A 115,343-nucleotide genomic window follows, 5' to 3' on the forward strand; every position below is an offset into this window, starting at 1 on the left:
CCAATTTCAAGTGGTACTCAAGCCTTCTCCTTTAGATATACAAGATAAATATCTGGATTCATTGCGTGCCCTGGGAGTTGATCCTTTGGCAGATGACATTCGGTTTGTTGAAGACAACTGGGAATCACCTACTTTAGGTGCCTGGGGTCTGGGTTGGGAAGTTTGGCAAAATGGTATGGAAGTATCCCAATTTACCTATTTTCAACAAGCAGGTGGTTTGGCGTGTAAACCTGTAACTGGCGAGTTGACTTATGGTTTGGAGCGTTTGGCTATGTATATATTAGGGGTGGACAACTTATTTGATCTACCTTGGAGTAATACACCGAATGGCACTATAACTTATGGTAATGTGTTCCATCAAAATGAAGTGGAGATGTCTGCTTATAATTTTGAACATGCTAATGTAGAAGAGTTATTTAAACAGTTTGATTATTATGAAAGTGAAGCGCAAAAGTTAATTGAGTTACAATTACCGCTTCCTGCTTATGAAATGGTAATTAAAGCATCGCATTCATTTAACTTACTCGATGCACGTAAAGCAATATCTGTTACTGAAAGGCAGCGTTATATCTTACGCGTAAGACATTTATCAAGGGCAGTAGCGCAAGCTTATTATCAGGCACGCGAAGCTTTGGGCTTTCCTATGCTTAACCAAAAGGTGTGTGATGGTCAATGATTTTATTTTTGAATTAGGTTGTGAAGAGTTACCTTCTGGTTCGGTTTGGCCTCTGGCTGATGAATTTGCTAATCAGTTATTGGCTTCATTGGATAAGGCACAATTGAGTTATGGAGAAGTAAAGCGTTTTGCAACACCAAGACGTATCGCGATTGCTATCTTTGATTTGCAAGAAGAACAAAAAAGCCAAAACGTGACACGTCGAGGTCCTGCTGTAGCGGCTGCTTATGACAAGGAAGGAAAACCTACACAGGCCTTATTAGGTTTTGCCAAATCATGTGGAGTAGAAGTAGAGCAACTGTCTCAAGTTCAAACAGAAAAAGGGGATTGGATTGTTTTTGAAACACAAAGTCAGGGTAATAAAAGCAAAGATTTGCTACCTGTCTTGATTAATCAGTCTCTGGCTGCTTTGCCAATTGCTAAACCCATGCGTTGGGGAGCAGGGGATGAAGAATTTGCACGACCTGTTCACTGGGCAGTGATGCTTTATGGGGATAAAGTTATAGAGCATACTATTTTAGGAATTAAAAGTGGCCGCGACAGTAGGGGACATCGTTTTCATCATCCACAACACATTGCAATTAACTCTGCACAAAGTTATGAATCGCAAATGAATGAAGCATTTGTTGTTGCTGATTTTTCTGCTAGAAAGCACATGATTAAAAAGCAAGTAGAGGAGTTAGCCGCATCCATTAAGGCTACAGCGATTATGCCTGAAGATTTGCTTGATGAAGTAACCTCAATTGTTGAGTGGCCTCAGGCTCTGATGGCGAATTTTGAAAAAGATTTTCTAGAGGTTCCTGCTGAATCATTAATTGCTTCAATGCAATCACATCAAAAATGTTTTGCTCTAAAGGATAAGCAAGGGAAGTTACTGCCTCATTTTATTACGGTTTCAAACATTGCTAGCACCAATCCTCAACAAGTTATTTTAGGAAATGAAAAAGTAATGCGAGCGCGTTTAAGTGATGCTGCATTCTTTTTTAGACAAGATAAAAAATTGCCTTTAAGTCAGCGTATACCGGGCACAGAACAGGTTGTTTTCCAAGCAAAATTAGGTAGTTTAAAGGATAAAGCATTACGAATTGAAGCCATGATGGCGTATTTAAGTTCTGCGTTACATTTAAGTTTACATCAGGCACAACGTGCAGCACAGTTGAGCAAATGCGATTTGCTAACCGGAATGGTGGGGGAGTTTCCTGAGCTGCAGGGATTAATGGGATATTATTACGCACTAAACGATGGCGAAGATCAAAGTGTTGCTCAAGCTTTAAATGAACAATATATGCCTCGTTTCGCTGCAGACAGTTTACCTGAATCTGATTTGGGTTTGACTCTTTCACTAGCAGATAGAATCGATACTTTAGTTGGTATTTTTGCCATAGGCCAAAAACCTTCAGGAGTAAAAGATCCATTTAAATTGCGCCGTCATGCCCTAGCTGTTGTCCGATTACTCATTGCAACATCAGCACAACTCAACTTAAGTACCCTGATTGAGCAAGCAATAATTCATTATGAAGCTCAAATAACTGTTGAACCTAATTTATCGGATGAGTTGAAATCTTTTATTTTGGATCGGTTACAATCCTTTTATCAAGGCCAAGGATTAAGTGTTGATTTAGTGAACGCCGTGCGAGCTCGTCAGGATGATTGGTTGTATGATCTAGATAAGCGTTTAAGTGCTTTGCAATTATTTGTAAAATTACCGGAAGCTGCTTCTCTTTCTGCTGCCTGCAAGCGCGTGAACAATTTACTTTCACAGGCAGGAAGACAAACTTTATCGCCAGTGAATGAGCAACTTTTCACTGAGGAGCCGGAGAAGTTTTTATATATACACATTAATCAGATTGAACGAGCAGTAGAGACTTTATACCGTTCTGCCGACTATGGCCCATTATTGAAGTTACTTGCCAGTCTTAAAGAACCGGTTGATCTGTTTTTTGATAAAGTCATGGTAATGGTTGAGGATCAGGCAATAAAAGCCAACCGTTTAGCGCTTTTAGCACGTTTGCAGGATTTATTGCAGGGTGTTGCTGATATTTCATTGTTGCAGATTGGGTAAAACATTATCTTGGATGTGAGCTCTGGACCACTGCCATTATAAGAAAAAATTGTCATTCCTACCTTCGCGGGAATGACAAAAATTCTTAACTTAATGGCAGAGAGGCAATCCCCAGATGCAATTGAAATAATTCTTACGGTTATTAAATATGATCAATATTTCTGTAGTAGGTTATGAACATGAAAACCTGCACGACAAGGCAAAGGCACTCGCAGAGGAATTAAGTTTTGGATTAGACAAAAACGCTAGTCTTTGTCTTTTTGTTACTGAAGATAAACTGACATTAAAGATCCCTGGATTTTCCCCAATTTTTGCTGAATTCAGCGCCGCATTTTGGAGTAAAAGAAAGTCTGAGGGAAAGAAACAAGGATTAGTCCGTGCCTGTAAACCATCTTCTGGACTTAAAATTATTGATGCAACGGCAGGTTGGGGGCGTGACTCTGCCATTTTAGCCAGCTTTGGCGCGGAAGTATTGATGCTCGAACGTCATCCTGTAATGGCTTCCTTATTATCAGATGCTTTATTACGCCGAACTGAGTCGGACCGACAAGAACTGAATTTGATGTTTCATGCTGGCGATGGTTACTCCTATTTAAGTTCATTAACGACCGACGATTATCCTGACATTATTTATATTGACCCAATGCATCCTGAACGGAGTAAATCCGCATTGGTAAAAAAAGAAATGCAAGCGTTACAACAAATAATCGGCGCAGATGAGGATGCACTGGAATTAATTCAATTGGCGATAACTCGTACGAAACAAAAGGTCGTTGTAAAATGGCCACAAAAAGCAAAACCATTATTACCAGCAAATGCCGCAGTAGAGGGAAAAACAGTTCGGTTTGATATCTATTTTTCTAATTTAAGATAAATTAGTAATGGTAGCCTGGGTGAATTGAAACAAAACACGAAGAATTAGATAAGCATCCCGGGTTTAGCCTTCATTTCACGTTAGGCTACACTACGAATCTAACCGAACTCTGCAAGTTCATCGCGGAGGCGCTTTTCTTCAAACAAATCCTCTATTCGTCTTCTTCGTTCCAATTTGGTCGAAGGACTTGTTTCTGGAGTTATGATCGTTTCGATACTAACTTCTTCTATGTCGTTTACTTCTTCCTCAAATTCACTAGTATTCATAGCCATCTCCTTAGCTTAACCCATAGTGAACTTAATAAAATAACAGAAAAGGTATTGAAGGAACAGTGGAATTTTTTGAGCATCATCTTGCGAACACGGCAAAGACGTGTACCTGGTCTGATCAGTACAGAAAATCTGAAAGACCAGGTCAGTTCTTAATTAAGGGTTATTAAGAATTGTTTTAATTTCTACTTCTTGTTGTTGTTCTAACTCTTTATCAATTGCGTTTTTGCCTTTATCTGTCCTTATTTTATTTCTGCCCTCATCTAATTCAGAGCGAAATTTTTTGGAAGTTTCTTCGGGCACAGTTTCCTTAGGGGCATTTTGGAGTAACTTTGCAAGTTTATCACGTCGTTCTTTCGCATGCTCATGAAGTACTTTCAATTCACTGGGGGTAAAGAGTGTTGTGGGATCAATCTCTTTCCCTTCTCTATCTTTAAGTACAATACCTTTTACAGCTTTGTCGCCTTTTGACTCTTCTCCAGGTAGTGGCCCTGGCGCAAAACCACTTTCAAGCGCGGCTTCATAGGCTTGTCTGGCTCTTTGTTTTTGAGTTTTCGGATCATCAAAGTTAATGGTTAAGGTGATTGCGTCAAATCCTGAGGCTCGTACAGCCTGAGCCATAGTTAACATATCTACCTTAGGATTCTCTTGGCGGCTTAAATAGTAAAAAGGAGAAAGTATACGGGCTGGCATCTCCACACTCCAAATACCAGGCTCATTTTCTTTTCCCTTAGTGTGTTTTATCTTCGCTCCTGATAAGGAAATGATAAACTCTAAGTCTTCTGGATTTATGGTAGATATTGTTTTTTCTTTAACATCGATTGTACCAGTTGTTAACTCCTCTGGCCGAGTTAAATTACGTCGTTCACGATTTTTTTCCCTTGCTTGCTCCATTTCCAGCAGCATTTTGTCTTTATCTTTTTGGCTAAGTTGATTGGCCCAACTTTCTAGTTGGCCAGAAAAGAGGATCTGCTTTTTTTCAAGAGCGGATGCTTTGTCGAGTGTTGTAAGGTTTTCTTGAGTCACCTTATTAAAGGCGCCGAGTTGTTCTGAATGTTTTTTTTCTAATTCGGCTATTAACTCCTTTTTTACTTTTTCTGCTTCATCAGGGTCTTTACCTAAAGCGTTTTTGAAATCAGTCATGAATGCAGAGTTCTCAAAAGTTTCTTTAAGTCGCTTCACTTCCATTTTCTGTTGGGCTATTATTGCATTTTTTGCATCCTGGTTAATTTTTTCAAGTTCTCCTCGAAGCAATTCGATTGAATATCCAGGAACTTGACTGACTCGCTTTTTAAAGGCTTCAATTGATTCTTGATACTTCTCTTGAGCAGGTGCATAAAATTTTTCGGGAGTAAATACCTCATTGAGCTTATTTCTAACTGTATCTTTCGCAGTAGAGTCGCTGCCCTTAAGTGCTTTCTCAAGAGTGTCGCCTTCTTCTGGGCCTATTTGTATTTTAAAGCCTTTATGATCTTTGATTCGCTTATTGGTATACTCTTCAAAGGCCTGTAAACCAAAAGTAAGATCTTGAGTTAATGTAATATCATCACGATACTGTTGATAAATTTCTTCTAGTTTTCCAGGTGCGAATTGACGTTTCCTATATTGAGAGTTAAGCAAATTAAAAAACGCTTGTCTGTGTGAAGGCATAGATTGTACCTCAAGAGCTTTAGTTCTTATAAAGTATAACACTTTTTCATTAAGATAGAATTAAGATCTGAGTAGCGTTTTGATTGGAAAATCAAGAAAAAATCTAAAAGTCCTAATTTGGTGTCGCGCAGTGAAATCCGGGGTTCTGTCCAGTTATTTTATTCAGACCACGGGTTTCATTGCGCGCACCCAGGTTACTCTACCAAGCTGGAATAGCTGAGTCTCCAAATAAAGTTTTAGCTTTTTCTTTGACTTCCTCGGAGTTTAACGCTTTAACAAAGAGTTCCAATTGTTCTTTTTTGGGAGAGCCACTGCGAATAACAATAATATTGGCATAGGGTGAATCTTTGTCCTCACTAAATAGAGCATCGTGAGAAGGATTCAATCCTGCAGGTAAGGCAAAAGTAGTATTGATAACTGCTGCATCCACATCGGGTAAGACTCTGGGTAATTGTGCTGCATCCATTTCTTTGAACTGCAGATTGTGTGGATTTGTTGCAATATCTTTTAAGCCAGCATTTTGAGTCGTTTTCAATGTAATTAATTTTGCTTTTTCCAATAGTTGCAGGGCACGCATTTCATTGCTGGGATCATTGGGTAGGGCAATCATCGCTTTTTCTGGTAACTGGTTTAATGCATTGTACTTTTTCGAATATATTCCCATGGGATAAACAAACGTTCTGCCTATCGCTTCCAGGGTATAGCCATGAGCTTTAACCGCTGCATTAAGATAGGGCAAATGTTGGTAGACATTCGCATCCAGGCTTCCATCCTGTAATGCTTCATTAGGTAAATTGTAATCATTGAATGTTACAATTTTTATGTTTAAGCCATACTTATTTTTTGCTACTTCTTGTGCTGTTTCAACCAGTTCTGTTTCGGGTCCCGCAATGGTTCCTATTACCAGAGTATTCGGTGAAGGCTTGTTGCATGCAACAAGGCTGAATAATAAAACGCAATAAGCTAAAATCCGCATTTAAAACTCCAAAAAAGTGATTCAGATCAATTATGTAAAAAACGTTTTGCCAGATAATCTCCGACCATTTGGGTTAGTTGTACCATCACAATTAAAATGATTACTGTAGCGATCATGACTCCAGCATCAAAGCGTTGATAACCGTAGTTAATGGCCAATGTACCCAAACCACCGGCACCAACGGTTCCTGCCATTGCTGAATAATTAACTAAAGTAATGGCTGTCACCGTAATGGCATGAATTAATGCTGGTTTGGCCTCTGGCAACAAGATATGCAAAATAATCTGTCTGGTGTTTGCGCCCATTGCATAACCGGTTTCAATAAGCCCTGAAGGTAAACTACGATAAACATTATCTACCAGTCTGGCAAAGAAGGGGATTGCACCAAGAGTAAGAGGCACTATTGCAGCATTGATTCCGATCGAAGTACCGACTATGAGCCGAGTGAATGGAATGATCGCTACCAATAAAATAATAAAAGGTATGGAACGTGCCATGTTAATCAGACCTGATAATGCTTTATGCACCTTCGGCATGGGCTTAATGTGGCCGGAGGAGTAGAGCCAGGTTCCTAGGGGTAAGCCGAGTAGTACAGCAAATAAGGTACTGACTGATACCATATATAATGTTTCAGTTGTTGCAATGAATAAATCATATGCCATTGGGAAGGACATAACCTAAAACCTCCACAGTTAATTTGGCTTGTTCACAGCGTTCAATGAATGCTTCGAGTAAAAATTGATGTGCAGTTAATTCAACAACTAAAACACCACAGGTTACTGTATCGTAACGGTCTATATTGGCGAGTAAGATGTTAATATCCAGATTTAACTCACGACTTGTTCGACTAATAAATGGTACTGTTGCTTCTTCCCCCTGAAAAAACAGACGCAGTAACGGTTTGTCGGTCACATAGTCAGCAAGTCTTTTGGTGAGGCAATCAGGCAATTGTGGACTCAACTGAGCATAGAGCATGCTTCGCGCCAGGCTGTCTTTTTTATTAAATACATTCGCCAGCGCAGTAGTTTCAGCCAGTTCGCCATCGACCATCACTGCGAGTCGGTTGCAAATACGTTTTACTACATCCATTTCATGGGTAATAAGCACTATAGTGATGCCATAAAGTGCATTAATTTTTTTAAGTAAAGCTAAAATTGAGTCTGTTGTTTCTGGATCCAATGCTGAGGTTGCTTCATCGCAAAGCAGAATTTTAGGTGAGCAACTTAAGGCACGGGCTATAGCAACTCGTTGCTTTTGACCTCCACTCAGCTGGGCTGGATAGGCCAGTTTTTTATCGGTTAACTCGACAATGGGGAGTAAGTCTTCAATTTTATTACGAATGGATTCTTCATCTATCCCCTGAATGCGCATAGGAAGCGCAATATTGTCGTAGACATTTTTTGAGTTGAGTAAATTGAATTGCTGAAAAATCATTGCCATTTTGTGGCGAGCTAGAGCTAAACTCTTTCTTGAAAGACTTGTCAAATCTTGGCCATCAAGGATGACATGGCCTTCATCGGGCCGTTCTAGAAGATTAATACATCTTAATAAGGTTGATTTTCCTGCACCACTTTTTCCAATGATTCCGAAAATTTCACCTTCTTGGATAAATAGATTAATGTCACGTAGGACAGGTTTACCCGAAAAGGATTTGGTTAATCCACTTAATTCAATCATTATTATAACCTGAGATTATGCTGCGGGCGGGAGACTTAGAGGAATGCAATCATATCCGCTTTAGCCGTATTTTCAAAAAAGAACCCTTTTTTGAGCGTCCGCAAGCTGAATTTCAAATCGACGCCATTTCAATATTATACACAAATTGTGAGCATAAACAACGTAGAGTTCCTGATTTTAATGGTACTTTGAGGTAAATCGGAATAAACGATTGACTTGGTGATTAAAGTAGCTTGGGGGCCGCGCAGCAAATCTCGGGATCCATAGTCAACCATCCCCGGGGTTTGCTGCGCGACCCAAACTACAAAGCATCCACTCTATTTTTTATTTTTGTAGTTCTTCACGATCTTTAAAATAATCTAGCGCTTGGGGATTTGCCAGAGATTGTAAATTATTCACAGGTAAGCCATGAACAACTTGTCGGACAGCTAGTTCGACTATCTTGCCACTGATTGTGCGAGGGATATCTGCTACTTGCACTATTTTTGCTGGCACGTGTCTTGGTGAGGCATTATGACGAATCGTTAAACGTATTTTATTCATTAATTCTTCTGTAAGTTCCAAGTTGTCACGTAATTTAACAAATAAAACAACACGCACATCATCTTGCCAATCTTGGCCAATCACTATGCTATCAACCACTTCATCTATTTTTTCTACTTGGCGGTAAATTTCAGCAGTACCAATACGTACTCCTCCTGGATTTAAAACAGCATCGGATCGTCCATAAATAATCAATCCATTATGGGCTGTAATTTCAGCAAAATCACCATGGGCCCAAACTCCAGGAAAACGCTCATAATAAGCACGCTGATAAGCCGTTCTATCAGGATCATTCCAAAAACCTACAGGCATGGATGGAAAGGGGGCGGTACAGACTAATTCCCCTCGTTCTTCACGAACGGACTGCCCCTGCTCATTAAAAACTTCAACCGCCATACCTAGACCCAAACATTGTAATTCGCCTCTGTAGATTGGGAGGATTGGATTACCTAAGGCAAAACAGGAAATGATATCTGTGCCACCTGAAATAGAACAAAGCTGGACATCATTTTTAATTTGCTCATAAACGTAATCATAGTTTTTGGGTAGAAGCGGTGAACCTGTTGAGAGAATGCAGCGCAAATGACTTAAATCAAATTCATCTTTAGGTTTAACTCCTGATTTTTCTACTGAAGAAATGAATTTGGCACTGGTACCAAAAACAGTCACTTGCTCTTCAGCAATAAGTTTAAATAAACGATTATTTTCGGGGTAGGTAGGCGAGCCTTCATATAAGGTAAGCGTTGTCCCTAATGCCAGTGCAGAAACGGTCCAGTTCCACATCATCCATCCGCACGTAGTATAAAAGCATAAGTTGTCAGTAGGGCGCAAATCTGTATGCAATCCTAATTCTTTTATATGCTGCAATAAGGTTCCGCCTGCTCCGTGGATAATGCATTTAGGTTTTCCAGTAGTCCCTGATGAGAACATAATGTAGACAGGATGCTCAAAGGGTAAAGCAACAAATTCACAATGACTTGCAGGACGAAGAAAGTCATTCCAATATTGTGCTTTGGGAAATGCAGAACTATCTATGGGTTCTTTTATATTAGGGCAAATGACGATTTGCTTGAGCGAGGGAATGGCATCGTTAAGTTGTTTGATTTTTTCCATCCCACTATGTTTCTTGCCTTGATATTGATGTCCATCACAGATAAACAATATCTTGGGATCAATTTGGCCCAGTCGATCAATTGCAGCTTGTGCGCCAAAATCGGGTGAGCAAGAGGACCAGATTGCTCCTAATGAGGTAGTAGCGAGCATGGCAATAATTGTTTGCGAAGTATTTGGCATTAAAGCAGCTACTCTATCACCAGCTGTAACTCCAACAGCTTTTAAACCTGCTGCGCATTGTGCAACAAGTGCATATAATTGCTCATAGCTAATTACTTGTTTGTCGTTATCTTCATTAATACTAATTAAGGCTGGATGTTTGTCTTTGCGCGATAACAGTTGTTCAGCAAAATTAAATTGCGCGCCCGCGAACCAATGTGAATTTATCATTTGATCATTCTTAGAGTGATTCAAGATTTGATAGGGTTCTGTATCAAACTGTACATGAAAAAAATCACAAAGTGTTGGCCAAAAAGAGTCTGGATGTTTGGTGGACCAGGTATGCATATCTTGATAATTTTCAAAAATCTGGGCGTTTTTTTTGGCAGCGAACTCCATAAATTGCCACATCCTACTGTCTTTAGGGTGTTTGGGCTTCCATACGGTTTCATTCATGTTTCATTCTCTCTTATTTATTGAAACGATTGTACGTTAATTCTCATACTTCATATCAGCTATGGTCAATGTAATTTAGATAGTCTAAGAGAAGTGGTTGTAATTTGGATAATGTGCTAAGTACAGGGATTTGCCAACATTGCATTTGCGACTTTTGATTGATTTTTACGTCCTAATATCTTGCAGATCATGTCGCCAGCCGCCACAATCTTAAATATATCTACCCCAGTATTTATCCCTAGACCGTGCATTAAGTATAAAACGTCTTCAGTGGCAACATTTCCGCTGGCTCCACGCGCATAAGGACAACCACCAAGTCCTGCAACTGAACTATCAAAGCGGTGGACCCCATGCTGTAAGGAAGTATAAATATTAGCTATGGCCTGGCCATAAGTGTCATGAAAATGCATCGCTAATTGATGCAGCGGCAACAGTTTTAGCACGTGTTCGAGCAAGAGATGGGTTTGATGTGGCGTTCCAACACCAATCGTATCGCCTAATGAGATTTCATCGACACCTAAGTCTAATAACCTTTTTGTTACCTCAACTACTTTTTCGGGAGCCACACTTCCTTCATAAGGACAACCAAGGACACAGGAAATATAGCCTCGTACTCTGATATGGCTCTCTTTGGCTAAAGCGAGGACAGGTTTAAAACGAGAAATGCTTTCCTCAATTGAACAATTAATATTTCGGTGGTTAAATTGTTCGCTTGCTGCGGTAAATACAGCAATTTCTGTAACACCTGCTTCTAATGCTTTGAGCATACCCTGTTCATTAGGAACCAGCGCAGAATAATGAATGGATGGTGCTTTGTCTATAGCCCGAAATACTTCATTATGGTCTGCCAACTGTGGAATTGCTTTTGCAGATACAAAACTGGTTACTTCGATATATTGCAGGCCAGATTCACTTAACAAATTGATTAATTCAATTTTGTGTTTGCTCGACACAAAAGAAGACTCATTTTGCAAGCCATCGCGAGGGCCTACTTCTATAATGGTTACATTTTGTGGATAGTCCATAATTATCTCTTTTAATATTCCCAAGGCAGTAGTACGTGCTGGCGGAGAGCTGTAATTACATGCGAACATTGGTGATTTTGGCTTCAGCCCGTTTGATACTAGTAACCACCTAACTTAAGAATCTGCTTCACTTAATGACAGTAATTCCTCTCCTTCATTTACCTGCGCTCCTACAGCATAGAATATATCCAATAAAATGCCATCAGTCGGGGCATGAATGGTATGTTCCATTTTCATTGCTTCTAATACAATTAAACGCTCACCTGCTTTCACTTTTTCACCAATATTTTTTAAAACTGCGACCACAGTAGCTGGCATTGGTGCTGTAAGTTGCCCTTTATGAACAGTGGTTTGTGTGTCAAGTGTCTCCCAATTAAACCGTTCAATAGTAATTTGCCCTTGGCTCGTATACAAGGTTAGAGATTGCTTTTTATTTTCAATTGTAGCGTGATAATTTTGTATCTTGGTTTCAATACGAAGTTTATTGCCAACTAAATGAGCATGGATCAAATGTTCTTGTGTTTTAAATTGCACCTTAAAATGATTTTTATTGATTGGAGTGATAAATGCTTTAATCACCTCATCCTTATCTTTATAGCGCCATATCCAATGACTTGATATTTGAGATTGCCAGGAAAATGTTTCTAGTAATAATGGATCTTGAAAAGAATTCACATTGTGCAAATAATCAAAACTTACAGCCATGAGTAGGGCGATTTCACTATCTGGACTTGGGAGTTTAATTTCTTCTTTGCTTAAAAAATCAGTACTGAGTTCCGCGCGTCTGAATTTTGAGTGTTGGCAAATAGCTTGTAAAAACGGAATATTCGTTTTTACTCCACCAATAAAATACTGGGATAAGGCATGTTCCAATCTGGATAGTGCCTGATCACGATTTGCTCCCCACACAATAAGCTTGGCAATCATTGGGTCATAGTACATGGTAATTTGTGATGAACGTTCTACCCCCGTATCAATGCGTATGCCATCCCCTGAGGATTCTTGCAGAAAGTGGATTTGTCCTATTGATGGAATAAAATCGTGATGAGGATCCTCGGCATATATGCGACATTCTATTGCATGACCCTGTGCTTGAATTTTATCTTGTGGCAAAGGTAACGCTTCATTAGCCGCAATTTTCAATTGCCAGGCAACTAAGTCAAGCCCGGTAATCATTTCAGTTACTGGGTGTTCCACCTGTAATCGAGTATTCATTTCCATAAAATAGAATTGTTCTGAGCCATCTACTAAAAATTCAACAGTTCCTGCGCCGCTGTATTTGATAGACCGTGCTACTTCGCAAGCCGCTTCGGCGAGTTTTTGTCTCAATGAAGCAGATAAATTAGGCGCCGGAGCTTCTTCAATAATTTTTTGGTGCCGACGTTGAATGGAACAATCACGCTCAAATAAATGAACTACATTGCCATGATTGTCGGCCATGATTTGTAATTCAACATGTCGAGGATGGAGTACCAATTTTTCTATAATCATGGTGTCATCAGCAAAACTCGCCATGGATTCACGTTTTGCTCCAGCTAAGGCAGCACTAAATTCTGATTCATGGTGAACTGCGCGCATTCCTTTACCGCCACCACCATTGGCTGCTTTAATTAAGACAGGAAACCCTATTTTTTTTGCTTCAGCCAGTAATTTGTCTTCTGCCTGTTCACTGCCATGATAGCCCGGGGTTAAAGGGACTTTAGTTCGTTCCAGCAATTGTTTGGCTAATTGTTTTGATGCCATTGCCTCCATTGCTTTTACAGAAGGGCCTATAAAAATAATACCCGCTTCGTTACATGCTTTAGCAAACTCGGGGTTTTCAGATAAGAATCCATATCCAGGATGAATGGCTTGTGCCCCACATTCCTTGGCGACATGAATAATATTAGCAATATTTAGATAGCTGTCTTTAGCAGGTGCATCACCCACAAAATATGCACTGTCAGCACTGCGTACATGAAGACTGTCTTTATCAACCGAGGAGTAAATAGCCACTGTGTGTATGCCCATAGAACGAGCAGTTTTGATAATTCTGCACGCAATTTCACCGCGGTTGGCAATAAGAATTTTATTAAACATTAGTGCCTCATTAATTTAACTTTTATAAGCTCGCATTCATTATCTAACGTAGTCTGAATTCTTTGCATCCAGGCTATACCAATAAACGACCAGAGACCCAAGATATCTAGCTCCAATTTGGTTTTTCTTTCTTTAAAAATGCATTAAGTCCTTGTTGTCCTTCAGTAGATACTCTTTTTTGAGCAATCAAAGAGGCAGTGTAATAGACGAGTTCCTCATTTATTGTTTTATTTGCTACATAGCTTGCCAGTTGTTTTGATGCTTTGACCGCTTCGGGCGCATTGTTGCTGATTTGTTTTGCATAATTGAGCGTGAATTCCAACAAATGTTCCTCAGCAACACAATGTTGTACTAAATGTAACGACAACGCTTTGGCTGCATCAAAAATTTCAGCACTCATGAATAAGGATTTAGCGCTACGCTCTCCAATGGCTTGAACTACATAGGGACTAATTACTGCAGGTATCAAACCCAATTTAACTTCTGAAAAACAAAAGCGCGCTGATTGAGATGCGATAGTAATATCACATGCTGCAGCAAGTCCTGCGCCACCACCAAAAGCAGAACCATGGACCATGGCTAAAGTGGGTTTGGGGCTTTTATTTAAAGTGTACATTAGATTACCAAGCACCATGGCATCTTTTAGATTTTCTTCTTCAGTATATCGTGCCATGTTTTGCATCCAGCCTAAATCAGCGCCTGCAGAAAAATGTTTTCCATTGGCTTTAAGGATAATGACTCGGACATTAGAATCGGCAATAGCCGCATTAAGCTGACGTTGCATTTCTCCTAAAAGCTGATTATCAAAAGCATTATGCTTGCTCACACGATTTAGAGTGAGTAGACACAAGTGTTCATGAATTTCGTACAACAAGTCGCTCACCTGTATGCTCCTTACATGCGAAATACGCCAAAGCGTGTTGGCTCGATTGGGATATTTAATGTTGCTGATAAACCCAGACCTAATACTTTGCGTGTATCCTGGGGGGCAATGACCCCGTCGTCCCATAATCGGGCACTGGCATAATAAGGATTTCCCTGCATCTCATATTGAGAACGTAATTGCTCCTTAAAACGTTCTTCTTCAGCTAAGGGCCAATCGCTTCCTTGTTTTGCCAATTTGTCTCGATTCACTTGTGCTAATACATTAGCGGCTTGTTCTCCACCCATAACTGAAATACGAGAGTTAGGCCAAGACCAAAGAAAATTAGGGTTATAGGCGCGTCCACACATGGCATAATTACCCGCGCCAAAACTACCGCCAACAATTACAGTAAATTTTGGAACATTGGCATTGGCAACAGCGGTTACCATTTTGGCGCCATGTTTTGCAATACCTGAGGCTTCATATTTAGAACCAACCATAAAACCGGTGATATTTTGCAGAAAAAGTAAAGGAATTTTACGTTGGCAACAAAGTTCTATAAAGTGAGTTCCTTTCAATGCGCTTTCACTAAATAAAATGCCATTATTTGCAATAATGCCTATAGGATAACCATATAAATGGGCGAAGCCACAAACCAGCGTTGTACCAAAAAGCGCTTTAAATTCATCAAACTCGGAACCATCAACAATACGTGCAATAATTTCGCGAATATCAAAAGGTTTTCGAGGATCAGTAGGTATTATACCGTTAAGTTCCTTACTGTCATAAAGTGGTTCAACCGTATCTATGCGCATTAATTGATGTGGTTTTTTGCGGTTCAAATGACTAATAGAAACTCGTGCCAGATGAAGCGCATGGCCATCATTTTCTGCATAGTGATCTGCTACGCCCGAATGCCGACAATGGACTTCTGCACCACCTAATTCTTCGGCACTGATGACTTCACCTGTTGCTGCTTTGACAAGAGGTGGGCCGCCAAGAAAAATCGTGGCCTGATTTTTCACCATGATTGATTCATCAGCCATAGCTGGTACATATGCACCACCAGCTGTACAAGATCCCATAACTACTGCGATTTGTGGAATATTTTGCGCAGACATTTGAGCCTGATTGTAAAATATTCGCCCGAAATGATCGCGATCAGGAAATACTTCATCTTGATGGGGCAAATAAGCTCCTCCTGAATCGACCAGATAAATGCAGGGCAAATGATTTGCTAGAGCGATTTCTTGGGCTCTTAAGTGTTTTTTTACTGTTAATGGATAATAAGTGCCGCCTTTTACAGTGGCATCATTGACTACAATCACACATTCAATACCTGAAACCCAGCCAATTCCTGTGATAATCCCTGCAGCGGGGACTGCATCATCATAAACTTGATACGCTGCAAGCTGGGAAAGTTCAAGAAAAGGGCTTCCTGGGTCGAGTAGTTGTTGTAATCGTTCTCTTGGTAATAATTTACCATGTTTTAAATGACGAGCTCGAGCTTTTTCGTCGCCGCCTAGAGCAATATGTTGAATTCGACTTTTTAACTCATCTACCAAGGCTTGCATGGCTGCCTGGTTTGTCTTGAATTCTTGACTGCTTGTATTAATTTGACTGATTAATTTTGCCATGCCTATCCTCATCGCACCAAAATATCGCTTAAAACGATGATTGTCCAAATAATCCAGGTTACGGCAATAAAGTGTGGCATATCCCCACCTTTTATAAGCCTATAAGCAAGTGCAGGAATGGCGGTAATTATTAGAGGCAACAGGACAAGAACGAGAATTTTTCGGATAACAAGCCCCCAGCCCGTTTGGCTGAATATAGGAGTTAATTTCAAATTAACATAGGTAAAAAATACATCAACATAGACAATAATAAGATGAGCATATTTCGCAAATAGAACTACTAAAATACTCATTAGCAGGTAGATAAGACTGTGTCGTAGCATGAACATCCTTTTTTATTAAAGATCCCCTCTCCCATAGAATGGGGTAGGGGACGTTTTGTTTTAAATTAATTCAATTGCCATTGCAGTTGCTTCACCACCACCAATACATAATGAAGCGACCCCACGTTTTTTACCCTGATGCTTTAATGCATGTATTAGAGTAACCAAAATACGCGCACCAGATGCACCGATAGGATGACCCAAGGCACAAGCTCCACCATGAATATTAACTTGTTCTGGGTTTAACTCAAGTTGTGTCATAGCAGCCATTGTTACTACCGCAAATGCTTCGTTTATTTCATAAAGATCCACATCATTTTGTTTCCATGATGCTTTATTCATCACTTTGCGAATCGCATCCACAGGAGCTGTGGTAAACCACTCAGGCGCTTGCGAATGGCTGGCATGTGCAACGATGCGAGCAATTGGTGTGATGCCGCGTTTTTCTGCTTGTCCAGCACTCATTAAAATCAGACTTGCTGCACCATCAGAAATAGAGCTTGAATTAGCTGCAGTAACGGTTCCGTCTGCTTTAAAAGCAGGTTTTAATTGGGGTATCTTGGACATTTTTGCTGCATCAGGACCTTCATCTACATTTACTGTAATATCACCTTTACGTGTATTAATAGTTACTGGAACAATCTCATCCTTAAAGGCACCACTTTCTATTGCTTGTAATGCTCTACTCATGGAGCGAGTAGCAAACTCATCTTGTTGCTCTCTGCTAAAATGAAAGTGACTGGCTGTAGCTTCTGCAAAGACGCCCATTAATTTCCCTCTGTCATAGGCATCTTCTAATCCATCGAGGAACATATGATCTTTTAACTCTCCGTGTCCTAACCGGTATCCTGAGCGTGCTTTACTCAAAAGATAAGGTGCATTACTCATGCTTTCCATACCGCTTGCAAGAACAATATTGGCAGTCCCTGCTCGAATTAAGTCATGAGCGAGCATTACGGCTTTCATTCCTGAGCCACACATTTTGTTGATTGTGGTTGCTCCTGAAGAATTAGGTAATCCAGCTTTAATTGCTGCTTGTCGTGCGGGAGCCTGACCAATCCCGGCTGATAAAACACAACCACTGATTACTTCATCTATTTCTGCTGGGCTAATTCCGGCTTGAGACAGGGCAGCCATATGTGCAATTGCGCCTAACTCTGGAGCTGAAAGAGCGGATAAATTGCCTAACATGGCTCCCATGGGTGTTCTTTTTGCCGCAACGATTACTATGTCATTCTGTTCCATTTTCATTCTTCCTTATGCTGTTTCTTTAAAAAGTTCTCGTCCAATAAGCATTCTTCTGATTTCAGAAGTACCAGCCCCTATTTCATACAATTTTGCATCACGCAGTAAACGTCCTGTAGGATACTCATTAATATATCCATTACCACCAAGAATTTGAATTGCTTGCAATGCCATTTGTGTTGCTCTTTCAGCCGTATATAAGATCACGCTTGCAGCATCTTTGCGACTGACTTTACCTTCATCACAAGCTCGGGCGATGGCATATAAATAGGCCCTTGAGGCACCCAGGTCAGTGTACATATCTGCTAATTTACCTTGGATGAATTGAAATTCACCTATGGGTTGTTCAAATTGTTTACGTTCATGTACATAAGGTAAAACAACATCCATACAGGCCTGCATAATTCCTACTGGACCTGCGGCCAAAATAGTACGCTCATAATCAAGCCCACTCATTAATACTTTAACACCTTGATTCACTTCACCCAAAACTTGTTCAGCAGGGACTTCACATTGTTCAAATACCAATTCACAGGTATTTGAGCCGCGCATTCCTAGCTTGTCGAGTTTTTGAGCGGTTTTAAAGCCGGGCATACCTTTTTCAATCAGAAAAGCAGTGATTCCTTTACTCGCAGCCTGTTTGTCTGTTTTGGCATAAACGACCAGAACATCGGCATCAGGCCCGTTGGTGATCCACATTTTGGTGCCGTTGAGAATATACTTATCGCCTGCTGGACGAGCATGTAATTGCATACTGACTACATCAGATCCTGAGTTGGATTCACTCATAGCGAGAGCGCCAACATATTCTCCACTAATGAGTTTAGGCAGATATTTTTGTTTTTGCGAATGATTACCATTTAAATTGATTTGATTGACGCATAAATTGGAGTGAGCACCGTAACTCAGGCCTATAGAGGCAGACGCCCGCGAAATTTCTTCCATTGCGATGACGTGGGCAAGATAGCCCATATTGGCACCACCATATTCTTCACTGGCAGTAATTCCCAATAATCCCATTTCACCTAGTTTTCGCCATAAATGATTGGGAAAAGCATTACTTTCGTCAATTTGAGCAGCAAGTGGAGCAATTTCAGCACGAGCAAATTGGTAGACACTGTCGCGCAACATGTCGTAAGTTTCACCGAGTTGATAGTTCGGTCCTGTGTACATAGCTGACTTCCTGTTGTTGTAACTACTAATCTGTTGCAAGTTTTAAATGACTGCTAAAACTTGGTTTATGTTAATGCAGAGTGTGTAGTCTGTTGATTTTTATAAATGTGTTAGACTATACCCAATCAAGTTGAAGATGCAAATAGAATTTCTCAGATCTTTTTTCCTATTGAAAAAGTTAAAGAAATGATTTGATGAACCAATTCAAATAACCCTTGGTGAAATGAGCTTTTAGGGGATTGCACTGCATGATCTAAGTTAAAGTGGGAAGCTATTAGATATTATTTATTTTGTTATTGAGTTTGCAGAATAGGAGTGTTTTTTAAATGCTCCTTTACCTGATTTAAAAAATCGCCTAATCTTAGGCCAATGGAAAAACTACTGAGCTTTCAAAGGTAGTTACAGCCAAAGTTTCAGCGTTTAGTTTTATCTATTTAGGAGAGTCATTCATGCGTAAATTAGTACTCTGGGGACATAGTGTTGATGAGTATCGTGAGATGTTTGATTTGTCTCAAGAGGATATGAATTCAAAGATATTGGAATATGGATGTGGTCCCAGTGCAGTAAACGCTCAACAGTTTCAAGAAGCGCATCAAGCAGTAAGTTGTGATCCTTTGTTTGTTTTGGATAAAGATACCTTATCCTCCAAGGCGATTATGATTTTTGCACAAATGGCAGATGAAGTTCATAAGCAACACGATCAATTTGATTTCAGTCGCTTTGGAGGTTTAGAGCAGCTGCTTGAGCATCGACAAAATGGAATGAAAAAATTTTTTGCAGATTATGAGCAAGGCAAGGCTGAAGGACGATATTATGGTGCAGCAGATTATCATTTACCTTATCCCGATTTCTCTTTTGATTTTGCATTAAGTACAAATTACTTATTTGCAGATTTGGAAGATCAGACTGTCGAATTCCATTTAAATGTAATTCGTGAATTAGCAAGAGTAGCGAAGGAAGTAAGAATTTTTCCCTTAAATGATACGGAAGGAAAAACCTCTGAGTTTTTAGGCCCTGTATTGTTGGAGCTGCAAAAAGAAGGTTATGGCGTAGAAATTAGAGAAGTCGATTATCATTTGCATAAGTCTGAAAGCGCTATGTTGCGAGTTTGGGCACAGAAATGTGATATTTAATTAATGCAGCCTGGGTGAAGCGAAGCGAAACCCAGGTGTTCTGAATTAACCCAAACCCGGGGTTTCGCTTCGCTTCACCCAGGTCACAAGGTTTTTTATGTATTCGATGTTACGTCCCATACTTTTTAGTATGGATCCTGAAAGTGCGCATACTTTTAGTTTGTCTGCTTTGCATTATGTACCCAAGTTTTGTTTTAAAAAGGTAAAGCCTAAACCTACTGAAGCTTTGGGACTACAATTTCCACATGTTGTCGGTTTGGCGGCAGGTTTGGATAAAAATGGAGAGCATTTAGACGCATTAGCCAAACTGGGTTTTTCCTTTATTGAAGTAGGTACTGTTACGCCAAGACCACAAATCGGTAATCCTAAGCCGCGATTATTTCGTTTGCCAGCGGCTCACGCGATTATTAATCGTATGGGGTTTAATAATCACGGGGTTGATGCCTTGGTAGGGAATGTAAAAAAGGCACGTTACAAAGGAATCTTGGGTATTAATATCGGCAAAAATAAAGATACTTCGTTGGAACATGCTGCAGATGATTACATTCATTGTCTGGGTAAAGTATATGAGTATGCCTCATATGTGACCATTAATATTTCTTCACCGAATACCCCCGATTTGCGCCAGTTACAGCAAAAAGAATATTTTGCCAACTTATTGTCGCAAATACAGGCTGAACAAATTAAATTGTCAGATAAATTTCAACGCCATGTGCCTTTAGTAGTTAAAGTATCTCCAGATGAAGATTTAGAAACATTAAAACAGATGACGGAAGTGATTTTGCAGTATGGTATTGAAGGAATTATTGCGACGAATACAACCTGTTCTCGGACTGGAGTGAGTCATTTATCCCATGCTCAGGAAACTGGAGGGTTAAGTGGTAAACCTCTATGGGAGCTTTCTACCCAGTGTCTGCGTTTGCTAAAACAATATGTTGGTGATGATGTTAGCTTGATCGGAGTAGGAGGCATCGACAATTGTGACAGTGCGCAGGCTAAGTTGGATGCTGGTGCTTCATTAATCCAAGTGTATACTGGTTTGATTTACCAAGGACCGGGTTTGATATACGAATTGTCAAAAGGATTAAAATGAAACAGTAAATGGTATCCAGTTATGATCTCTTCTTCATTTTTACCACGATTTGCTTAGGATATCTAAGATGAAATGCATTACTAAAGATCTGGCTTGGCAAATGGAATCGTGTATCAAGCAAACCCATATAGAAGTAACCAAGCAATATCCACAAGGAAAAATATTGGAACTTAATGGAGGCGCTGCTTGTTTTTCAGGGACTGATTCATATTTGTCACAAGTAGTAGGGTGGGGATTTGCCACAAAACGTGCGCATTTTCAGTCTGAAATAGAGCAAATAGAACATTTTTATAAAACATTAAACCATACTCGTGTAGATATTGAATTATGTCCTTTTGTGGGAAATGAACTTACAATATTTTTAAGCCAGCGTGGTTATTGCATCAGTGAATTAAACAATGTCTCAATATTGGATTTAAACACATATCAGCCTAATGACGGTGCTGCAGATCCCTTAACCATTAAAGAAATAAAGCCGCATGAACTGAATGAATGGGCCAAAAAGGTTGCCTTAGGTTTTGATGCTCCTGAAGCTGAGGATCAATTTTCTCGTTATGCCCAATCTAAAGGAGTTAGTGCCTATGCTGTTTTTGATAACGATGTAATTGTAGCTGGTGCTTCGATTGCCATTCACGGCGATTTCTGTGATTTAGGGGTGACGAGCACTTTGCCTGCTTTTCGAGAGAAAGGATTACAAAAAAAATTACTAAAAGTCCGATTGAATAGGGCAAAACAGCAAGGGGTGTCTTGGGCAACGGTTACTACAGAGCCAGGGAGTGTTTCTGATTGTAACGTACAAAAAATAGGTTTCCATTGTGCTTATACCCGCATCAAAATGACTTTGGAATGACATGAATCCCATTCAATTTTGTAGCTGGCGCAGCAGAATCAGGTTTTCGGATAGAAATAACTTACTTATAACAAGGGGACGCGATGCAGTACTCAGGCCACTTTGAATTTTAAGCAATATTAGCACTTCCCTGTAATAACAGTTACAATAGCCCATGTTTCGATTGTGTTACTTGAGTCATGAAGAAGAAACTTTCTGTTAAAACCAGCATTTTATACAAACGTTTGCTTGCATATGTGAAACCATTTTGGCCCATACTGGCATTAGGTATATTTGCCAACATTTTGTATTCCTTGATTGACGCTGGTTTTACATACATGATGCGTCCTTTTTTTGATAAAAGCTTTATTAATGTCGATATGGATTTTATTAAGAAAATTCCTTATATCGTTTTAATCGGAATTACCTTGAGAGGACTTGTTAGTTCATTGGGCAGTTATTGTATGACTTGGGTTGCCCGCTCAGTAGTTAAAGTATTAAGGGAAAAAGTTTTTAATCATATTCTTCGTCTGCCTGCTGATTTTTATGACGAAGCAACTTCAGGACAAATGCTTTCCAAAATATTGTATGACGTGGAGCAAGTAGCGCAGGTTAGCGCAGATGCTTTAACAGATATTGTCCAAAATATTTGTTTAATTATAGGTTTTCTCACTGTGATGATGGTCATTTGCTGGCAGTTATCACTCATGTTTCTGTTAACTATTCCCTTTGTTGGCTTAATTGTGAACTATACAAATAAACGCGTACGACGAATAAGTCATAAAGTACAAAAAACTATGGGAGAGGTTACTGAAATTGCCAGCGAAGCAATTGAAGGTTATAAAGTAGTGCGTATTTTTGGAGGGGCTGCTTATGAATCTGGAAAATTCTGTAAAGCCATAGAGCGTTCACGCCAAAACGATATGAAAGTTGCTACAAGCAAGGCGATTAATGTGTCTGGAGTGCAAATTGTTATTGCGATAGGTATTGCAGCAATCATTGCAGCAGCAATTCAATTGTCTACAGTAGTGATTATTTCTGCCGGTTCTTTTTTAGCAATTATTGCTGCAATGATTCAGTTAATTAAACCGATGAAAACCCTAACGACCTTGAATGCCGTAATACAAAAAGGTCTAGCTGGTGCTGAAAGTGTTTTCTCCATGTTGGATCTACCCATTGAGCAAGAACAAGGGATCGTTTTGTCGCAAAGATCACAGGGCGCTCTGGAGTTTAAACATGTCTCTTATGCTTACCGACAAGGGGAGCGCATATTACATGATGTAAGTTTCACTGTTGAAGCAGGTAAAACGGTAGCATTGGTAGGTCATTCTGGAAGTGGCAAAACAACGATTGCCAGTTTATTGCCTCGCTTTTACGAAGTGACTCAAGGTGTTATTACTCTGGATAATACACCTATTAATCAAATAAGCTTGGCTAGTTTGCGTGAGCAAATGGCTTTAGTGAGTCAGAATGTGACATTATTTAATGACACTTTAGCCAATAATATAGCATACGGTCGTTCGGATGTGAGCCGGCAACAAATTATTCAAGCTGCCAAAATGGCTTTTGCTGACGAATTTATTAGCCGTTTTCCAGAGGGTTATGATACGCGTATTGGTGAAAATGGAGTATTACTCTCGGGTGGTCAGCGACAAAGAATAGCTATTGCGCGTGCTATTTTAAAGGATGCACCTATTTTAATTCTTGATGAAGCAACATCTGCTTTGGATAGTGAGTCCGAGCGATACATCCAAATCGCTTTGGATCAAGTGATGAAAAATCGCACTACACTTGTTATTGCGCATCGTTTATCGACGATTAAGCATGCGGATAAAATTATAGTGATGCAACACGGATGTATAGTAGAGCAAGGTACCCATCAGGAACTACTTGATTTACAAGGCTATTATGCACAACTTCAAGGAATGCAGCACATAGATATGATTCGTGAGGATGTGGTAGCCTGATGTCTGCTTTCCTGGATAAATTATGGTATGGAAAAGATCATCCACTTCAATGGGTGTTGCGCCCTTTGTCTTGGGGATATTTTGCTGTAGTTTCAGTCAGGCGCTATTTTTTGCAACGTTTTAGTCAAATAAATTGCCCAGTTCCTCTGATTGTTGTTGGTAATATAACGGTTGGAGGAGTGGGAAAAACTCCTTTAGTTATTGAGTTGACCAAAAGAATACAACAAAAAGGATTGCGAGTTGGTATTGTTAGCCGTGGTTATGGTGCAGCAACGAAGCATTTTCCCTATGAAGTACATGTAAATGATTCTGCTCTAAAAGTTGGAGATGAGCCTTTACTGTTGGCACAAAAAACCAAATGTCCTGTAGTGATTGCACCGAAACGAACCGAGGCGGTTCGTTATCTTTTAGAAAAGCATCAAAGCCAAATCATTATAAGCGATGATGGATTACAACATTACCGTATGGGACGAGCTATTGAAATTGCTGTTATTGATGGAACTCGAGGATTAGGTAATGGCCTTTGTTTGCCGGCAGGCCCACTAAGAGAGTCTGCTGCACGTCTAGAACAGGTTGATTTTATTGTGGTAAATGAAGGTAAGTGGCATGAGGATTCGGATTCAGTATCGATGAAACAAGCCCACTCTGCAGTAGCGTTTCAAAAGAGGTCTAATGCATATCCAATGGTATTGAGGCCTGGAACAATTAAAAAATTAAGTACAGATGAGGAAATTGAACCTCAGAAATTAAATGAAAAATGGGAGGCGATTGCTGCGATAGGTAATCCCCAACGTTTTTATTCCACTTTGCTGCAATTAGGGATAGAATTCGATACCTGTTCTTATCCTGATCATTATCAGTTTAAGCCAGATGATTTGAATTCTTCGAAATCACTTATTATTATGACGGAAAAAGATGCAGTGAAATGCCGAGCATTCAGCTCGGATAACATGCATTATTTACCCGTAGAGGCTGTATTGGATGATGCATTTTGGGACGCATTGTGGTTACATCAACAGTTAAAAGGTTATTGCTGATTATGTTTGCTTGGATTCGCTGTTTTTTATTTTTAATTATGTTCCACGTTAGTTCAGGATTATTTGCGACTGAAATTGAACCAGTGCCGCAACTTGTACAATCTATCGATTCAACTACAGGTAGTTGGACTTTTTCTGGTATGGTAAAAAATGAAAGTGGGGATAAATACGGCTATTTTTTTGAAATGCATCGCCAGGGTTCAGAGTTCCATACTAAAGCAGCTTTAATTGATGGACAAACAAATCAACTGGTATTTTTTAACGAAGATAAAGAAAAAATTGAGCAATCAACACCACTTGATTGGCATGTTGGTTATTCCTTTATTCGTTACAATCCCATCAATGACAGCTGGATTTTTGGTGTTAAAACAGCAGATAAAAAAGGATTTAATTTCAAAGTAGATATGTTAAAACAAGCGAATAACGTGAATGACTCCTTGATCTTACGTCCAGGAGTAAAACTTCAGGTGCTCCAGACAAGCCAGCTTAATGGACATTTACGTATCGATGATAAGGAGCAGTTTGTTACAGGGAATAAAACCTGGTTTGGCAAATTGGTATTAAACAACGATCAAAAAGACACTCATGAGATTAGTACAACCTTCTGTCGGTTGACTGATGATAATGGATTTTACTCTGCAAATCTTAAAGAAAAAGATGCAACTAGTGCTGCTGTAGCAGGTTGGCTTGATCCATTGGGCAATAAAGTAAAAATGTCCCAATTTGTTTCAATAAAACCTTTAGATAATGATCTGTGCATGCTGAGCATAGGTTTACCCAAGCTGAGTTTAAAATTGATCAATACTCTGAAGGCTAATGATCCATCATCACATACAGTCGCAGGGTTTTCTAAAGACGGTCGTGAAGGTTTTTGTTTTGTTACGCAACAATCATTTTTAAAAAATCAACCAAGCGAACTCGGTATTAATAAGGAGAAGTTAACTGCCTGAGGGTGGGATGTTTTGTAAAATAGAAACAGTCAATTTATTTATTGCTTGATGCCCGGTTTTTTTTATATAAATTATCCATAATTACAATGGTAAATAGATAAGAAGTGAGATCAAAGCAACGGATATTTTTTGCTATTTACAATAATGCAGCACTGGATAATCGATAGTTATTTTTTCCTGTCGATTTCACTGCATACAATGCTTCATCAGCTTGTTTGATTAAGCTGTTTAAGTCACAGCCATCAGCTGGGTATAGGCTTATGCCAATACTGCCTGTAATTGAAATGTCATGTCGTTTTATGGTTATAGTTTTAGCAACAGCATCAAGAATTTTTTTTGCTATAGTTTCAACGGAACTTACATTAGATAATTCAGTGAGCGCGATAATGAATTCATCGCCACCTTGCCTGACAAGTATATCAGTAGACCGTAAAATAGTTTTTAACCTTTTTCCTATCTCTATTAATAAGAGATCTCCTATATCATGCCCCAAATTGTCATTTACTCTTTTAAAATAATCCAAGTCCATAAATAAAATGGCAATTTGTTTTTGGTAACGTATCGCATAGGCTAATGCATGATTAAATGATATTTCCAACTGCTTTCTATTTCCCAAACCAGTTAAAACATCATGATGAGCAATATATTTAAGTTCTTGCTCTGCTCGTTTTTGAGTATCAATATTTTGAATTTGTGCAATAAATTGGAGTGGTTTATTCTCTGGATCTCGGATTAATGAAACACTAAGTAAAATCCATATGATGTCGCCATTTTTATGAATATAGCGTTTCTCCATATGATAGAATCGTATTTCCCCCGCCAATAATTGCCGTATATAATTTAAATCCAGCTTTAAATCTTCTGGATAGGTAATGGATTGAAAATCAGTATTCAATAATTCCTTTTCTGAGTATCCAACAATCTGACAAAGAGATTCATTGACTTTTAGCCATCGCCCCTCCAAAGAAACTATAGCCATACCAATTGCTGCTGAATTAAATGCAGAACGAAATCGTGACTCACTTTCTTCCAATGCAGCATTTATTCTAATTAACTCGTCAATTAGATCTAAATTCTCATAACGCAATTTAAAATTTTTATTAAGCAGCCCATATCCTATCGAAGATACAATTGATACAAAACAAAAATAAATCAGTAATGCGGCTCCAAGTAACCAATAGGTCAGTGTATTTTGATAAAAAAGCCAAAAGCTTAGAGGAAGAATGGATAAAGTAAAAAATAAAAGACTTGCAAAAAGATTGGGCTGAAGAATATGAAGTCCACCAGATGCTACTCCGATAATGATAATGATGACCAGCATTTGATCTAACAGATTGTTATAAGGAATTAGCACTGATCCTGCTACTCCCCATAGTGCACCATAAATAGCACCAAAACTTATTAACCATTTTAAATAGTATTCTGATGATAAGGGACGATAAGAATTAAAAATATATACACTTACATGTAATGCAAAAATGGATAGAGTAGCCAGAAACCATACAAAAAGAGTTTTTGGATTGATAACTGTATATAGTCCAATAAAGACTATTAATGAGCATAAAAAATTTGCAGGGATGCTTAATAATAAGTTTTTATTAAGCAGCATTATGCGCTCGGCAAATATTACTTTCTCTATTTTCTTACTGTCTATTCGAGCATCTTGCATGTAGATCCCATCAAATTTTAAAGAGAAGCTAAACCTCAGTTTTAGTTTGATAATTCTACATATTAATATAGTAGATAAATATTAATTGGTGTTCTTTAACTGCTCTCTAGAATCCAGTTTGGGGCACTGAAGACCCTTGGTTTACCTGAGCCAGCTTTTGTTCTTTCTCTTTATCCCATCGATCTTGCAGCTTTTGCAATCGTTCTTTTACGTCAGGAGCAAAAGTCAGTTCTGGAGGAATTTTTTGGGGATGATTCTTTTTATCATCTTTTGAAGTCTTCAATGCGCTGGGAGCAACTGCAGATGAATTAAATTTAGCCAGATGAGGCTCTGACTGTTCTTCCAATTCCGGATTCTTCAATGCGCTGAGTATCACTCCAGATGAATCAAGTTTAGCTAGATGAGGGTCTAATTGTTCTTGCAGTTTTTTCGCATGTTTAGGATCTACAATCCACATAGCATCAGTTAGCGCGGGGATGCACATGTTGGGCTCATCATTTACCCACCAACCTAAATCGCTCATGGCTTCACGTACGAAATCCGCATCTTCGTTCTCTTCATCAAGAGCATAACGTAATATGGTGATAAGAGCTTTTTCTGGATCTTTATAATCAATAGGAAGTTTCGAATCTGAATTCAAAAAGCTAAACCAGCCATGTTCTAATTTTTCGTGGTATTTCTGTTTAAATTGTTTGCATAATTGGGCTGCACTTTGTTCTGGAGGTGCCGAGAGTTTATATTTACCCAAACCTTCCGGACTTTTGTAGTATTCGGACATTAACAAGGCATGCATCGTAGCAGTTGGGTGAACATCATCCCAAAACATATGTTTCGCTCCTGGAGATGTCCCCTCCGGGGTTATTTTATATTCAGGTGAATCTATGTAGGGCTCTTTTAGTTTGTCTTTATCAAAATATTCATGGTATTTTGAATCTTTGCCCTTATCAAGGACATCATTATAAACTGTGCTAAAGACTTGATTGATATTAAAAAGATCAATAGAGCAATCAGGACGGTTCTTATTTAGTTTTGTTTGCAGCTCCAGATATTTGGTTCTTAATTGCGCATTGAAATAGTTTGATATTTCTCGAGCGTGTTGACACTCCTCAGGTGATTTATTCTGGAAACGTGGAGTTAATGATAGATCGGGCAAATTACATAAAACAAAATTTTTATAACCTTGTTTAATTAATTTCTCAATATTATCAATGTTACTCTGTACCGCACGATCAGCAGCTTCCTTTGTTAGGTCCGAATTTGCTGTAATTAAATCATTTGCCCCGGAAAATATAGTAATAAGTGTCTTTTCCTTTTGTTCTTTAGTAACTTCCTGTTTCTCATTATCTTCTAAGAATTGCGCTACCTGCTTCGATAAGTTGGATACAAGCAAACGGGTGAAAAAAAGCTTTATCGATGTAAGCAGGGAATAAAAGGAAAGAAAATCAACACTCCAGCTGTAATCATAAGATGTTGCACCACCCTGGCTATAATTTACAAAGAAATTTCGACCGTTAAATTGCGCAGTCCGGCCATTATCAAGAGAGTAATATTCTTGAACGTATTGCCTATAACGGGGATCTGATATCAATTTGTCTGATATATCATCAGAGGATTCTTGCAGTGGAGCTTTGGTGAGCCTCTTTTCTTTGCGAGGATCCGGGACATTTTTTCTGTATCGACCTGCGATTGCGGCATCAGTTAAGTCAGCATTATCAAGTGTATATCTTGGCTCTTTTTCGTTTTCTGGAGTGCTTTCTCGTTTTGCCGCGAATAGATGGCCTTCATCTCTATCCTGTGCATGTTTTTTACGTTGCACTTCATTTGATTCAGCCTCAACTTCATTCGAAGTGTATCTCTTTCGCTGATAGGGTGATTGATAAAGAATATCATCACTGATATCCGCAGAGTCAAGATTATATTTTCCAAAATGATGTTCAGTATCTTTCTTTATTTTATCCTCATTAATGAATTTGCTAATGAGGGTCGCTCGCAGCACGTCTGCCCAGGTATAACCATTGGTAAAGCGTTCTTTGGGGGACTTATCCAATCCTAGCTCTTTGTCCCAGAGCCCATTTATAAAGGATCCTAGAAAAGAAAATTTTTCCCCCATGTTTTTTCCGTCAGAAAGGCTATCGCCAAATACGACGAAGTAACTTATTTCTTTTTGGGCAGGGCCGATAGGTTTTCTGATATCTGTTTTGGAAGTCGCCATATAAAATAACTACATACTGGGCAATATTTGTTATTTTATAGATAGATTATTAAGGTTTTATTAATAGGGGAAAAAGAGAAAAGTAATTATTTGCAGCTTACTTCTCTTTTTCAGGAAGAAATTGGGACAGTGCACTGGCAATAATTAATGCAGCTGGAATAATTAATAGAGTAAGTTGATAATCATATAGGGTATGGAGGTTTGTATCGCCTTTAGAGTAATCCAGTAAATAGCCTACCAGTGGTTGTAGAAGAGGGGCTGAAGCCATTGCTAAGGTATTGGTAAACCCAGTGCATGCAGAGAGCGACTCAGGTGGCGCTAGTTCATTCGCGATGGTAAATGCAAGCATATACGCGCCGCAACATAGCCCAATTGCAAACAAAAGTACCCCAGTGAGGAAAATAGCGTGTGTGGGTATGAAAAGAACAAGAATAAATAAAATGGCAGTTGATAAGCATGAAATATGAATAAGTGGTTTGCGTTTAGACAAATGAATTGAGAGCCAGCCGTAAATAGGACAACTTAAACCCGCTCCTAATAAAGTCATGGATGTAAGTATACTGGCAGTTTCTAGAGAACAGTTTAATTTTAACTGAAGGAAAGGAACTGCCCACATTGCAGCAAAAACAGTAATAACCGAAAACTCTAGACCAACAAATAATCCATTAATCCATACTAATTTATTTTTTAGCATAAGTAGCAAATGTTTTTTATACTGATGATGATCCGTAATTACAGGTTTATTACTTGGAATAAAATTCAAACATAAAAAAGCAATTAAAAGACCTATGATACCGCTTCCTGCAAGAAAGTAATGCCAGCTAATGCGACTTATCTGGGAGCCCATTCCAATCATGCACAATACCGTAACAGTAAATCCTAGAGTTTCTGTAAGCCCGATCATAAACGCATATAGCCTTAGGGGATAATGTTGGCGCAGCACACGTGTCATACCTACAAACGCAAAAGCAGAGCCGCCACCGATAATGAGACGCCCAAGAAATAGCACGAATAAGTTGTATCCAGTAGAAAATAGCAAACAACCCAAGGCACACAGTAAGGCGTTTAAGGATAATAGAGTTCGCGTATTGTATCGATCAAAAAGAAGACCTACGGGAATTTGCATTGTGGTATAAACATAATAAAAAGCACTACTTAATAGACCGGCAGTGAATGCTGTGAGTTGTTTCTCATGCATTATAGCGCCAATAATAATCCCTGATGATAATTGCAAGAAAAATTGAAACAAAAGAAAGAATACGCTGACTAACCATATAATGGTTCTTTTGGAGCTGTGTGAAGGTGTTGGGTGCAATAAATTCATTAATCTGTTTCAAGAAAAAAGGCGAAATATATAGCATCATGGAGAGAGTGTAAATTTATTTTGAAAATTAAGGCGCAGCTTGAGTTAAATTTGCGCTGATCGCAGCAGCTTGGGGCAGGGTAACGAAAACGTGGATGTTCTAATACGTTCCAATACCTCAGGTCTCGTTGTATTACCTCCATACTATAAATGCAACCAAGCATTAATTGCATCTAATGGAAATGAATGATGGGCACACCAATTCTGAACAATACGATTATCTAAAGTTGAGGATATTCCATGCACTCCAGGCGTCAGTTTTTCGTTCAGAAGCATTAATGCAGCAAGGTTATGAATATAAAACTCCGGATCGATATATTTCATTGGTGTCGGATCATGGAGTACGAAATTGATTGGCATTTTATGATTTAAGACCTCATCATCACTAAAGTGAGGACCAAACTCATCATAGACTCCTAAGTTAGCTAAAATTTTTCCGCTGAACCAGGAGTGAGGATATTCGTTCATCACTGCTTTTTTCCCTGTTGCGCTAACAACAACATTCACTTCGATTAATGCACGTTCCAACTCACTGAAATCCTGAGGAGCGATTGCTTTGATACCTAACTTTTGGGCTAAATTTCGTTGTTGTTCAGTCGGCTCAACAACAACTACAGGAATTTTATTCTGTGTGCAAAAATAGGCGAGTCCTCGGCCGATTTTCCCAAAACCAAAAATAATCCATGAGGTTTCAGCGAGATTGACTCCTGTCAATTGAACCAGAGCCACATGACTGCTTTCAGCACACCCAAAAACTGTCTCGAGTTGTTTTGTCATCGTGCGATCCACGCTAATCACAGGAAAATTAAGTAGTTGCTGTCGGTAAAATTGATCCCCAGAACCGGTTAATTCGATTGCACCAATTTTAGGCTTTCCAAGAAATTGATAAAGCTGTCCGCCACAATCAAAATAAAGATCAAATGGTTCTCCAGCAAGTGAGCGTGGATCGTCTACATAACGAACTTTGGCCTCCTTTAAAGAGGATACTGCCTGTGGATGAGCATGACAAAATTCTGTAGGATTGGTGACGGTGACATCGGCTCCTGCTGCAATTAAGCAAGCTATTTTTAATAAAGTATTGGTTACTACAGGAACATGATGAGCTACTCGTAACCCAGTCAATGGACGTGTGACACTCCATTCTGCAAGTTGTTCATGCATAAAAGGAGCTTCTGTTTGAGGATATTTTTGAAAGATTTTTTTTAGTGCGTCCTGCATTATATTATGACCATAATAAAAAATGCCTAATCGTAGCATAATTTATTGACAGGACTTACGAAAAAAACCAATCTTTTCGTTAAAAAAATTTTTTTCATTCAGTTATTTAGTTTATCTAAACTCCCTCATTTAAAACAGTTTTTGCCTCGATCTTGGAGTTTTTCGTAAGTCCTGATTGATCCATTATATTTCCGAAAATAAAAGTACCGTGGGTTGAAGCGAAGAGAAACCCAGGTTTTCTAAAGAGGGACAAAAGTATTTAGCCCAGGTTCCCTGTTGATTTCACCCAGGCTATAAGCGCGGTTATGTTATTATTTGCTCATTGATAATTTGTGCTCAATGGTAGAGGAGCTGTCATTGCTAAGCCAGCTAACAATCCATTGCCAAAATCCAGTGACTAGACTTTGCTTTGCAGGAGTAAAGAACGAATAATTTTTCATGGTACCTTGAGGTTGAGGCTTGCATATTTGATTTAAATATTCCAATTCCTCTTTAAATAAGGTTTTAGTTAGAATTCTATTATTCCCATTAACTTTTTGATTGATTGAATCAATCAGTGCATCTATATGGGGCAACTCATCCTTAGTAAAAGATTTTCGAATCACGGCTTCGAGCTTCTTCCTGGCAGTATTTTCATTTGTAATTTGAAGTTTTGACATCAAATCCTTTTTCAATTGAGTCGTGTTATTATTTGCTAAAATTGCATATTCGATAATATTCAACTCTTGTTTTGTTTTAGCTGATTGAATCAAATTATTATAATGCTTGGCACGAATTTGGCCACGATAATAATCAAAAAAATAAGAAAAATAACTTAAAGTTTGGTCACGATGTTTTAGATAATCTTTTACTGCATCAGTACAGCTTTTTTTCAATTTAGCCAGATTCGATTTATCCAAATTCGATTGTTTCGTATCTTTTTTAGAAGGTAACGATTTTTTCTCCATTTCTTTTGGTTCTGGTGAAATCACTTTTGCTTGAGGCGCGAAAAAGCGTTGAATTTCAGGCAAAACAAAATTCTCAGGTAAGTTTACTCGTGCTAAACTTTCACGAAGTAATCTGATTGTTGTATGGAATTCATTAGCAACGGCGTCATTTTGCATCGAAAGCGGTCTTTGAAATTGTCTGAGCAAGCAATGAAGCTTAAATTCCAATTGACAAACCTGTTTAAATCGAGGGTTATCGATTAGTTTTTCCAAAAGCGCACAATTGCTTTCACTCAAGTAATCTGGGTCAATATCTTTTCCAGCCATAATAATTTTTATTTGCGCCAGATGATTCGCTATTTCCAGATTTTCAATGGGCTGATCCAAATCAATGTTCTGCTCATTAATAATCCTCTGACATTCTGCAAATATTTTAGCAAGTTCTTCCAATGCTTGTTTCAAGGGTAAACTGTCAAAAATATGACGATAAATTTGATTGTTTAAATCGAGTTGCTCTTCCAGCATCTTGAGCTCAACGCGTTCCAGAGCTTTTTGAATTACTTCTTTATATGGATGTGCTAATTGAGTAAGAACTTGAGGATTTGTACTGTTCAGAAGTTGAAACAGCTTAGGACGTACGTCGGTTTTATCATAATGGGCTTCGAGATTCTCCATATAAGCCTTGATGATGTCCGCACCATGGTCTTGTATAGGCTGTTGCAGGTCCTCATCCAAGTCGGTCAATTTTTTATTTTCAAGAAGATTGCCTAGTGTCGCCCATTCTTTTTGTTGTAATGCTTCAGTTATTAATATTTGCAGGCTGTATTGCTTTTCAAATAAGGGGAAGACACTTGCAAAGAGTACAGGATCTTTTAACGCATCTAGAATACTCTTATTGGGAGCACTTGGAAGATCACTTTGCTTAAACAAAGTATTAAATATCTTCTCATTTTTTTCTTTAACTGCTCTTTTTAAAAGATTTAAATAAAGTGTGCTGCTTTGGATTGAAGGATCTTGCTCTGGATTTTTAATTGAATTCAGAAGCGAAGCTCTAGGATTGGGGACGTTGGATTTTAATAATAATTGATAAAGTCTACCATAGCCTTGTTCATAGATTCTATCAAACAAAGCAGGAATAGGTTGATCACCAAATAATTGTTGAATTGCAGATTTTCTTTCAATCGTGCTCAGAGTAAATTCTTTGGCAAGGAGCTGATTGGCTATTTTTGTTTGCTTTTGAGCACAACTAAAAAGAAATAATTCTTTAAAATCTAATCCGAAATTAAGATTAGACTCAATAAATGGTGCTAAAACAGAGTCATTACCTTTTTCTATTGCTTGTTTAAGTAATTCTACAATAGGTTGTTTTAAAAGAGTTTCAGGGGTTATTCTTCCTTGACTCAAAAATCGGGCAACCAAATTTTTATTGTTATTGACTAATGCGGATGTAAAAATTTGTTCTGTTAATTCATCATCAATTACAACTGTTTCTCTATCGAGTAAAAAGTCTAAAGGTATTAACAGGTTATTTTGTGCCAGCAGGGCAATAAGTTTTGGTCTTTGCTTTAATGTTGGCGCGAGTTGTAATAATAATTTAATTCCATTTTCATTTTTGTCCTGGATTAAGTCATTGAGGAATTCATCGAGTTCCTCTTCTTCCCAGGTTACTTTGCTAAATAATGTTTTTGCTAGAGATGGAAGCTTATTCTTGAATAAGTCTTTGATTCGTTTTTTTTGTTCTTGTGGCACTGCGTTCAATGAAAGAATATCGGAGGGAATCTTGGTTATAACTCGATTGAGTTTGGCAAGATTTCTAGTATTTGTAGCCGAAGCATTGAGGTACTCATTAAAAAGTTGAGGGGCCTTTTGAGCACATATCGTTATTACAGGCGCAATATTCCAGTTTAAACTGTATTCTAAAATGAGTTTCTTTATTTTAGGGCTTGCATCTGCAAAACAGTTTTCGATGATTGCGTAATCTTCATAATCAAAACATAACATGAAGAGTGCACGTATATCCTCGGTTTTACGCAGCACGTTGAACTTTAATTGAGTAAGAGTATCTAAAATAGATAAGTCTTCTTCTTGTAATCCTTTAGTGTAAAGGAATTCCAAGGTGTCTTGTTCAAGGCGGCTTTTTTGGGACTGCAGTTTTTCCTGAAGAAACAAACTCATTTCTTTATTGCCATTCAATATGGCAATGGTCAGTGCACTTTTGAGCATTTCTTCGGGAATATTATCTCTCCATGCTTTTTTAACATGCTCATTTTTTCGCAGGAAAATAAGGGCATTGAGTAGCGTTATTGAGCCAAGCGGCGTGCTTAGATCAATTAAATCGTATTCACGTTTTTCGACATGTCCCCAAAGCGTCGAATTTGATTGTGCAAGCCATGCGTGGGCATAAGTTTCAAAAATGGTTTTATCGTCACGCTGCATGCATTGAGCGAGCAAATCAGGATCCTGAAGATTAACCATGAAGCCATTTTCAAAGAGTTTTTTCAGAGTGGTCACATTAATCGCTTGAATAAGCTCTTGGTTAAAAATAGAAGTAAATGATTTTGGGTTAATTTTGGCATTTATTAATTGCTTGAATAACAAATGTAAAACATGATGTTGGTTGGCGATAGCAGCACATTGAATTTGTTTTATTATTTGTTCTGGCGACAGTTTACTTAAAAACTGGTCTATTGTATTAGAATCCACTTCTTGTTTAATAAACGTCAGAAGTTGCAAATGATTATAAGTCGTTTGATTTTTATGTTCTTGAGTAAGATTTAATTGATCTAATAACTTTAATATTTTGGTGTAATCTGCTTCCCTTTTCATAGGTAGCACAAGTTGTTTTACTGAGCGATCCAGAAGCATCTGCAATTCATTTTTTAACTCTTCTTGTTCTTCAACTGCAGTGTATGTTTTGCGATAATGATCAATTAACTTTTCTGCTTCTTTAAGGTTTCCAACAAAGAGAGTGAACTGAATTCCTTGTAAAACAGCTTTTTTTAGAATGGGTGATTTTGGTTGTTGTATTAAAAGATTGTTAAACTCAGGACGAAAATATTCTTTTGTTAGTGTGTCATAATTGATTTTGTTCTGCTTAAATAAATATTCGAGGGTGTCGATATCATTTGCTATAGCCGCAAAGAAACTGGAATTTGTATCGATCTGACCTGCAATGGAAATTTGATGTAACTCGTCATGTGAAGGGTAGTGTTCAGGAGTTGCATCAGGAGGAGCAAATGCACGAATGGCTAGTCCAAAAGAATCGTCTTTATAATCAAAGCAATCTTTAATTTCTTTGATTAAGTCATCAATTGATTCAAGCTCTTTGGTTTTTTTGTTGTAATTCGGATCGTAAACTATATATTTTCCGTTTTCGACAGATAAAGTGATAGCATGGTTTTTACTAAAAATTGAATAGAAGCGATTATTGCCCGTAATTTTTTTGAAAATTTCTTTCCAGTGTGCTTCAGCTGTTACGAGTCCTAAATTAAATTCATTTCTTAATGGTTTAGTTCCAATATCTAATATTTTTTCGACGTCACTTTGTAAGAATTCATAATAACTATATTCATCGGCACGGAATGTTTTTTCAATTTTGATAATGAAATTATCAAGAACAGGATTATCACCGATGTGATAAGTGCTGGGTAAATTCGCTAACTGGTCGAGTAAATAAAAAAACGACTCTGTTTTACGCTCTAAATTAGATTTGGTATTTCCTGCTGCATATTTGATATATAAAGCAGCGAGTGCTGCACATACTCCTTTTTTATTCAATGTGAAGTCAATATTGCCTTTTTGTTTTAGACAAAGATTTACAACATTAATAATTTTGCCTTGATTCGGCATAGTAAACTCCTCAATTTTTGATGTTGCGATTATAATTGACATATTAATTGAATACAATGCAGAGTGTATCCATATTGGTCACTACGGGATAGAGGGGGGGGATTTTAAAAATGGGTAAAAGTTATAATTCTATACTTCAAAAATAACTTCTTTTGCAGGTGGTCTTAAATTATAGTGGGAACTCATACTATGTCCATATGCTCCAGTATTTGCAATTAAAATGATATCATTTTCTCGAGTTAAGGGGAGTAACCGGTCGTATCCCAATGTATCTCCAGATTCACAAATCGGACCAACCAAATGCGAAAAACCAGCTTTTTTTGAGTGCAGTTGACTTAAATTGACAATTTCATGATAAGCCCCATATAAAGAAGGCCTGATTAATGAATTCATCCCTGTTTCAATTCCTATAAATTGGACTTCGCCTTTTTCCTTACATTGAGTGGCTTTTGCTAAGAGGACACCGCTTTCTGCAACGAAATAGCGACCAGGCTCTAACCAGAACTGCAAATGTGGGTAATTTGCTTTTACTTTTAATAATCGTGAATCAAGTTTTGTCAGGTCCAAGGGTTTTTGTCCTGGTTTTTCAACAATTCCCAAACCACCACCTAAATTAATGAATTCAATATTAGGGAATTTCTCAATGAGTGATGTGAGTATTAAAGCGGTTTGCTCCCAAAGCTCTGGTGTAAGAATTCCACTTCCCGAATGTGAGTGCAGCCCAATGACATGGATATTATACTTATGAGTTAATGTTCTAAGTTGTTCTATGTCATTTTGGTCAATTCCAAACTTTGACTCATTTCCTCCGGTTATAACATGTTTGTGGTGGCCCGCACCTGTACCAGGGTCAATACGGACTATAATGTTGCGGTTTTTGAATAATTCAGGCCAGTTTGCTAAAGGGTATAAATTATCTATTGTAATATAGCAGCCTAAATTCATGGCAAATTCATATTCTAGCTTTGGGGCAAAATTTGGCGTAAATAAAATTCGTTTTTTGTTCATATGGGGGAATAAATCTGTTATTCGTTTTAACTCCTGAATGGAAACACATTCAAATCCAATGCCTTCATTTTCCAAAGTTTTTAAAATAGAAGGATGGGGGTTGGCTTTGACTGCATAAAATAGAGTATCGATTGATTGTAAGCTCAGTAACTGTTTGGCCTGAGATACTTGGGTTTCGCAATGATATACATAGCATGGAGAATGTTGTTCTGCAATTGCAAGCAGACGGTCACGCTCGATTTCCCACCATGGGGTAGGGCGATTGATCCTTTTTTCAGTTTTTTGGGGATGAAATACTTTTTCGAATTGAATGATAAAATTATCCAAAATTTGATTGTCTCCAAGAAGATAATCATTGGGTATCATGCATAATTGTTCAAATCCCTCAAAAAATTGGTCGGTTTTATTTTCCAGGGAATAGTGTTCATATAAGTCAGATAGTCCAGCGTAAGCAGCTGATTTATTCAATTTAAAATCTTTATCGGACTTTTGTTTGAGACATAAGGTGAGCGCATCAATAATTCGGCTATTTTGGGTCATTATGAGCTCATGATTTGATTGCATCATATGAGAGTATAATTTACGAATTGTATTAATTCAATTCACATTGCCTTGTGTGTGGTTTGATATTGGTCAATATGATGTATTAATTTATGCTTGCAATTTTATTTATGCTCACATAGTCTGTACTAAAAAATAATTATTCATAAGGAATTGATATGGCGCAAGATAAAATAAATATTGATGATGCAGGAAAGACTGGTGCTATAGTTGCTCTTGGAAATACAGTTTTAGCGCCTTTGTATTGGGTTGATGCGAAATTGGGTTTAACTGCAGCAATTGTTGCGACGAGTGCATTTTTATATGGTGCGCATGAAATAGGTAAGAAAAGAAGACCGATTGCAAATGGTGTAAATAGCTTAAATTCCTTTTTTGGTGGTAATACAGGCGATAAAAGCACGGAAGTGCAAAATGCTCTAGCAAATATTGTTGTTGGAGGTGCGGCTATATTTGACGAAATTATGCCTAATGATAAAAATAATCGTCCATAATATTTTCATTTTTAGATAATTTATTAAGGAAATGTATTATGCCTCGAGAACAAGTAAGTTCTGAAAAAGTTTTAAAGACTGGTGCATTAATCAGTTTTGGAAATTTATTTATGTCACCTTTTTACACCAGATTAGGCCCATTTGCTTCGCTGACTCTTACCGCCGCCGCGTTATTTGGATTGCATGAAGTAGGCAGAAGCAGGCAGTCGGGAAATGGCTTTTGGGGCTTTTTTTCAAATAAGGCCAATCCGGATGTTTCTGATTTAAACACTGCTGTGAAAAACGTTGTGGAGGGTGGTGCAACGGTGTTTGATCAGGTTTTCCCTCCGGGAAAAAAATAGTGCAAGCGCCCACGCTCCATTCACTGAGTGGCTGTGTTTAGCTCATCTTGCGCGAAAATCCCGTTTCGGAAGCCCCACATACTGATGAATGCTGTAATGGCACTAACTTAAGAATATTTTTCTATATTTCCTTCCTGTCTACGTCCCGCGAACACGTTGCGGAACGTAGACTCTCAGAGAATAAGTTTAAGCGTAACCTGCGCTCAAATCCAATCGTTCTCTAAGGTGAACCATGGGAATCTATAAAAAAGAAAACCCCAGTTTCGCTGTGCTGCACCGAGGCTAGATTGATTTATCCCATTTTATGAATTTTAACTATCATACCAATCTGAGCATTATCTAGATAATAAACAACATTGTCTTTTAAGCGCTGTTTTTGTGAGACAGTGAATGATGATTGTGGGTTATTGGGCGGTGATACCTGAAACTCAGCATCAAAAGAATAATAATTGCTTTGTTTTACATTTAAAGTACCTTGCATTTGCCAACCATGATGATCGATGAAGGGTAGAGCTACGATGCTTTGATTATTTGCTGGTTGTCTCCATGAATAATGCCCCAAGACTTGGTAACTTGATCTTCGACTCAGTAAATAGTATTCATCGCGTAAGCTTGAAGAAGAAGGAGACAACAAGCGATAGGGCTTCCCTGATTTTTCTGTATCTGTTTTTAAGGATATTGCATTGGCATTTGTTGGGATAAGCGGTGCATCAATAGAAAGCGCTCTGTTTTGATTTGGCTGTGCAAATATAATTAAATCAATTTGGTAAGAAGGCTTGGCTAAAGTCAGGCAAGAATACAGGAGGCTAAGAGTTATTATTATTAATCGTTCCATGGCTAATTTATTTATTGTTGTTATTTTAATGGATTTGCCCTTAACTGCATTGTAGCCACTCTGCTTTGAAGTTATGCGAAACTTACTTTTCTCCCAAAGGGGCTTTGTTGAAAAAATCTCATGTAATTCCCGCCTTTGGGGGAATTACATATATACAGTTTGGTCATCATTGTATCTTTCCAAACTATTTATTCAACAACGCCCTCAGTAATGGGGCAGGGGTATTTTTAACTTAAAAACAGAGTTACTATCTTGCATCCAGGCAACAATACTACATGTAACAATGCGATTATAGCTGTCTCTATTGAGTTCACTCAACAACAATTTTAGGGAACTTATCCGCATAATTAATTGGTTTTTTCGCCAATTCCATAGCACTCTTCATTGCTGTTTTAATCAATGTATCAGTTAATTCATTACGAGCTTGAGTTGCAGTAGGGTTACCTTCATCACAGTTTTGTCTTATGCGTCCATCCAAAGGAAGTTGTCCGAGTAATGTTGTATGGTATGTAGCGCAAAGAGTTTCGGCGCCACCTGTACCAAAAATTGCTTCTTGATGTCCGCATTGGCTGCAAATATGAGTGGACATATTTTCTATAATACCCAACACATCAATTCCTGTTTTAGAAAACATGGTTATTGCTTTTTGTGCATCAAGAGTTGCTACGTTTTGCGGTGTAGTTACTACTATAGCTGCGGTTAGGGGTATTTTTTGTACTAATGTCAATTGGATATCTCCTGTACCTGGTGGTAAATCAAGGAATAAATAATCCAGATCATCCCAAAGTGTAATATCCAGCATTTGAATTAGCGATTTAGCAAGCATAGGACCTCGCCAGATGAGTGCCTGCTCGCTGTTGGTGAGATAGCCAATAGACATGGATTGTATTCCATGAGCTTTTGCAGGAATGTAATGCTCGCCGCTGATTTGTACTGGTTCGGTTTTGCCGAGCATTAAAGGCATGCTTGGGCCATAGATGTCCGCATCTAGAATACCTACTCGTGCACCTAATCGAGCTAATGCTGTTGCTAGGTTTACAGTTACAGTAGATTTTCCTACACCCCCTTTTCCTGAAGCCACAGCAATCGTATTTTTTACGCCACGCAAGCCTTTACCAACAAGTTGTGTTCTATGCGGTTTGATTTGTTGGTTGATGTGAATGACTATGTTTTGATTGGGGAATGCTGATTGTAACGCTGCGAGTAATAGAGGTTTATAATGTTCTTCAAGTAAGTTACATGGAAATCCGGCAGTTAAGTTGAGGCTCAACTGCTTATCCGTCATTTCAAGGCTGCACTGTAAATTCATTTCCTTACCGGTAAGATCAAGAAACGGATCTTTTAAGGTACTCAGCAAGTGGATTACGGTATTTTCAGTGGTCATAGATTAGCCTTTTAACACAAAAGAGGAATAATAGCGCAGAGCAGTTTTATTTCATAGGATTAGTTTGCAAGATCAAACAGTGAGTCCAGCAGGTTCATATTCCCAACTAATCCAGTGATTGCTGGAGAGGTAATAAATACCACAATAAATAGGAAGATGAGTATGCTTTGTTAAATAAGAACCGTATTCGACCAATTGTTGTCGATGCTTTATCATTGATGTTTCATCTTCTTTTCCTGTCTTGAAATCGATAATCCAGCGTTTGCCCTGATCCTCAAACGTGCGATCAATGATACGAGTAATGGGTCTACCATGCTGTTCTACCAATAACTCGTATTCATTTTGTTCCTGATGATGTTTGCTAATAATCCATAGTCCTATTGGATCTTCAAATATCCGAGTAATTTGTTCCTGGATGCTGGATAGAGCCTCGTGTTGCATCTTTTCATCGAAACCTGATTTTCGTAATTCATAGCGTGCAAGGTTCCAAGGAACTTCAGCTACAGTCCCAGGATGATGATCACATATCCATTGCAAGAGTTGGTGAGTTACGATGCCTGTTAATCTAGGGATATTTGTTGATAAAGAGGGGGGAGTCGTCTTGATGTTGAGATGCACATCAAAAGCATCAGGTGTTATATTTCGGTAATAATCGAGTGGTAAACGCCCAAATTTAGGTAAAGACAAGTTTGTTTCTTCAAGCATGTGTATGGGGTTATCTTCAGTAAATTCTATATGTTTAAGAAGGCTCTTAAACGAGGCTTTAGAGGAACGTTCTGAATGATCCGTTAAATACAGACGTGATTTTGCCCTTGTTACTGCAACATACAGTAATCGCTGTGCTTCATAATGGCTTTTAACTCCATCCAATCGACTTAAATAATCATATAATGCACAATGCTCTTGGTGTGCAGCTTGTATGGGAGACATTAGCAACAAATTGCCGTGTTTTTGAGTAGGCAAATTAAGCCAACGTAACATCGGGCTATCGCCACGATTGGGTTGCGTTCCCAAGCCAGGCAAAAGTACAGTATCAAATTCAAGCCCTTTGGACTTATGAATCGTCATTATTTGTAAACGAGAGGGATTTGCTTGTTGTGAATAGAGTTTGTTAAGTTCTGAGAGAAACTCGCTTAGATCCGGTAAACGACCATCTTGTTCGTGGCGATCCAGTAAGGTCCAAAATTGTTCCAGATCATTGAGTTGTTCGGTGTTCAGAATACTATCCATATACAATTCTTTTAATGTTTGAATCACCCAGGCTGAAAGCTTGCTCTCATATCTTTGAGTTAAAGCGTTATGCATAACTCGTATAAAAAAATCGGCGCGAATCCTACCTTCCTCACTTAACCCCTGGATTTTGTTTAAATGCAATAAGGCAAAGTAAATTGATTTTTTCTTATTAAACTGTGCTATGGCATGAATATCATTTAAAGCAAGGCCGCAATAAGGACTGTGAAGAGCCGCGAGCCAGGAGAGGCGATTCGCTGGTGTCAACAAGGCCTGGGTCAATGACCAAACATCACGTAGATGGCCTAGATTGGTTAATAAAGTAATATCCGTACCCTGATAAGGAATCTGATGTTGGCGCAAGAGTCTAGTTATTTCAACGAGTTGCGTTCTTGAGCGTACTAAAATCGCGATAGATTGATGAGGATAAGTTTGTAATTCGTATTGAACGATTTCGATGAGTTTTTTTGCTTCCTGTTCCTTATTTTTAAATTGTAGGGCGCAAATGGTACTGCATTCTTCATCTTGAATGACATTGACACTGGAATGAAATGAAACAGCTCCAGATTCTATATCAACTTGTTTGGGGAAGATATTGGAAAATTGATGATTTACCCAATTGACAATAGTTTGTGTTGAGCGAAAGTTGCAGCTTAATTCTAGCGATCTTAATTTAACAGGCCCAATGCCTTGTTCTTTAGCGCGAAAAAATAATCCTACTTCAGCTTGCCTGAATCGGTAAATCGACTGCATGGGATCACCGACGATAAATAGAGTTTTTCCATCATCTTCCTGCCATCCATGAACGAGTTTCGTTAACAGCTCAAATTGAGTAATTGATGTATCCTGAAACTCATCGACCAAAATGTGATGAAGAGTATGATCTAAATATAAAGCTAAATCAGTCGGATTTTCTTCATCACCTAATGCACTCAATGCTTGCTGAGATATGGCAGTGAAATCAACCTCATTTTGCTCGCTAAACAAAACATGTAAATGACTTACAAGAAAGGGGAGCAATAAAAACAGCGCTTGCAGGACGTCCCATTGCTCCAAATCATATTCTGGTTTAGGTAAATTGCTGACTTGGATTAATGCTTCAAGAAAATCAGGGTATTCATTGAGTTCGTTGAGCAATTCTTTGCTGGCATTTTTTAGTCTTTTATATTCATCTGGAGCGCAGGAGCTACTGAGCAAACCTACATGATGATCAAAGCTTTTGCGGAAATTTGCATCCCCTGTAAGCAAGAGTTTACTTAAGGCTGTTGCTATCTCTTGGGTGGTTTGTTGAAAATCATACCAATCTTTGAGCAGATAGCGTGGTGAACTGGGATTATTTTCTATGATTGCCAATTCGCGGGCGCATTGAGTTAAATCTTGAGCCAAATGTGGAGGTAGACTTTGTGTGAATCGTTTTAACTCATGTTGTTCTATAAGGAGTAGTGCGTGCTCAAACGCTGATTTTTCTTGAGTCCGTGCTTGAAATAACGGAGTTATCCATTGATCTCTTTGAGAGAGTAATACCGTGAATAATTCAAGTAATCGATCCTGGCGATTATCCACATGTAGCAAGAGCGTTTTTATTGCATTCTGATATTCAGGGGTTGTCAGCGCAAACTGAATACAGCATCGACTCGCGTTTAAATAATGACTTTCAGCTTTCTCAGTAATTTGTGAATAAGAAATTTGCTTTTCCAAAAGTGGAATTGATTGATTAATGCTTTGGCATAAAGAGTCTATAGTTATGACTCTTAATCGATTGGGCTGCTGTAACAAATCCCATTGATAGTAAGCATCACTTTGAAGTGCTGCATGGGCAAAATCAAGTGTCATTTGTTGATGAGGCGTATTGGCTTTTTTATGATGTGCTGCCTGCTGTAGCGCCAATACGATACGTTCACGCATTTCACTCGCGGCTTTGCGAGTAAATGTTAATGCGACAATCTGCTCCGGAGCCGTTACCGTACTCAACAATCGCAAATAGCGCTGGGTAAGAATTTCAGTTTTCCCTGATCCTGCGGGGGCTTGTACGATAAATGATAAGGAAGGATTAGTGGCCTGGCTTCGTTGATCACTGTCGACTAGCATTATTTTTATTCCTATATATTTGTCATTAATCGGGGAGTAATGAAACTGGACTACAAAAACATCATAATCTTCATCCTTCTATGGGAACCTTCTCTCCTCTACCCTTAATTTAAGGAAAAAACGTCGCTCCGGCAAAGGCGAGAACCTATTCTACAGTGCATTGTGCCTTATTAGGAATGGATTCCCGCCTTCGCGGGAATGACAAATACGCAAACAATGTATGCAACAAAAAAGCAACCATTAGGGAGAAGATAGTTTATTCGACAACAATTTCTTGTGCCGGCGGACGCAAATTGTAATGAGAACTCATGCAACGACCGTAGGCTCCAGTATTGGCAATTAATAGCACATCACCTTCTTCGGTTACGGGTAATAATCGGTCATATCCTAAAGTATCTCCTGATTCACAAATAGGGCCCACGATATGAGAAAAACCAGCTTTTTCTTCATGTAATCGACTCAGGTTTACGATTTCATGGTAGGCGCCGTATAAGGAGGGGCGGATTAATGAGTTCATACCTGTTTCTATGCCAACGAATTTTACCTTTCCTTTTTCTTTGCATTGAGTAACTTTAGCGAGAATAACACCGCTTTCCGCTACAAAAAATCGACCGGGTTCAAGCCAGATTTCAATCTGTGGATATCGTGATTTCACGGCCATTAACAGCGCATCCATACTTGCAAAATCCAATGGTTGTTGGCCGGGTTTCTCCACGATACCTAGGCCACCACCCAAATTAATGGATTTAACGAGAGGGAATTGTTCTGTTAACGATGCAAGCATTAAAGCAGTTTGTTGCCATAATTCTGGAGTGAGAATGCCACTTCCTGAGTGTGCATGCAAACCTATTACCTGGATTTTATTTTTATTCGTTAGTGCGATAATTTGGTCAATGTCATTTTGCGTAATGCCAAATTTTGATTCATTTCCCCCTGTTGAGACATGTTTGTGATGACCGGCACCAGTACCAGGGTCAATACGAATAATAACTTCTCGATTCTTAAATAAATCAGGCCAATGCTCTAGCGGATATAGACTATCTATGGTGACATAACAGCCAACATTTAAAGCATATTCATATTCTGTTTTTGGCGCAAAATTAGGCGTAAACAAAATTCGTTTTCGGTCTATGTTAGGGAAGAGTTCTAATACTCGGTCTAACTCCTGAATGGAAACACATTCAAAACCAATCCCTTCTTTTTCCATAGTTTTTAAAATCGATGGATGAGGGTTGGCTTTAATTGCATAAAATAATGTATCAATTGATTTTAAAGCCAGTAGTTGCTTGGCTCGGTCCGCTTGGGTTTGAGTGTGGTAAACATAACAAGGCGAATTGAGCGAGGCAATGGTTAATAACCGATCGCGCTCTTTTTCCCACCATGGAATATTGCGAACAGCAGGTTTGCCAAATTCTTCATGCCAGCTTTTTGAGTAATAGAAAATTTGAGGGTTATTTTCTATAAGCAAGTGATGAAGTTTTTGACATAATTGATTTGCTTGCGACTCATCGACAACAAAAGTTAGGTTCAAATCATTGGATGCCAGTGACATCAAGTAGACTTGTTTTGCTTCAAACACCTCCAATGCAGGACCAAGTTGTGGTAATACTGTCCTGATATGATGGCCTACAAGACTTACTGCACTACATGGCTCAATGAGTTTGGCCCGACCAAATTGATTGAGTTCTGCAAGTAACGCATTAATTGCTGGGCGGTCATGTATTTTGCTATTGATATCTAGCGATAAAGTAACGTTAAATTCTGAAGATGAGAGCAAATCTACCGAGAAACCATGATGTTTGAAGGCTGTAAATACATCAGATAAAAATCCAACTTGTTGCCACATGTGCAAGGTATCTATAGAGATCAATAAGATGCTATTTTTAATCTGAATGGATTTTATTAACGGTGCCGTTTCATCAATATCCTTGGTAATAAGCGTTCCTGAATGTTCTGGCATTTGAGTAAATTTAACCGACATTGGAATATTGGCGCGCCGAACCGGGGGTATGCAGTTGGGATGTAACACTTTTGCTCCCATGGACGCAATTTCTTGAGCTTCATCGTAATTTAATTTTTTCAATAAACGGGCTTGGGGCAGTTGATGAGGGTTCGCCGTATAAATTCCTGGAACATCAGTCCAAATTTCACACGATGCTGCTTGAAGCTTTCCTGCAAGAAGCGCGGCGGATGTATCTGAGCCACCACGACCTAGTAAAACCGTTTCGCCTTGAGGGTTGGCAGCAAAAAATCCTTGAGTAATGATGGCTTGAGCACCACTGGAGATAAATTTCTCAACTAACTGAGGATCATATTCACTTTCACAGCGAGCAGAGAGGTAATTTGCAGATCCGCCTTCAGGGAAAGGCGAACTGGTTAAGAGCTCGCGCGCGTCATACCATTTACAATGAATTCCTTGTTTTTCGAGAAATGAATGCCCTAAGCGGGTCATCATCAGCTCGCCCATACTTAAAATTTCTGCATGTGTTTTGGCAGGAGCCTGCCTTAATAAGGCAATGCCGGTGAGCCACTGCTCTAGTTGAAGCAAATCTTTCGCTACTAATTCAGGATCGACTTCCAGCTGTTCAGCAAGATTAAGATGCCCATTACGAATATCAGTAAGAATACTCTGATGTTCATTGATTAAAGCCGCTTCAATGGCTTTTTCAAGTTTGTTAGAAATTTGTGTTAGTGCGGAGCATACAATAACAGGCTGTACCCCGGAACTCATATGCTTTTTGGTGATGGAAACAATATTATTCCAATTATTACGAGTTGAAACGCTGGTACCGCCAAATTTAGTTACTATTTGTTGCATGATTCATTTCCGCACAAAATTAATACACATTAACATGGACAGAAGTAGATGCACAAGTTCTTATAGGTTGAATTACAGATTTATTGATGGTTTTAATTCATTAATTGGCCATGATGGGTTTAATTGGTTCATTATGAGTTAATATTCATTACTCGTTGAATATAAATAAGAAAAAGGTATTTTTAATGATTTGAAAAAAGGGTACACTCACTTTTTAGCGAACGTATTTATTCAATTTTGGAAGTATGATATTTGAGGAGTAAGGAGTGAAGAATATGCACAAACCTTTAAGAACACTGGTTAACGCGGCTGTAATTAGTGTTCTAGCTACTGGTGGAGCTCATGCAGCTGGATTCTCTTTATATGGAGAAGGTGCCGGATATGCCGTTGGTAACTATGCTGCTGGCTCTGCCGCAGAAGCGGCTGATGCATCAACAGGATGGTATAATCCTGCTGGTTTAGCATTGCTTCGTGAGCAGCAAGTAGTTTTTGGTGGCATTGGTATATTCCCTACTCTTAAACTAGATGGTACCAGTACCTTTAATACATCTACTGGTCTGCCTCCACCGTTTCCTTCATCCGTTCAATATGTACAAGAGTTTGAAGGCGTAGATGGCAGTTACAATGGTTTTGTCCCTTCATTTCATTACGCACTTCCTTTAGGTGAACGTACTACCTTCGGCCTAAGTGTTACCTCACCATTTGGTTTGTCTACTGATTGGGCTCCTGATTCACCAGTACGTTATTCATCTACCTATACTGAAATTTTAACCATGGATATTTCACCCGAATTGGGTACTCGCTTAACTGAAAATTTTGCAGTTGGAGCGGGCCTAGATTTCCAATGGGCACGTGCTAAATTCAATCAAATGATTGGTGCACCGACTTTATTTCAAATTCTTGGGGAAGATCCTGCCACTGTTGATTCATTAAGTTATAACAAAGCTTCATCTTGGGGGGTTGGATTTCATGTTGGGGTGATGGGAATATTTAATGACAATCACACACGTATAGGTCTTAATTATCTGTCCCGAATGAGACATGTTTTCTATGGACATAGCCGTTTTTCCGGAATATTAGCCAATAACAATTTTAATCTGGTTTTCCCGGTATTACCTCCTTCGACATCTCGAACAAATAATGATGTATTTACTAACCCACAAGAATTCCCTGATGTGCTTACTTTAAGTGGATACCAAGATATCAATGAGAAATTGGCTTTATTGGGATCTGTTGTTTATACTGGATGGGGGTCGTTTAAAAACATCCAATTGAACAATGTGGCTGTACCAAATATTGGAGGGGCGCCATTTTTTAATGTGACCCAGGCAAATATTAATAGTAATGTACCTCAAAATTACCACGATTCCTGGCGTGTTGCGCTTGGTGCAAACTATCATGTAAATCCCAAGTTGATGCTCCGTGTGGGTGGCGGTTATGATCAGACGCCAACAAATGATATAGATCGAAATGTGCGTTTACCTGATGTCGATCGTTGGGCTGTTGCCGTTGGCGCTCATTATCAATGGCGACCTACTGTTGGTGTTGATGTAGGATACACCCATCTGTTTGCTGGTAATAAACCAAATGTCAATTCTGTACAGCCTCTTTCACAAACTTCTACATACAATGTGGAAGTTAATGATGGTCGTTTCGCAGCAGATCTGGTTGGTGCTCAATTGACATGGATTATTGATAAAGCCCCAGAAGCTCCTACAAAATAATTACTTAAAATTGATTCTGATAGATAAAAAGCCACTTAAAGTGGCTTTTTTATTTATTAAACGATGGGGGTTGTTGATATGGAGGTGAGCTTATCTCCTCACTAATCCAAATAAGATTGATTACTTTTTAGTAATAGTCGCTTCACCAGGACCATTTATAGTAAGGGTATATCCGTTTTTAGATAAAAACTTTGGAGTGATATCTCCTGTATCAAGATCCATACGAACTTCACCTACCTCAATAGGATTTGATGTATTCGTGGCCATTTTAATTACTGCAGAGCATTGTTTACCTGTTGTGTGTCCGTAGCAGGCCAATTTTACGAGATTCCAGTAAACTTTTTGAGTTGAATTGGCGGGAGTTGGGTATGCAGAAGGGACGCCTGCTATATAAGCATTTGATTCTTCAGGAGTGTTATTATGCGTCATTAAATAAGTTGGACTTGCAAAAGCTGTTAAAGCACTGATGCCTAAAGCTACTGCTGAAAAACTTTTAAATATTAAATTCATTATCTCTCTTTCTCCGTTTAATTATAAATGATTGGCTAGTTTTTATTGAATTCACTATGATTAGTGACAAGTCAAACAGTTCTAAACCAATCGGTTTTTCTACATCAAAACCCATCAAGAGTATATCGGAAAATAACTAAGTGTCTATCACCGTAGGGTTCATAGACACCATATGCGTGGGTTTTTATTGTAAGAAAAAGTGATGGGCTGGGCATCTTATATGAATGATTTATTTTGACTTAACAAGCGTGCAATATCTTTTGCAAAATAAGAAATAATAAAATCCGCTCCAGCACGTTTTATCGCAATCAAACTTTCTATAATGGCCTGTTCTTCATTGATTAGCTTGTTTTGAGCAGCTATTTTAATCATTGAATATTCACCACTTACCTGATAAGCACAAAGAGGCACTTCAGGGAAATTTTGTTTTAGTTTTGCTATAACATCCAAATAAAATCCAGCAGGTTTTACCATGATCATATCGGCACCTTCCTCAAGATCCAGGGCTGTTTCTCTTAAGGCTTCAGCGCCATTCGCAGGATCCATTTGATAGGCCTTGCGATCACCAAATTTTGGTGCTCCTTGGGCTGCCTCTCTAAAAGGTCCGTATAGACAAGAACAATATTTGGCACTGTAACTTAAAATAGGAATATGTTGATATCCTTGTGCATCTAATGCTTGACGAATTGCATTCACCATTCCATCAGTCATTCCACTGGGTGCAACCCAATCAGCACCAGCTTGCGCATGACTTACCGCTTGTTTTGCAAGTAAAGCCAGAGTTTTTTCAGTATCAATGCATTCTTCAGTAAGCACACCACAATGACCATGATCTGTGTACTCACAAAAGCAAAGATCGGTAATAATGAGGATGTCTTTATTTACAGAACGAATTTTTTTTATCGCTTTTTGAATAATTCCTTCATGATGAAATGATTCACTACCACAAGCATCTTTTTGTTTAGGAATGCCAAATAGAAGTACTGCTGGAATGCCTAAGGAATAGAGCGACTCAATTTCTTTCGGGAGACAATCAAGACTTAATTGAAACTGACCAGGCATCGCACTTATCTCTTGCGGTTCATTAAGTAATTCACTGATAAATAAAGGAGCAATAAATTGCTGCGGATGCAAGCGTGTTTCTTTAATTAAGGCTCGGGACATCGGATTGCTTCTTAAACGCGTTAATCTTAATGGTATATTGTAGTCGGTCATGAATTAATTCCTATCATGTAGTTCATTCTGTGGCTAAGAGATCGAAGCGCCCAAAAAATTCGAGATATTTTAACACAACTCCTGTAACTTGGGTGAAGACGCAAGCCCTAACCCAGGGAGATGACCGAGAATTCCTCACCTCCCGATTACGTTTACTTGATCAAACCTGCATTTTAGTGTTTTCTTTTTTTTATTTTCTTATTGGAGGTATACAAAAAATCAATAGCGCTACTGCTATCACTGTTGCTAATTTGGATACTAAAAAATCGATTGAGTAAGTATCTCAGCGTCAACATATTCGCATCTGTTTGTGACAGACCGATGTTATAGCTTAAATAAAGACGCTTTGAAAGAGATTTTCCCACTACAAAGGAAGTCGTGTCGCTTGAGGTATTGGTGAGTTGATTATAGTTGGTATTCGTTTGTACATTAAAATCAATACCAACCGTTTGTTTGAGTTGTTCTAAAAGTTGGAGACTGTTCGTGGTGCTACCAAGATTCATCGACGATATAGCCGCTAGAAGTAATTGTCCTCCAGCCTTGTCTGCTTGGTTCGCGGGACGACCTAGAACAAGCATGGAAAGAATATCTGCTTGGGAAAGAGTTGAAGGATCAGAAAATAATTGTATTTTAGGACGGGTTAAGCGACCGGTTGCTTCTACGCCTAAAGTCATGGTTTCCCCATAATTAATATTTTGCACATCGGTACTATTAAAGTCTAAAAGTTGACTCGAACTAGCAAAGTTTGTTGAAGTAGTAGTAATTTTTTTTGCAGCACGGAGATTAATTCCCGGATTACTTATGGACCCACCAGTAAAGATTAATTGTCCTTGTTGTATTGCCAAATCCTGTCCGTAGGCCTTATAAGTACCCTGTCTCACTGATAGTTCACCATATGCATTGATTGAACTTTGTTGCGATTGTTTTAAATGCAGTACTCCATCCAAATAACCCTTTAACCCTTTTACATTAACTACAACTTCTTTTCCCATTTTAAGATCAATATCCATGCTATTAATCAAGGTAAACGAAGAGGATGATTTTTCCTTACGTTTATAAACCACATCATCGGGCAAGGAAACGCTGTTGTGGAATGAACGGGGTTTAATTTCAGCATAAGGAACCAAGATAGTGCCTGAAATGGATTGTACTGTTGGTGTTAAATGTAGATTGAGTTTTGGTGAAATGCCGACTTTGAATTCACTGGTTTGAACCAGTGGAAAATCATTGCCTTCCAGGGTGATATCACCTGTAAATTGGGTGCTTAGGTTTGCCTTCCCAGTAAGTGATAAATGATGACCTGAGGATACTATAGAACCTGTTGCTTCCCAAGAACGTTCCTTTCCACGTACATTCACCTCAAAAGAATCGATATTAAGTCCTAGCCGAGGTAAGAAAAAACTGGTGTTTATCAGTCTTAATTGACTTTCGATTTTTCTTTTACTCAAAGTACCGTTTACTTTTAATGAAGCAATCAACTGTCCTTTTAGTTTGCTAATTTCGGGGCTAATTTTTTGGATAAAATCCAAGGAGTTTAATTCCAATAATAATTCACTGTTGATTGGTTGCTCGTCTTTTAAGCCAGTATCAAGAGCAAATTTAGGTAATTGAAACTTCAGTTTTAAATTTTTATGTTCATCAATCGCTAAAATACCAGAACCTTTAAGATATTCAGGTGAAAGAAGGATCTTTAGAGAACCACCTTTGAATTGAAGCACTGGGAGGGTGTCATTACTGGGGTCATGATAAACACCAAGACGTATTGTGAACAATAAATTCCCTTGATTTTTAGCACTAATCTCACCTTGAGCTGATAAATTGGTATATAAACGAGCATGCTGGGGTGCACTATTCTGAGGGCTTAGATTTGCATCAAAAGTCCATTGCCAAGGCAAGGTTCCGCGAATTTTTGCCTTCATTAGCCAATGATCCTCAGGAGCAGTGGTCATTTGAGAATGCATATCAATTTGTAGATTGGGCAAGACACCGGTTGCTGTAATTGTTCCTTTTTCACTATCGATAACTTTATCTTGTTCCGTGTTCCATTGTAGGCCTTGCCATTGAGCAGTTATTAATTGGCTTTCCCATAGAGAATGAGGATGCAACTGTACATCCAATTGTTTTATTTTAATTTTAAGTGATTTATTTTGATATTCGATTCCGCTCACAGTAAAGTGATTTAATAGGCTACCCTCAATTTGATGAATTTTTATATTACCAGGAAGATATAAACGACTGAAATGAATTATCGTATGTAACCCCGATTGGGTTTCTAATAAAAATAAGGCAATTCCGCCTAATAAAATAAGAAATAACGAGCTAATATAAAGTGTTTTGACTAACACGTGCAGAGTTTTTACCAGAATTCGCTTCATAAGTCTGGTCCCATGCTGATTACTAATCGTGGACTGCTGCTATTCCGCTGCCATCGTTTATTGATTTCTTGAGCTAATCCTACTTTAATTGGTCCTATAGGTGAAACCCACATTAAACCACCACCTGCATCGAAATATCCAGCTAAAGGAGTTGGATTGTAAACAGCACCTGCATCATAAAATGCTATGACGTACCAGTTTTTTTTGGTTTCCTTTTGAATTTCAAAGCCACCGTAACTGAGTACTCTTCCGGGACCTATTGCATTAAAACTAAATGCTTTTAAATTATCTGCTCCTCCTAAAAGTAATGCAAGCGACAATGGTTGTTGATTGATGTTATTGATTGCTGTAACTCCTTGAATTGCATGTCCGTAAAGACGCAAACGGATTGGTTCTATTCGCATTGCAGCTTTTATATCCACGGAAGCTTGGGCAAAATTAATTGTCGACAAGAGAGCTTGATTTGCAGCAAGGCCATTAAGCGTGATGTTATATCCAGATGGCGAAAAAAGCAGATCTTGTGTTTTGCTAAACGTAAAACTTGCTTTTGGATAGAGTAGAAATTGTTTCGTATTTGGCTCTAATGCATAATGAAATCCTTCATATAAGGTATTGACTGATAAAGTGCGTTGATAATTAGTTACACGATGCTGTTGAGCCAGTGACATAAGAATCGAGTTACTATAACCTGCACTGTAGCTTAAATTCGAAAAGTTTCCGGTAAGAGTATATTGATCATTTACAGGGTTTTTTCCGGGAACAACATACTGGGCCTGTAATGCATTTTGAACAAAGGATCCTTGAGCCATAAGATTGAATTTATGTCCTTGGCTATTGACTGGTACTACATGTAAGGCAGCTCGGCCGCGAGGTCCTGTATCTGTTCCGTAACCTGCGCCAAGGGTATAAGAGTATTTGGATACAGGTTCAGTATAGATTTGTACAGGAGTTGTTGGGTTGTCTGTAATTTGTGGTTTAACGAGAACGGAACTAAAGTAGCCGCTGTTTGATAAATCATTGTTTAATTTAAGTATCTTATCTCCTGAATAGACTTGTCCTGGATGAAAAGGAACAAAACGATGCAGTAATTTAGGGTTAATGTATGTAGGGTTAAATTGTATTTGTCCAAAATAATAAAGAGGTCCAGTATCAAGAATGAGTGTGATTTCTGCTGTATAGTTATCTTCATCGATTAAAATTTCACTTTTCTTAAATCCAGCACGCATGTATCCCTGACTTTCTGCGCTATCAAGGAGTTTTAATTTAGTTTGTTCATATTGTTCCGTGAAAAGGGGGGCTCCTTGCTGTAGAGGTATATTTTTTATTGCATCACGCAAGACAGGATTATGCGCTCCTTCACCAATTATCTCCATTTTAAGCTGTGAAATCATGATTTGTGGGCCAGCATGGATGGTAATGAGCAACTGCTGCGCATTAGGTCTTTGAAGTGTTGCCTCGGCCTTAAAATAGCCGAAAGGTTGTACCGCTTGAAGTATTTGTTCTCTCAATTCTTCCAGGCTAAATTGGGAGAGAGGTTTTAATTTTTGTAATTCATTCAATCGTTTTTCAACGTTCGCCTCTACTTTTCCAGAAACTCCATGAATTGTAATGGATGCCAAGTCATTACTTTTAGCAAATAAAGCAAAACAGGTAATGAGAAGTATCATATAAATTAATTTCTTCATGATAGTCTCAGTACTCGCTTCACCAGAAAAATCCTCTTATTCTGCGTATAAAACGCTTTTATGAATATACACTTATTCGAAATTTAGGGCTAGGAATAAAATATATCTGCGCTGCACCCAGCCTACATTGCTGTTGCATTACTATACATCCGCCGTTTCCATGCTTTTGAGTCGATAAATCAAGTCAAGCGCCTCTCTAGCAGTCAATTGATCGGGATCAATTTGCGCCAATTCACGCAAAATAGGTGATTGAGGTTTTACTTGAACTATAGGTTGGGTTTGCAAAGTCGATGGAGTCTGATTTTGTACATGATGTAAGTGAGTGTGGGCAATTTTTAAAACCTCAGCAGGTATGCCGGCAAGCTCGGCGACCTCAAGCCCATAACTTCGGTTTGCATGTCCAGGCTCTACCCGATATAGAAAGATGATGCGACCAGTATCCAAAGAGGCTTGTAAGTGAGCATTCCGAATACATGACCACTGCTGGGGAAGATTTGTTAATTCAAAGTAGTGCGTGGAAAATAAAGTATAGGCCTTGATGGTTGTTGCAAGATAGGTGCAAGCGGCATAGGCTAGCGCCATGCCATCGTATGTACTGGTTCCGCGACCGATTTCATCAATTAAAACCAGACTTTCATGGGTTGCCTGTCTTAAAATTTGTGCTGTTTCAGTCATTTCTACCATAAAGGTTGAACGTCCAGAGGCTAAATCATCACTAGCACCAATACGTGTAAAAATTCTATCAATAGGTCCTAAAGTGACTGATTTAGCGGGTACAAAGCTGCCAATATGTGCTAGAAGTACAATTAAAGCTGTTTGGCGCATGTACGTTGATTTTCCGCCCATATTGGGGCCGGTGATAAGCAATATATTTTGCGATGGTTTAAGATGCAGGTCATTGGCGATAAAACGTTCTTGGAGCAAATGTTCAATTACTGGATGACGGCCGGCTTCAATGGTAATTTGCGATTCAGCTACAAGATTTGGACAACACCAATTGAAACTTTGTGCTCGCTCTGCCAGAGTTGTTATCACATCCAGTTGAGCTAGAGCCTGCGCTAATTGTGTCAATTCGTTTATATTGTTCTGGATTTCAATCAGTAAATTCTCATAAAGCCATTTTTCGCGTGCTAAGGCCTTTACTTGCGCCGATAATACCTTCTCTTCAAATTGCTTCAATTCTGGGGTGATGTAACGTTCTACATTTTTTAAAGTTTGTTTTCGGTGGTAATGAGGTGGTGCTTTCTCTGCTTGGGTTTTGGACAGCTCAATGTAATATCCTTGTACGTTATTGAAGCCAAATTTCAGCGAGGACAATCCAGTTGTTTGTTTTTCTTCCAGCTCCAATTGCATGAGTTTATCGTTGGCACGCGTGCTGAGCATCCTCAATTCATCAAGCTCTTCATCAAAACCGGGAGCTATAACGCCACCATCACGAATTAACATTGGTGGGTTTTCTATAATCGCGGATGCGAGCAATTGCTGGAGTACTGGTAGCGGTTTAATGTGGTTTTTTAATTGTACGGTGAGTTCGCTCTTGTTGTGCACAAGTACAGTATTCAGCTCGGGAAGTAACGCTAAAGTATGACTTAAAGCAACTAAATCACGTGGGCGAGCTGATTTTAGAGCAATACGCGAGATAATCCGTTCTACATCACATGTTTGTCTTAATAATTCATGGATAGATACATCGTTTTGCAGATGCAGTAGTTCCATTATCGCATCTTGGCGGGCTTTGATCTTGCCACGATGTTTAAGCGGTCTTCCTAACCAACGTTTGAGCAAACGACCGCCCATGGAGCAGGCCGTTTTATCCAGAAGAGATAATACGCTGTTTTCATGATTGCCATTGATATTATCAAATAACTCAAGATGTTTTTGTGTCGCGGCATCGAGTTGCAAGTAATCATGTGTATGTTCTAGGGTTATCGTAGTTAAATGAGGTAGCGATTGTTTTTGTGTTGTGTGTAAATAGGCCAGTAAAGCACCTGCTGCAACCAGTGCGGTGGTATATTCTTGTTCACCAAACGCGGCGAGATCATTTACTGAAAATTGCTCACATAAGAGTTTTTTGGCACTATCGAAGCAAAACTCCCAGCCTGGTCTTAGCTTAATTGGGAAATTTTGGCAGTATTCTTCCAGTGAGGATGTTTCTTGTAAGAGCAACTCTGCGGGTTGCAATCTCGTAAGCTCTGCGCTGAGTTGATTTGTTTCAGCTAATTCCAGTAAATGAAAACGGCCGCTACTTAATTCAACCCATGCGAGACCAATTTTTTGCTTTTGATGGTGAACGGCCAAAAGTAAATTATCTTTTTTAGCATCCAAAAGTGCTTCATCAGTCACTGTTCCTGGAGTGATAATACGGGTAACCTGACGTTCGACGGGTCCCTTACTGGTTGCAGGATCTCCTATTTGTTCACAGATAGCTACCGACTCGCCTTTTTTAATTAATCTTGCCAGATAATTTTCTACAGCATGGTAAGGAACGCCAGCCATAGGAATTGGTTTATCAGCAGATTGGCCACGATGGGTCAAAGTAAGATCCAATAATTGTGATGCACGCTTGGCATCATCAAAAAATAATTCATAAAAATCGCCCATACGGTAGAACAGGAGCATATCAGGATATTCTGATTTAATGCGTAAATACTGTTGCATCATCGGCGTATGGGAAGTTGTCATGAATGTTTTTACTCGAGTTTAAATTGCGGCGATTTTAGCAAAATGATCTAAGGTAGAGTAGAGCCTATTTGAAATGGTAGGGGAAGATTACTGGTTAATTTAGGGTATAGGGATAATTGTTGTGCAATTATTTTCCATATTGACCTTTGTAAATATCAAAAAATAAACCTTGGATTCAAGAATAGAATCTGGGATATTATCAAATAGACTAAATCTAATGACTTATAATGAACAGGCAAAGGAAATGCTATGTTAACTCCAAAGGATGTGAAGACCGTTGAAGCAGCCAAAAAAATTGTTGAAGAGCGTAATCTAACTCATGTCAAGGTTGGTTTATTTGATATAGATGGAGTTATGCTTGGAAAATATATGAGTCGTAATAAATTCTTCTCGGCTCTGGATAATGGTTTTTCTTTTTGTGATGTGATCTTAGGGTGGGACTCCAAAAATAAACTGTACGATAATGGGAAATATACTGGTTGGCACACCGGTTACCCTGATACTTTAGTGCGTATTCTTCCCGAAACGTGTCGCGATCTGGTTTTTGAAGAAAATCAGTTGTTATTTATGGCTGAATTTGCTGGAGAGGCTGAAGCCTTATGTCCTCGAGCATTGCTGCGTCGCATTGTTAATAAAGCGGATTCAATGGGGTATGTCGTCTATGCTGCCTTAGAATATGAATTCTTTATGTTTGACGAAACACCTGACAGTGTACGGTCTAAAAGCTTCCGCGATTTAAAACCCATGACGCCTGACTTCTTTGGTTATTCAATGATTCGCAATACCGTCCATGCGGATTTATATCATCAGATTCTCAATATGAGTGAGATTATGGACTTTCCTATTGAGGGGTTGCATGCGGAAACAGGCCCTGGGGTGATTGAAGCAGCGATTGCTGTAGATAAGGCCCTCGAAGCAGGGGACAAGGCTGCCTTGTTTAAAACATTTATGAAGGTTTTAGCGCAGCGCAACAATATGATGGCAACTTTTATGGCTAAATGGTCGCCGCATTATCCAGGTCAAAGCGGACATATTCATCTTTCTTTACGCCATAAAAATGAGGAAACCAGTGCGTTTTATGAACCTTCCATGCCCTATAATATGAGCCCAATTCAACGGCATTTTGTAGCTGGGCAACAGCGACTTATGCCTGAGTTTTTGGCAATGGTCTCGCCTACTGTGAACAGTTTTTCTCGTTTGATTCCAGGATTTTGGGCTCCAACTGATGCAACCTGGGGTGTAGAAAATCGTACTACGGCACTACGTGTTATACCGGGAAGTGATAAGTCGCAGCGGGTTGAATATCGTTTGGGGTCTGCCGATTCGAATCCTTATTTGGCTTTGGCAGCCGCTTTAGGCTCTGGTTTGTATGGAATCGAACAAAAACTGGAACCATATCCCGAAATTAAAGGCAATTCTTATACACAGCAGCACGAAGCAGAGCTTGCTTTACCTCGAACTCTTTGGGAAGCGGCTACTCGTCTTAAGGAATCAAAAGCCGCTCGTTCTTTATTTGGCGATTCATTTGTTGATCATTTTGCTGCTTCTCGAGAATGGGAAGAGCGCGAATTTCGCCGTCATATTACGGACTGGGAATTGGACCGCTATTTTGAAATTATTTAACCTGGGTTTACTCGATTATGAATGACACATTGAAAACCTATTCGCCTATAGATAATTCTTTATATGTAGAACGTGCTTTTGCCAAAGATAATGAGATTCAATTTGCTTTGGAGAGGGCATTAAATGCAAAAAAACACTGGGCAGCTACTCCCCTTGCCGAGCGCGAGAGATACTGTACTGCGGCAGTAGATGCTCTGGTTGCCAACAAGAATGAGATTGCCAACGAAATTTGCTGGCAAATGGGGAGACCCATCCGTTATGCTGCTGGCGAAATTAATGGTCTTGAAGAGCGGGCTCGTTATATGATCGCTGCTGCACGTGATGCACTTGTCCCGATCTCATTGCCTGAAAAAATGGGCTTTATTCGTTATATCAAACGTGAGCCATTAGGACTCACCCTAGTTATTGCTCCTTGGAACTATCCTTACCTTACTGCTGTAAATGCGATTATTCCAGCCATAATGGCTGGAAACGTGGTGTTGCTCAAACATTCAGCGCAAACACCACTTGTAGCGGAGCGATTTGACCAAGCATTTAGAGAAGCCAATCTTCCGCAAGGAGTATTTCAGTATTTGCATCTAACTCATTCCGATACGGAAAAAATTTTGCGCGATTCATCAATAAATAATGTTGCTTTTACGGGTTCTGTTGCTGGTGGAGCGATGATAGAACGAGTAACCGCGGGACGTTTTTTAAGTATTGGCCTTGAGCTTGGAGGAAAAGATCCGGCTTATGTCCGTTATGATGCTGATATTAATAATGCAGTTGATACACTTATGGATGGGGCGTTCTTTAACTCAGGTCAATCTTGCTGTGGTATTGAACGTATTTATGTTCACAAGAGTGTTTACGAGCATTTTGTTAACAAGGCAGTAGCCTTGGTTAAACAATATAAACTCGGACGCCCTGATGATCCTGAAACAACCTTGGGGCCACTCGTTCGTCCTTCTTCGGTGGCGTTTGTACGCGCGCAGATTCAAGAGGCATTGGCGCAAGGAGCTGTAGCACATATTGATAGTCGAGATTTTGTAATGGATCAACCAGGTTCTGCCTATATGGCCCCCCAAATTTTAACGCAAGTAAACCACAAAATGCGGATAATGACCGAAGAGACATTCGGGCCAGTGGTCGGTATTATGTCTGTTGATAGTGATGAAGAAGCTATTGCATTGATGAATGACAGCGAGTATGGGTTAACAGCCGCTGTTTTTACTCAAGACATTTCCCAAGGAATTGCTATTGGTGAACAACTTCATACAGGAACATTTTTTATCAATCGTTGTGATTATCTAGATCCTGCTTTGGCTTGGACTGGAGTTAAGAATTCTGGGCGTGGATGTACGCTCTCTTCTATAGGATATGACTTACTGACTAGACCCAAATCGTATCATTTAAAAACGATTAACAGAGAAAGGAATCTACCATAATGAGTACATTACTGATGGCTAATTGGAATTATCCCACTTCGATAAAGGTAGGAGCAGGGCGTGTTCGTGAACTTGTCGAAGTTTGCCATACCTTGGGAATAAATTCACCTCTCTTGGTCACGGACAGTAACCTTGCGAAATTACCGGTGATTGAGTCAATATTGACACATTGTCGTGATACGGGCTTGTTTATTTCCTTATTCGCCGATGTAAAAGCAAATCCATCGGGAGAAAATGTCATGGCAGGTGTAAATGCCTATCAAAAGGGGCAACATGATGGGGTTATTGCTTTTGGAGGAGGCTCAGCTCTTGATGCAGGTAAAGCCATTGCTTTGATGATTGGACAAAAGCGTCCTTTATGGGATTTTGAAGACATAGGAGATAATTGGCGACGCGTCAATGCGGCAGGTGTCGCTCCAGTTATTGCTATACCAAGTACCGCAGGTACTGGTTCTGAGGTTGGGCGTGCTTCTGTGATAACCGATACGCAACAACAACGCAAAAAGATTATTTTTCACCCTAAAATGATGCCGGCTATGGTTATTTTAGATCCTGAATTGACAGTTGCTTTACCACCGAATATTACGGCAGCAACAGGTATGGACGCGCTGTCTCATTGTTTGGAGGCCTATTGTGCTCCCGGATATCATCCGCTTGCAGAAGGAATTGCTCTTGAGGGGATTCGTCTAATAAAAGAACACTTACCTCGAGTGATGCAAAATGGTAATGATATAAATTCCAGGACACAAATGCTTGTAGCTTCTTCGATGGGGGCAACGGCTTTTCAACGTGGTTTAGGCGCTATGCATGCACTTGCTCATCCTTTGGGAGCAATTTATGATGCGCATCATGGGCGATTAAATGCCATTCTCATGCCTTATGTATTACACGCTAATCGATCCGAGATTGAATACAAAATAACGCGGTTAGCGACCTACTTAGAGATTGAAAATGGGTTTGATGGATTTCTTGATTGGATAATCCAGTTGCGTCAAGAATTAGGCATCGAGCACAGTTTAGCTGAAATTGGTATTGATAAACGACATGCGGCACGTATTGCAACAATGGCGACGGAAGACCCTTCAGCACAGAGTAATCCAATTCTTTTTGACATTCAACAATATGAACGCATCCTTATTGCAGCAATTCAAGGCGATTCTTCCCGTCATTCAGAGATGGTGATGATGAGATTGACAGAAGCACCTTAAGGACCACCATGAACATTGGAATATTACAATGTGACCAAGTAGATCCAAGGCTAATTGAGGTACATGGAACTTACTCGGAAATGTATATTAAGCTACTGCATCAGGAAGGCCCCAATTTGTCATTCACAGTCTATGATGTTCGTTATGATGAATTGCCAAGTCATATTGATGCCGCTGATGCTTATGTTATTACCGGGAGTCGCTATGGTGTTAATGATGATTTAGCTTGGATTAGTGCACTTGAAGAATTCATTCGACGTCTTCATGCGGCAAGAAAAAAAATCATAGGGATTTGTTTTGGCCATCAGCTTATTGCGAAGGCGTTAGGGGGGAAGGTTATAAAATCTCATCAGGGGTGGGGTATAGGTATGTCTGTAAATAAAATTACCCAACACAAGCCATGGATGTCACCATCTCTAGGGATTTTAAATCTGATCGTTAGCCATCAGGATCAAGTTGTGTTTCTTCCTGAGGAGGCAGAGGTTCTGGCTGCTAGTGATTTCTGTCCGTTTTATATGTTGCAGATTGGCGACAACCTGCTCACCGTCCAAGGGCACCCTGAGTTCAGCAAAAGATATTCTCAGGCGTTGATTGAACTTCGCAAAAATAACTTAGGAAAAGAACTAGCCGCGCAGGGATTAAAATCATTGCAACAACACTGTGATGATAAGGTATTTGCCAAATGGGTTATTAATTTTTTGAGTTTCTAAAATAAGATAATGCCATACTTTTTTATTGAAATATCAATAGGTCATGGTTGAAGTTAAATTTATTTGCTAAAATCTAAAGGGATTTAAAAAAAATATTAAACTTATAGGGAGAATGAAATGAATCGTTTCGCTTTAATTGCAGCAACTGGTTTTCTAGCATTAGCGCTAACTGCATGTGGTGAGTCAAGTAACAAACCTACAGCTACCACTACTACTGAAACTACTACAACACAACAACCAGCTCCAGCACAACAACCCGCTGCTCCAGCGCAGCAACCAGCTGGTGGCAACCAAACTCAAAACCAGTAAAAGACTTTAACCTGGGTGAAGGCTTAGGCCGTAACCCAGGAACATTTCGGCCTATTGATGAGTCCTTTTGATAAATTAATCAAAGAAATTTCAGCAATTCTTAAAAAAATGAATTGGCAATTAGTTACGGCTGAATCATGTACGGGTGGGCTTATTGCAAGTTATCTCACTGAAGTTCCTGGTAGTTCAGTCTGGTTTGAACGTGGGTTTGTGACGTACAGTAACCTATCGAAAGAAGAGCTGCTTTCAGTGCCTAAGCAATTAATTGAAGAATACGGTGCGGTCAGTGAACCTGTTGCATTGGCGATGGCGACTGGTGCTTTGCAACATAGTGTAGGTCATGTAGCCGTATCGGTTACTGGTATTGCTGGCCCGGATGGCGGCAGCTTTGAGAAACCCGTGGGAACAGTGTGTTTTGGTTGGGCCGCTAGAGACATGAAGCCCAGGATATTAAGAAAACAGTTCACCGGAGATCGGCAAGATATACGCTTGGCTGCATGCCAGGAAGCTTTATCTGGTATTCTTTCTTATATAAAAATTGATAGACACTGATATCGTAAGAAATAGTGTTGCCGGGAGCATGGGACACTTTACAAGCAATTTTTGAAGTCTCAGATTAAAGTAAATTTCTCTATATAAATATTACTGCAGCTACCAACTCTTGATAAGCGCTCTATTTTTGTCCTATGGTTAGGCTTATTAAATCGTTAGCTACTTGGTGTGCATTTTGTTCAAATTCAAATTTCATTCGATCTTTCAAGGGTACATATGCTCTTTCTGGTGTAGGGAAAAATATATGCTTAGTGGCATTAGCAATATTTATTGCTGCACGTGCTGCATATAATGGAGCAGCTGTTACTTTGGAAGTTAGTTCTTCATTTTTACTCTGCATAATATCTACCTCGGAAAATATGTCTTACAATTGTACCAGATGATTAACCAACTATCAATCAGAGGCGGTTTTTCTACGGTAGGCTGGTTTCTTTTCTGAAAGCGACATTTTGGTTTTGCCGCATTTGAGCTTGAGCAAAAAAACTCCTTTAATACAGTGAATCAATTTGCTGCTTGTTCCTATCTGTGTGATAATTTTACCCTTGCATATAACTACCTGGAAAATATTATGGAAGAAAATAAACAAAAAGCATTATCCGCTGCCCTCTCGCAAATTGAACGTCAGTTTGGTAAGGGATCAGTGATGCGTATGGGCGACAGCACCGTATCCCGAGATATAGAAGCCATTTCAACTGGGTCTTTAGGATTAGACATTGCTTTGGGAATTGGTGGTTTACCCAAAGGACGTATTGTTGAAATTTATGGCCCAGAGTCTTCTGGTAAAACAACGTTAACCTTACAAGTTATTGCCGAATGTCAAAAAATGGGAGGCACTGCTGCATTTATTGATGCAGAACATGCCTTAGACCCCAGCTATGCGCAAAAGCTGGGTGTTAATGTGGATGAGTTACTGGTTTCTCAACCTGATACAGGAGAGCAAGCTTTAGAAATTACCGATATGCTGGTACGCTCAGCTGCGGTCGATGTTATTATCGTTGACTCTGTTGCTGCATTAACTCCTAAAGCAGAAATTGAAGGAGAAATGGGCGACTCACATGTTGGCTTACAAGCTCGACTCATGTCACAGGCTTTACGTAAATTGACTGCTAATATTAAACGCTCTAATACACTGGTCATTTTTATTAACCAGATTCGTATGAAAATTGGCGTAATGTTCGGTAGCCCCGAAACAACTACCGGCGGTAATGCATTAAAATTCTATGCTTCCGTCCGCCTGGATATTCGTCGCATTGGATCAATTAAAAAAGGCGAAGAAATCTTAGGTAGTGAAACACGAGTTAAAGTTGTTAAGAATAAAGTGGCACCACCATTTAAGATGACCGAATTTGATATTCTGTATAACGAAGGTATTTCTCGTGAAAGTGAAATTATCAATTTAGGTGTCCAACTCAATCTGATTGAAAAATCTGGGGCTTGGTACAGTTATAAGGGTGAGAAAATTGGCCAGGGTAAAGATAATGTTCGCTTATACCTGAAAGAGAATCCTCAAGTTGCAGCAACTCTCGAACATCAAATTCGTGCAGAGCTTTTAGAGAAAAAACTCCCTATGCTTGCGTCAGCTAGTGCCGACGAATTTGAGGCCGTTGATGACTAAAGCATTTGATTGTGCTGTGCGCCTGCTATCCAGGCGCGAGCACAGTGCACTAGAACTTTGTGATAAATTAAAGCAAAAAGGATATAGTGCTATAGAAGCAAAAATAGCATTGGATGAATGCCAACGCTTGGATTTGCAAAGTGAACGACGGTTTGTGGAGATCTACAGTCGTTCACGAATACGTCAAGGTTATGGACCTTTAAAAATAAGCCAGGAATTGACTAGTAAAGGAGTTGATAAGGAATTAATTCATCAGTTCTTGCAGCAAGAGCAAGATAATTGGTTGACTTATGCTTTAGATGTTTGGCAGAAAAAAAGTAAAGGTCAATGTGAGTTATCGTTTGATGAGCTCCAAAAACAACAGCGTTTTTTGCTTTATCGTGGATTTGGTATGGATACCATTGTTCAAGTGAAAAAAGAATTGAAAAAATAAAAATGAAATCGTAGCCTAGGTGCCTTGTAGCCTGGGTAATGTGCAGTAGTGCTTTTAAGTTAAGCAAAATTCCCTTTTCTCCAAAAGGGAGAAGGTGCCCGTTAGGGCGGATGAGGGGATTTACTATATTAGTCTCACCCCAGCTCTCTCCTATTGTTGAGAGAGGGCGTTTATTTTTAGATTAAAAGCACAATTTCTGCACATTTCCCGAGGACGGTTGAAAATTAAAATTAACTCAAATTGGTGTTGATTCGAAATGAAAAGTTCTGAAATTAGAAAAGCATTTTTTGATTATTTCACACAACGTGGTCATCAACTAGTGGAATCCAGCTCCTTAATTCCTGCTAATGATCCTACTTTATTGTTTACTAATGCGGGTATGGTGCAATTTAAGGATTTATTTTTAGGACTTGAAACACGTTCTTATCAGCGAGCGGTTACTGCCCAACGTTGTGTACGCGCAGGTGGTAAACACAATGATTTGGAAAATGTGGGGTATACAGCAAGACACCATACATTTTTTGAAATGTTGGGTAATTTTAGTTTCGGTGATTATTTTAAGCGAGAAGCAATAAAATTTGCTTGGGAATTTTTAACTCAAGTTCTGCATTTGCCCGAAGAGCGTTTGTGGGTGACAGTTTATAAAGAAGATCAAGAAGCAGAGGATATTTGGTTAAAAGAAATGAATGTTTCGGCTGCGCGTTTCTCACGTTGTGGAGAAAAAGATAATTTCTGGTCTATGGGGGATACAGGCCCTTGTGGTCCATGCACCGAGATTTTTTACGATCATGGTCCTGATATTCCAGGTGGTCCTCCAGGAAGTCCTGATGAAGACGGGGATCGATATATTGAAATTTGGAACCTGGTATTCATGCAATTTAATCGGGATAAAGATGGGAATTTGCATCCGCTACCCAAACCATCTGTAGATACAGGTATGGGACTTGAGCGACTCGCTGCCGTAGTTCAAGGTGTTCACAGCAATTATGAAATAGACAGTTTCCAGTATTTAATTCAATCGACAGCAAAACTTGGAACTATTACCAATTTAAACCACACTTCGTTAAAGGTAATTGCGGATCATATTCGTTCTTGTTCCTTTTTAATCGCTGATGGAGTGATTCCTGGTAATGAAGGACGCGGGTATGTGCTTAGAAGAATTATTAGAAGGGCAATAAGACATGGTAATAAGTTAGGCTTGCCAACTCCGTTTTTTTCACAATTAGTAGAACCTTTAATTACAGTTATGGGCGATGCTTATCCTGAATTGATAAAATCTAAAGCCCATATAGAAAAAATCCTCAACCAGGAAGAAAATCAGTTTGCCCGCACGCTTGATCAGGGATTACGTCTATTGCAAGAGCAAATGCATTCTCTTGGTGGCCACGAAATATCAGGGGAAATCGCATTTAAACTGTATGATACCTACGGTTTTCCTGTCGATTTGACTGCTGATATAGCTCGAGAGCAAGGCCTCTACGTGGATATGGATGGCTTCAATCAATTGATGCAACAGCAAAGAGAGCAGTCTCAGGCTGCCAGTCAGTTCAGCGTGGATTATAGTACTACTGCTCAATTGGATTACCAATCTAATTTTCATGGTTATGAACAAAACGAAACAGAAGCAAAAATTATTGCTTTGCTTCTAGAAGGAAATGAAGTTGATGCCTTAAGTCAAGGTACGAAAGGAGCTGTAGTTCTGGATCACACCCCTTTTTATGCGGAAAGTGGGGGGCAAGTAGGGGATAAGGGAATATTAATAAGTACAGGTTTTCGTTTTCGTGTCGATGATACGCAAAAAAAAGGTCAAGCCATAGTACATTATGGTGAAGTAGTGGAAGGTTCAGCGACCTTGAATCAGTTGCTGAAAGCAGAAATAGATAACGAGCGCCGAGAAGCAATTCGTATAAATCATACCGCAACTCATTTATTGCATGCTGCTTTAAAAACAGTAGTCGGACCACAAGTCCAGCAAAAGGGTTCATTGGTTGATGCAGAGCGAGCACGCTTTGACTTTTCTCATTTTGAATCATTGACCACAGAACAAATTAAAGAAATTGAATTATTAGTTAATGATCAAATTCGAGCCAACAACGAAGTTGTAACTCAACTCATGGATATTGATTCTGCCAAAAAAAGTGGTGCAGTTGCTCTGTTCGGAGAAAAATATACCGATAAGGTACGTGTATTATCTATGGGTGAGTTTTCTAAGGAGCTTTGTGGTGGAACTCACGCACGGAGGACAGGTGATATCGGGTTGTTTAAAATTGTTGCTGAATACGGAATTGCAAGTGGTGTAAGACGTATAGAGATGGTAACAGGTCGTTATGCGTTAGTTTGGGTTAATGAACAACAGTCACTTTTAAGTGAGTTGGCGTCATTGTTAAAAACCACAACGAATAACTTACCGGACAAGATAGGACAGCTTATCGCTGAACATAGAGGTTTAGAAAAAGAAATTGCCAAATTACAAAGTGAGAAAGCACAAAAATCAGGAGCAGATCTGGCAAATGAAGTAGAACAAATCAATGGAATCAGTCTATTGGTAAAACAATTGGAAGGTGTTGATAGCCAAACCATGCGTACAACCTTAGATCAACTGAAATCCAGACTTGATTCAGCTGTAATTGTTTTATTTACAGTGGATCAAAATAAAATGAATGTGATTGCTGGTGTAAGTAAGGGTATTTTAGGGAAAGCACCTACTGCGGCTACATTGGTAAAACATCTCTGTGGAAAGGGCGGGGGGCGTGATGATATGGCTCAGGGAGGAGGGGTTTTGCCGCCTGATTTGGATAATAAGATAGAAGAAATTAGAGAGATGGTACGCCATTCATAAATGATATCGTACTACCCACTAAGTTTTATACGGCGTTCCAAGTTCACACGGCTTCAGTCATGTACTATTATGTACACTCCTGGCCTTGTCTAAGACATAGTGGGTAATGCTATTTTATGCTGCCTGGATTTTTCTCCACCAGGCTAATTATCTGTAAAGTAATCATACATAAGGAGATGGCATGAGTTTTTTACAAGAGTTTAAACAATTTGCTATAAAAGGGAATGTAATTGATCTTTCTGTTGCTGTGGTTATTGGTGCGGCATTTGGCAAAATTATTAGCTCATTAGTTAGCGGCATTGTGATGCCTTTAATTGGCTTATTATTAGGTGGAATTAATGTCGCAAATAAAACGTTTTCCGTCGGTGATGCGATTGTAAAATGGGGAGAATTTCTCCAGGCCGTGATTGATTTTACAATCATTTCATTTTCAATTTTTGTAGCAATTAAAGCACTTTCTTTATTAAGAAAAAAGGAAGAAAAGCAAGAAAAACCAACTAGAGAAGAAACATTATTAACTGAAATTCGTGATTTATTGAAGGAGCAGGGTGCAAAAAGCGAATAATTTTTTGTAGCAAAATTCGTATTGTTTGTAGCCTGGATGCAGCGAAACCTTGGTTAATAAGGTTTCAGAACCCCGGGTTAGCTTTGCAGTACCCAGGCTATGTAAATTTCATGATTTTTTTACTCCACTGTTGCCTCAAAATGAAAGGTTATCGAAAGCCTTATTCGTTATCAAAGACTCCTAAGTATCTGTAAATCTGCTATAATTTTAAACAAGAATCATCATTAATAAGGATAGTTATGACTGGGCTCTTGAATTTAATTGCTGTTATTGTTGTCTTTGGGGTGGTTTTATGGCTAATCGATACTTTTATACCTATGCCACCATCAATTAAAAGCTTGTTAAATGTACTCGTTCTTATTATTTTAGTTATCTATATTTTACAATTTTTTGGCTTGATAAAAACAATTTTACCTATGATTAAGATTTTTAAATAAATCAATCAAATAATTGGTTTGCAGTTCAGCTAGATCTGGGATTTGGAGTAACCGCTCACACCTATTTGAAAATAATTAAGTAGCTGAGCTTAACATTTTGAAGTCTAGCATGGATACTTAGAGTTCTATAGCTGGACTTCATAAGCACTGTACCAGCCTACTCACGACCAATCAACGTTTCCCTGAGTTTTCGGCATGCGTGCGTGACTAAAGACAGAGCTGTTATTTAGCCTATAGCCTCAATGATTTTAGGAGGCGACTTAATGATAAATGGCACCAATAAACTAAACCCGGTCAAACAAGCATTTAGCAATTGGTGAGCCATCGTCAAACTATTGACCGCTATATTTTATGATCAAACTGTACTTGATTTTTGATGTTACTTAATAACTTTAGTTACTCTTGGTACACGTTGTAGTGCCAGTATCTTTTCCAGATTGAGATATCCAGTTGCCTTGTAAAGATCCGTCTTGTTTTAATGTAATGGACAATATACCCGAAATCGTGTTATCTACGGCCCCCCAAAAAGAAGTGCTCATAAAATTATTAATATTTGAACCCATTAATCCTGTACCATACAGTACTGGATTACCCGTGTTATCATCCCATTCAGAATTGTAAGTATCGCCAGTTTTCGATATGGTAAGAGAAAAACTCTTATTATCTAATAAAGAGCCATTCCATTGACATTTATAATTTCCTTCAATGGATTGAGATGTGCTGGCCGTCATATTGTCAGCATAAGCTGTGGTGATAATGAAATATAATATGGCTGTTAAAGAGATATCTACCAATGCTTTCATAACAAACTCCTTTTTGTTAATGACTGATGCACATGCCACTTTATGATGATTTTTTACAACTAATAGTGGCGGCTTGATTCTTATTACTTTGTGCCCACTTGCCTTCCAAAGTACCATCTGGTTTGATGATGATGTATTGGGCAAAAATAGTCGTCGGATCTTTAGACCACCAAAATAAAAATGAGAATGCATTATTCTGCTCTTTATTTTGTAAACCAATTCCAACAAGGCTTGGTGTGGTGTCATTCATTCCTTTTTTCGACATTCTATAACTATTGTTACTCCCTTTTTTTATAGTAAGGTATTCTGTGCCATCTGGCGGTGTAGAAAAAGGATCATGGAAATTGCATACATAGGTACCTGAAATGTCTGTCGTTGAAGTTTGAGTTATGGACGTATCTGCAAAAGCAGTCGATAAAAATGATAGACAACTCAATGTTCCTAGCATCATTGTGAGTGAAATCCTATTCATAGAGATCATAAAAAACTCCTTTTATTTATTTCATAATCTGTCCAAAATCTCTGCATTTATAAATTGAGTTATACATATTATAGATGATCTATCACGATCTTGTAGCGCTATAATTACAATCAACCCTTCTTTTTTGTAACCTGGAACTTTTCCTGAAGATTTCAACTGACTAAGAGAGCAGGTGCTTGCAATCTGGGGTTCTTCTGCCTTATTAAGGAACACTTCAATATGTTGCATCAAGTGCTATACAAGTCCAGATTATTTCAACATCATAATTTTTGCAGTTTCAGCTTTTTCAAATAACTCTTCTATTTTGGAGTCAATTGGAAAATTGTTGCTTTTACAGCTATCAAGATAGATTTGCTTTGGGGTGTAACCTAAATCATCTTCTAATGTAGCATTTGCTCCATTTTCCAAGAGGAATTCAATCCATAAATCCTTTCGACTGGCTGCCGCATGATGCAAAGCGGTCTTACAATAAAAGTCCATAGCATCTATTTGAGCGTTATATCTAAGAAGAAGAGTAGCAATTTGTTTCGTCTCTGCATTACAGTGTTGATTTAAAATTAATCCCATAAGTGGAGATTTAGTATTTTTTCCCCCTTGATTGGGATTAACATTATTCTTAAGCATCCGTTCAATCATGGGGATAATAGCAGAAAGATCTGTATACTTATAAAGACACATATTTTTATTAGCACAATAATGATATAAATTTTTGCAAAAAGAAAATTGTCTGTACGCCTCACTTGGATATATTATTGTGGACTTATTTAAGTCCATCTCTTTTGCTTGATTTAATTTGATCAAATCTGGATTTTCAGAAGAAATAGCCAGATTTATGTCTTGCAAAAGCGATGCAGAAATGTATTTTTGTTTATATAAAATATTCAAAATGGCTCTTAGCTTCGCTAAATCTATTGATGAAATTTCATAGTTCATATTTTCTTTTTCTAAATCATCATAGCTGAAACCAAATTCCTCCAGGTATTTTTCAAAAAGTATTGGATTTTTGGGTTTCTGAAAATTAACAGTGAACTGATTATCACCCCTATTGATAATTATAATTTTATGAAAATTCGCTACTTTATAAAAATGATAAATAAGTATTGCATAGAAAAGCACGAAATCTGTACGCCATCCTGATTCAGGTTCTCTTTTATAGTTGGTCAAATCAAATGGCGCCTGATCTTGACGAGGAGTTATCTCATCTGGGCTTTGTACAAAAAAGTTGTATTTACTGAGCATGACTGACATTGACTAATAAGGGAATCGCTAAATTTTACCCATTTTTTTATAAAGAAAGAATGGCAGCCGTTTGATTATTCCCATAATAATTTTCCAGAAATAAGGATAATAAAACATCCTTTTCTTATGTATCAGGGCGTTCCAACAGGCTTGTGCACAAAGGTCTGGAGGGGCTGCATAAAAAATTCCGGGCAAGCCATAAGTTTGTTTGGTATCAATAAAACCCAAGCGAGCAATGGTGATGTGTTGATTAGGACTGGCAGCTTGCTGTAAACCCTGAAGATAAATTTCAATGCTTGCTTTACTTGCTCCATACAGACTGTTTTTGGCGCGTCCACGACATGCAGCAACAGAACTTAAAAATAATAAATTATATTCTTTTTGCTGACGATTTAAGTAGGTGTGGATCAATAAAGTAGTGGTCAAAATATTTACTTTGATGAGGTGAGTGATGGTTTCAATATTCAAAAGATCGTTATCAGTGAAATCGCTGTGTGCAATCAATAAATCCAGTTCGCGGTTCTCAGTTTTAAAAACAGCAAGCAGATCATTAAATTGCTCAATCAAATCTAAAACAAGTACATCACAGCGTACTCGATATCGAAGTTTGATATCATTTGCAATCAGATCGAGTTGATTTTTCTGGCGCCCTACGAGAAGCAATTGATGTCCTGATCGAGCGGCAATATGAGCAAATTTTTCTGCAATGATGGAGGTTGCGCCTAATATGACCCATGTTCTTTGTATCATTTTTTTATCCCTAATCGGTTTGCCAGATCAGAGTTCATAATACATGCATGGCGCTTAAGAGTTTGCGAGAATTGTTCATGCTTCTCATACATCTGATGATATTGTTCTTCATTTAAAAGAAAGTCCTTAGCTAAATAAACTCGGCCATTGAGTTCAGTAATTAATTGGTTCATGGCATACATTGCCTGCTTTGCTTGTACATTATGAATAAAATCAACTGCCAGGGTAAATCCAGGTTGACAAAAGGAAAGTAAGCCTTCACCAGATTGAGTGAACAGCTTGAGTACAGCAAGGGTTGGTGTTGCCTTATGAAGGCGAATCAATTGTACTAATCGCTCCAAAGTGGTTGAAGCATGATCAGTACTAAAAACTGCCTGAAATTGAACTAATCCTTTAGGTCCATAAAGTCTGTTCCAGTGCATGAGTTTATCCAGGGGATTATTAAATTGTTCAAGCGTTAGTTTTTCTTGTCCTTTTTTATGGTTAAAAAAAATCTGGTTAAATAATTTTATACCCCACGGCCTGATTAAAGAAAAAGGAATTTTGGGTATGGAGTGAATTTTTAATTTTTTATCGTCGAACGGATCACAATAATCTGCCACAGAAAAAAGAGCGCGGGGAACCGGATTGAGTAGATCAAGCCAAGCTACTTGATAATCATGATGAATGCCTTCTGTCACCATATATTCGGTGAGTGATTGGAGCGATTCAAATTGTTTATGTTTGGTTTGAACAAATCGAGGAGCCTTTTTTAGACGGAGTGCTGCACGGGTAATAATCCCTGTAAGACCTAAGCCTGCGATCGTCGCATGAAATAATTCGTTATTTTCAGAACGGCTACAATGAATTTTCTTACTTCCAATCAATAAATCGAATTCAATGAGATGGTGTCCAAAACTACCTTCGAGATGATTGTTTTTTCCATGCACATCGTGAGCAATTCCACCCGCAACTGTAGCATGGACAGTCCCTGGGAGAACGGGAGGAATGAAATCAGGATGCACTAAAAATAAATCTTTAAGTGGAACCCCTCCTTGACAGGTTACAATACCCGTTTCGGGATTAAAATTGATAAAATGATTCAGGCGTTCGCTATCAATAATAAAACCATCAGTATTAAAACAACTGTCGTTATAGCATAGCCCTGAACCACGTACGAGGATGTTTTCTTGGGGATTGTGGGCAAGGTAATCAGCAAGTTGTTCTTCATTATCAGGACGTAAACAGAACGACTGGCTATAGCGCGCACGGCTAAAATTGGTTAATGTTTTTGTTTTGCTGCGCATTTTATATGTGGTTTCATCATTTCCAATATTTATGACTATAATTCATTTAGAAACATAATTAAAAGGAATTATGATGAAAACTATTTTAATCTTTTTAGGCTTTCTCTTTTCCCTTTCTGTTTTTGCAGCAGATATTCCTCAGGATTATTTAGGCGCACAAAAATATGACAAAACCCAGTGTTTTCATAATACAAGTCAAGATTGTATTAATTCGCAATGCCTGAACTCTTCTGAAATCGATTGTCAGGATAATTGCCGAAAAATGGCGCAGGCAAAATGTCAACAACAAACTAATGAGTAAGTTTGTCTTTGCTTTTTCTCAAATTAAGTTTGATATATTGTCAAATGATTGGCATATGATTTTTGACTGTCCATGCAAACATGTCACTGGTTATCTTGATTAATCTCAAATTGGCAAACACCTCAATTTCATTTCAGTATTGTGGCCTTCATCCAGGCTACAATTCTACTTTAAATGACAAGACTATTTTATAAATGGCATACAGTTTGCATAAGGCTATTCAATAGAAGAATCATGATGCTTACTTGAATTTAATGAGTTAAATTCAAGTTTAAAAAATTTGTATGGATTGCTTATATGGCTGATAAAAACGTTTTATCACAAGAAGAAATAGATGCATTACTAAAAACAGTTGGTGAATCTCCTGAAGAGGGTCATCAAGAATCAGAAGGTGAAACACTTACTAAAGAAAAATCGGATCATAAAAAAGCAAAAACGAATAAAAATGATGTAACGAACTCTACATTTGAGCCAATTGAAATAAAAAAAGAAAATGATGTAAAGACACTTAATTTTACGGCTCAAGAACGTATTGTCAAAGGCAAGCTGCCCGTATTAGATAGAATTTATGACCGCGCAGTGCGTCTGTTTGCATCTGATATTTATAATGTGACCGCCAAAGATTTTGAGATTAAGCAAGATCCATTACTTATTATAAAACATCGCGATTTCATGGAGAGTTTGCCTAACCCAAGCTTAATGAGTATTTTTAAATTCAAACCATTACGCGGCAAAGGCATAATTCTTTTTGATAGTACTTTTGTCTATGATCTTGTCGATTATTATTTTGGCGGTAGTTCCCAATTCTTTGCCCAAAAAGACAGAACAGATTTTACTGCAACTGAGTTGCGTGTTATGGAGGTGATCACGAAAAAGCTCATTGCTAACCTGAGTCAAGCTTGGAAGCCCATTATTCAGCTTGATATCACCAAATTTAATGATGAAACAAACCCACAGTTAGTCAATATAGCAGAACCCGAAGAAATGCTATTAGTAGCGCGTTTTTCCATGGATTTTGGCAAAGAAATAGGTATTTTCTATTTTATTTTGCCTTATTCGATGGTTGAGCCAATCAAAGAGCAATTGGAGCTTGGTGCTTCTCGTCCAGATGATGAAATTGATCCAAACTGGGTCAAATCATTAAAAGAAGAGTTAATGGATGTTGAATTAACTGTGAGCTCGGCAATGGCTGAAACCAAAAGCACTCTCGGTGCTGTGATGTCATGGCAAGTAGGGGATTTTATACCTATGGAAATGAAAGAAATAGTTACTTTGGATATTGAAGGAACTCCAGGATTTACGGCAACTCAAGGTACTGCGAATGACAAGCGTGCTGTAAAAATAATAAAAAATATTAGTTATTAGGAGATGAGGAATGTCTCAAGAAGCAATAGAACAACCCAAACCATCAAATACTCTTCCTCAGGAAGCAGACAGTGAAAAAATGGATTTGATTCTGGATATCCCTGTATCTGTGACTGTAGAAATCGGCCGCACTAAAATGACGATTCGTAATTTACTCCAATTAAACCAAGGAGGAATTGTTGCCCTGGATCGTTTAGCAGGTGATCCGCTTGATGTTTTAGTCAATGGGACTTTAGTTGCACATGGGGAAGTGGTAGTGGTTAATGATAAATTTGGTGTGCGATTAACCGATATCGTCAGCAAAGCAGAACGAATTAAGCGGTTAAGATGATGCAATCTGCACTCAATCAGGGAGAGCTCATGCGTGTTGTCATGGGCTTATTGTTGGTTTTATTGCTTATCCTTCTATTGTCTTGGCTGGTGAAGCGGTTACATGGTATGCAAATGAGCTCGACAAAAGGATTTCAATCCATAGCGAGTATGATTTTAGGACCTAAGGAAAAAATTACCTTGTTAAAAGTAGGGACGCGTTATTTGTTGGTTGGATCAGGTTCCGGGCATGTCACGCTGCTTTATGATTTTGGTGAAGAACTACCGACAGGTTTTGATTCCAAAAATAAAACTTCATTTGCAGTGCTACTTAAATCAGTTACGAAATCATAAGATGAATAAAATGAATTTAATGATGCGATATCCATCCTATAACATAGAGAGAGTTAGTTTTTATAAATCTCGAGTTAGTCTACGTTTCACTCTAGCCTCTGTATGTATCATTTTGTTGTGTTTGGTTCCTCTTGCTGTGCAGGCTGCGCCTTTATCTTTACCTGCCATGACAGTACAACCTGGAGCAAATGGTGAACAAACTTATAGTGTTAATCTGCAAATTTTGATTTTTATGACCTTGTTAACTGTTTTGCCGGGGATGTTGATGGCAATGACGGCTTTTACAAGAATCATTATTGTACTTTCTATATTACGCCAAGCTATAGGCTTGGCGCAGACTCCTACGAACCAAATCTTAATTGGTATTGCGTTATTCATGACTTATTTTGTGATGAATCCTGTTTTTAATAAGATCAATGATACAGCAGTGCAGCCTTATCTTGCAGAGACTATGAAATTCCCACAAGCTTTGGCAAATGCACAGGTTCCTTTGCGTGAGTTTATGTTAAATCAAACTCGAAAAAATGATTTGTCGTTGTTTGAAAAATTTGCTCAAAAAAATCCGGCGAACCTTAACGAAGTGCCAATGAGTGTAGTGATTCCCGCATTCATTACCAGTGAATTAAAAACAGCGTTCCAGATTGGCTTTATTTTGTTTTTACCTTTTTTAATTATTGATATGGTGGTATCCAGTGTTCTGATGGCTATGGGTATGATGATGCTTTCACCTTTGATTATTTCATTACCCTTTAAGATCATGCTTTTTGTTATGGTTGATGGGTGGACACTTATTTTGGGATCGCTGGCGTCGAGTTTTGCTATGAGTTAAATGCCTCATTTTGCGTCCAGATTAGGAATTATAGGGAAATAAAAATTATAGGGAAATAATATGACCCCAGAGTCTATAACTTCTATATTTAGCGAAGGTGTGTATTTGATGTTGTTATTGATCATGGTACTCATTCTTCCTGGCTTGATTGTTGGTGTGATTGTTTCGATGTTTCAGGCAGCGACACAGATTAATGAAACGAGTTTAAGCTTTATACCTAAATTATTTATTACTTTTTTAATGCTCGTATTTGCCGGTCCTTGGTTATTGAAGACTATGGTGAATTACACTGATTCTTTAATTACCAATATTCCTTATTTAATCGGTTAACTGAATATGAAACTGGATTATCCAACCATAATACATATGATAAGCCAGGTTATTTGGCCAATGGGGCGCATTGGTGGGTTACTGCTTACCGTACCTGTTTTTTCTTCTGTCTTATTACCTGCCCGTATTAAAATTATTTTACTGTTTGTTTTAAGTTGTGTCTGTGCCTTTATGGTTCCGAAAGAGCTTTCTTTTCTGAATTTTAATGGACTGTTCTTAGCTTATATCATTCAGGAAGTACTCTTTGGACTATTAATGGGATTTGTTTTGCAGCTTGTGTTTCAGGTTTTTGTTTTGGGCGGACAAATTATTGCAATGCAGGCAGGTCTTGGTTTTGCGGTGATGGTGGATCCTGCAAGCCGGGCAAGTGTTCCCTTGGTTAGTCAGTTTTATTCAATGATGATGACCTTAATATTTTTGGCGCTTAATGGACATTTAACTGTTTTTGAAACTTTATTAGATAGTTTTACAGTTATGCCTGTAGGACAGTTATCTGTAACTCAATCGATGGTCTGGAATGTTGTTTTATTTTCGGGATGGATGTTTAAACAGGCACTATTGATTTCAATCCCTGCTTTATTGTCTTTGCTTATTGTGAGCCTTGCATTCGGAATTATGTCTCGAGCAGCCCCACAATTAAACATTTTTTCTCTAGGATTTCCCATTACCTTAATTATGGGGATAGTAGTGATTAAGGTAGGTTTGTCGAGTATTGCGGTACAAATGACAGATCTTATCAAAGAAGGAGTGCGCTTTATGATAGGGATGTTACCCCGATGAGTGATCAAGAACAGGCTCAAGAAAAAACGGAACAGCCCTCGGCCAAGCGCCTTAGAGACGCGCGTAAAAAAGGTCAGGTTGCACGATCAAGGGATTTCAATAGCACAGTAACGTTACTTTTTACGGCGGTAGGATTCCTTATTTTTGGAAAGCAATTGGCGCTGCAATTAGCAGTCATGATGCGCCATGCTTTTGAATTCGACACGCGAGTTATACTTACTTCTGCTGTGGGCGTGGAGCGTTTATATTTTCTAGTTAAGATGGGATTTTGGTCCTTAATGCCTTTGTTGGTGATTATATTTCTCGTTACCCTGGCAGCACCCCTGCTTATGGGAGGCTGGGTGTTTAGTGGCCAAGTGTTACAGCCTAAATTTTCGCGACTCAATTTCTTTCAAGGAATCAAACGTATGGTTTCGTTGAAAGGTTTTGTCGAGATGTTCAAATCATTGTTTAAGTTTCTCTTGGTCGCAGTGGTGGCCATAGTAGTACTTAAAGCACAAATTCCTGCATTACTCAATTTGGCACATGTTCCTATAGAAACAGCGATTAGTACCGGCAGTCTGGTCGTAGTGAAATCTTTTGTATTGATTGCTGCTAGTTTGATTTTGATCGCTGCTTTTGATGTACCTTTTCAATTGTATGAGCATCATAAAAACATGAAAATGACGATGCAAGAATTGCGAGATGAATACAAAGAAATGGAAGGTAAACCCGAAGTAAAAAGCGCTATTCGTCGTGCTCAGCAAGAGATATCGAGACGACGCATGATGAATGAAATACCTAAGGCAAATGTGGTTCTAACAAACCCTACCCATTATGCTGTAGCGATCAGTTATAAAGAAAAGAGCCATAAAGCACCGATAGTTGTGGCAAAGGGTAAAGATTTGATTGCTTTTCAAATAAATAAAATTGCGACATCACATAAAATTCCCATTATTTCAGTACCGCCTTTGGCACGAGCGCTTTATTTTTCTACAAAGTTAAATGCAGAAATACCGAGAGGGCTTTATGTCGCTGTAGCTCAGGTTTTAGCTTATGTATTTCAACTGCGTGACAAGGAACGTTATGACTATAAACCTTCTGTATTACAGAATGTTCCTATTCCAGCAGAGTTAGTGCGTGATGCAGAGGAGGCTGCTAATGAATAAAGCATTACAGTATATGCAATATTGGATGCATCAAGGTTTGGGTACCCCCTTGGTACTAATCATCATGCTCGGCATGATGATGTTACCTATGCCACCATTTTTATTGGATATGTTCTTTACTTTTAATATCGCTTTGTCACTTGTAGTCTTGTTAGCGGTGATTTATAGCGAACGACCTTTGGATTTTGCTGTATTTCCAACCGTTATATTACTCGCAACGTTACTACGTTTGTCGTTAAACGTAGCCTCAACGCGAGTCGTTTTATTAAATGGTCATAAAGGTACTGATGCAGCTGGGCATGTGATTCAATCCTTTGGTGAGGTCGTTATTGGCGGAAACTATGCTGTAGGTCTCGTCGTATTTATGATTTTAGTAGTCATCAATTTTGTTGTAGTAACCAAGGGTGCTGGGCGTGTATCAGAAGTAAGTGCTCGCTTCACTTTAGATTCTTTGCCTGGAAAGCAAATGGCGATCGATGCGGATTTGAATGCCGGTTTAATTAACCAGGAGCAGGCGGTAAAACGTCGATTGGAAGTGGCACAAGAAGCAGATTTCTATGGTTCGATGGATGGTGCTAGCAAATTCGTTCGTGGTGATGCAATTGCCGGGATTTTAATTCTGGTTGTTAACATTATCGGTGGATTGATTATTGGGGTTTTTCAGCATGGGATGAGTATTTCTGATGCATTGCATAACTATATTTTATTAACTATAGGTGATGGTTTGGTAGCGCAAGTACCCTCGTTAGTTTTATCAACCGCAGCGGCCATCATTGTTACTCGAGTTTCAAGTGCACAAAATATGGGACATGCGGTGATTTCTCAGTTACTTGCTAATCCACGTTCATTAATTATTGCATCAGGTATTATTGGATTGATTGGTATTATTCCTGGAATGCCTCATGTAGCATTTATTCTCCTTTCTGCTGGTTTAGCAGGAATTGCTTATTTGTTTCTTCAGCAAGATAAAGCAAAACAGAAAGAACAGATTAACCAGGAAAATGAATCTCTGGCAGTTCAAAATCCAAATATCTCCACGGAATTGTCATGGGATGATGTGAATCCTGTTGATGTAATAAGTCTTGAAGTAGGATATCGCTTAATTCCTTTAGTGGATCAAGCACAAGGAGGACTTTTACTTGCTCGAATTAAAGGGGTGCGAAAGAAAATATCACAAGAATTGGGTTTTCTAATTCCTTCAGTACATGTCCGTGATAATTTGGATTTAAAACCTAACCATTATCGAATTAGTTTGGCAGGGGTAGTAATGGGGGAAGCGGCGATTCATCTTGATCGTTGCTTGGCTATAAATCCTGGGCAAATTTTTGGCGAAATTGAGGGGATAAGAACTCGTGATCCAGCTTTTGGTATGGAAGCCGTTTGGATTAATGAAAGTCAAAGAGAGCAAGCACATACCTTAGGTTATACGGTGGTCGACTCTTCGACGGTTGTTGCCACACATTTAAGCCAAATATTAGAGCAAAACAGCCAGCAATTGTTAGGTTATGAAGAAACTCAACAGCTTTTAGACAAGCTTGCAGTTAGCTCACCTAAACTAGTGAAAGAATTAGTACCCGATGGTCTTTCTTTAGGAATGGTTAGTAAAGTGTTACAAGGTTTATTAACGGAGCATATCCCTCTAACAGATATTCGCACTATAGTCGAAACTTTGGCGGAATTAGCGCCAAAATCTAAGGATACGGAGTATTTAATCAGTCAAGTCCGTATTGCTTTATCTCGATTAATTACCCAAAAAATCAGTGGTGTTCATGAGGAGCTACCAATTATTACGTTAAAACCTGAGTTGGAACAATTATTGCAAAACATTATTCAAAGTAGTGGATCTGGAGGCGTAAATTTCGAGCCTGGAATGGCAGATAAAATACAACATTCTTTGACACAATTAGCAATGCAACAACAGGCGAAACAAGAAAGTTCAGTATTAGTAGTACAGCCAGGAATTCGAGCAGTATTGGCACGATTTGTGCGTAATATATCTCATGACTTTCATGTTTTGTCTTATCAGGAGATCCCTGATAATAAACAAATAAGAATAGTAGGCACAGTAGGATAAAAATGATAACTGAAGACAAACTTCTCAGTTTTCTTACAAGCGAGCTACAATTTCTAAAGAGGCATTGCGTGAATAGTGACAAATTTCTTCATAAGCAGGAGGCTTTATGAAATTAAAACGTTTTGTTGCGGCCGATACACGCAGCGCTATGAAACAAATTAAAGAGACACTTGGTGCCGATGCCGTCATTTTGTCCAGCCATCATATTGATGGTGGTGTAGAAGTCGTGGCTGCAATTGATTTTGATGAAACAATTCTTTCAACTTCAGCAGCAGTGGCATGTGCTGAGCCAACCAGTCAGACTAATAAATTTCAAATGCAAACACCGCTTGATGATATGCGTCAGGAAATTCAAACACTAAGAGGTATGCTTGAAGCACAATTAAGAGGAAATGTTGGAGTCTATGAACCTTTACATACTATTTTGCTCCAAAAACTTTTGTATCTAGGGGTAAGCCACACCACCGCTGCGACTTGGGCGTGTTCTGTGCGCTCTGATTTAAATCAACAAAGAGGCTGGGAATCTGTATTGAATCTTATTTCGGATCAATTAGCCATTTGTGATACACGTCGAATAGAAGAGGGTGGGGTTTATGCTTTTGTTGGACCAACTGGTGTTGGAAAAACGACAACGTTGGCTAAAATTGCAGCGAGATTTGCTTTGAGGTTTGGAGCAGATAAGTTAGGTCTAGTCACAATGGATACTTATCGAATAGCGGCACAAGAACAACTCATGATGTATGGAAAAATCTTGGGGGTTAAGGTGTGTGTTGCTCAAGATGAGGTTTCTTTGGCACGCGTGTTACGGCAATTAAATGATAAAAAATTAATTTTGATTGATACAGCGGGAATGAATCCAGCAGATGAGCGAGTTGTAAAACAAATGCATGTATTAGGCACTTATTTGCAATCGATTTCCAAGGTTTTGGTTTTACCTGCAACAAGTCATTACCAAGTGTTAATTGATGCTATAAGACGTTATGAAGCAAATCAAATTGATCAGTGTATTTTGACAAAACTGGACGAGTCGCTCGCTGTGGGTGGTGCACTAAGTGCACTTATTGAGTCGGGTTTAGGTGTGAGCTATTTGACGCACGGGCAACGTGTACCTGAAGACATTAAAATGGCAACACGCCATCAGCTTGTTGAATTATTTGCTGAACAGGAAGCACAACTGTTTCGGACAGATAATGTTAGGAAAGCACATCAAAGTGCTGGGAGAGAATATCATGTCTAAAGTGAGACGAAATATAAGTGATCAAGCTTCAGGTCTGAGAAGTCTATCGCGTGCGAAGCCGATCAAGGTAATTGCAGTCTCTGCCGGAAAGGGCGGGGTTGGCAAGAGCAATGTTTCTGTTAATTTGGCAGTTGGTTTGGCTCAACTCAATAAAAAAGTAATGCTACTTGATGCTGATTTGGGATTGGCAAATATCGATATCATGCTAGGATTACATACTAAATATAATCTGTCGCATGTAACTCAGGGAATTTGTCATTTAAGTGACATTATTTTGCCAGGACCTAATGGTATCAGTGTCATTCCTGCAGCTTCCGGAACCGAGTTTATGACTCAACTCTCTCCAACAGAGTTGGCTGGGATTATTGATGCATTTAATGAGCTTACTGATGATTTGGACTACATGATTATTGATACCGCTGCTGGCATATCTGACACGGTTTTGAGTTTTACTCGTTCATCTCAAGAATTAATTGTAGTTGTATGCGATGAACCTACCTCATTAACCGATGCATATGCTTTAATTAAAGTAATGAGTAAGCGTTATGAATGGACACGTTTTCATATTTTAGCCAATATGGTAAGAAATGAGCGAGATGGACGAGAATTATTTAACAAATTATTTAAAGTTTCCGAGCAATTTCTTGAGGTTCAGCTAGACTATTTAGGAGCAGTTCCTTTTGATGAACACATACACAGGGCAGTGAAAATGCAAAAACCCGTATTAATTGCTTATCCTGATTCTGCCGCTGCACTGGCGATGAGGCAGTTAGCAGACGAAGTATCTGAATGGCCACCTAGTTCTCTACTGGGGGGTAATACCAGTTTCTTTTTAGAGCGTTTAGTCGCGGGTGAATTTTAAGGAGATTAATGTGGATGCTTTGGCTGCCTATAGCAAAGTGAACCAGCAAATTCAAGAAACGCTGGTAAAAACTCACGCCTTGTTGGTTAAGCGCATAGCACATCATTTATTGGGGCGTTTGCCACAAAGCGTACAACTAGATGACTTAATACAAGCGGGAATGCTTGGTTTGCTGGAAGCAACAAGACATTACGACTCTTCCAAGGGGGCTTCATTTGAAACCTATGCGGGGATCCGAATCAGAGGATATATGCTTGATGAAGTAAGGCGTAATGATTGGGTACCTCGTTCGGTGTATCGTAATGCAAGAATGATTTCTGAAGCAGTAAAAATTGTTGAGCATCGATTAGGAAGAGAGGCCAAAGATTCAGAAATAGCAGCTGAACTTGGAATATCACTTAATGAATACCATGAAATGTTACAAGACTCAGTGAGCAGTCATTTATATGGTTTTGAAGATTTGGGTGTTACTGATGATGCTTTACAGGTCGAAGATGGATACGCCTCTACCGAGCCTCATGTTAACGTATTTCATAATGATTTGATGCGACGTTTATCTGAGGTAATTCGTGGATTGCCCCATAAAGAGCGAATGGTGCTCTCTTTATATTACGAACAAGATTTAAACCTAAAAGAAATTGGAGAGGTTATTGGCGTTAGTGAGTCACGTGTTTCACAGATCCTCAGTCAGGCAACACATCGTATTAAATCACGATTACCGGAATAACAAGAATGGATGCTTTAACTTTAATAGGGATGTTAACCAGTTTTTTAGCTATTACTTTAGGTCAAATGTTAGAGGGTGGAAGCATGCAGACCCTACTGAACTTTTCTGCATTGCTCATTGTGCTGGGAGGAACTATCGGTGCTGTTATGGTGCAAACACCACTAAGTACCTTTAAACGTGCATTTAAAATCTTGCCCTGGGTTGTTGTCCCTCCCAAACTCGATTTTGAACCCTGCCGCAACAAGATGTTCGAGCTGGCGCGAAAAGCCCGTCAGCTGGGTTTACTTTCCTTGGAAGAGCATTTAGAAGTTGAAAAAAATCCACTTATTAATAAGGGATTAGAGTTGTTAGTTATTGGTGTAGATAAACTGACGATAAGACAAGTTCTTGAGGATGAGATTGATCGTGTCGAAGCACTTGACTCTCATGCCGCACAGGTTTTTGAAAGTATGGGGGGATACAGTCCAACCATAGGAATTTTGGGTGCGGTATTGGGATTGATTCAAGTGATGCGCCATTTATCAGAGCCAAGCGAATTAGGTTTAGGTATTGCAGTAGCGTTCGTAGCTACTATTTATGGAGTTGGAATGGCTAATCTTATTTTTTTACCGGTGGCGAATAAATTAAAAAGTTGTATCGCTCGCCAAGTGCATTATGACGAAATGATTGTAGAAGGGGTAGTTGCCATCGCATCCGGAGAAAGTCCAGGAATTTTGCTGTTAAAACTTAATAATTTTGGCCAACAGAAGAAAGATGAAACAAAGAAAAAAAAGAAATGAACAGCAGAACGATCATCATCGTTGGGTTGTCTCTTATGCAGATTTTATTACCTTGCTATTTGCATTCTTTGTAGTGATGTATGCTATCTCCTCCGTAAATATTTCAAAGTACAAATCCCTTTCAGAGGGAATGAAATCAGCGTTCAATAAAAAAGATGAGGCTCGGGCACTCACATCAACGAAAAGTATAAAAGACGGACCGCAAACCAAACAATTTAAAGGACCTTTTAATGATGGACTTGATGAATTAAATCAATCATTGGCTGATTTGGAAGATGGAAATTACAAGATCAATCGACAAGAAGGTTGGGTTGAATTGGATATTAACTCAGGTGCTTTATTTGACTCAGGTGAATCAGATTTAAAACCAGAAGCTTTTGTTAAATTAATGCGATTAGCCACAAAAATTAAAAAATCATCTTCTATTGTTGCCGTAGAGGGCTATACAGACAATATTCCTATAGAGACGCCACAATTTCCCTCAAATTGGGAGCTTTCAGCTATGCGTGCAGCAGTTGTTGGGCGTATTCTAAATTCCTTTGGAATTGAAACACAGCGCATTTTAGTGACGGGTTATGGAGAACAATATCCGGTTGCTGATAATGTTACAGAACAAGGGCGAGCTGCAAATCGTAGGGTGACAATCATAATTGCGTTAAATCGTAATATTCCTCGTCTTTTAAATCCATCGCTAAGTCAACCAGCAGCCCATCGTGTAGTCATCGGGGATAAGGATATAAAATGATAACTTTTCTTTTAAGTTTAAATGTGCTTATTTTTGTATTCGTACTGAATTACTTATTTAATCAGCGGAAGAAATTAATTGATTTTCAAGAAAAATTGGATATCCAGCAAAAATTAATAGAGCAAATCACAAAAGATCATCCTGTGTTGATTCATGCTGATTTATTATTTTCTAAACAATTAAAAGAGATAAATACTCAATTGATTAGTATGGATAATCAAATCCAGGATTTGGAAAATAAACGAGCTAATGATGGCGGATATCGCCATGCTTTGCGTATTTTAGAAATGGGGGGTAATCGAGATGAAATTGTTGAAAGTTGTCATTTATCTCCTGCAGAAGCTGATTTATTAATGAACTTGCAAGCCTATCGGACCGCAATGAAGACTTCATAGTCTGTTTTTTTGCCTACTTTCACGGTAAAATCGCAAACTTATTTTTTTACATAGTCGCGCTTTAGTTGAATTTAGCTCGAGTGCAGCGTAGTCACTCTGCTTTTAAGTTAAGCGAAATTCCCTTCTCCCCAAAAGGGAGAAAGTGCTCGTTAGGACGGATGAGGATATTTATTAGCTCATTCTCCCCCTAACCCCCCTCCCAGTAATGGGAGAGGGGAGTTTATTACTAACTTAAAAGCAGAGTGACTACGCTGCATCCAGACTACATTGAGATTAGGGCTGGGATCTAATTACTAATTTTAAAGAGACACTTATGTTAGAAGTAAACCAAATTAATCTTAATCTGGTGGATCTTATTAAGCGAGTAGACGCGCTTAGGGGGTATCTTTGACTTTGACGCTAAGAATGAGCGTTTAGAAGAAGTCGTTCGAGAATTGGAGTCATCTACAGTTTGGGATAATCCGGAGGTTGCTCAAGCCCTGGGTCGTGAACGAACACAGTTGGAAGCAGTTGTTTCAACTTTAACTCAATTAGGTCAATCCATTACTGATTTAAATGAATTATTTGAAATCGCGCGTGAAGAAGGCGACGAACAAACCATTAATGAAATTGGTGAAGAGTTAATTTCTATTGAGAAAAAAGTCGCTGATTTAGAGTTTCGTCGGATGTTTTCTGGGAAAATGGATGACTCAAATGCTTACTTAGATATTCAATCAGGTTCTGGTGGTACTGAAGCTCAGGATTGGGCCGAGATGTTATTGCGTATGTACTTACGTTGGGGTGAGCAACATGGATTTACTACGGAGCTGATTGAGTGTTCTCCGGGTGAAGTTGCTGGTATTAAAAGTGCTACTATTTATTTTAAGGGAGAGTATGCTTTTGGATGGTTGCGTACAGAAAGCGGAGTGCACCGTTTAGTGCGAAAATCTCCTTTTGATTCAGGAAATCGACGACATACTTCTTTTGCAGCAGTATTTGTTTCACCTGAAATCGATGATGATATTGATATAGAAATTAATCCTGCTGATTTACGTATTGATACGTACAGGGCTTCCGGGGCCGGAGGGCAGCATGTTAACCGAACTGACTCAGCAGTGCGTATTACTCATGCACCAAGTGGAATTGTAGTACAATGTCAGAATGATAGAAGTCAGCATCGTAATAAAGATCAGGCAATGAAACAGCTGCGTGCTAAGTTGTATGAGCTGGAAATGCAAAAGAAAAATGCAGAGCAGCAAGCGTTAGAAGCCAGTAAATCAGATATAGGTTGGGGATCCCAAATTCGTTCATACGTTTTGGATCAATCTCGTATTAAAGATCTGCGAACCAGTGTTGAAACAAGCAATACACAAGCAGTTTTGGATGGGGCGTTGGATCAATTTATTGAAGCCAGTTTAAAGGCAGGAGTAGGGCAGCATGAGTGAAGAACATATTGAACATATAGATGAAAGCGAAGTTTATTATATTCGTAAACAAAAATTGGCTGAATTACGTACAAAAGGTTTTAATTTTCCAAACCAATTTCGTCGTGAAAATTTAGCTCAAGAAGTCATAAAACATTATGACTCATTAGATAAAGAAACTTTAGCACAACAACATATTAAGGTTACTGTTGCCGGCCGCATCGTATTGAGGCGTATTATGGGCAAGGCCAGTTTTTTCCATATTCAAGATTTTTCTGGACGGATTCAAGTATATATCCGAGCTAATGATCTTCCCGAGCAATATGAGGAATTCAAGCATTGGGATTTAGGTGATATTGTTGGGGTTCAAGGTGAGTTATTCAAGACAAATACGGGTGAGCTTACCGTAAATGCGGAGCATATTGAGTTATTGACGAAATCATTGCGCCCCTTACCTGATAAATTTCATGGGTTAGCCGACCAAGAAGTTAAGTACCGTAAACGCTATGTGGATTTAATTGCTAATGATGAAAGTCGCCTTACATTTTTAACACGTTCGCGATTAATTCAAGCCTTTAGACAATTTATGGATCAACACTATTTTCTGGAAGTAGAAACACCCATGATGCATCCCATCCCGGGTGGGGCTATGGCACGTCCTTTTGTTACGCACCATCATACTTTGGATATGACCATGTATTTGCGCATCGCGCCTGAGCTTTATTTAAAACGTCTCGTTGTAGGCGGATTTGAGCGCGTTTATGAAATTAATCGTAATTTCCGTAATGAAGGAATTTCAACGCGTCATAATCCAGAATTTACTATGGTTGAATTTTACCAAGCCTATGCAGACTATCAAGACTTGATGAATTTTACCGAGGAATTATTGCGTTACCTCTGTGATACGGTTATGGAAAAACGGCAGGTGGAGTATCAAGGTCAAATGATTGATTTTAATAAGCCATTTGCACGCATGACGGTTAAAGAAGCAATTTTATATTATCATCCAGAAATCAATGCTCAACAGTTAGAAAGTGTAGCAAGTTGTCGTGAGATATTGCAGAAAAAAGGGTTTCCTTTTAAAGAAACGGATGGCTTAGGCAAACTGCAAATCATATTGTTTGAAGAAACTGTTGAACATCAATTATTTCAGCCTACTTTTATTACGAGTTATCCTACTGAAATTTCTCCTTTGGCACGCCGTAGTGATCATGATTCAGATGTTACGGATCGGTTTGAGTTCTTTATTGCTGGTCGAGAAATTGCTAATGGATTTTCTGAGTTAAATGATGCAGAAGATCAGGCAGAACGTTTTCGTAAGCAAGTTGAAGAAAAGGATGCAGGTGATCTAGAGGCTATGCACTTTGATAGTGACTACATCGAAGCACTGGAATATGGATTGCCTCCTACAGCAGGAGAGGGTATAGGTATTGATCGCTTGGTCATGTTGTTTACCAACTCTCAGTCAATTCGAGACGTTATTTTGTTCCCACATTTGCGCCAATAATAAGAGCAATATACCAGAGATATAGCCTGACTATCGTGGAACCATAACCCAGTTTTTTGTGACGATCACAAACACCGGTATGGTTTCGCGATAGCCGGGCTATGTTTTAAGAATTCATATTGGGTATTGAGCCCAATCTAAGGAATAATAATAATTTATCAGGTGGCTTATGTTTGTTACTCACTTCCAGAAGGCGATTACATACATTAGAGAAACTCAGGAAATAGCTTTATTTGCTACAATGGCTGATGCAAGACTATCAGCGGCATTTAGTGCATCCCCTTTGTTTTATATCATTTTGCCTTTTATTGGTTTCTTATTGACGGTAAATGCCTTAATTAATGGATTCCAACTTGCAAAAGCCAGCAATCGCAATGTTGATCGATGGTTACTTTTTGCTACTTCTGCGATTTGTGCTGCTTTAGCAAGTGTATCACTTTATGGAGCTGCACTATCAAAGATTCTTGGTTTTAGCTTTGCTGCAGGCCCTTGGTTTTTTTTTAGTAGTTTACTTGTGGCATTGACTCATCAGTTCATGATGTTTGGAATCAATTTATATAGAGCCTTTGAATCCCCCAAAGACAGTATTCAACGTATGCATTATATGCAGGCAGCTTTAAGTAACGCCTTTGCCATGGCCTTTTTAGCCTCAGCTTTAGGTGCCGTTGTTTTTGTTTTACTTTTTCCTATGGCTCCAGTTCTAGGTGCTGGATTTTCAATTACTGCAGTATTATTTACTGGTGTTGATTTATTATGGCGTATGGCTCCTTATTCTGTAAAACAACTCATCAAAGGTTGGCTCCACTTGAGCAAGCCAGATGTAACGCAGGATGCAGTGGTGAATCAGGCGGCCATTTTTAACTCTAAAACTAATGAAGAAGAGCCTAAACATCACAGGATGTTTACGTGTTGTGATTACAGTGCAGTGATTCGGAAAATGGATAGTGCAGCAGTTAAAGCTTATCTTTTAGAGCTGATTCAGAACAAATTGAAGCTGTTAGAGTCAAAATTTGATCCTAAAAATGAAAAAATAAATGATAAGATTTCATTATTAAAAACACTATTAAAAGCAATTGAAAATCCTCAAAAAATTTCCAAAAAGAATGTTAGAGCTACATATCCTTTAGCTTTTCAAAGTTTTTGGGCAGACAAAGGCGATGTGGAGCAGATATTGGATGCTGTTATTGCGTTTCAGGATAAGGACCGACTTGAAAAGCATACTCGATTGAGTCTAGACATGGGATAAAAATCTATCAACTGAGTGAAGTTGATTGCAATATAAAAGTTTCACTCTTAATCGAGTAAGAAGTGGGGAGGGCAGAAAGTAGATTGTTCCATGGTTATCCTATAATTTTATCTCACCTTGCTATGGTCTATATTAATCGATATATATTTACAAAATGATCCATCAATGTGTTGTGAAGAGATTTTTCTAAATTATGATGAGAGTAATCTACTCTAAATAAATATAAATTATTAGGTTAAAAGATATGGTTTGGGAAAACACCCTAAAAAAAATCAGCAATAAAACAGCTTTGAAAGCCGCTTTGCAATGGGTAGATAATCCAGTTAATTTACAACTGGTTAACAACCAAATCAATTGTGTTTATCGTTTTGAGTCTGAGGGTAAAGGATTCTATTTACGCATAACGCATGAGAAAATTCGGCCACAAAAAGAATTAATTGCTGCCATCGATTTTCAGCAACATTTGTTTCAAATGGATGCGCCAGTTTGTGACGTGCTTATATCGAAAAATGGATGTTATATTGAAACTGTAGTGCAAGAAGAACTCCATTTTTTAACCCAGGTATGTTCTGAAGTACCGGGAACTATTATGCATTTTGGATATCAGGATAAAAATGTATACGTACACTGGGGGCAAGCATTGGCTCGTTTACATCGTGCTGCAGGAAGTTATCAAGCGGATGGCCATCATTTTAGAAGCTGGAACGATTTATGGAACGAAACGGCAGACTACCTTGCTCATGAGGATTCTGCTATTCAGGATTTATTCCACACCATTGATGAGCACTTCAAAGTTTTTACAATAAATAACATTAATTTTGGTTTGACACACGGGGATCATCGTCCAGGAAATGTGCTGTTTGACGGCAAACTAATTCACTTTATTGACTTTGATGAACCGGTTTATCATTGGTTTATGGCTGATATTGCCAAACCTTTTTTAGATTTATGCGGCAGTCCATATTCCGAATGGGCCACGAAATTTGCCTGGATGATAGAGGGATATCAGCGTATTTTAGCTATTGATGAACAGTTATTACATGCGATCAATGATTTTAGCCAAATGAAAAGCCTGGATATCTATCTTTGGTGTAAAAATAATTGGCATGAACCTACAGCACCAGGTGGAAAACCAAGGGAACAGTGGCTTAATGAGTTAAGGCATATGGCATTTACACCACTATTTCAATTTTAAACTACATGGCTTCCCAAGAAGAATTAATTAATAAGCCTGGGTACAGTGCAGCGAAGCCTAGGATCTAAGAGGATATTTTTAAGCTACCATTATCTATGGATGTGAACCATAATAGCCTTCGAGCCAAGCCAGTTGTCCGCAAGCACATATTCAAACATCACCTTATTGGTAATGGCCTGGGCAATATATTGATTTATGTGTTCGTATTGAAGTTCCTTTAGATGTTTCTTTGTGCTGAAGAGTGTTACGAGATTTTAAAGAGGAAAAAAGAGGGAAAAGGAGCTTATGAACGAGTTGGAGTTTTATTTAGAAAAAGTGAGGCCTTTATTTTCTTTAGTCAAAGGAAAAGCAGATAATGCAATCAAATCCTATTATTGAACTGAATCTTTGGTTGGCAAGAGAACGGGAGACTGGGGCACCTAACCCAAGTCACGCTGTTTTATCGTCTATTTCATTAGATGGTGTCCCGCATAGCCGAGTCGTTGCTGTTCGTGAAATTTCAGATGAAGGGATTTTATTTTTTACGCAAAAAAGGACTCGTAAGGTAAATGAATTAAAAAACAATCCTCGAGTAAGTCTTGTTTTTTGGCTGGAGCTTTTGCAGCGAGAAGTGATTATTGAAGGTAACGCTCTATTTCTAAATCATGCTGAGAATAAAAAATATTGGGATAATTATCCTCAATGGGCTCAAATTCGCTTTTTAAGCTATGCTCCGAATTCAATGCAATTAATTGAGAGTAAAGAATTTCTCGAAAAAAAACGTCAGAAGTTAGAGGAGTCATTTTTGAATAAACTAATCCCTCTAAGCCCTGAATATTGCGGTTTCCGTATCAAGCCGGAACGCATGGTATTCTATGCATACCGGCAAGATGAACTGTCCGATGTTTGGGAGTATGTTTTAAAAAATAATGAATGGAATTTACAACGTTTATCGCCCTAAAAATATCTGAGTAAAGTGGATGCATAAACGAATTCAATTATTCTTTACACTAAGTGTAAAAATTTACCGTTAGCAATAGAAGACAATAGTTGGTTTTTATTACTCCTACCTCCAATAAGTCACACATTTTGATATTTATTTGATCTCATGGGGCGTTCTCAACTACACTTTCCCAGTTTTTATAATTTAAGGAAGAGCATTATGAAAAAACATCCTGAAAGCAAATCCCTGCCGTCATCTCCGCGCAAGTATGAACCGCCCAAGCCTCCTAAAAGCAAATCTGGACCAGCATCTCCGCGAGAAATTAATGTGCCTGATTCTCAAGGGGAAATAAGGGTAGGGGACCCTCCGTTTACTGACAAATCAAGTAATGAGAAGAACGGGCACACAGAGACGCCCACAGGCAAAGGTTCAATTACCCAAGCTTTAAAGTTTTTCCGAAGTGGAAAATCCACATCCTTCCCAATCCTACCAACCGCTCCAGCGACTCCACCTGCAACTCCTCGAGCAACTTCTTCTAATGCGCCACCAGGTATTTCTCTAGCACTAAGTAGTGAAACTATAAAAATCAAGAAAAAAACTGCTAAAGTTGCAGAAGCCAAAGAAGCAGAAGAACCAATATTAAAAAGAGCTGAATCTCATAGAACTATGTTTGGTGTGCTTTGTCTGGATAATTTAATTTCTGAAACAAAGCATCCAGAATTATATCGTCGAACGATTGCATGTACTGTTTTGGCGCAACATTATAATACCTATATCGACTTGCTGGTTAAGTCCAAGTGGCATACAGCAGGCAGTTTAAAGTCTCTTCACACTGAAAAAGCGCAAAAGCTGCTTCAACACACGCAAGGAGAGCAGGTTAAACTAATGAAAGAGCTTTGCCAAATCCTAGATAAAGCATTAACTGTTTATTTAATAGAGACAAGTGATGACGCAGGACAAGTTGATAAACTCTGTGAATTCCTAAGAGAACGCATCGATGCAGTAATGGGGATCACCCAATTTGATAATTACCCATTTGTTAAGGGGCTTTCTTATAAAGACAAACGTCATTTTTTTCCTAAAGAGATAAATTGTAATTTAATGACGATGAAGAGGATACAAAAGAAAGAGTATGAATTAAGAGCTGAAATTCAAACAGCGGCTTTGGACTTCTTGCAAACAGAAAAATTTAATGAACCACTGGCAATAGTTTTGCCGTTTTTGGCGCATTATGTGAACGTTTATCATGGGCGAGAATACGGTGAAACCTTAGAAAAATTAGGTCATACAATAGTTCAAGTATATGGTTATCTGGAAGAATTGCGAATCATGGAAGCTAATTTTGATTCTGCTATTAAAAATAAGTTTACTCCTCCAGGATTCATTAGTTTCAACTCCTTGTTACCTGATCATGCTGAATTTCGTAGACTTCTGGTAAGTCAAATAAGTTGGGTCTTAAAACAAAAAAACTCTAAACCTTCATGCAATCCTTCTGAGTCAGATTTTTTCATTTGTGATGGCAGTGAATTACTTTCAGCAATAAAGATGGAAATTTCTTCTTTTACGAAAGGATTTAAAAAAATATCCAAGGAGGTTCCAAAGGATTTACCAAAATTAGCGAAAAGGTTGGCTGAAAAGATGTTGGAAGCGAATCTAGCATTAGAGTCTGAAGAAACCCACGATAAGGTAGAATCTCGAGCTTTTGGTTATTAACTAATTGATTTAGAGATTAATAATCAGAAGTTATGTGGGTGAAACGAAGTGCGCTAAGTGAACTTAACCAGATGAGTAAATGTCCACTTCGTTTCACCAACTTCAGGAATTAGTTGATATAGCTATACTGTGAAATGAAATTCAGCAGCATTTTGCTCAACTAGCTTGTCATGCGCTTGTACTAGACCATCAACAAAGAATTCTGTTACTTTTTCATAATCATCAGCCGGTAATACTGTTTCAAAATGTTTAAATAATTTTTCGACTATTTCATGGATTTCTAAGCCTCGAAATGAAATATTAGAAGGCGCTTCAGAAGCAAATTGCATTCTTAAGTGGCTAATGAATTTTTCCGGTGGAACATGAAGAAATGAACGAATAAACGGTTTCAAAAGAGGAGAGTAAGTATTTGCTAATAAGCTTTGTTTTTTTAATGCTTCAAGCTCTGATTGTGTTCCTATTCCACAAATAAATAAAAGGAACTGCACCGCGACTTGAGCTACGGGATTGAATTGTTCATCCTTAAATATAGCGCTTTCTTTTTTTAATCCTACGGCGGCTAACAATAATGAGTGAGCGATTTTCTCGAGAGATTTGTCATTTATTTGCTGTTTTGAATAATTGCTATGAAGAGCAAAATATACTTTAGACCATTCTTGAAACTTGTTCAGAAAGGTTTTACTGTCTTCTACAAATCGAGGCAGAGAAGGTTGAGGCATGTATGGAAAAATTATCTCATGCGGCTTATGAACTTCCATCGGGCCTGTATCAGCCACAACAGCGGTTAACGCCGCCAAGTCATCCCACTCAGACCTGGAGTTTCCATTATCTAAATTTATTTGTTGTGATTGTGTTGAACTTACTTGTGTTGATGTACTATTGTTTACTTCGGCGCGCTTCATTTTTTTTCTTTTCGGCGTATCTTGAGTACTTTTCTGCTCAGCAGAGTTACTTTCCGAAATAGTTTCAGAGAAACGACGTTTGGGGGCTTGTTGTGGTAATTTTTTTAATAAATCATTTGCCAGTTCAAGTCCCGTTTCAATAGAATCCAAGAGGTTGTTATTTATTGAGAGTTGAGCTCTAAGAGTCCTATCTTTATATTTACTCTCTAATATTCCTTTAAAATTAGTGTATTCATCAATAATATTTGTTAGTTCTTTTCTTATTAAAGCTGCATTTGGCATATTATTCTTTTCTTCTTTTTCAATATAAAAAAGCCGCATTTCAGCCTTAAGTAATTTAATTTTATGCAACTGAAAGTTGGCTTTCAGTATGTGTCCTGAGTGTATTTCATTCAAATGAGAAGGATGGAGTAATGTATGCGAATGAATAATTTTCTGAAAACAATCATTCGCTTTGTCTAACATAATAAGCGAGTTTTCCAGAGTTGTATTTTCTTTATTTTCATAAGAGTAATGGATATAGCTATAGGCAATAACTAATAGAGCGTCGTTATTTTTTGCATAATCAAAGGCAGACATATTATTATAGAGTTTTTTCAAATAGCGAGCTGGTATTTGTTCAAACAGCTTAATATTTTCAGCTAATAACTGGAATTGATTTGTGTCTGATACATAATCATTAAAATTGGCAAGCACTTTTTTATGTATTTTTGTTAATCTGGACATAGGTACCCTTTAATGTGATTTCATTGTCAATAAATAGCCTGAGGCTTTTTCGAGGGCGAATTATGATAGAGAATGATTAAAAAAACACTAATAAAATGGCATTTTTTTGAAAGAATGCTCAAAAAATGAGTAAAGCAGGTTGAGTTGTAAACACAACCTGCTTCGGTTGTTACATCCCGGAATAATTTGGTCCACCGCCACCTTCTGGGGCATGCCAAACAATATTTTGTCGAGGGTCTTTGATATCACAAGTTTTACAATGAATGCAGTTTTGAGCATTAATTTGTAATTTGGGGCCATGTTCTTCTTCAATAATTTCATAGACCCCTGCAGGACAATATCGACCTTCAGGGAATGCATAGGTTTTTAAATTAATATCTATTGCCGATTGAGGTTTTTTCAATACGAGATGGCAGGGTTGATTTTCTTCATGATAGGTATTTGACAAAAAGACAGATGACAGCCTGTCAAAAGTAAGCACGCCATCGGGTTTGGGATAATCTATTTTCTTTGCTTCATTGGCCGGAAGCAATGCATTGTGATCCGCATGATTTGACAGTGTCCATGGGGAGTATCCACGTGTAATGTATGTTTCAAAAGCCGCATTGAGCAAGCCTGGAATTAAACCGTATTTAAATCCTGGTCTTATATTGCGAACAGCGTAGAGTTCCTTTTCTAGCCAGGATTTTTTGACTTTTTCCGGATAACTAGTTAATTCAAATTGGGCTTCGCTTTCTTGTTGTAGCGCCTCAAAGCATGCTTCTGCTGCAAGCATACCCGATTGCATTGCTGTATGTATTCCTTTGATTTTAGGGACATTAAGGAAGCCTGCGGCATCACCAATTAAAGCGCCACCTGGAAATGTAAGCTTTGGTAAAGATTGCCACCCACCTTCATTAAGCGCACGTGCACCATAACTGATTCGTTCGCCTCCCGTTAAAACAGGTTGAACTAATGGGTGCGTTTTGAAACGTTGAAACTCTGCAAAAGGATTTAACCAGGGATTTTTATAATCCAAACCAACTACAAAACCAATGGCAACACGTTGTTTAGATAAATGATATATAAATGAACCGCCGTAGGTTGCGAAATCCATGGGCCATCCCACAGTATGAATTACTTGTCCGGGTTTATGATGTTCTTCTTTGATCTGCCATATTTCCTTTATCCCCAATCCATAAGTTTGCGGATTTGCTTTATCCCTGAGGTGATAGCGTACCATCAGGCTTTGGCTAAGTTGTCCACGACACCCTTCAGCAAGCAATGTCTGCTTAGCAAGTAAATGCATTCCAGGTTGATAGTTGTTCGTTTTCTCTTTATTTTTATCGAGGCCTACATTCCCGGTTGCAACGCCAATAACTTGATTTTTATCGTTATAAAGGGCCTTAACTGCAGCAAAGCCAGGATAAATTTCGCAACCCAGAGATTCTGCTTGTTGGGCAAGAAACATGCAAAGCTCGCCCAGACTAATAATATAATTACCTTTATTATGCATGGGTTTGGGGGTGGGAAGTTTATAGAAATTTTTTTGAGTTAAAAAATAGAATAAATCTTCAGTTACCGCAGTATCAAGAGGCGCATCTTGCCAGGTATCAGGGAGTAGTTCTTTAAGGCTTTTCGGCTCCAGAACCGCTCCAGAAAGAATATGAGCACCAACTTGAGCTCCTTTTTCTAAGATACAAACAGATAATTCTTTTTTTGCAGCCAAAGCCAGCTGCTTCAATTTAATCGCGGCAGATAACCCCGCCGGTCCAGCACCGACGATGATTACATCAAATTCCATGGTCTCGTGTTCCACACGCGCTCCTAACTGTGATTATAAAAAGATAAAATAATCGCTTTTCCAGGCGCTAATATCAAGATTTATATTGAAAATTATGTTTTGGAGCCTGAGTGAAGCGTATCAGAGCGCGGCATCGATTATATTACTTTCTTGGGTTCCGCCATATAGCTTAAAATGAATTGCTAAATTGATAATTGTCATCACAGCCACCAGTTGTTGCTGAAATAGCGGTGGCACTGAAACGAGTACAAGGTGAGATAATGCTGTGTGGAATGCTGAGAAGAGTCAACAACAGACCTGCTGCAGTTCCAAGAAGCGTTAAACCCGTTAGTGCAAGACTGTTTGTGGCTCCCTCTAATGCTATATTACGATATTCTGCATTCATCATTACAATCGATAAAAGACCGAGTAACATGAATCCTACGAAGTAACACGCAGCAACAACTGCAGTAATTGCCATAAAAGCCGTACCAAGTGTAGATATTAAAGGATACCAGATTGGCGCCAACAATTCGCCTGCAAACTCCTGGCCATCTCGGTATGGAGTAAAAAAACCGGGGCGCTCTCGATATTTGCTCATCGTTCGCTCAATGATTCCCGAAAGATAGTTTTCATCTCCTTCTTCATTTTTTAAATCGAGTATTTCACTAATTTCATCCCAGCCAATTAAATTTAACATAAAATCCTCACGGTGATTGAGCTTTGTGCAGATTATCCAATTTAATTAATAGAGTCAAATAGTTAACTTTCATTTAGAGCATTTACAATGTGGATTATTTTAGTGAGTTATGTTTTGAGAAGCTTTTGGGTTGAATGAAGTGAATAACGTAACAGAAACCGACGAAATAGACTAAACTGATTGTAGAATATACAAAAGGAGTTGGTTAATGAAATCCGTACTAAGTTTATTGCTTCTTGGCTTTTCAACGATAATCCATGCAAATAATAATTTATCCATGAATGTTAATGTTAATGTTAATGATCCAAGTTTTGTTGTAACGTTACCTGCAAATCCAACTACAGGATTTCAATGGTCGATTGTACGCTTCGATAAAGATTTATTGACACTCCGTAGTAGTACTTATGAAAGACCAAAAACTAATCTTATTGGCGCTGGCGGGCAAATGCATTTCACCTTTGCGAGACAGAAGGGGAAAAACTATCCCGAAAGTACGGTAATTGTACTTAAATATGCTCGATCTTGGGAGCCTGATACTGCAACTTTGAAAAGTATTACAGTAAATTTTGTAAACACTGATGGGAAATAATTGTGGTGTAGCCTGGGATAAGAAGTTTATTTTTAATGCAGGATTTACTATATTCCGCGCATAATGTGCGGAATATAGGCTAATGAAGCAATTGTCAACAGACCCTAGAAAGCCCGGGTTTCGCTGCGCTGGCCCAGGCTACTGATTATCATCCTTTTTTATATTTAAATGGCAAATATCTTGGTTCCCAAAACATGTCCTCTATTAGTTTTTCTAAATCAGCATCATTATTTTTTTGCGCGAGCCCTGAATCGATAGCGCAGCGTGCTATGGCAACCGCAATTTCTTTGGCGACGGTTTGTGCATTATCCAAAGAGGGTAATAAAGGTAAGTAACTTTCTTTTTTACTTGGTGCAAACTTGCATAAAGCATGAGCTGCAGCCAGGATCATTTCTTTTGTTAGTTTTGTTGCGTTAACCGCGAGGACTCCTAGTCCTATGCCAGGAAAAACTAATGCATTATTGCATTGAGCAATTTGTACCATTCGATTATGGTATTCAACCTCAGGGAATGCTGTACCTGTAGCAATTAACGCTCTACCTTGACTCCAGGTTAATATATCTGCTGGTTTTGCTTCGCATTTCTCATCTGGATTAGACAAGGGGAAAATAATGGGACGTTCGCAATTAACTGACATGGTTTCAATGATGTCTTGTGAGAAAGCTCCTGGTTGCGCAGAACAACCTATAAGGACTGTGGGTTTTACATGTCTAACAGTATCAGTAAGTGAGGGATGCTGTTTTTCATTGATGGCCCATTTATTTATTTCTTTAGGATCTCGTGCATAGCACTTTTGTGCTTCAGTAAGATCGGGATCGGTGTTGAGCAACAGTCCTTGTCGATCGATTAACCAAAATCGTTGATATGCTTCTTCTGGACTAATTCCTTCACGTACCATCGCGTCGATAATTTGATCGCTAATACCAGTTCCGGCTGATCCTGCACCAAAAACAACAATACGTTGTTCATGCAGTTTTGAACCCGTTACATCACAGGCCGCTAATAAGGCAGCTAATGTGACGGCACCGGTACCTTGAATGTCATCATTGAAGGTACACAATTGATCTTGAAATTTTTCCAAAATGCGTCGTGCATTACCTCGACCAAAATCTTCCCAGTGTAAAAAAGCATTGGGAAACTGTTTGTGAATCTCATGAACAAAAGTGGAGATAAATTCATCATATGCTGCCGGGTTGATGCGAGGATGACGACAACCTAGGTACATAGGATCATTGAGCAGATCCTGATTGTTTGTGCCTACATCAAGAAATATCGGTAAGGTGCGAGTCGGCTCAATGCCGCCGCATAAACAGTAGACCATTAGTTTGGCAACGGGAATATCCATTCCTCCGATCCCTTGATCACCAATACCCAAGACTCCTTCTCCATCGGTAACGACAATCACATCAATTTCTGGATTAGAACGATTTTTTAATATTTCTTCTATTTGATTCTTATCAGAATGCGAAATATATAAACCGCGAGGTTGTCTATACTCATGACTGAATCGTTTTACCGCAGTTCCAACAATAGGGGTATATATTGTAGGTAACATTTCACCTAAATGACGATTGATTAATTTATAGAATAAGATCTGATTTTTATCGTGCAAATTATTTAAATAAATATTTTGTTGTAATCGTGTTGTATAACTGGAATATTGCAAATAAGCTCGTTTGACTTGTTCATCCAAAGTTTCAACTCGATGGGGTAGCTTGCCTAATAGGCCAAACTCTTTTCTTTCTTCATTTGTGAACGCCGTTCCTTTGTTCAACTGAGGGGTGGTAAGAAGGGGTTTGCCACAAAGAGAAGTTTCAATATATTGTTCTCCAGTTTGTGGCTCACGTAGCAATTTAAAATCAAGCATGGTTATCTCATAAGATGGCGTTAGCAGTTGTGTAATGATAATATCGGTTTTTTGTAGTTTACAATAGGTTGAGTATGAATAAATGTTTGGTAGCGCTATTTGTCATTTTAGGATTAGCATCTTGCTCAGCGAAAAATGAACATTATTACAAATCACATCCCAATGAATTACAACAAGCGATAAAATCTTGTCCTGAAAAACAACCGCAGGGTATGAGCTGTGAGCAATTGGAAGCTCTTGCCAATCGTATGAATAAACTGGCATATCAATTACAACTCAGTCCCCAAGGCTTTGGAAAAAAAATCATGGCGTTGCAAGAGATGATTGCTAAAGATCAAGCGCAATTAAAAGCTGAGAAAAATAATGCAAATTTACAAGCCAATTTAACTCAAAACATAAGTGACTTAGCTGATCATTTAGCTGTGGTTAGATGGTTTGAATCACCTATGAGTTAAAAAATGAGAGTATTAATAAGTAATGATGACGGTGTTTTTGCACCTGGAATTAATAGACTGGCAAACGAGCTGTCTACTTTTGTCGATATTGACGTAGTTGCCCCGGATAGAAACAGAAGCGGAGCAAGTAATTCTTTGACTTTATCACGTCCCATAAAAGTCAAAAAATTGGATAATGGCTATTATAGTGTTGAAGGTACCCCAACTGATTGTGTGCACTTGGCTGTAACCGGTTTTTTAGATACTGAATTTGATATGGTTGTTTCCGGAATTAATGAAGGTGCAAACTTAGGAGACGATATTCTTTATTCAGGGACTGTCGCTGCTGCAATGGAGGGTCGTTATTTAGGGTTGCCTGCTCTTGCGATTTCTATGGTTGGAGATAATATTCAGCATTATGATACAGCCGCATCGATTGCGAAACAATTGGTGATGCAATTAAGTATACATCGCCTGCCTTCCCAAACTATTTTAAATGTTAATGTACCTAATCTTCCTTTGGATCAAATTAAGGGGATGCAAGTAACCCGTTTGGGAACAAGACATGGTGCTGAGCCTGTAGTAAAAGATCAGGATCCTAGAGGACGGCCCATCTATTGGATCGGTTTGCCTGGAGCAGAGGCTGATGCTGGTCCTGGAACAGATTTTAATGCGATAAGCGAAGGGTATGTTTCAATTACACCACTTCATTTGGATATGACGAATTACAAAATGTTCGATCAATTGGCCAACTGGCTTGATGGGATCCACATTCAATAAAACAATTTGCTTGAGGTAATAAATGATAGTCACATTTTGCAAAAGATTTTTATGTCTTTTCCTCATAATGACTTTAGTAGGGTGCGGAAATAACTTAGCTCCTGTTATGGAATCCAGATGGAATCCTTATTGGCGCCATCAAAAAGTGTATGTTGTAAAACGCGGAGACACCCTTTTTTCCATTGCATTTCGTTATGATACTGATTATCAAACACTGGCTCGCTTGAATCGTATTAATCCACCTTATTCTTTGAGAGTAGGGCAGGTTATCAATTTGCGAGGCATTACTCCAAGACATAGACAAACAGCACGTCGACCCGTCATAAAACGAAATTATTATGTTGCACCAAAAACCCAAGCAAGACCCACTGTAATTTACTCACCAGCAAATCGATTTGCTCGCTCTGCTTCGGGATGGATGTGGCCTGTAAGTGGGCATGTTGTTACATCATTTGTTCCTGAACAAGGTAAAAAAGGCATAAATATTGCATGTAAAAAGGGTGAGCGAGTGATTGCTGCAGCAAGTGGTGTGGTCGCTTATGCTGGAAGTGGATTAGCAGGTTATGGTAACTTGATTATTATTAAACATAATCAGGGATATTTAACTGCTTATGGATATAACGCACGAATTATGGTTTCCGAAGGACAACATGTGAAGGCCGGTCAAACGATTGCAATTGCGGGTGTTATAGATCGCAAATATACAGGTGTTCATTTTGAAATCAGAAGGTCAGGTGTACCAGTCAATCCTTTGAATTATCTACAAAAAGGTTGACAGATTACTTATAGTTATAGCAACAATAATGTTTTTATGAAGTATAATGTAGTTATGAAATAAATTTCGCAACATGACTAGAGTCTGTATGCATTTCGCTAGCTTGAGCCAAACTGGATTGATTTTCGAGTACCGAAGCGCAGCACACGTAGTATGTGAGCATCGAAACGTAGAAAATCAGGTCAGTTTGGCTCAAGATAGTAGAAATGAAGACAGGCTATAACACTATAGGTGAAAAATAATGCACGAAGACGATGAGTCAATTAAAGAACCGGAACTTAAGGATGAAGATTGGTCTGAACCAGACGATGAATCGCTCTTAATAGAGGAGGACATTGATTCGCTTCTTGAAAAAGATGCAGAAGATGAGGGTTCTGAATTTCCTGATTTTTCGGATGATAATGCGTTTCCTTCATTTCGTGGTAAAAATGCACAAAAGATGATGGATGCGACCCAGCTTTATTTGGGGGAAATTGGATTTTCTCCTCTGCTTAGTGCTGAAGAGGAAGTGCATTATGCAACTCTTGCTTTAAAAGGAGACGTTGCGGCTCGTAAAAAGATGATCGAATCCAATTTACGGCTTGTAGTTAAAATTTCACGTCGTTATCTTAATCGCGGTTTACCTCTTCTTGATTTAATCGAAGAAGGAAATTTAGGCCTAATGAAATCGGTCGAAAAATTTGATCCTAAACGAGGTTTTCGATTTTCAACCTATGCTACATGGTGGATTAGACAAACGATTGAGCGTGCGATTATGAATCAAACGCGGACAATTCGTTTACCGATACACGTGGTTAAAGAGTTGAATGTGTACCTTAGAGCCGCAAGACAACTCACGCAAAAACTAGATCATGAGCCTTCACCTGAAGAAATTGCTGAAATGGTTGATAAACCATTAGAAGATGTACAAAAGTTACTGGGTTTGAATGATAAAGTAACTTCTGTTGATACACCAATTGGCTTTGATGAGAATAAATCATTATTGGATACTATTGCTGATGAAAACAGCGTGAATCCTGCAGAGCTCTTAACTAATGAAAATTTACGTTTACATATAGAATCTTTATTGGATAAGTTGACTGAGAATCAACAACAAGTTATTGCAAGAAGATTTGGTTTAAGAGGTTTTGAAAAAGCCACGCTTGAGGATGTTGGCAAAGAAATTGATTTGACACGAGAGCGTGTACGTCAAATCCAAGTTGAAGCATTAAAAACATTGCGTGGCTTATTGGAAAAAATGGGATTAACGCAGGAAGATTTGTTTTAAATTAACTGCAAAAATCTCTATGTCCAACTTATTTTGCCTGGTTGAAATGAAGGGACTTGGGGTATCTCATCGTTCCACTTCGTTTTATCCAGGCTATGACTAACCACAATGTTATGGACATTTAAAATTTACTTTAAGTCCTTTCCAGCAATCAGCATAATCTTTCTGCATTTGGGGAATACGCATTGCCTGCTCAGTAACCTGCCATGCATCCCTGGTTTCAAACATAAAAGCTAAGGTATTTAAATACAATTCAGGCTCTAATTTTTGATTTACCGCTTGTTCATAACTTACTTGATCCGGTCCATGCGGTGTCATGCAATTATGAATACTCACTCCGCCAGGAGAGAATCCTTCCTTTTTAGCATCATATTCACCACGAACAAGCCCCATGAGCTCATTCATATAATTACGGTGGTAATAAGGCGGTCTAAATGTATGTTCGGCAACCATCCACCGCGGAGGAAAAATTACAAAGTCTAAATTAGATACACCTGGTGTATCACTTTCGGAAGTTAACACGGTAAAGATAGAAGGATCAGGATGATCAAAGCTTACTGTATTAATTGTATTAAACAAGCTTAAATCGTAACAATAGGGTGCATAATTACCATGCCAGGCTACTACATTAAGTGGCGAGTGATCACATTTCGCTGTCCATAATTTGTTTTGGTATTTGCAAATAAGAGTTGCATGTGTAACACCTTGTTCAAACGCTGCAATTGGATATTGAAAATGTCGTGGATTCGCTAAGCCGTTTGCGCCTATGACTCCTAAAGGAGGCAGGGTAAGTGGGCTGCCACTATTTTCACATAGATATCCTTTTGATTCGGTACCAATGAGCTCCATTTTGAATTTAACACCACGAGGGATAACAGCTATCATGCCGGGACATATATTTAATTTTCCAAACTCCGTGTGTAGATTCGTTTCACCCAGGTATGGAACAAAAAGCATTTCTCCATCGTTATTGGCAAAATATTTATTGTGCATGGAACGAGTACAATGATAAACATATGCATTCACATGCTGGCTGCCAGCAAGATGAAACATGCCTTCAACAAAATCAAAATCCTCTTCTTTAAATAGATCTATCGGAGACCAGCGTAAAGGATTTGGAGATTGTTCTGCATGATGAGGTTTAAAGAGTTCCATTTCATAGGCTTGATAAGTGCCTTGAACAACGGAAGGTAATATGCGGTAAAGCCAGCTATGTAAGTTATTCTGTCTTGGACGAGTAAAAGCTGTCCCACTTAATTGTTCGGCATAAAGACCTAAGCTACAGTGTTGGGGTGAATTTTGGCTACTAGGTAAAGCGCCTGGTACTGCTTCAGTTTGATGATGATTACCAAATCCCTGCAAATACACTGTTATCTCCTTTAGTGTTTATGGTTTTTTGAGCAGCCAGGGTAGAGCGCAGCGGAACCCGAGGAAAAATATACTGCGTCATTAAACCAGGGTTCACTGCGCTTCACCCGGGCAACATTTATTTACAATAAATTAAAAAACTTGATGATGATGGCTACTATAGTCTAAAAAAGTTAAAAATGTCGAGTCCAAAAGTAAGTTAAGTTATTCTTTTTAACAAAAGAGCATGTATAATTTATACAAAATTAAATATGGTTTTGAGGTAGCATTATGGCAGGTCATAGTAAGTGGGCAAATATTAAATTCCGTAAAGGAGTTCAAGACGCAAAACGTGGAAAAATATTCACCAAGTTAATTCGTGAGATTACGGTAGCTGCTCGTATGGGGGGAGGAGAGGAGTCTTCTAATCCAAGATTAAGAGATGCGGTTAAAAAAGCGCTTGCTGCAAATATGAAGCGCGACACAGTTGATAATGCCATCAAACGCGGTGTTGGTGGACTTGAAGGCGAGGCAATGGTTGCCATGCGTTATGAGGGTTATGGACCAGGAGGGGTTGCCGTCCTTGTTGATTGTTTATCGGATAATAAAAACCGAACTGTATCTGAAGTGCGTCATGCATTCACGAAATGCGGCGGCAATTTGGGGACTGATGGCTCAGTATCTTATCTCTTTAACAATCAAGGAGAGATTCTTATGGCACCAGGGCAGTCTGAAGAACAGGTTATGGAAATCGCTTTAGATGCGGGCGCCAATGATGTTTCTGTAGATGAAAACCAGATTGAAGTGATTACTCCCGTGGAAGCATATCATAGTGTATTAAATGCGCTTACAGAAGCAGGTCTCGATATTGAGCAATCTCATTTAACCATGCGCGCACAAACTTTAGTTCCTATTGATGATGAATCGGCGGAAAGTCTCTTGAAGTTAATCGATATGTTGGAAGATTTAGATGATGTTCAAGAAGTGTATAGTAATGCTGATTTTTCAGAAAAAATATTAGAATCAATTAGTTAATGGCTATTATTTTAGGGATAGACCCCGGATCAAGGATTACTGGATACGGTCTGATAAAAGAATCAGACCGTAAAATTGAGTACGTTGATAGTGGCTGCATACGTACAACTCCAGATAGTGAGCTTAGTCAAAAATTATTGCAAATATATGATGGCATTTGTCAATTAATGGACCATTATTCCCCTGATGAAGTAGCGATTGAACAAGTATTTATGCATGAAAATCCAAACTCAGCTCTAAAATTAGGGCATGCACGTGGTGTGGCTATGGTTGCTGCAGCATCACATCGTGTTAAAGTAAGCGAATATTCACCACGAGAAATAAAGCAAATGGTTGTTGGTTATGGGGCTGCCGAAAAAGCCCAAGTAAGTCACATGGTCGTGCATTTGCTAGCCTTGAATAAAGCGCCGCAGAAAGATGCTGCAGATGCATTGGCAATAGCGATTTGCCATAGTCATATGCGTCATAATTTATCATCCGTAATTGGCAGGCGAGGATTAAGGAGAAGAAAGAGATGATTGGTTGGTTGAATGGACAAGTTATTGATAAACATCAACCCGGAAAATTGGTCCTTGATGTCCATGGAGTTGGATATGATGTGGAAACCTCATTAAATACCTTTTTTCAGCTGGATAGCTTAAATGGCTCGGTAGGGTTGCACATACATACTGTTGTTCGAGAAGATGCTTTACTGTTGTATGGTTTTTTGGAGAGAGAAGAGAGAGAGCTATTCAGAGCGTTGATTAAAGTGAATGGTATTGGTCCAAAACTCGCGATGTCGATTCTTTCTAGTATTACTCCGAATGAGTTTATTCAATGCATCCAACAAGAAAACGCTTCCATTTTAATGAAATTACCTGGTATAGGTAAAAAAACAGCGGAGCGTTTAGTTGTTGAAATGCGTGATAGCATGAAGCAATTTTCTGTATCTTCTTCTGCCTCTCTAAATAAATCGATTCCTATAATGAGTGGCCAAGATGAGGCTGTTTGTGCTTTAGAAGCATTGGGGTATAAGCCTCAGGAAGCATTGAAAGCTGTCAATAAAGTGAATGATAATTCTAAAAGCTGCGAGCAACTTATCCGCGACGCGTTACAAATTTTAGCCGCTCGATAATTAAATGCAAGCCTGGGAGAAGTGTAACGAAACTCAGCGATTCTATTATATTTCTCCCAGTTCGCTATATTACCTGGTTGTTATATTATTATGTTCTTGAACAGGTATAAAGAATCTTACAATTAAACCCGTACTGTCTTTGGGAGTATCGAGCATAAGCCTTCCGCCATGTAATTCGGAAATTTGCTGAACTATTGCTAAGCCAAGACCGCTTCCTGGACTTTTGTTTCCTAGCACACGGAAAAAACGCTCAAAAACACGTGATTGTAATTCAGCTGGAATACCCGGTCCGTTATCACTGACTTCGAGCATTATCTCATCCTTTAATTTAGCCAGTCGTACAATAATTCGACCGTTGGCATTACAGTATCGTATGGAGTTATCTACAAGGTTACGAATTAATATTCCCAGAGCAGTGGCATTGCCATACACAGTTAGATTTTCTGCATCACTTTCAAATTCAAGATCAATTTGCTTTTCTACCGCAGCAGGTGCAAGCATTGCTAGTATTTCGCGAGTTAATCGGCTTAAATTGACCTCATCTTTCTCATCCATGTGCGCTGCTTCGGGAACAAGTCGGCTCATAGTAAGTAACTGTTGGACTATGTGAGTGCTGCGATTAACACTTGCAATAAGCTTTTGTAATGCCTGATTTTTTTCCTCTATATCATTTGAATGTAACGCAACTTGTGCTTGTGTTTTTAGTGCGGCAAGTGGGGTGCGTAGTTCATGCGCTGCATCGGCCGCAAAACGTTTTTCTCGTTCAAATCCTTCTTTTAGCCTGAAAAACAACTTATTCAATTCGTCAATTACGGGTTTAATTTCTTCTGGAACTTCATGTAAATCAACTGGTTCAAGATGACTGGGAGCGCGGTTAGCTACTTCCTCAGCAACCTTATCCAGGCTATCCAAGCCACGACCAATAATAATCCATATTAATAAGCCAGATAATGGAAATGTTAAGAGCATAATATAAAGGTCATCTTGAGCGATTCTATGACCTAGTTCATTTCGTGTATCGTAACGTTCAGCTAAAACGGTACGGATTCCTGCTTTATCATTGTAAGTAGTGAAAACACGCCAATCTTGGGTAGATATTTTTTTATCACTAAATCCATCAACTTCTGAAGTTAAAGGAATTTTGGGGGCTGAAGATGAATGCAATAATAATTTTCCACCATTGGTCCAAACCTGAAAATTAAACTTATCAAGATAGTTTTCCGGGGGTTCTTCATTGAGAAATCTTTTTTGATAGTATGTATCAATCTTTTGAGGAATTGTTTCGAGTGCCTCTTGAATTTTCGAAAGAGGGCGCTGATGAAGATCATCACCTAGTAATGCCTGATAAGAAAGTGCAGAAACGGCCATTAAACTATCCAAGTGGTCTTGGATATCCTTTTGATCAAGATAATAGTTACCTATAGCAGTTAATGTGGTCGTTATAGTAATGGCCAGCAATAAATTGATTAAAAGAAACTTTCTTATAGAAGATTTCACGATACAGCAATACCATCATTTTTTTCTGCCATATATCCCACACCTCTAATTGTTCGAATAAAATTGGCATTAAGTTTTTTACGTAAATTATGTATATGTACTTCTAGTGCATTACTATCTACATCTTCTTCCCAACCATAAATACTTTGCATAAGTTGTTCGCGTGATAAAACCTGACCGCTGTTTTCTAGAAGCTTCTGCAGTAATGCAAATTCTCTACGTGGGACATTAACTAAAATATCATCAACAAATACAGAGTGGGCCGCTGGGTCTAGAGTAATATTTCTATATTGCAGAACTGAGTCTGCACGGCCTTGTGAGCGTCTGACCAGGGCTCTGATTCTTGCGCTAAGTTCGTTGAGATCGAACGGTTTTATCAAGTAATCATCTGCGCCACTGTCCAACCCTTTTACACGGTCTTCAACTGATTCTCGGGCTGTTAAAATAATAACTGGAGTAGGATTGCCATCATGACGTATATTTTGTAATAATCCGAGACCAGACAACTTAGGTAAACCCAAATCGAGAATAATCAGCTCAAATGATTCGGATTTTAAAGCAGCACGAGCCGCTTCACCATCTTTAAGCCAATCTACAATATAACCAAATTGAGTTAAGCCCGTTTTAACCGCATCACCAAGTAATTCGTCGTCTTCAACTAGCAATAGTCTCATTCTCGCTCCTATTGTTTTTCAAGTCCAGTCTCATCCATGTGTTTTGTTAGATAAAAAGCTTGAATTAATACAAAAAGCAGAGTAAAACCAACCCCACCAAATAACTTAAAGTTAACCCAGGCATCAGTATTAAAATTATAGGCAACGTAAATATTTACTGCGCCCATTAAAATAAAAAACAATACCCATGCTGTATTCAGTCTATACCAGATTTTTCCTGGTAGCGTCACATTAGCTTCCATCATTTTTTGGATCAAAGGTTTGCTACCAATGTAACCTGAACTAAAAAAGACTAAGGCGGAGAGCCAATAAATACCGGTAGGCTTCCATTTAATAAACCAGGGATTATGGAAAAAGAGAGTGGCCCCTCCCAGAATCATGATTATTGCAAGGCTGATTAAATGCATTTTTTCATAATGCTGAAATTTTAATCTAAAAAAAGCAACTTGACTTAAAGATGCTATCATCGCAATAGCTGTCGCGGTATAGATACCAAAAAATTTGTATACTATAAAAAATAAAACTATAGGAAAAAAATCAAATAGTAATTTCATACACTTTAATGCAATAAAATAAGTTACTTTGAGTATAACACAAGTTTTTGTGCTCACCTCCTTGCTTTATACGAGAAATGAAAAATAATTGTTAATATTAGGGCATTATGAGTTCATAAAGACGGTTGGTTCGGTTCTCGAGCAAAGTGAGCGGTTATAAGCTTCATCAACTCATTTGAAATTACAAAAGTAAATTAATTAACCAACCAATAACTTTTGCCCACGATATAAAGGTTCATTTCGCTTAAGGCCAGGGTTTAATGCAATGATGCGTTCTATTTTCGTTTTATGTTGTTGGGCTATAGCACTAAGGCTGTCACCTTGTTTTACAATATACTGAATGGGTTGAGTTACCTTTTTCCAGATCACGAGTTGCTGACCTTTTTGTAACTGTTGATTGCTTGCTAATTTGTTCCATATCTGTATGTCTTTAGCACTGACGTTATAAGTTCTTATCAGCGTCTGATATGTCTCATTGTCTTGCACGATATGAATAACACGTTGATTTTGTGGCATAACTATTTGATGTCCTAATGGTAGGGCAGACGTAACAGGTTCCTTTTTAACTACAACTGGAGTATTTCGCGTACTCGGAATTAAAAGGAATTGATTGGGTTCAACATGATTTGTCTGGAGTTGATTTAGCTGTTTTATTAAATTCACCGTAGTGTGATATCTAACAGCAATACTATCCAAGTTATCACCGGGTTGTACTATGTGCTTTTCCCAACTAACACGTTTTTCTGCCGGTAAGTTAGCAAGATTTAAATTGAATTGATGTACTTTTTCAGCAGGGATAAGTAATTTAATGGGTTTATCAGGGGCTGTAGTCCAGCGATTAAAACCAGGATTTAATTTGATTAATTCTTTATAACTAATTCCTGCCATTTTTGCAGCATGGTTTAAATCAATTGGACTCCCAATATTAACTTCCACAAAATAAGGTAGATAAGGTATTTCAGGTAGCGTTAATTTATATTGTGATGGACTTTTAATTATTTCTGCTAAGGCGAGCAGGCGAGGCACGTAAACCTGAGTTTCTCTTGGTACTGCCAAATCCCAAAAACTTTGAGCACGCCCACCTGTTGCTTTGATTGCCCGATCTATAGTTCCTTCTCCCGCATCATAGGCAGCAATGGCTAGAATCCAATTGCCATTAAAGAATTTATTGAGATAAAGAAGATAGTTGAGCGCGGCATCGGTTGAGGAGCTAATGCTGCGTCGTGCATCAAACCACCAATCTTGCTTTAATCCTAAACCTGCACCTGTTTGTGGCATTAATTGCCATAATCCAGCGGCACCAGCTACAGAATATGCAAAGGGGTCATAAGCACTTTCAATCATGGGTAACAGGGCCAATTCACCAGGTAGGTTTCTTTTTTTTACCTCATAAATGATATGATAAAGATAGGGTTCAGATTGACGGCATACTTTATTAAGAAAGCCTGGGTGAGCTATAAACCAGCGGATTTGCTCCTGCACTTCAGCGCGCGATGTTTCATGATTTAGGGTGAATTGCGTGCGCAATACTTCCCATGAATCAGTAGCAGTGTATGCTAAAGTCTCATTAGTAATGCCCAAAAAAATGAGTAAACAGAATAAAAAAATCTTTATTTTGAAAAACTTAAATTTCAATGGTAATTACCTATGAATATAATTGGCTACTGAGTTTACTAAAATTAGTCATATGATTAAACCCTCGTTGTGTTTGATTAACTCATAAAGACTTAAATTGATTCTATCTGGGTGATTATTTAAATGAGTTTTTTTCTTCCCTTAAAACCCTAAATACTTCTAATGAGCTATTTGATGTTGCTCCATGTGATAATGCATATTGTTGTACATCGGGTTCACCGGTTCGTAAAAAAGGATTAATTAATAATTCGAGTTCCAGGGTCGATGGAAGTGTGCAAGATTGGGGTGAGCTATGTAATTTTTTTAAGTATTGTTGAATAACCAGGTTATTAGGTTCTACTGTTTGCGCGAAGCGCAAATTTTGTTCTGTGTATTCATGAGTACAAAATATTTTTGTGGTAGGGGGTAATGTTTTGAAAAGATGCAACGATTGATGCAGTTGTTCCATTGTCCCGTCAAGAACACGACCACAACCTGCGGAAAAAAGCGTATCCCCACAAAATAATAATTCGTTCCGAGGCTCATAATAACTAATATGACTTGAGGTATGTCCTGGATTAAATAATATTTCGAAAACACATGTTCCGACTCGAATGGATTGATGTTCTTGTACCGCATTATTTACGCAAGGAATGCGCGGATCACTTGGACCATAAACAGTGCATGAGTGATAGGTTTTAAGTAATTGACTCACTCCTCCAATATGATCTTGATGATGATGAGTTAATAAGATAGAGCGCAAGCTGAGTTGGTTTGTATGAGCAAATTGCACTACTGGTTCTGCATCACCAGGATCGACACAATCAAATGTGCCTGCGACTTTATCAATAATTACCCAAATGTAATTATCTGAAAAAGCAGGAATGGGGTAAATAGTCATGAATAAGCCTCAATAATGTAGGAAGAACTACCTGGATTAAAATAAGTTTTAAGGGTATTTAATACAGTTTTCATTTCTTCTGCTAAAGTAAAGGGTGGATTAATTATCCAAAGACCACAACCTGACATCCCCTCCATTGGAGTAGATGTCAGATTAAATTCAATACGTAACGCATTTTTGGCATTGATTTCTTTCATGCCTTTGTTGAGTTTATCAGTTAATTTTTTATCGACCAGCGGATACCAAAGACAAAATACACCTGTAGCAAAACGAGAATAAGCTTGTTTGATTGCAAGAGGAATTTCTTTATATTCTTCTTTTATTTCAAATGAAGGATCAATGAAAACTAATCCTCTTTTTTCTGGTGGTGGAAGTAGTGCTTTCATCGCTGCGATACCGTCAGTATTACTGAAATGTACTTTCTTATTCATACGCTGAAGCTGACTGAGGGCTTCAAATTCCCTTGGATGGAGTTCGCAAAAATACATCCTGTCCTGCATTCGTAGCGTGTTGATCGCGAGAAACGGTGAGCCGGGATAATATCTTAATGAATCAGTAGAATTGAGTTGGTTAATCAACTGAAGGTAGTTTTGAAAAACAGAGGGTAGGGTGTTTCTGTTAGACCAAATCAGTTGAATGCCTTGTTTGTATTCCTGGGTCTTTTCAGCTTGTTTATTCTTTAAGTCATATAAACCTTTACCTGAATGGGTCTCAAGATATAAGAGAGCTTTATCTTTACGTGTTAAGTAATTTAGAAGATGGGTTAAAGCAATATGTTTGATGACATCCGCAAAATTACCTGCATGATATCCGTGTTGATAACTGAGCATGGTGTTCCTAAAGCATTTTTATAATTGTCTACTATACTCTTTTTAAGAGAGTATAAAAGGGGAAAGCTATGGATCTTCACGAAGATTATGATGACCAATCATTCTCTGATTATAATTATGATGATGATATCGAGTCTTCAGCCCATCGAAAAAACGTCAGACGTATGCTTGAGGAGAAGCTGGAGCGTAAACGTCTAAAAGAGGAATTTAAAGATGATTTCGATGAGTTGAGCGGAGATTTTGATTGGGATATTTTAGATAAGTAACTGAGCCTCTTTAAAAGAGGTCAGTTAATAATTGTTTTGGAACAAAAGGCAATGATTTCTTATTGTTCTTACACTATGCCTATTGATTCGCTAAGGTGGCTGCTTTTAGTGTATTCTCAAGTAATGTGACTATAGTCATTGGCCCTACGCCACCAGGTACGGGGGTGATCCATGAAACTTTGTTTACCGCATTTTTAAAATCTATATCACCCCTAATACTGCCATCTGCTAATCGATGGATGCCTACATCGATAACGATCTGTTCTTTACTAAGCCATTCGCAATCAACAACATCCATTTTTCCTGTAGCGATGATGACAATATCAGCAGTGCGCACAAATTTTTCTAATTGTTGGGTGAATTTATGAGCAATGGTTACTGTTGCTCCAGCAAGGAGCAATTCTAAACTCATAGGTCGACCGACAATATTTGATGCACCAATAACGAGAGCATGTTTCCTTTTGACTTCAATATGATAATGTTTTAATAAATGCATTATGCCAAGAGGAGTACATGGACGTAATAATGGGTTACGCTGAGCAAGTCGTCCCAAATTATAAGGATGGAAGCCATCAACATCTTTTTCCGGTTTGATATGCTCAATAATGACACGTTCATTTATGTGCTTGGGTAATGGCAATTGGATGAGAATCCCATCAATTTGATTGGAACAATTTAAATCATCAATCAGATTGATCAATTCTTCCTGTGTTGTTTTTTCAGATAGATCATAGGAATGAGAGGTAATACCTACCTCGGCACACGCTTTACGCTTATTGGCTACGTAGACCGTAGAAGCAGGATCATTGCCAATAAGAACAACAGCAAGGCCGGGTGCGCGATGATTTATTTGTACAAAATCATGCACATGGTGTTTTAATTCTTCTCGACGAAGAGAGGCGACAACCTTTCCATCAATCAATGATGCTGACATAGCTACCCATAAGAAAAGCAAGGTAATAAATTATGAATTAGAGGTTGGGGTAATGCAATAGAATTAATGGTGTCTATAGTAATTATCCAGAATTTTAAGTTACCCCCAAACGTTTCATTGAACTGATGTATTAGAGGTTTAAACCCGTTTTCTTAAAGTATTATAGATCCAGGCGATGAGAAAGCTACTAATGAAGGTACTAACAAATACTCCAACTCCACCAAGGACGCATTGGAGTAAAGAAAGATCATAAGTCATGTAGATGGTTCCCATCATCCCTGC

Annotated in this window: 99 protein-coding genes and 1 pseudogene (2 of these 100 running past the window's edge); 53 read left to right on the top strand and 47 right to left on the bottom strand. The window is 38.6% G+C overall.

The genetic code is table 11. The features are described from left to right. From glyQ to DGG96_RS02585, 3 genes are all read left to right on the top strand, one after another. Positions 1 to 676: the 3' portion of a glycine--tRNA ligase subunit alpha gene (glyQ, locus tag DGG96_RS02575; RefSeq protein ID WP_110141457.1), read on the top strand. The gene continues 236 nt to the left of window position 1, outside the view; only the last 676 of its 912 coding nucleotides appear in the window; the start codon falls outside the window, past its left edge; it ends in the stop codon at positions 674 to 676. Continuing rightward, positions 666 to 2,738, top strand: coding sequence for a glycine--tRNA ligase subunit beta (gene glyS / locus DGG96_RS02580; protein ID WP_110141458.1), 2,073 nt, complete (start codon positions 666 to 668; stop codon positions 2,736 to 2,738). The genes glyQ and glyS overlap by 11 nt, the downstream gene beginning before the upstream one ends. Positions 2,739 to 2,886: 148 nt before the next feature. Continuing rightward, positions 2,887 to 3,612: a class I SAM-dependent methyltransferase gene (locus DGG96_RS02585; RefSeq protein ID WP_110141459.1), complete on the top strand. Its 726-nt coding sequence runs from the start codon at positions 2,887 to 2,889 to the stop codon at positions 3,610 to 3,612. 98 nt (positions 3,613 to 3,710) lie between these two features. On the opposite strand, the gene DGG96_RS20730 is transcribed toward DGG96_RS02585, so the two are convergent. From DGG96_RS20730 to DGG96_RS02645, 13 genes are all read right to left on the bottom strand, one after another. Next, positions 3,711 to 3,878: a PA3496 family putative envelope integrity protein gene (locus tag DGG96_RS20730; RefSeq protein ID WP_165831567.1), complete on the bottom strand. Its 168-nt coding sequence runs from the start codon at positions 3,876 to 3,878 to the stop codon at positions 3,711 to 3,713. A gap of 159 nt (positions 3,879 to 4,037) precedes the next feature. Further along, positions 4,038 to 5,531 (bottom strand): hypothetical protein, encoded by a 1,494-nt coding sequence (locus tag DGG96_RS02590; RefSeq protein ID WP_110141460.1) that lies wholly within the window; start codon positions 5,529 to 5,531, stop codon positions 4,038 to 4,040. Positions 5,532 to 5,730: 199 nt separating this feature from the next. Then, positions 5,731 to 6,507, bottom strand: a complete 777-nt coding sequence (locus DGG96_RS02595; RefSeq protein WP_110141461.1) for a MetQ/NlpA family ABC transporter substrate-binding protein — start codon at positions 6,505 to 6,507, stop codon at positions 5,731 to 5,733. Positions 6,508 to 6,533: 26 nt separating this feature from the next. Next, entirely contained in the window at positions 6,534 to 7,181 is a 648-nt protein-coding gene (locus DGG96_RS02600) for a methionine ABC transporter permease (RefSeq protein WP_110141462.1), read from the bottom strand. Continuing rightward, a complete protein-coding gene (locus DGG96_RS02605; protein ID WP_110141463.1) occupies positions 7,159 to 8,184 on the bottom strand; it encodes a methionine ABC transporter ATP-binding protein in 1,026 nt (341 codons plus the stop codon). Before DGG96_RS02605 ends, DGG96_RS02600 begins: the two co-directional genes overlap by 23 nt. A 324-nt stretch (positions 8,185 to 8,508) precedes the next feature. Then, entirely contained in the window at positions 8,509 to 10,455 is a 1,947-nt protein-coding gene (locus DGG96_RS02610) for an acetoacetate--CoA ligase (RefSeq protein WP_110141464.1), read from the bottom strand. Between the two features lie 116 nt (positions 10,456 to 10,571). Next, positions 10,572 to 11,480 (bottom strand): hydroxymethylglutaryl-CoA lyase, encoded by a 909-nt coding sequence (locus DGG96_RS02615; RefSeq protein ID WP_110141465.1) that lies wholly within the window; start codon positions 11,478 to 11,480, stop codon positions 10,572 to 10,574. A gap of 114 nt (positions 11,481 to 11,594) precedes the next feature. Beyond that, on the bottom strand, positions 11,595 to 13,559 hold the full coding sequence (locus DGG96_RS02620; RefSeq protein WP_110141466.1) for an acetyl/propionyl/methylcrotonyl-CoA carboxylase subunit alpha: 1,965 nt from the start codon (positions 13,557 to 13,559) through the stop codon (positions 11,595 to 11,597). 106 nt (positions 13,560 to 13,665) lie between these two features. Further along, a complete protein-coding gene (locus tag DGG96_RS02625; protein WP_110141467.1) occupies positions 13,666 to 14,442 on the bottom strand; it encodes an enoyl-CoA hydratase-related protein in 777 nt (258 codons plus the stop codon). 11 nt (positions 14,443 to 14,453) lie between these two features. Continuing rightward, complete coding sequence (locus tag DGG96_RS02630) at positions 14,454 to 16,061, bottom strand: carboxyl transferase domain-containing protein (RefSeq protein WP_110141468.1); 1,608 nt, start codon at positions 16,059 to 16,061, stop codon at positions 14,454 to 14,456. Positions 16,062 to 16,069: 8 nt separating this feature from the next. Beyond that, entirely contained in the window at positions 16,070 to 16,384 is a 315-nt protein-coding gene (locus DGG96_RS02635; protein WP_165831568.1) for a hypothetical protein, read from the bottom strand. Between the two features lie 60 nt (positions 16,385 to 16,444). Beyond that, positions 16,445 to 17,629, bottom strand: coding sequence for an acetyl-CoA C-acyltransferase (locus tag DGG96_RS02640; RefSeq protein ID WP_110141470.1), 1,185 nt, complete (start codon positions 17,627 to 17,629; stop codon positions 16,445 to 16,447). A 12-nt stretch (positions 17,630 to 17,641) separates the two neighbouring features. After that, positions 17,642 to 18,802 carry an isovaleryl-CoA dehydrogenase gene (locus tag DGG96_RS02645; RefSeq protein WP_110141471.1) on the bottom strand — a complete coding sequence of 387 codons (1,161 nt, stop codon included), beginning with the start codon at positions 18,800 to 18,802 and terminating at the stop codon, positions 17,642 to 17,644. A gap of 449 nt (positions 18,803 to 19,251) precedes the next feature. On the opposite strand from DGG96_RS02645, the gene DGG96_RS02650 reads away from it, so the two are divergent. The 6 genes from DGG96_RS02650 (at position 19,252) to DGG96_RS02675 (ending at position 25,811) form a co-directional block, all read left to right on the top strand. Continuing rightward, entirely contained in the window at positions 19,252 to 19,935 is a 684-nt protein-coding gene (locus DGG96_RS02650; protein WP_110141472.1) for a hypothetical protein, read from the top strand. Between the two features lie 97 nt (positions 19,936 to 20,032). Continuing rightward, positions 20,033 to 21,028 (top strand): quinone-dependent dihydroorotate dehydrogenase, encoded by a 996-nt coding sequence (locus tag DGG96_RS02655; protein WP_110141473.1) that lies wholly within the window; start codon positions 20,033 to 20,035, stop codon positions 21,026 to 21,028. 67 nt (positions 21,029 to 21,095) lie between these two features. After that, on the top strand, positions 21,096 to 21,878 hold the full coding sequence (locus tag DGG96_RS02660; protein WP_110141474.1) for a GNAT family N-acetyltransferase: 783 nt from the start codon (positions 21,096 to 21,098) through the stop codon (positions 21,876 to 21,878). A 179-nt stretch (positions 21,879 to 22,057) separates the two neighbouring features. Continuing rightward, the gene (msbA, locus tag DGG96_RS02665; protein WP_110141475.1) at positions 22,058 to 23,824 is read left to right on the top strand and encodes a lipid A export permease/ATP-binding protein MsbA; all 1,767 of its coding nucleotides are present in this window, start codon (positions 22,058 to 22,060) and stop codon (positions 23,822 to 23,824) included. Next, on the top strand, positions 23,824 to 24,861 hold the full coding sequence (gene lpxK, locus DGG96_RS02670) for a tetraacyldisaccharide 4'-kinase (RefSeq protein WP_110141476.1): 1,038 nt from the start codon (positions 23,824 to 23,826) through the stop codon (positions 24,859 to 24,861). The genes msbA and lpxK overlap by 1 nt, the downstream gene beginning before the upstream one ends. A 2-nt stretch (positions 24,862 to 24,863) precedes the next feature. Then, entirely contained in the window at positions 24,864 to 25,811 is a 948-nt protein-coding gene (locus DGG96_RS02675) for a hypothetical protein (RefSeq protein ID WP_110141477.1), read from the top strand. 136 nt (positions 25,812 to 25,947) lie between these two features. Here the strand turns inward: DGG96_RS02675 and DGG96_RS02680 are convergent, their stop codons facing one another. From DGG96_RS02680 to lysA, 6 genes and pseudogenes are all read right to left on the bottom strand, one after another. Then, positions 25,948 to 27,480 (bottom strand): GGDEF domain-containing protein, encoded by a 1,533-nt coding sequence (locus DGG96_RS02680; protein WP_110141478.1) that lies wholly within the window; start codon positions 27,478 to 27,480, stop codon positions 25,948 to 25,950. A 106-nt stretch (positions 27,481 to 27,586) separates the two neighbouring features. After that, complete coding sequence (locus tag DGG96_RS02685) at positions 27,587 to 29,692, bottom strand: SGNH/GDSL hydrolase family protein (protein WP_110141479.1); 2,106 nt, start codon at positions 29,690 to 29,692, stop codon at positions 27,587 to 27,589. Positions 29,693 to 29,789: 97 nt separating this feature from the next. Continuing rightward, complete coding sequence (locus DGG96_RS02690) at positions 29,790 to 31,016, bottom strand: MFS transporter (protein WP_110141480.1); 1,227 nt, start codon at positions 31,014 to 31,016, stop codon at positions 29,790 to 29,792. Positions 31,017 to 31,199: 183 nt separating this feature from the next. Continuing rightward, a complete protein-coding gene (locus tag DGG96_RS02695; RefSeq protein ID WP_110141567.1) occupies positions 31,200 to 32,273 on the bottom strand; it encodes a Rossmann-fold NAD(P)-binding domain-containing protein in 1,074 nt (357 codons plus the stop codon). A gap of 311 nt (positions 32,274 to 32,584) precedes the next feature. After that, positions 32,585 to 37,048 carry a hypothetical protein gene (locus tag DGG96_RS02700; RefSeq protein ID WP_110141481.1) on the bottom strand — a complete coding sequence of 1,488 codons (4,464 nt, stop codon included), beginning with the start codon at positions 37,046 to 37,048 and terminating at the stop codon, positions 32,585 to 32,587. A gap of 129 nt (positions 37,049 to 37,177) precedes the next feature. Beyond that, a pseudogene (gene lysA / locus DGG96_RS02705) lies at positions 37,178 to 38,317 on the bottom strand (diaminopimelate decarboxylase); the annotation flags it as partial. A gap of 458 nt (positions 38,318 to 38,775) precedes the next feature. Between lysA and DGG96_RS02710 the strand changes: the two are divergent. Then, on the top strand, positions 38,776 to 39,108 hold the full coding sequence (locus tag DGG96_RS02710; RefSeq protein WP_110141483.1) for a hypothetical protein: 333 nt from the start codon (positions 38,776 to 38,778) through the stop codon (positions 39,106 to 39,108). 38 nt (positions 39,109 to 39,146) lie between these two features. Beyond that, positions 39,147 to 39,449: a hypothetical protein gene (locus DGG96_RS02715; RefSeq protein ID WP_110141484.1), complete on the top strand. Its 303-nt coding sequence runs from the start codon at positions 39,147 to 39,149 to the stop codon at positions 39,447 to 39,449. A 292-nt stretch (positions 39,450 to 39,741) separates the two neighbouring features. On the opposite strand, the gene DGG96_RS02720 is transcribed toward DGG96_RS02715, so the two are convergent. The 4 genes from DGG96_RS02720 to DGG96_RS02735 all read right to left on the bottom strand — a co-directional run bounded on the left by DGG96_RS02720 (position 39,742) and on the right by DGG96_RS02735 (position 47,804). After that, complete coding sequence (locus DGG96_RS02720) at positions 39,742 to 40,284, bottom strand: CsiV family protein (protein WP_110141485.1); 543 nt, start codon at positions 40,282 to 40,284, stop codon at positions 39,742 to 39,744. A gap of 310 nt (positions 40,285 to 40,594) precedes the next feature. Continuing rightward, on the bottom strand, positions 40,595 to 41,668 hold the full coding sequence (gene apbC / locus DGG96_RS02725) for an iron-sulfur cluster carrier protein ApbC (RefSeq protein ID WP_110141486.1): 1,074 nt from the start codon (positions 41,666 to 41,668) through the stop codon (positions 40,595 to 40,597). A gap of 72 nt (positions 41,669 to 41,740) precedes the next feature. Then, positions 41,741 to 44,986, bottom strand: a complete 3,246-nt coding sequence (locus DGG96_RS02730; RefSeq protein ID WP_110141487.1) for a UvrD-helicase domain-containing protein — start codon at positions 44,984 to 44,986, stop codon at positions 41,741 to 41,743. A 256-nt stretch (positions 44,987 to 45,242) separates the two neighbouring features. Then, entirely contained in the window at positions 45,243 to 47,804 is a 2,562-nt protein-coding gene (locus tag DGG96_RS02735) for a bifunctional aspartate kinase/diaminopimelate decarboxylase (RefSeq protein WP_110141488.1), read from the bottom strand. Between the two features lie 266 nt (positions 47,805 to 48,070). On the opposite strand from DGG96_RS02735, the gene DGG96_RS02740 reads away from it, so the two are divergent. Continuing rightward, entirely contained in the window at positions 48,071 to 49,528 is a 1,458-nt protein-coding gene (locus DGG96_RS02740) for an OmpP1/FadL family transporter (protein WP_110141489.1), read from the top strand. A gap of 120 nt (positions 49,529 to 49,648) precedes the next feature. Here DGG96_RS02740 and DGG96_RS02745 read toward each other — a convergent pair whose 3' ends face one another. The 5 genes from DGG96_RS02745 to mutS form a co-directional block, all read right to left on the bottom strand. Further along, positions 49,649 to 50,038, bottom strand: coding sequence for a hypothetical protein (locus tag DGG96_RS02745; RefSeq protein ID WP_110141490.1), 390 nt, complete (start codon positions 50,036 to 50,038; stop codon positions 49,649 to 49,651). 216 nt (positions 50,039 to 50,254) lie between these two features. After that, positions 50,255 to 51,253, bottom strand: coding sequence for a porphobilinogen synthase (gene hemB / locus DGG96_RS02750; RefSeq protein WP_110141491.1), 999 nt, complete (start codon positions 51,251 to 51,253; stop codon positions 50,255 to 50,257). A gap of 173 nt (positions 51,254 to 51,426) precedes the next feature. Beyond that, a complete protein-coding gene (locus DGG96_RS02755; RefSeq protein WP_110141492.1) occupies positions 51,427 to 53,628 on the bottom strand; it encodes a translocation/assembly module TamB domain-containing protein in 2,202 nt (733 codons plus the stop codon). Next, positions 53,625 to 55,313, bottom strand: coding sequence for an autotransporter assembly complex protein TamA (locus DGG96_RS02760; RefSeq protein WP_110141493.1), 1,689 nt, complete (start codon positions 55,311 to 55,313; stop codon positions 53,625 to 53,627). Before DGG96_RS02760 ends, DGG96_RS02755 begins: the two co-directional genes overlap by 4 nt. Positions 55,314 to 55,454: 141 nt before the next feature. Then, positions 55,455 to 57,995 carry a DNA mismatch repair protein MutS gene (mutS, locus tag DGG96_RS02765; RefSeq protein ID WP_110141494.1) on the bottom strand — a complete coding sequence of 847 codons (2,541 nt, stop codon included), beginning with the start codon at positions 57,993 to 57,995 and terminating at the stop codon, positions 55,455 to 55,457. Positions 57,996 to 58,244: 249 nt separating this feature from the next. Between mutS and DGG96_RS02770 the strand changes: the two genes are divergently transcribed. The 6 genes from DGG96_RS02770 to DGG96_RS02795 all read left to right on the top strand — a co-directional run bounded on the left by DGG96_RS02770 (position 58,245) and on the right by DGG96_RS02795 (position 63,824). After that, positions 58,245 to 59,618: a glutamine synthetase family protein gene (locus tag DGG96_RS02770; protein ID WP_110141495.1), complete on the top strand. Its 1,374-nt coding sequence runs from the start codon at positions 58,245 to 58,247 to the stop codon at positions 59,616 to 59,618. A gap of 17 nt (positions 59,619 to 59,635) precedes the next feature. Then, positions 59,636 to 61,045, top strand: a complete 1,410-nt coding sequence (locus tag DGG96_RS02775; protein ID WP_110141496.1) for an aldehyde dehydrogenase family protein — start codon at positions 59,636 to 59,638, stop codon at positions 61,043 to 61,045. After that, on the top strand, positions 61,045 to 62,253 hold the full coding sequence (locus DGG96_RS02780) for an iron-containing alcohol dehydrogenase (protein WP_110141497.1): 1,209 nt from the start codon (positions 61,045 to 61,047) through the stop codon (positions 62,251 to 62,253). The genes DGG96_RS02775 and DGG96_RS02780 overlap by 1 nt, the downstream gene beginning before the upstream one ends. 8 nt (positions 62,254 to 62,261) lie before the next feature. After that, complete coding sequence (locus DGG96_RS02785) at positions 62,262 to 62,963, top strand: glutamine amidotransferase-related protein (RefSeq protein WP_110141498.1); 702 nt, start codon at positions 62,262 to 62,264, stop codon at positions 62,961 to 62,963. Positions 62,964 to 63,080: 117 nt separating this feature from the next. Beyond that, on the top strand, positions 63,081 to 63,272 hold the full coding sequence (locus tag DGG96_RS02790; protein ID WP_110141499.1) for a hypothetical protein: 192 nt from the start codon (positions 63,081 to 63,083) through the stop codon (positions 63,270 to 63,272). A gap of 57 nt (positions 63,273 to 63,329) precedes the next feature. Further along, positions 63,330 to 63,824 carry a CinA family protein gene (locus DGG96_RS02795; RefSeq protein WP_110141500.1) on the top strand — a complete coding sequence of 165 codons (495 nt, stop codon included), beginning with the start codon at positions 63,330 to 63,332 and terminating at the stop codon, positions 63,822 to 63,824. A gap of 121 nt (positions 63,825 to 63,945) precedes the next feature. Here DGG96_RS02795 and DGG96_RS02800 read toward each other — a convergent pair whose 3' ends face one another. Continuing rightward, positions 63,946 to 64,164: a hypothetical protein gene (locus DGG96_RS02800; RefSeq protein ID WP_110141501.1), complete on the bottom strand. Its 219-nt coding sequence runs from the start codon at positions 64,162 to 64,164 to the stop codon at positions 63,946 to 63,948. A 228-nt stretch (positions 64,165 to 64,392) separates the two neighbouring features. Here DGG96_RS02800 and recA point away from each other — a divergent pair, with 228 nt between their 5' ends. The 5 genes from recA to DGG96_RS02825 all read left to right on the top strand — a co-directional run bounded on the left by recA (position 64,393) and on the right by DGG96_RS02825 (position 69,713). Continuing rightward, positions 64,393 to 65,439, top strand: a complete 1,047-nt coding sequence (gene recA, locus DGG96_RS02805; protein WP_110141502.1) for a recombinase RecA — start codon at positions 64,393 to 64,395, stop codon at positions 65,437 to 65,439. Further along, positions 65,432 to 65,872, top strand: coding sequence for a recombination regulator RecX (gene recX / locus DGG96_RS02810; RefSeq protein WP_110141503.1), 441 nt, complete (start codon positions 65,432 to 65,434; stop codon positions 65,870 to 65,872). The genes recA and recX overlap by 8 nt, the downstream gene beginning before the upstream one ends. Before the next feature lie 256 nt (positions 65,873 to 66,128). Further along, complete coding sequence (gene alaS / locus DGG96_RS02815; protein ID WP_110141504.1) at positions 66,129 to 68,711, top strand: alanine--tRNA ligase; 2,583 nt, start codon at positions 66,129 to 66,131, stop codon at positions 68,709 to 68,711. 181 nt (positions 68,712 to 68,892) lie between these two features. Next, a complete protein-coding gene (gene mscL / locus DGG96_RS02820; protein ID WP_110141505.1) occupies positions 68,893 to 69,276 on the top strand; it encodes a large-conductance mechanosensitive channel protein MscL in 384 nt (127 codons plus the stop codon). Between the two features lie 239 nt (positions 69,277 to 69,515). After that, positions 69,516 to 69,713, top strand: coding sequence for a Thivi_2564 family membrane protein (locus tag DGG96_RS02825; protein ID WP_110141506.1), 198 nt, complete (start codon positions 69,516 to 69,518; stop codon positions 69,711 to 69,713). A 392-nt stretch (positions 69,714 to 70,105) separates the two neighbouring features. On the opposite strand, the gene DGG96_RS02830 is transcribed toward DGG96_RS02825, so the two are convergent. The 5 genes from DGG96_RS02830 to DGG96_RS02855 all read right to left on the bottom strand — a co-directional run bounded on the left by DGG96_RS02830 (position 70,106) and on the right by DGG96_RS02855 (position 74,272). Continuing rightward, complete coding sequence (locus DGG96_RS02830; protein ID WP_110141507.1) at positions 70,106 to 70,516, bottom strand: hypothetical protein; 411 nt, start codon at positions 70,514 to 70,516, stop codon at positions 70,106 to 70,108. A gap of 40 nt (positions 70,517 to 70,556) precedes the next feature. Further along, the gene (locus DGG96_RS02835; RefSeq protein WP_233590486.1) at positions 70,557 to 70,997 is read right to left on the bottom strand and encodes a hypothetical protein; all 441 of its coding nucleotides are present in this window, start codon (positions 70,995 to 70,997) and stop codon (positions 70,557 to 70,559) included. Positions 70,998 to 71,246: 249 nt separating this feature from the next. Beyond that, positions 71,247 to 72,236 (bottom strand): ankyrin repeat domain-containing protein, encoded by a 990-nt coding sequence (locus DGG96_RS02845; RefSeq protein ID WP_126955355.1) that lies wholly within the window; start codon positions 72,234 to 72,236, stop codon positions 71,247 to 71,249. Between the two features lie 27 nt (positions 72,237 to 72,263). Continuing rightward, positions 72,264 to 72,986: an SDR family NAD(P)-dependent oxidoreductase gene (locus tag DGG96_RS02850; RefSeq protein WP_110141510.1), complete on the bottom strand. Its 723-nt coding sequence runs from the start codon at positions 72,984 to 72,986 to the stop codon at positions 72,264 to 72,266. Further along, positions 72,983 to 74,272 (bottom strand): FAD-binding oxidoreductase, encoded by a 1,290-nt coding sequence (locus DGG96_RS02855; RefSeq protein WP_110141511.1) that lies wholly within the window; start codon positions 74,270 to 74,272, stop codon positions 72,983 to 72,985. Before DGG96_RS02855 ends, DGG96_RS02850 begins: the two co-directional genes overlap by 4 nt. A gap of 70 nt (positions 74,273 to 74,342) precedes the next feature. Here DGG96_RS02855 and DGG96_RS02860 point away from each other — a divergent pair, with 70 nt between their 5' ends. The 21 genes from DGG96_RS02860 to DGG96_RS02960 all read left to right on the top strand — a co-directional run bounded on the left by DGG96_RS02860 (position 74,343) and on the right by DGG96_RS02960 (position 94,493). Further along, complete coding sequence (locus DGG96_RS02860) at positions 74,343 to 74,573, top strand: hypothetical protein (protein ID WP_233590485.1); 231 nt, start codon at positions 74,343 to 74,345, stop codon at positions 74,571 to 74,573. A gap of 297 nt (positions 74,574 to 74,870) precedes the next feature. Next, on the top strand, positions 74,871 to 75,938 hold the full coding sequence (gene fliM / locus DGG96_RS02865) for a flagellar motor switch protein FliM (protein ID WP_110141512.1): 1,068 nt from the start codon (positions 74,871 to 74,873) through the stop codon (positions 75,936 to 75,938). Between the two features lie 10 nt (positions 75,939 to 75,948). Then, positions 75,949 to 76,269 carry a flagellar motor switch protein FliN gene (gene fliN, locus DGG96_RS02870; protein ID WP_076547449.1) on the top strand — a complete coding sequence of 107 codons (321 nt, stop codon included), beginning with the start codon at positions 75,949 to 75,951 and terminating at the stop codon, positions 76,267 to 76,269. Continuing rightward, positions 76,266 to 76,601, top strand: coding sequence for a flagellar biosynthetic protein FliO (fliO, locus tag DGG96_RS02875; protein WP_233590484.1), 336 nt, complete (start codon positions 76,266 to 76,268; stop codon positions 76,599 to 76,601). Before fliN ends, fliO begins: the two co-directional genes overlap by 4 nt. Before the next feature lie 10 nt (positions 76,602 to 76,611). After that, positions 76,612 to 77,430, top strand: a complete 819-nt coding sequence (gene fliP, locus DGG96_RS02880; RefSeq protein WP_233590483.1) for a flagellar type III secretion system pore protein FliP — start codon at positions 76,612 to 76,614, stop codon at positions 77,428 to 77,430. 60 nt (positions 77,431 to 77,490) lie between these two features. Continuing rightward, entirely contained in the window at positions 77,491 to 77,760 is a 270-nt protein-coding gene (fliQ, locus tag DGG96_RS02885) for a flagellar biosynthesis protein FliQ (RefSeq protein ID WP_110141513.1), read from the top strand. Between the two features lie 6 nt (positions 77,761 to 77,766). Further along, positions 77,767 to 78,540: a flagellar biosynthetic protein FliR gene (gene fliR, locus DGG96_RS02890; protein WP_110141514.1), complete on the top strand. Its 774-nt coding sequence runs from the start codon at positions 77,767 to 77,769 to the stop codon at positions 78,538 to 78,540. Next, a complete protein-coding gene (flhB, locus tag DGG96_RS02895; protein WP_110141515.1) occupies positions 78,537 to 79,688 on the top strand; it encodes a flagellar biosynthesis protein FlhB in 1,152 nt (383 codons plus the stop codon). The genes fliR and flhB overlap by 4 nt, the downstream gene beginning before the upstream one ends. Beyond that, positions 79,681 to 81,762: a flagellar biosynthesis protein FlhA gene (gene flhA, locus DGG96_RS02900; RefSeq protein WP_110141516.1), complete on the top strand. Its 2,082-nt coding sequence runs from the start codon at positions 79,681 to 79,683 to the stop codon at positions 81,760 to 81,762. Before flhB ends, flhA begins: the two co-directional genes overlap by 8 nt. A 106-nt stretch (positions 81,763 to 81,868) precedes the next feature. Beyond that, positions 81,869 to 82,999 (top strand): flagellar biosynthesis GTPase FlhF, encoded by a 1,131-nt coding sequence (gene flhF / locus DGG96_RS02905; protein WP_110141517.1) that lies wholly within the window; start codon positions 81,869 to 81,871, stop codon positions 82,997 to 82,999. After that, positions 82,992 to 83,861 carry a MinD/ParA family protein gene (locus tag DGG96_RS02910; protein ID WP_110141518.1) on the top strand — a complete coding sequence of 290 codons (870 nt, stop codon included), beginning with the start codon at positions 82,992 to 82,994 and terminating at the stop codon, positions 83,859 to 83,861. The genes flhF and DGG96_RS02910 overlap by 8 nt, the downstream gene beginning before the upstream one ends. A 10-nt stretch (positions 83,862 to 83,871) precedes the next feature. Further along, complete coding sequence (locus tag DGG96_RS02915; protein WP_110141519.1) at positions 83,872 to 84,588, top strand: RNA polymerase sigma factor FliA; 717 nt, start codon at positions 83,872 to 83,874, stop codon at positions 84,586 to 84,588. Between the two features lie 5 nt (positions 84,589 to 84,593). Beyond that, positions 84,594 to 85,367 (top strand): flagellar motor protein, encoded by a 774-nt coding sequence (locus DGG96_RS02920; RefSeq protein WP_110141520.1) that lies wholly within the window; start codon positions 84,594 to 84,596, stop codon positions 85,365 to 85,367. Continuing rightward, on the top strand, positions 85,342 to 86,112 hold the full coding sequence (locus tag DGG96_RS02925; RefSeq protein WP_110141521.1) for a flagellar motor protein MotB: 771 nt from the start codon (positions 85,342 to 85,344) through the stop codon (positions 86,110 to 86,112). Before DGG96_RS02920 ends, DGG96_RS02925 begins: the two co-directional genes overlap by 26 nt. After that, positions 86,109 to 86,507: a DUF2802 domain-containing protein gene (locus tag DGG96_RS02930; protein WP_110141522.1), complete on the top strand. Its 399-nt coding sequence runs from the start codon at positions 86,109 to 86,111 to the stop codon at positions 86,505 to 86,507. Before DGG96_RS02925 ends, DGG96_RS02930 begins: the two co-directional genes overlap by 4 nt. A gap of 313 nt (positions 86,508 to 86,820) precedes the next feature. Then, a protein-coding gene (gene prfB / locus DGG96_RS02935) for a peptide chain release factor 2 (protein WP_110141523.1) occupies positions 86,821 to 87,931 on the top strand; the annotation gives its coding sequence in 2 pieces (ribosomal slippage) (positions 86,821 to 86,895 and positions 86,897 to 87,931; 1,110 coding nt in all). Further along, on the top strand, positions 87,924 to 89,417 hold the full coding sequence (lysS, locus tag DGG96_RS02940; RefSeq protein WP_110141524.1) for a lysine--tRNA ligase: 1,494 nt from the start codon (positions 87,924 to 87,926) through the stop codon (positions 89,415 to 89,417). Before prfB ends, lysS begins: the two co-directional genes overlap by 8 nt. A gap of 169 nt (positions 89,418 to 89,586) precedes the next feature. Beyond that, positions 89,587 to 90,663 carry a hypothetical protein gene (locus DGG96_RS02945; RefSeq protein WP_110141525.1) on the top strand — a complete coding sequence of 359 codons (1,077 nt, stop codon included), beginning with the start codon at positions 89,587 to 89,589 and terminating at the stop codon, positions 90,661 to 90,663. Positions 90,664 to 90,907: 244 nt separating this feature from the next. After that, entirely contained in the window at positions 90,908 to 91,858 is a 951-nt protein-coding gene (locus DGG96_RS02950) for a phosphotransferase enzyme family protein (RefSeq protein WP_110141526.1), read from the top strand. 355 nt (positions 91,859 to 92,213) lie between these two features. Then, the gene (locus tag DGG96_RS02955) at positions 92,214 to 92,798 is read left to right on the top strand and encodes a pyridoxine/pyridoxamine 5'-phosphate oxidase (protein ID WP_110141527.1); all 585 of its coding nucleotides are present in this window, start codon (positions 92,214 to 92,216) and stop codon (positions 92,796 to 92,798) included. A 201-nt stretch (positions 92,799 to 92,999) separates the two neighbouring features. Then, entirely contained in the window at positions 93,000 to 94,493 is a 1,494-nt protein-coding gene (locus DGG96_RS02960; protein ID WP_110141528.1) for a hypothetical protein, read from the top strand. 122 nt (positions 94,494 to 94,615) lie between these two features. On the opposite strand, the gene DGG96_RS02965 is transcribed toward DGG96_RS02960, so the two are convergent. The 3 genes from DGG96_RS02965 to DGG96_RS02975 form a co-directional block, all read right to left on the bottom strand. Next, entirely contained in the window at positions 94,616 to 96,121 is a 1,506-nt protein-coding gene (locus DGG96_RS02965; protein ID WP_110141529.1) for a hypothetical protein, read from the bottom strand. Between the two features lie 169 nt (positions 96,122 to 96,290). Continuing rightward, positions 96,291 to 97,919, bottom strand: coding sequence for an electron transfer flavoprotein-ubiquinone oxidoreductase (locus tag DGG96_RS02970; protein WP_110141530.1), 1,629 nt, complete (start codon positions 97,917 to 97,919; stop codon positions 96,291 to 96,293). Positions 97,920 to 98,073: 154 nt separating this feature from the next. Then, a complete protein-coding gene (locus DGG96_RS02975) occupies positions 98,074 to 98,583 on the bottom strand; it encodes a hypothetical protein (protein ID WP_110141531.1) in 510 nt (169 codons plus the stop codon). Positions 98,584 to 98,791: 208 nt separating this feature from the next. On the opposite strand from DGG96_RS02975, the gene DGG96_RS02980 reads away from it, so the two are divergent. Beyond that, the gene (locus tag DGG96_RS02980) at positions 98,792 to 99,172 is read left to right on the top strand and encodes a protease inhibitor I42 family protein (protein WP_110141532.1); all 381 of its coding nucleotides are present in this window, start codon (positions 98,792 to 98,794) and stop codon (positions 99,170 to 99,172) included. Positions 99,173 to 99,320: 148 nt separating this feature from the next. Here the strand turns inward: DGG96_RS02980 and DGG96_RS02985 are convergent, their stop codons facing one another. Beyond that, positions 99,321 to 101,039, bottom strand: coding sequence for an NAD-dependent malic enzyme (locus DGG96_RS02985; RefSeq protein ID WP_110141533.1), 1,719 nt, complete (start codon positions 101,037 to 101,039; stop codon positions 99,321 to 99,323). A 74-nt stretch (positions 101,040 to 101,113) separates the two neighbouring features. Here DGG96_RS02985 and DGG96_RS02990 point away from each other — a divergent pair, with 74 nt between their 5' ends. The 4 genes from DGG96_RS02990 (at position 101,114) to rpoS (ending at position 104,295) form a co-directional block, all read left to right on the top strand. Further along, positions 101,114 to 101,494, top strand: coding sequence for a hypothetical protein (locus tag DGG96_RS02990; protein WP_110141534.1), 381 nt, complete (start codon positions 101,114 to 101,116; stop codon positions 101,492 to 101,494). Positions 101,495 to 101,497: 3 nt separating this feature from the next. Beyond that, the gene (gene surE / locus DGG96_RS02995) at positions 101,498 to 102,253 is read left to right on the top strand and encodes a 5'/3'-nucleotidase SurE (RefSeq protein WP_110141535.1); all 756 of its coding nucleotides are present in this window, start codon (positions 101,498 to 101,500) and stop codon (positions 102,251 to 102,253) included. A gap of 22 nt (positions 102,254 to 102,275) precedes the next feature. Further along, positions 102,276 to 103,028, top strand: coding sequence for a peptidoglycan DD-metalloendopeptidase family protein (locus DGG96_RS03000; protein WP_110141536.1), 753 nt, complete (start codon positions 102,276 to 102,278; stop codon positions 103,026 to 103,028). Positions 103,029 to 103,269: 241 nt separating this feature from the next. Continuing rightward, positions 103,270 to 104,295 carry an RNA polymerase sigma factor RpoS gene (rpoS, locus tag DGG96_RS03005; protein WP_110141537.1) on the top strand — a complete coding sequence of 342 codons (1,026 nt, stop codon included), beginning with the start codon at positions 103,270 to 103,272 and terminating at the stop codon, positions 104,293 to 104,295. Between the two features lie 111 nt (positions 104,296 to 104,406). Here rpoS and hmgA read toward each other — a convergent pair whose 3' ends face one another. Then, complete coding sequence (gene hmgA, locus DGG96_RS03010; protein WP_110141538.1) at positions 104,407 to 105,663, bottom strand: homogentisate 1,2-dioxygenase; 1,257 nt, start codon at positions 105,661 to 105,663, stop codon at positions 104,407 to 104,409. A 270-nt stretch (positions 105,664 to 105,933) separates the two neighbouring features. Here hmgA and DGG96_RS03015 point away from each other — a divergent pair, with 270 nt between their 5' ends. The 3 genes from DGG96_RS03015 to ruvA are packed head-to-tail and all read left to right on the top strand — an operon-like array spanning position 105,934 to position 107,791. Further along, positions 105,934 to 106,677, top strand: coding sequence for a YebC/PmpR family DNA-binding transcriptional regulator (locus DGG96_RS03015; RefSeq protein WP_110141539.1), 744 nt, complete (start codon positions 105,934 to 105,936; stop codon positions 106,675 to 106,677). Further along, on the top strand, positions 106,677 to 107,195 hold the full coding sequence (ruvC, locus tag DGG96_RS03020; protein ID WP_110141540.1) for a crossover junction endodeoxyribonuclease RuvC: 519 nt from the start codon (positions 106,677 to 106,679) through the stop codon (positions 107,193 to 107,195). The genes DGG96_RS03015 and ruvC overlap by 1 nt, the downstream gene beginning before the upstream one ends. Further along, a complete protein-coding gene (ruvA, locus tag DGG96_RS03025; RefSeq protein WP_110141541.1) occupies positions 107,192 to 107,791 on the top strand; it encodes a Holliday junction branch migration protein RuvA in 600 nt (199 codons plus the stop codon). Before ruvC ends, ruvA begins: the two co-directional genes overlap by 4 nt. Positions 107,792 to 107,860: 69 nt before the next feature. On the opposite strand, the gene DGG96_RS03030 is transcribed toward ruvA, so the two are convergent. The 6 genes from DGG96_RS03030 to DGG96_RS03055 form a co-directional block, all read right to left on the bottom strand. Then, entirely contained in the window at positions 107,861 to 109,288 is a 1,428-nt protein-coding gene (locus DGG96_RS03030) for an ATP-binding protein (protein WP_110141542.1), read from the bottom strand. Further along, positions 109,285 to 109,962: a response regulator gene (locus DGG96_RS03035; RefSeq protein ID WP_110141543.1), complete on the bottom strand. Its 678-nt coding sequence runs from the start codon at positions 109,960 to 109,962 to the stop codon at positions 109,285 to 109,287. Before DGG96_RS03035 ends, DGG96_RS03030 begins: the two co-directional genes overlap by 4 nt. 8 nt (positions 109,963 to 109,970) lie before the next feature. Next, positions 109,971 to 110,516 carry a septation protein A gene (locus tag DGG96_RS03040; RefSeq protein WP_110141571.1) on the bottom strand — a complete coding sequence of 182 codons (546 nt, stop codon included), beginning with the start codon at positions 110,514 to 110,516 and terminating at the stop codon, positions 109,971 to 109,973. Positions 110,517 to 110,714: 198 nt separating this feature from the next. Then, a complete protein-coding gene (locus tag DGG96_RS03045) occupies positions 110,715 to 112,151 on the bottom strand; it encodes a lytic transglycosylase (RefSeq protein ID WP_110141544.1) in 1,437 nt (478 codons plus the stop codon). 115 nt (positions 112,152 to 112,266) lie between these two features. Further along, positions 112,267 to 113,031, bottom strand: coding sequence for a hydroxyacylglutathione hydrolase (gene gloB, locus DGG96_RS03050; protein ID WP_110141545.1), 765 nt, complete (start codon positions 113,029 to 113,031; stop codon positions 112,267 to 112,269). After that, positions 113,028 to 113,861, bottom strand: coding sequence for a 23S rRNA (adenine(2030)-N(6))-methyltransferase RlmJ (locus DGG96_RS03055; protein ID WP_110141546.1), 834 nt, complete (start codon positions 113,859 to 113,861; stop codon positions 113,028 to 113,030). Before DGG96_RS03055 ends, gloB begins: the two co-directional genes overlap by 4 nt. 68 nt (positions 113,862 to 113,929) lie before the next feature. Between DGG96_RS03055 and DGG96_RS03060 the strand changes: the two genes are divergently transcribed. Beyond that, complete coding sequence (locus DGG96_RS03060; RefSeq protein ID WP_110141547.1) at positions 113,930 to 114,127, top strand: PA3496 family putative envelope integrity protein; 198 nt, start codon at positions 113,930 to 113,932, stop codon at positions 114,125 to 114,127. Between the two features lie 79 nt (positions 114,128 to 114,206). Here DGG96_RS03060 and folD read toward each other — a convergent pair whose 3' ends face one another. Next, entirely contained in the window at positions 114,207 to 115,061 is an 855-nt protein-coding gene (gene folD / locus DGG96_RS03065) for a bifunctional methylenetetrahydrofolate dehydrogenase/methenyltetrahydrofolate cyclohydrolase FolD (RefSeq protein WP_110141548.1), read from the bottom strand. 138 nt (positions 115,062 to 115,199) lie between these two features. Next, a protein-coding gene (locus tag DGG96_RS03070) for a hypothetical protein (RefSeq protein ID WP_110141549.1) crosses the window boundary here: on the bottom strand, positions 115,200 to 115,343 show its 3' portion. The gene runs 117 nt beyond the window's last position; 144 of the gene's 261 nt are visible here — the last part of the coding sequence; the start codon falls outside the window, past its right edge; its stop codon occupies positions 115,200 to 115,202.

The sequence above is a fragment of the Legionella qingyii genome (assembly GCF_003184185.1).

Excerpts from the sequence above, each read along its gene's own strand:
- glyS (WP_110141458.1), top strand. The coding sequence starts at position 666 with ATGGTCAATGATTTTATTTTTGAATTAGGTTGTGAAGAGTTACCTTCT.
- DGG96_RS02585 (WP_110141459.1), top strand. The coding sequence starts at position 2,887 with ATGATCAATATTTCTGTAGTAGGTTATGAACATGAAAACCTGCACGAC.
- DGG96_RS20730 (WP_165831567.1), bottom strand. The coding sequence starts at position 3,878 with ATGAATACTAGTGAATTTGAGGAAGAAGTAAACGACATAGAAGAAGTT.
- DGG96_RS02590 (WP_110141460.1), bottom strand. The coding sequence starts at position 5,531 with ATGCCTTCACACAGACAAGCGTTTTTTAATTTGCTTAACTCTCAATAT.
- DGG96_RS02595 (WP_110141461.1), bottom strand. The coding sequence starts at position 6,507 with ATGCGGATTTTAGCTTATTGCGTTTTATTATTCAGCCTTGTTGCATGC.
- DGG96_RS02600 (WP_110141462.1), bottom strand. The coding sequence starts at position 7,181 with ATGTCCTTCCCAATGGCATATGATTTATTCATTGCAACAACTGAAACA.
- DGG96_RS02605 (WP_110141463.1), bottom strand. The coding sequence starts at position 8,184 with ATGATTGAATTAAGTGGATTAACCAAATCCTTTTCGGGTAAACCTGTC.
- DGG96_RS02610 (WP_110141464.1), bottom strand. The coding sequence starts at position 10,455 with ATGAATGAAACCGTATGGAAGCCCAAACACCCTAAAGACAGTAGGATG.
- DGG96_RS02615 (WP_110141465.1), bottom strand. The coding sequence starts at position 11,480 with ATGGACTATCCACAAAATGTAACCATTATAGAAGTAGGCCCTCGCGAT.
- DGG96_RS02620 (WP_110141466.1), bottom strand. The coding sequence starts at position 13,559 with ATGTTTAATAAAATTCTTATTGCCAACCGCGGTGAAATTGCGTGCAGA.
- DGG96_RS02630 (WP_110141468.1), bottom strand. The coding sequence starts at position 16,061 with ATGGCAAAATTAATCAGTCAAATTAATACAAGCAGTCAAGAATTCAAG.
- DGG96_RS02635 (WP_165831568.1), bottom strand. The coding sequence starts at position 16,384 with ATGCTACGACACAGTCTTATCTACCTGCTAATGAGTATTTTAGTAGTT.
- DGG96_RS02640 (WP_110141470.1), bottom strand. The coding sequence starts at position 17,629 with ATGGAACAGAATGACATAGTAATCGTTGCGGCAAAAAGAACACCCATG.
- DGG96_RS02645 (WP_110141471.1), bottom strand. The coding sequence starts at position 18,802 with ATGTACACAGGACCGAACTATCAACTCGGTGAAACTTACGACATGTTG.
- DGG96_RS02650 (WP_110141472.1), top strand. The coding sequence starts at position 19,252 with ATGCGTAAATTAGTACTCTGGGGACATAGTGTTGATGAGTATCGTGAG.
- DGG96_RS02655 (WP_110141473.1), top strand. The coding sequence starts at position 20,033 with ATGTATTCGATGTTACGTCCCATACTTTTTAGTATGGATCCTGAAAGT.
- DGG96_RS02660 (WP_110141474.1), top strand. The coding sequence starts at position 21,096 with ATGAAATGCATTACTAAAGATCTGGCTTGGCAAATGGAATCGTGTATC.
- msbA (WP_110141475.1), top strand. The coding sequence starts at position 22,058 with ATGAAGAAGAAACTTTCTGTTAAAACCAGCATTTTATACAAACGTTTG.
- lpxK (WP_110141476.1), top strand. The coding sequence starts at position 23,824 with ATGTCTGCTTTCCTGGATAAATTATGGTATGGAAAAGATCATCCACTT.
- DGG96_RS02675 (WP_110141477.1), top strand. The coding sequence starts at position 24,864 with ATGTTTGCTTGGATTCGCTGTTTTTTATTTTTAATTATGTTCCACGTT.
- DGG96_RS02680 (WP_110141478.1), bottom strand. The coding sequence starts at position 27,480 with ATGCAAGATGCTCGAATAGACAGTAAGAAAATAGAGAAAGTAATATTT.
- DGG96_RS02685 (WP_110141479.1), bottom strand. The coding sequence starts at position 29,692 with ATGGCGACTTCCAAAACAGATATCAGAAAACCTATCGGCCCTGCCCAA.
- DGG96_RS02690 (WP_110141480.1), bottom strand. The coding sequence starts at position 31,016 with ATGAATTTATTGCACCCAACACCTTCACACAGCTCCAAAAGAACCATT.
- DGG96_RS02695 (WP_110141567.1), bottom strand. The coding sequence starts at position 32,273 with ATGCAGGACGCACTAAAAAAAATCTTTCAAAAATATCCTCAAACAGAA.
- DGG96_RS02700 (WP_110141481.1), bottom strand. The coding sequence starts at position 37,048 with ATGCCGAATCAAGGCAAAATTATTAATGTTGTAAATCTTTGTCTAAAA.
- DGG96_RS02710 (WP_110141483.1), top strand. The coding sequence starts at position 38,776 with ATGGCGCAAGATAAAATAAATATTGATGATGCAGGAAAGACTGGTGCT.
- DGG96_RS02715 (WP_110141484.1), top strand. The coding sequence starts at position 39,147 with ATGCCTCGAGAACAAGTAAGTTCTGAAAAAGTTTTAAAGACTGGTGCA.
- DGG96_RS02720 (WP_110141485.1), bottom strand. The coding sequence starts at position 40,284 with ATGGAACGATTAATAATAATAACTCTTAGCCTCCTGTATTCTTGCCTG.
- apbC (WP_110141486.1), bottom strand. The coding sequence starts at position 41,668 with ATGACCACTGAAAATACCGTAATCCACTTGCTGAGTACCTTAAAAGAT.
- DGG96_RS02730 (WP_110141487.1), bottom strand. The coding sequence starts at position 44,986 with ATGCTAGTCGACAGTGATCAACGAAGCCAGGCCACTAATCCTTCCTTA.
- DGG96_RS02735 (WP_110141488.1), bottom strand. The coding sequence starts at position 47,804 with ATGCAACAAATAGTAACTAAATTTGGCGGTACCAGCGTTTCAACTCGT.
- DGG96_RS02745 (WP_110141490.1), bottom strand. The coding sequence starts at position 50,038 with ATGAATTTAATATTTAAAAGTTTTTCAGCAGTAGCTTTAGGCATCAGT.
- hemB (WP_110141491.1), bottom strand. The coding sequence starts at position 51,253 with ATGACCGACTACAATATACCATTAAGATTAACGCGTTTAAGAAGCAAT.
- DGG96_RS02755 (WP_110141492.1), bottom strand. The coding sequence starts at position 53,628 with ATGAAGCGAATTCTGGTAAAAACTCTGCACGTGTTAGTCAAAACACTT.
- DGG96_RS02760 (WP_110141493.1), bottom strand. The coding sequence starts at position 55,313 with ATGAAGAAATTAATTTATATGATACTTCTCATTACCTGTTTTGCTTTA.
- mutS (WP_110141494.1), bottom strand. The coding sequence starts at position 57,995 with ATGACAACTTCCCATACGCCGATGATGCAACAGTATTTACGCATTAAA.
- DGG96_RS02770 (WP_110141495.1), top strand. The coding sequence starts at position 58,245 with ATGTTAACTCCAAAGGATGTGAAGACCGTTGAAGCAGCCAAAAAAATT.
- DGG96_RS02775 (WP_110141496.1), top strand. The coding sequence starts at position 59,636 with ATGAATGACACATTGAAAACCTATTCGCCTATAGATAATTCTTTATAT.
- DGG96_RS02780 (WP_110141497.1), top strand. The coding sequence starts at position 61,045 with ATGAGTACATTACTGATGGCTAATTGGAATTATCCCACTTCGATAAAG.
- DGG96_RS02785 (WP_110141498.1), top strand. The coding sequence starts at position 62,262 with ATGAACATTGGAATATTACAATGTGACCAAGTAGATCCAAGGCTAATT.
- DGG96_RS02790 (WP_110141499.1), top strand. The coding sequence starts at position 63,081 with ATGAATCGTTTCGCTTTAATTGCAGCAACTGGTTTTCTAGCATTAGCG.
- DGG96_RS02795 (WP_110141500.1), top strand. The coding sequence starts at position 63,330 with ATGAGTCCTTTTGATAAATTAATCAAAGAAATTTCAGCAATTCTTAAA.
- DGG96_RS02800 (WP_110141501.1), bottom strand. The coding sequence starts at position 64,164 with ATGCAGAGTAAAAATGAAGAACTAACTTCCAAAGTAACAGCTGCTCCA.
- recA (WP_110141502.1), top strand. The coding sequence starts at position 64,393 with ATGGAAGAAAATAAACAAAAAGCATTATCCGCTGCCCTCTCGCAAATT.
- recX (WP_110141503.1), top strand. The coding sequence starts at position 65,432 with ATGACTAAAGCATTTGATTGTGCTGTGCGCCTGCTATCCAGGCGCGAG.
- alaS (WP_110141504.1), top strand. The coding sequence starts at position 66,129 with ATGAAAAGTTCTGAAATTAGAAAAGCATTTTTTGATTATTTCACACAA.
- mscL (WP_110141505.1), top strand. The coding sequence starts at position 68,893 with ATGAGTTTTTTACAAGAGTTTAAACAATTTGCTATAAAAGGGAATGTA.
- DGG96_RS02825 (WP_110141506.1), top strand. The coding sequence starts at position 69,516 with ATGACTGGGCTCTTGAATTTAATTGCTGTTATTGTTGTCTTTGGGGTG.
- DGG96_RS02830 (WP_110141507.1), bottom strand. The coding sequence starts at position 70,516 with ATGAAAGCATTGGTAGATATCTCTTTAACAGCCATATTATATTTCATT.
- DGG96_RS02835 (WP_233590486.1), bottom strand. The coding sequence starts at position 70,997 with ATGATCTCTATGAATAGGATTTCACTCACAATGATGCTAGGAACATTG.
- DGG96_RS02845 (WP_126955355.1), bottom strand. The coding sequence starts at position 72,236 with ATGCTCAGTAAATACAACTTTTTTGTACAAAGCCCAGATGAGATAACT.
- DGG96_RS02850 (WP_110141510.1), bottom strand. The coding sequence starts at position 72,986 with ATGATACAAAGAACATGGGTCATATTAGGCGCAACCTCCATCATTGCA.
- DGG96_RS02855 (WP_110141511.1), bottom strand. The coding sequence starts at position 74,272 with ATGCGCAGCAAAACAAAAACATTAACCAATTTTAGCCGTGCGCGCTAT.
- DGG96_RS02860 (WP_233590485.1), top strand. The coding sequence starts at position 74,343 with ATGATGAAAACTATTTTAATCTTTTTAGGCTTTCTCTTTTCCCTTTCT.
- fliM (WP_110141512.1), top strand. The coding sequence starts at position 74,871 with ATGGCTGATAAAAACGTTTTATCACAAGAAGAAATAGATGCATTACTA.
- fliN (WP_076547449.1), top strand. The coding sequence starts at position 75,949 with ATGTCTCAAGAAGCAATAGAACAACCCAAACCATCAAATACTCTTCCT.
- fliO (WP_233590484.1), top strand. The coding sequence starts at position 76,266 with ATGATGCAATCTGCACTCAATCAGGGAGAGCTCATGCGTGTTGTCATG.
- fliP (WP_233590483.1), top strand. The coding sequence starts at position 76,612 with ATGAATTTAATGATGCGATATCCATCCTATAACATAGAGAGAGTTAGT.
- fliQ (WP_110141513.1), top strand. The coding sequence starts at position 77,491 with ATGACCCCAGAGTCTATAACTTCTATATTTAGCGAAGGTGTGTATTTG.
- fliR (WP_110141514.1), top strand. The coding sequence starts at position 77,767 with ATGAAACTGGATTATCCAACCATAATACATATGATAAGCCAGGTTATT.
- flhB (WP_110141515.1), top strand. The coding sequence starts at position 78,537 with ATGAGTGATCAAGAACAGGCTCAAGAAAAAACGGAACAGCCCTCGGCC.
- flhA (WP_110141516.1), top strand. The coding sequence starts at position 79,681 with ATGAATAAAGCATTACAGTATATGCAATATTGGATGCATCAAGGTTTG.
- flhF (WP_110141517.1), top strand. The coding sequence starts at position 81,869 with ATGAAATTAAAACGTTTTGTTGCGGCCGATACACGCAGCGCTATGAAA.
- DGG96_RS02910 (WP_110141518.1), top strand. The coding sequence starts at position 82,992 with ATGTCTAAAGTGAGACGAAATATAAGTGATCAAGCTTCAGGTCTGAGA.
- DGG96_RS02920 (WP_110141520.1), top strand. The coding sequence starts at position 84,594 with ATGGATGCTTTAACTTTAATAGGGATGTTAACCAGTTTTTTAGCTATT.
- DGG96_RS02925 (WP_110141521.1), top strand. The coding sequence starts at position 85,342 with ATGAAACAAAGAAAAAAAAGAAATGAACAGCAGAACGATCATCATCGT.
- DGG96_RS02930 (WP_110141522.1), top strand. The coding sequence starts at position 86,109 with ATGATAACTTTTCTTTTAAGTTTAAATGTGCTTATTTTTGTATTCGTA.
- lysS (WP_110141524.1), top strand. The coding sequence starts at position 87,924 with ATGAGTGAAGAACATATTGAACATATAGATGAAAGCGAAGTTTATTAT.
- DGG96_RS02945 (WP_110141525.1), top strand. The coding sequence starts at position 89,587 with ATGTTTGTTACTCACTTCCAGAAGGCGATTACATACATTAGAGAAACT.
- DGG96_RS02950 (WP_110141526.1), top strand. The coding sequence starts at position 90,908 with ATGGTTTGGGAAAACACCCTAAAAAAAATCAGCAATAAAACAGCTTTG.
- DGG96_RS02955 (WP_110141527.1), top strand. The coding sequence starts at position 92,214 with ATGCAATCAAATCCTATTATTGAACTGAATCTTTGGTTGGCAAGAGAA.
- DGG96_RS02960 (WP_110141528.1), top strand. The coding sequence starts at position 93,000 with ATGAAAAAACATCCTGAAAGCAAATCCCTGCCGTCATCTCCGCGCAAG.
- DGG96_RS02965 (WP_110141529.1), bottom strand. The coding sequence starts at position 96,121 with ATGTCCAGATTAACAAAAATACATAAAAAAGTGCTTGCCAATTTTAAT.
- DGG96_RS02975 (WP_110141531.1), bottom strand. The coding sequence starts at position 98,583 with ATGTTAAATTTAATTGGCTGGGATGAAATTAGTGAAATACTCGATTTA.
- DGG96_RS02980 (WP_110141532.1), top strand. The coding sequence starts at position 98,792 with ATGAAATCCGTACTAAGTTTATTGCTTCTTGGCTTTTCAACGATAATC.
- DGG96_RS02985 (WP_110141533.1), bottom strand. The coding sequence starts at position 101,039 with ATGCTTGATTTTAAATTGCTACGTGAGCCACAAACTGGAGAACAATAT.
- DGG96_RS02990 (WP_110141534.1), top strand. The coding sequence starts at position 101,114 with ATGAATAAATGTTTGGTAGCGCTATTTGTCATTTTAGGATTAGCATCT.
- surE (WP_110141535.1), top strand. The coding sequence starts at position 101,498 with ATGAGAGTATTAATAAGTAATGATGACGGTGTTTTTGCACCTGGAATT.
- DGG96_RS03000 (WP_110141536.1), top strand. The coding sequence starts at position 102,276 with ATGATAGTCACATTTTGCAAAAGATTTTTATGTCTTTTCCTCATAATG.
- rpoS (WP_110141537.1), top strand. The coding sequence starts at position 103,270 with ATGCACGAAGACGATGAGTCAATTAAAGAACCGGAACTTAAGGATGAA.
- DGG96_RS03015 (WP_110141539.1), top strand. The coding sequence starts at position 105,934 with ATGGCAGGTCATAGTAAGTGGGCAAATATTAAATTCCGTAAAGGAGTT.
- ruvC (WP_110141540.1), top strand. The coding sequence starts at position 106,677 with ATGGCTATTATTTTAGGGATAGACCCCGGATCAAGGATTACTGGATAC.
- ruvA (WP_110141541.1), top strand. The coding sequence starts at position 107,192 with ATGATTGGTTGGTTGAATGGACAAGTTATTGATAAACATCAACCCGGA.
- DGG96_RS03035 (WP_110141543.1), bottom strand. The coding sequence starts at position 109,962 with ATGAGACTATTGCTAGTTGAAGACGACGAATTACTTGGTGATGCGGTT.
- DGG96_RS03040 (WP_110141571.1), bottom strand. The coding sequence starts at position 110,516 with ATGAAATTACTATTTGATTTTTTTCCTATAGTTTTATTTTTTATAGTA.
- gloB (WP_110141545.1), bottom strand. The coding sequence starts at position 113,031 with ATGACTATTTACCCCATTCCTGCTTTTTCAGATAATTACATTTGGGTA.
- DGG96_RS03055 (WP_110141546.1), bottom strand. The coding sequence starts at position 113,861 with ATGCTCAGTTATCAACACGGATATCATGCAGGTAATTTTGCGGATGTC.
- DGG96_RS03060 (WP_110141547.1), top strand. The coding sequence starts at position 113,930 with ATGGATCTTCACGAAGATTATGATGACCAATCATTCTCTGATTATAAT.
- folD (WP_110141548.1), bottom strand. The coding sequence starts at position 115,061 with ATGTCAGCATCATTGATTGATGGAAAGGTTGTCGCCTCTCTTCGTCGA.